General features: G+C 43.5%; 101 protein-coding genes, 1 tRNA gene and 2 pseudogenes (1 of these 104 running past the window's edge). 50 read left to right on the plus strand and 54 right to left on the minus strand.

All coding sequences use genetic code 11. The annotated features are described in order from the left end of the window. Positions 1-348 precede the first annotated feature (348 nt). A complete protein-coding gene (locus tag IOD06_RS10675; RefSeq protein WP_194620993.1) occupies positions 349-1,014 on the minus strand; it encodes a DNA glycosylase in 666 nt (221 codons plus the stop codon). A gap of 304 nt (positions 1,015-1,318) precedes the next feature. Between IOD06_RS10675 and upp the strand changes: the two genes are divergently transcribed. Next, positions 1,319-1,978, plus strand: coding sequence for a uracil phosphoribosyltransferase (gene upp, locus IOD06_RS10680; RefSeq protein ID WP_189586156.1), 660 nt, complete (start codon positions 1,319-1,321; stop codon positions 1,976-1,978). 131 nt (positions 1,979-2,109) lie between these two features. Further along, positions 2,110-2,862 (plus strand): SDR family NAD(P)-dependent oxidoreductase, encoded by a 753-nt coding sequence (locus IOD06_RS10685; RefSeq protein WP_194620880.1) that lies wholly within the window; start codon positions 2,110-2,112, stop codon positions 2,860-2,862. Positions 2,863-2,886: 24 nt separating this feature from the next. On the opposite strand, the gene IOD06_RS10690 is transcribed toward IOD06_RS10685, so the two are convergent. After that, a complete protein-coding gene (locus IOD06_RS10690) occupies positions 2,887-3,555 on the minus strand; it encodes a hypothetical protein (RefSeq protein WP_194620881.1) in 669 nt (222 codons plus the stop codon). A gap of 236 nt (positions 3,556-3,791) precedes the next feature. On the opposite strand from IOD06_RS10690, the gene IOD06_RS10695 reads away from it, so the two are divergent. Together IOD06_RS10695 and IOD06_RS10700 are read left to right on the plus strand one after the other, a co-directional pair. Then, positions 3,792-4,799: an alpha/beta fold hydrolase gene (locus IOD06_RS10695; protein WP_194620882.1), complete on the plus strand. Its 1,008-nt coding sequence runs from the start codon at positions 3,792-3,794 to the stop codon at positions 4,797-4,799. A gap of 177 nt (positions 4,800-4,976) precedes the next feature. Further along, a complete protein-coding gene (locus IOD06_RS10700; RefSeq protein WP_194620883.1) occupies positions 4,977-5,813 on the plus strand; it encodes an alpha/beta fold hydrolase in 837 nt (278 codons plus the stop codon). A gap of 81 nt (positions 5,814-5,894) precedes the next feature. Here IOD06_RS10700 and IOD06_RS10705 read toward each other — a convergent pair whose 3' ends face one another. The 3 genes from IOD06_RS10705 to tyrS all read right to left on the minus strand — a co-directional run bounded on the left by IOD06_RS10705 (position 5,895) and on the right by tyrS (position 8,027). Continuing rightward, positions 5,895-6,134, minus strand: coding sequence for a DUF1653 domain-containing protein (locus IOD06_RS10705; RefSeq protein WP_189586142.1), 240 nt, complete (start codon positions 6,132-6,134; stop codon positions 5,895-5,897). Positions 6,135-6,165: 31 nt separating this feature from the next. Beyond that, a complete protein-coding gene (locus IOD06_RS10710; protein ID WP_194620884.1) occupies positions 6,166-6,744 on the minus strand; it encodes a GNAT family N-acetyltransferase in 579 nt (192 codons plus the stop codon). A gap of 71 nt (positions 6,745-6,815) precedes the next feature. Further along, positions 6,816-8,027 carry a tyrosine--tRNA ligase gene (gene tyrS / locus IOD06_RS10715; protein WP_194620885.1) on the minus strand — a complete coding sequence of 404 codons (1,212 nt, stop codon included), beginning with the start codon at positions 8,025-8,027 and terminating at the stop codon, positions 6,816-6,818. 117 nt (positions 8,028-8,144) lie between these two features. Here tyrS and IOD06_RS10720 point away from each other — a divergent pair, with 117 nt between their 5' ends. The 3 genes from IOD06_RS10720 to IOD06_RS10730 all read left to right on the plus strand — a co-directional run bounded on the left by IOD06_RS10720 (position 8,145) and on the right by IOD06_RS10730 (position 11,969). Then, entirely contained in the window at positions 8,145-9,521 is a 1,377-nt protein-coding gene (locus IOD06_RS10720) for an anhydro-N-acetylmuramic acid kinase (RefSeq protein WP_194620886.1), read from the plus strand. 199 nt (positions 9,522-9,720) lie between these two features. Next, positions 9,721-10,992 carry a beta-ketoacyl-ACP synthase II gene (gene fabF / locus IOD06_RS10725; RefSeq protein WP_194620994.1) on the plus strand — a complete coding sequence of 424 codons (1,272 nt, stop codon included), beginning with the start codon at positions 9,721-9,723 and terminating at the stop codon, positions 10,990-10,992. Positions 10,993-11,108: 116 nt separating this feature from the next. Continuing rightward, on the plus strand, positions 11,109-11,969 hold the full coding sequence (locus IOD06_RS10730; protein WP_194620887.1) for a hypothetical protein: 861 nt from the start codon (positions 11,109-11,111) through the stop codon (positions 11,967-11,969). An 88-nt stretch (positions 11,970-12,057) separates the two neighbouring features. Here the strand turns inward: IOD06_RS10730 and IOD06_RS10735 are convergent, their stop codons facing one another. From IOD06_RS10735 to IOD06_RS10755, 5 genes are all read right to left on the minus strand, one after another. Then, on the minus strand, positions 12,058-13,875 hold the full coding sequence (locus tag IOD06_RS10735; RefSeq protein ID WP_194620888.1) for an aminopeptidase P family protein: 1,818 nt from the start codon (positions 13,873-13,875) through the stop codon (positions 12,058-12,060). 243 nt (positions 13,876-14,118) lie between these two features. Further along, positions 14,119-15,687, minus strand: coding sequence for a peptide MFS transporter (locus IOD06_RS10740; RefSeq protein WP_194620889.1), 1,569 nt, complete (start codon positions 15,685-15,687; stop codon positions 14,119-14,121). 296 nt (positions 15,688-15,983) lie between these two features. After that, positions 15,984-16,415 (minus strand): hypothetical protein, encoded by a 432-nt coding sequence (locus IOD06_RS10745; protein WP_194620890.1) that lies wholly within the window; start codon positions 16,413-16,415, stop codon positions 15,984-15,986. A 138-nt stretch (positions 16,416-16,553) separates the two neighbouring features. After that, entirely contained in the window at positions 16,554-18,128 is a 1,575-nt protein-coding gene (gene lnt, locus IOD06_RS10750) for an apolipoprotein N-acyltransferase (RefSeq protein ID WP_194620891.1), read from the minus strand. Positions 18,129-18,629: 501 nt separating this feature from the next. Then, the gene (locus tag IOD06_RS10755; protein WP_194620893.1) at positions 18,630-19,529 is read right to left on the minus strand and encodes a CBS domain-containing protein; all 900 of its coding nucleotides are present in this window, start codon (positions 19,527-19,529) and stop codon (positions 18,630-18,632) included. 254 nt (positions 19,530-19,783) lie between these two features. On the opposite strand from IOD06_RS10755, the gene IOD06_RS10760 reads away from it, so the two are divergent. Next, positions 19,784-21,118: a DUF4105 domain-containing protein gene (locus tag IOD06_RS10760; protein ID WP_194620894.1), complete on the plus strand. Its 1,335-nt coding sequence runs from the start codon at positions 19,784-19,786 to the stop codon at positions 21,116-21,118. Positions 21,119-21,151: 33 nt separating this feature from the next. Here the strand turns inward: IOD06_RS10760 and IOD06_RS10765 are convergent, their stop codons facing one another. Together IOD06_RS10765 and IOD06_RS10770 are read right to left on the minus strand one after the other, a co-directional pair. After that, entirely contained in the window at positions 21,152-21,949 is a 798-nt protein-coding gene (locus tag IOD06_RS10765) for a hypothetical protein (RefSeq protein WP_194620896.1), read from the minus strand. Between the two features lie 45 nt (positions 21,950-21,994). After that, entirely contained in the window at positions 21,995-22,591 is a 597-nt protein-coding gene (locus IOD06_RS10770) for a YcgN family cysteine cluster protein (protein WP_194620898.1), read from the minus strand. Positions 22,592-22,752: 161 nt separating this feature from the next. Here IOD06_RS10770 and IOD06_RS10775 point away from each other — a divergent pair, with 161 nt between their 5' ends. From IOD06_RS10775 to mutY, 5 genes are all read left to right on the plus strand, one after another. Beyond that, entirely contained in the window at positions 22,753-23,490 is a 738-nt protein-coding gene (locus tag IOD06_RS10775; RefSeq protein ID WP_194620900.1) for a dienelactone hydrolase family protein, read from the plus strand. A 172-nt stretch (positions 23,491-23,662) separates the two neighbouring features. Continuing rightward, positions 23,663-26,800, plus strand: coding sequence for a DUF2339 domain-containing protein (locus IOD06_RS10780; RefSeq protein ID WP_194620901.1), 3,138 nt, complete (start codon positions 23,663-23,665; stop codon positions 26,798-26,800). Between the two features lie 131 nt (positions 26,801-26,931). Continuing rightward, a complete protein-coding gene (ylqF, locus tag IOD06_RS10785) occupies positions 26,932-27,888 on the plus strand; it encodes a ribosome biogenesis GTPase YlqF (RefSeq protein WP_010197827.1) in 957 nt (318 codons plus the stop codon). Positions 27,889-28,017: 129 nt separating this feature from the next. Continuing rightward, positions 28,018-29,415 (plus strand): P-loop NTPase fold protein, encoded by a 1,398-nt coding sequence (locus IOD06_RS10790; RefSeq protein ID WP_194620902.1) that lies wholly within the window; start codon positions 28,018-28,020, stop codon positions 29,413-29,415. A gap of 105 nt (positions 29,416-29,520) precedes the next feature. Further along, positions 29,521-30,783, plus strand: a complete 1,263-nt coding sequence (gene mutY / locus IOD06_RS10795) for an A/G-specific adenine glycosylase (protein ID WP_194620904.1) — start codon at positions 29,521-29,523, stop codon at positions 30,781-30,783. A 134-nt stretch (positions 30,784-30,917) separates the two neighbouring features. On the opposite strand, the gene IOD06_RS10800 is transcribed toward mutY, so the two are convergent. Together IOD06_RS10800 and rapA are read right to left on the minus strand one after the other, a co-directional pair. Continuing rightward, complete coding sequence (locus IOD06_RS10800; protein ID WP_010197837.1) at positions 30,918-31,820, minus strand: acyl-CoA thioesterase II; 903 nt, start codon at positions 31,818-31,820, stop codon at positions 30,918-30,920. Positions 31,821-32,486: 666 nt separating this feature from the next. Next, entirely contained in the window at positions 32,487-35,375 is a 2,889-nt protein-coding gene (rapA, locus tag IOD06_RS10805; RefSeq protein WP_194620905.1) for an RNA polymerase-associated protein RapA, read from the minus strand. A 659-nt stretch (positions 35,376-36,034) separates the two neighbouring features. Here rapA and IOD06_RS10810 point away from each other — a divergent pair. The 3 genes from IOD06_RS10810 to IOD06_RS10820 all read left to right on the plus strand — a co-directional run bounded on the left by IOD06_RS10810 (position 36,035) and on the right by IOD06_RS10820 (position 40,512). Beyond that, positions 36,035-38,347, plus strand: coding sequence for a sensor histidine kinase (locus IOD06_RS10810; RefSeq protein ID WP_194620907.1), 2,313 nt, complete (start codon positions 36,035-36,037; stop codon positions 38,345-38,347). Between the two features lie 79 nt (positions 38,348-38,426). Further along, positions 38,427-39,383 carry a response regulator gene (locus tag IOD06_RS10815; protein ID WP_194620908.1) on the plus strand — a complete coding sequence of 319 codons (957 nt, stop codon included), beginning with the start codon at positions 38,427-38,429 and terminating at the stop codon, positions 39,381-39,383. A 172-nt stretch (positions 39,384-39,555) separates the two neighbouring features. Beyond that, positions 39,556-40,512 (plus strand): D-2-hydroxyacid dehydrogenase, encoded by a 957-nt coding sequence (locus IOD06_RS10820; protein WP_194620909.1) that lies wholly within the window; start codon positions 39,556-39,558, stop codon positions 40,510-40,512. Here the strand turns inward: IOD06_RS10820 and IOD06_RS10825 are convergent. Together IOD06_RS10825 and IOD06_RS10830 are read right to left on the minus strand one after the other, a co-directional pair. Then, complete coding sequence (locus IOD06_RS10825; protein ID WP_194620910.1) at positions 40,502-42,085, minus strand: NAD(P)/FAD-dependent oxidoreductase; 1,584 nt, start codon at positions 42,083-42,085, stop codon at positions 40,502-40,504. The two genes, IOD06_RS10820 and IOD06_RS10825, sit on opposite strands and share 11 nt — an antisense overlap. A gap of 93 nt (positions 42,086-42,178) precedes the next feature. After that, positions 42,179-42,892 carry an RluA family pseudouridine synthase gene (locus IOD06_RS10830; RefSeq protein ID WP_194620911.1) on the minus strand — a complete coding sequence of 238 codons (714 nt, stop codon included), beginning with the start codon at positions 42,890-42,892 and terminating at the stop codon, positions 42,179-42,181. 409 nt (positions 42,893-43,301) lie between these two features. Between IOD06_RS10830 and trxA the strand changes: the two genes are divergently transcribed. From trxA to IOD06_RS10845, 3 genes are all read left to right on the plus strand, one after another. Continuing rightward, positions 43,302-43,628 (plus strand): thioredoxin, encoded by a 327-nt coding sequence (trxA, locus tag IOD06_RS10835; RefSeq protein ID WP_010197853.1) that lies wholly within the window; start codon positions 43,302-43,304, stop codon positions 43,626-43,628. A gap of 535 nt (positions 43,629-44,163) precedes the next feature. Further along, positions 44,164-45,432: a transcription termination factor Rho gene (gene rho / locus IOD06_RS10840; protein WP_010197854.1), complete on the plus strand. Its 1,269-nt coding sequence runs from the start codon at positions 44,164-44,166 to the stop codon at positions 45,430-45,432. A 294-nt stretch (positions 45,433-45,726) separates the two neighbouring features. Next, positions 45,727-45,960: a hypothetical protein gene (locus tag IOD06_RS10845; protein ID WP_194620912.1), complete on the plus strand. Its 234-nt coding sequence runs from the start codon at positions 45,727-45,729 to the stop codon at positions 45,958-45,960. A 136-nt stretch (positions 45,961-46,096) separates the two neighbouring features. Here the strand turns inward: IOD06_RS10845 and IOD06_RS10850 are convergent, their stop codons facing one another. After that, positions 46,097-46,984, minus strand: coding sequence for a neutral zinc metallopeptidase (locus tag IOD06_RS10850; protein ID WP_194620913.1), 888 nt, complete (start codon positions 46,982-46,984; stop codon positions 46,097-46,099). A gap of 511 nt (positions 46,985-47,495) precedes the next feature. Here IOD06_RS10850 and IOD06_RS10855 point away from each other — a divergent pair. Beyond that, positions 47,496-47,852 (plus strand): hypothetical protein, encoded by a 357-nt coding sequence (locus IOD06_RS10855; RefSeq protein ID WP_194620914.1) that lies wholly within the window; start codon positions 47,496-47,498, stop codon positions 47,850-47,852. 223 nt (positions 47,853-48,075) lie between these two features. On the opposite strand, the gene IOD06_RS10860 is transcribed toward IOD06_RS10855, so the two are convergent. The 5 genes from IOD06_RS10860 to rpmI all read right to left on the minus strand — a co-directional run bounded on the left by IOD06_RS10860 (position 48,076) and on the right by rpmI (position 53,337). Beyond that, the gene (locus IOD06_RS10860) at positions 48,076-48,375 is read right to left on the minus strand and encodes an integration host factor subunit alpha (RefSeq protein ID WP_010197859.1); all 300 of its coding nucleotides are present in this window, start codon (positions 48,373-48,375) and stop codon (positions 48,076-48,078) included. 245 nt (positions 48,376-48,620) lie between these two features. After that, positions 48,621-51,047, minus strand: a complete 2,427-nt coding sequence (pheT, locus tag IOD06_RS10865) for a phenylalanine--tRNA ligase subunit beta (protein WP_194620915.1) — start codon at positions 51,045-51,047, stop codon at positions 48,621-48,623. Between the two features lie 82 nt (positions 51,048-51,129). Continuing rightward, the gene (gene pheS, locus IOD06_RS10870; RefSeq protein ID WP_194620916.1) at positions 51,130-52,185 is read right to left on the minus strand and encodes a phenylalanine--tRNA ligase subunit alpha; all 1,056 of its coding nucleotides are present in this window, start codon (positions 52,183-52,185) and stop codon (positions 51,130-51,132) included. 447 nt (positions 52,186-52,632) lie between these two features. After that, positions 52,633-52,989 (minus strand): 50S ribosomal protein L20, encoded by a 357-nt coding sequence (gene rplT / locus IOD06_RS10875; protein ID WP_010197865.1) that lies wholly within the window; start codon positions 52,987-52,989, stop codon positions 52,633-52,635. Between the two features lie 150 nt (positions 52,990-53,139). Continuing rightward, complete coding sequence (gene rpmI / locus IOD06_RS10880; protein ID WP_010197866.1) at positions 53,140-53,337, minus strand: 50S ribosomal protein L35; 198 nt, start codon at positions 53,335-53,337, stop codon at positions 53,140-53,142. A 668-nt stretch (positions 53,338-54,005) separates the two neighbouring features. Between rpmI and IOD06_RS10885 the strand changes: the two genes are divergently transcribed. The 7 genes from IOD06_RS10885 to IOD06_RS10915 all read left to right on the plus strand — a co-directional run bounded on the left by IOD06_RS10885 (position 54,006) and on the right by IOD06_RS10915 (position 60,295). Then, the gene (locus IOD06_RS10885; protein WP_194620917.1) at positions 54,006-54,449 is read left to right on the plus strand and encodes a thioesterase family protein; all 444 of its coding nucleotides are present in this window, start codon (positions 54,006-54,008) and stop codon (positions 54,447-54,449) included. Positions 54,450-54,501: 52 nt separating this feature from the next. Beyond that, on the plus strand, positions 54,502-55,365 hold the full coding sequence (hisI, locus tag IOD06_RS10890; RefSeq protein WP_189586061.1) for a phosphoribosyl-AMP cyclohydrolase: 864 nt from the start codon (positions 54,502-54,504) through the stop codon (positions 55,363-55,365). Between the two features lie 230 nt (positions 55,366-55,595). Then, positions 55,596-55,865, plus strand: a complete 270-nt coding sequence (gene tatA / locus IOD06_RS10895) for a Sec-independent protein translocase subunit TatA (protein ID WP_189586058.1) — start codon at positions 55,596-55,598, stop codon at positions 55,863-55,865. 62 nt (positions 55,866-55,927) lie between these two features. Then, positions 55,928-56,626, plus strand: coding sequence for a Sec-independent protein translocase protein TatB (gene tatB, locus IOD06_RS10900; protein ID WP_194620918.1), 699 nt, complete (start codon positions 55,928-55,930; stop codon positions 56,624-56,626). Further along, positions 56,626-57,483: a twin-arginine translocase subunit TatC gene (gene tatC / locus IOD06_RS10905; RefSeq protein ID WP_194620919.1), complete on the plus strand. Its 858-nt coding sequence runs from the start codon at positions 56,626-56,628 to the stop codon at positions 57,481-57,483. Before tatB ends, tatC begins: the two co-directional genes overlap by 1 nt. A 216-nt stretch (positions 57,484-57,699) precedes the next feature. Then, positions 57,700-59,199: a UvrD-helicase domain-containing protein gene (locus tag IOD06_RS10910; protein WP_194620920.1), complete on the plus strand. Its 1,500-nt coding sequence runs from the start codon at positions 57,700-57,702 to the stop codon at positions 59,197-59,199. A gap of 76 nt (positions 59,200-59,275) precedes the next feature. Beyond that, the gene (locus tag IOD06_RS10915) at positions 59,276-60,295 is read left to right on the plus strand and encodes a tRNA-dihydrouridine synthase (RefSeq protein ID WP_194620921.1); all 1,020 of its coding nucleotides are present in this window, start codon (positions 59,276-59,278) and stop codon (positions 60,293-60,295) included. A 48-nt stretch (positions 60,296-60,343) separates the two neighbouring features. Here IOD06_RS10915 and IOD06_RS10920 read toward each other — a convergent pair whose 3' ends face one another. Together IOD06_RS10920 and IOD06_RS10925 are read right to left on the minus strand one after the other, a co-directional pair. After that, a complete protein-coding gene (locus IOD06_RS10920; protein WP_010197893.1) occupies positions 60,344-60,769 on the minus strand; it encodes an MAPEG family protein in 426 nt (141 codons plus the stop codon). Positions 60,770-60,783: 14 nt separating this feature from the next. Next, on the minus strand, positions 60,784-61,197 hold the full coding sequence (locus IOD06_RS10925; protein ID WP_010197896.1) for an OsmC family protein: 414 nt from the start codon (positions 61,195-61,197) through the stop codon (positions 60,784-60,786). Between the two features lie 540 nt (positions 61,198-61,737). Here IOD06_RS10925 and IOD06_RS10930 point away from each other — a divergent pair. After that, entirely contained in the window at positions 61,738-62,259 is a 522-nt protein-coding gene (locus IOD06_RS10930) for an RNA pyrophosphohydrolase (protein ID WP_194620922.1), read from the plus strand. A gap of 70 nt (positions 62,260-62,329) precedes the next feature. Here the strand turns inward: IOD06_RS10930 and IOD06_RS10935 are convergent, their stop codons facing one another. Continuing rightward, entirely contained in the window at positions 62,330-63,148 is an 819-nt protein-coding gene (locus IOD06_RS10935) for an NRDE family protein (protein WP_194620923.1), read from the minus strand. Between the two features lie 309 nt (positions 63,149-63,457). On the opposite strand from IOD06_RS10935, the gene lgt reads away from it, so the two are divergent. The 3 genes from lgt to IOD06_RS10950 all read left to right on the plus strand — a co-directional run bounded on the left by lgt (position 63,458) and on the right by IOD06_RS10950 (position 65,903). Further along, positions 63,458-64,342 (plus strand): prolipoprotein diacylglyceryl transferase, encoded by an 885-nt coding sequence (lgt, locus tag IOD06_RS10940; RefSeq protein ID WP_194620924.1) that lies wholly within the window; start codon positions 63,458-63,460, stop codon positions 64,340-64,342. Between the two features lie 63 nt (positions 64,343-64,405). Further along, a complete protein-coding gene (locus tag IOD06_RS10945) occupies positions 64,406-65,266 on the plus strand; it encodes a thymidylate synthase (RefSeq protein WP_194620926.1) in 861 nt (286 codons plus the stop codon). A gap of 64 nt (positions 65,267-65,330) precedes the next feature. Further along, the gene (locus IOD06_RS10950) at positions 65,331-65,903 is read left to right on the plus strand and encodes a dihydrofolate reductase (protein WP_194620928.1); all 573 of its coding nucleotides are present in this window, start codon (positions 65,331-65,333) and stop codon (positions 65,901-65,903) included. 81 nt (positions 65,904-65,984) lie between these two features. On the opposite strand, the gene uvrC is transcribed toward IOD06_RS10950, so the two are convergent. Continuing rightward, positions 65,985-67,829, minus strand: coding sequence for an excinuclease ABC subunit UvrC (uvrC, locus tag IOD06_RS10955; protein ID WP_194620995.1), 1,845 nt, complete (start codon positions 67,827-67,829; stop codon positions 65,985-65,987). A gap of 153 nt (positions 67,830-67,982) precedes the next feature. After that, complete coding sequence (locus IOD06_RS10960; protein WP_010197923.1) at positions 67,983-69,509, minus strand: DUF3360 family protein; 1,527 nt, start codon at positions 69,507-69,509, stop codon at positions 67,983-67,985. Positions 69,510-70,027: 518 nt separating this feature from the next. On the opposite strand from IOD06_RS10960, the gene IOD06_RS10965 reads away from it, so the two are divergent. After that, entirely contained in the window at positions 70,028-70,591 is a 564-nt protein-coding gene (locus IOD06_RS10965) for a DUF4442 domain-containing protein (RefSeq protein ID WP_194620929.1), read from the plus strand. Between the two features lie 209 nt (positions 70,592-70,800). Here IOD06_RS10965 and rplS read toward each other — a convergent pair whose 3' ends face one another. From rplS to rpsP, 4 genes are all read right to left on the minus strand, one after another. Further along, complete coding sequence (gene rplS / locus IOD06_RS10970) at positions 70,801-71,223, minus strand: 50S ribosomal protein L19 (protein ID WP_010197927.1); 423 nt, start codon at positions 71,221-71,223, stop codon at positions 70,801-70,803. Positions 71,224-71,423: 200 nt separating this feature from the next. Then, the gene (gene trmD / locus IOD06_RS10975; RefSeq protein ID WP_194620930.1) at positions 71,424-72,188 is read right to left on the minus strand and encodes a tRNA (guanosine(37)-N1)-methyltransferase TrmD; all 765 of its coding nucleotides are present in this window, start codon (positions 72,186-72,188) and stop codon (positions 71,424-71,426) included. Between the two features lie 77 nt (positions 72,189-72,265). Further along, complete coding sequence (gene rimM / locus IOD06_RS10980; RefSeq protein WP_010197930.1) at positions 72,266-72,799, minus strand: ribosome maturation factor RimM; 534 nt, start codon at positions 72,797-72,799, stop codon at positions 72,266-72,268. A 165-nt stretch (positions 72,800-72,964) separates the two neighbouring features. Further along, entirely contained in the window at positions 72,965-73,234 is a 270-nt protein-coding gene (gene rpsP / locus IOD06_RS10985; RefSeq protein ID WP_010197931.1) for a 30S ribosomal protein S16, read from the minus strand. Positions 73,235-73,726: 492 nt separating this feature from the next. On the opposite strand from rpsP, the gene IOD06_RS10990 reads away from it, so the two are divergent. Continuing rightward, positions 73,727-75,202: an ATP-binding protein gene (locus tag IOD06_RS10990; protein ID WP_194620931.1), complete on the plus strand. Its 1,476-nt coding sequence runs from the start codon at positions 73,727-73,729 to the stop codon at positions 75,200-75,202. A gap of 361 nt (positions 75,203-75,563) precedes the next feature. On the opposite strand, the gene IOD06_RS10995 is transcribed toward IOD06_RS10990, so the two are convergent. The 3 genes from IOD06_RS10995 to IOD06_RS13820 form a co-directional block, all read right to left on the minus strand. After that, positions 75,564-75,743 carry a hypothetical protein gene (locus tag IOD06_RS10995; protein WP_026037138.1) on the minus strand — a complete coding sequence of 60 codons (180 nt, stop codon included), beginning with the start codon at positions 75,741-75,743 and terminating at the stop codon, positions 75,564-75,566. A gap of 154 nt (positions 75,744-75,897) precedes the next feature. Next, complete coding sequence (locus IOD06_RS11000; protein ID WP_194620932.1) at positions 75,898-77,586, minus strand: ATP-binding protein; 1,689 nt, start codon at positions 77,584-77,586, stop codon at positions 75,898-75,900. A 331-nt stretch (positions 77,587-77,917) separates the two neighbouring features. Further along, the gene (locus IOD06_RS13820; protein ID WP_369075565.1) at positions 77,918-78,232 is read right to left on the minus strand and encodes a winged helix-turn-helix domain-containing protein; all 315 of its coding nucleotides are present in this window, start codon (positions 78,230-78,232) and stop codon (positions 77,918-77,920) included. A gap of 8 nt (positions 78,233-78,240) precedes the next feature. Between IOD06_RS13820 and IOD06_RS13825 the strand changes: the two are divergent. After that, a pseudogene (locus tag IOD06_RS13825) lies at positions 78,241-78,321 on the plus strand (hypothetical protein); the annotation flags it as partial. Here the strand turns inward: IOD06_RS13825 and IOD06_RS13830 are convergent. The 11 genes and pseudogenes from IOD06_RS13830 to IOD06_RS11055 form a co-directional block, all read right to left on the minus strand. Beyond that, positions 78,284-78,634 (minus strand): annotated as a pseudogene (locus IOD06_RS13830) (response regulator); the annotation flags it as partial. The pseudogenes IOD06_RS13825 and IOD06_RS13830 overlap by 38 nt on opposite strands. A gap of 638 nt (positions 78,635-79,272) precedes the next feature. Next, a complete protein-coding gene (locus tag IOD06_RS11010) occupies positions 79,273-79,689 on the minus strand; it encodes a F0F1 ATP synthase subunit epsilon (protein WP_010197949.1) in 417 nt (138 codons plus the stop codon). A 115-nt stretch (positions 79,690-79,804) separates the two neighbouring features. After that, a complete protein-coding gene (gene atpD, locus IOD06_RS11015; RefSeq protein ID WP_010197951.1) occupies positions 79,805-81,238 on the minus strand; it encodes a F0F1 ATP synthase subunit beta in 1,434 nt (477 codons plus the stop codon). 38 nt (positions 81,239-81,276) lie between these two features. Continuing rightward, positions 81,277-82,158, minus strand: a complete 882-nt coding sequence (atpG, locus tag IOD06_RS11020; RefSeq protein WP_194620933.1) for a F0F1 ATP synthase subunit gamma — start codon at positions 82,156-82,158, stop codon at positions 81,277-81,279. A gap of 228 nt (positions 82,159-82,386) precedes the next feature. Continuing rightward, entirely contained in the window at positions 82,387-83,931 is a 1,545-nt protein-coding gene (atpA, locus tag IOD06_RS11025; RefSeq protein ID WP_010197953.1) for a F0F1 ATP synthase subunit alpha, read from the minus strand. Between the two features lie 93 nt (positions 83,932-84,024). Further along, the gene (locus IOD06_RS11030) at positions 84,025-84,648 is read right to left on the minus strand and encodes a F0F1 ATP synthase subunit delta (protein ID WP_189586005.1); all 624 of its coding nucleotides are present in this window, start codon (positions 84,646-84,648) and stop codon (positions 84,025-84,027) included. 13 nt (positions 84,649-84,661) lie between these two features. Further along, entirely contained in the window at positions 84,662-85,132 is a 471-nt protein-coding gene (locus IOD06_RS11035) for a F0F1 ATP synthase subunit B (RefSeq protein ID WP_010197957.1), read from the minus strand. Positions 85,133-85,249: 117 nt separating this feature from the next. Beyond that, on the minus strand, positions 85,250-85,498 hold the full coding sequence (gene atpE / locus IOD06_RS11040; RefSeq protein WP_010197960.1) for a F0F1 ATP synthase subunit C: 249 nt from the start codon (positions 85,496-85,498) through the stop codon (positions 85,250-85,252). A gap of 33 nt (positions 85,499-85,531) precedes the next feature. Further along, a complete protein-coding gene (gene atpB / locus IOD06_RS11045; RefSeq protein WP_010197962.1) occupies positions 85,532-86,401 on the minus strand; it encodes a F0F1 ATP synthase subunit A in 870 nt (289 codons plus the stop codon). Positions 86,402-87,088: 687 nt separating this feature from the next. Beyond that, positions 87,089-87,487 (minus strand): ATP synthase subunit I, encoded by a 399-nt coding sequence (locus tag IOD06_RS11050; RefSeq protein ID WP_194620934.1) that lies wholly within the window; start codon positions 87,485-87,487, stop codon positions 87,089-87,091. A 346-nt stretch (positions 87,488-87,833) separates the two neighbouring features. Next, entirely contained in the window at positions 87,834-88,718 is an 885-nt protein-coding gene (locus tag IOD06_RS11055; RefSeq protein ID WP_194620935.1) for a metal ABC transporter solute-binding protein, Zn/Mn family, read from the minus strand. A gap of 118 nt (positions 88,719-88,836) precedes the next feature. On the opposite strand from IOD06_RS11055, the gene IOD06_RS11060 reads away from it, so the two are divergent. The 6 genes from IOD06_RS11060 (at position 88,837) to gluQRS (ending at position 94,786) form a co-directional block, all read left to right on the plus strand. Continuing rightward, positions 88,837-89,376: a transcriptional repressor gene (locus IOD06_RS11060; protein WP_194620936.1), complete on the plus strand. Its 540-nt coding sequence runs from the start codon at positions 88,837-88,839 to the stop codon at positions 89,374-89,376. Between the two features lie 110 nt (positions 89,377-89,486). Beyond that, complete coding sequence (locus tag IOD06_RS11065) at positions 89,487-90,284, plus strand: metal ABC transporter ATP-binding protein (protein ID WP_227670021.1); 798 nt, start codon at positions 89,487-89,489, stop codon at positions 90,282-90,284. A 76-nt stretch (positions 90,285-90,360) separates the two neighbouring features. Beyond that, positions 90,361-91,179, plus strand: a complete 819-nt coding sequence (locus IOD06_RS11070) for a metal ABC transporter permease (protein WP_194620937.1) — start codon at positions 90,361-90,363, stop codon at positions 91,177-91,179. Between the two features lie 315 nt (positions 91,180-91,494). Further along, complete coding sequence (locus IOD06_RS11075) at positions 91,495-92,343, plus strand: metallophosphoesterase (RefSeq protein WP_194620938.1); 849 nt, start codon at positions 91,495-91,497, stop codon at positions 92,341-92,343. 466 nt (positions 92,344-92,809) lie between these two features. Next, on the plus strand, positions 92,810-93,250 hold the full coding sequence (gene dksA, locus IOD06_RS11080) for an RNA polymerase-binding protein DksA (protein ID WP_010197974.1): 441 nt from the start codon (positions 92,810-92,812) through the stop codon (positions 93,248-93,250). Between the two features lie 531 nt (positions 93,251-93,781). After that, complete coding sequence (gene gluQRS / locus IOD06_RS11085; protein ID WP_189586165.1) at positions 93,782-94,786, plus strand: tRNA glutamyl-Q(34) synthetase GluQRS; 1,005 nt, start codon at positions 93,782-93,784, stop codon at positions 94,784-94,786. Between the two features lie 50 nt (positions 94,787-94,836). Here the strand turns inward: gluQRS and ftsW are convergent, their stop codons facing one another. Both ftsW and murD read right to left on the minus strand, forming a co-directional pair. Next, a complete protein-coding gene (gene ftsW / locus IOD06_RS11090) occupies positions 94,837-95,961 on the minus strand; it encodes a putative lipid II flippase FtsW (protein ID WP_010197976.1) in 1,125 nt (374 codons plus the stop codon). Positions 95,962-96,349: 388 nt separating this feature from the next. Further along, positions 96,350-97,765: a UDP-N-acetylmuramoyl-L-alanine--D-glutamate ligase gene (gene murD / locus IOD06_RS11095; protein WP_194620939.1), complete on the minus strand. Its 1,416-nt coding sequence runs from the start codon at positions 97,763-97,765 to the stop codon at positions 96,350-96,352. 656 nt (positions 97,766-98,421) lie between these two features. Here murD and IOD06_RS11100 point away from each other — a divergent pair. The 4 genes from IOD06_RS11100 to IOD06_RS11115 all read left to right on the plus strand — a co-directional run bounded on the left by IOD06_RS11100 (position 98,422) and on the right by IOD06_RS11115 (position 103,015). After that, positions 98,422-99,921: a SulP family inorganic anion transporter gene (locus IOD06_RS11100; RefSeq protein ID WP_189585982.1), complete on the plus strand. Its 1,500-nt coding sequence runs from the start codon at positions 98,422-98,424 to the stop codon at positions 99,919-99,921. Positions 99,922-100,082: 161 nt separating this feature from the next. Next, positions 100,083-100,937: a universal stress protein gene (locus IOD06_RS11105; RefSeq protein ID WP_010197979.1), complete on the plus strand. Its 855-nt coding sequence runs from the start codon at positions 100,083-100,085 to the stop codon at positions 100,935-100,937. A gap of 399 nt (positions 100,938-101,336) precedes the next feature. After that, a complete protein-coding gene (locus IOD06_RS11110; protein ID WP_010197981.1) occupies positions 101,337-101,675 on the plus strand; it encodes a P-II family nitrogen regulator in 339 nt (112 codons plus the stop codon). A gap of 77 nt (positions 101,676-101,752) precedes the next feature. Further along, the gene (locus tag IOD06_RS11115; RefSeq protein WP_010197982.1) at positions 101,753-103,015 is read left to right on the plus strand and encodes an ammonium transporter; all 1,263 of its coding nucleotides are present in this window, start codon (positions 101,753-101,755) and stop codon (positions 103,013-103,015) included. A 131-nt stretch (positions 103,016-103,146) separates the two neighbouring features. Here IOD06_RS11115 and IOD06_RS11120 read toward each other — a convergent pair whose 3' ends face one another. The 3 genes from IOD06_RS11120 to IOD06_RS11130 all read right to left on the minus strand — a co-directional run bounded on the left by IOD06_RS11120 (position 103,147) and on the right by IOD06_RS11130 (position 105,005). Further along, positions 103,147-103,530, minus strand: a complete 384-nt coding sequence (locus IOD06_RS11120; RefSeq protein WP_189585975.1) for a DUF2147 domain-containing protein — start codon at positions 103,528-103,530, stop codon at positions 103,147-103,149. A 259-nt stretch (positions 103,531-103,789) separates the two neighbouring features. Further along, positions 103,790-104,053, minus strand: a complete 264-nt coding sequence (locus tag IOD06_RS11125) for a hypothetical protein (protein ID WP_194620940.1) — start codon at positions 104,051-104,053, stop codon at positions 103,790-103,792. A gap of 121 nt (positions 104,054-104,174) precedes the next feature. Then, positions 104,175-105,005, minus strand: a complete 831-nt coding sequence (locus tag IOD06_RS11130; RefSeq protein WP_227670023.1) for a DNA/RNA non-specific endonuclease — start codon at positions 105,003-105,005, stop codon at positions 104,175-104,177. Between the two features lie 247 nt (positions 105,006-105,252). On the opposite strand from IOD06_RS11130, the gene IOD06_RS11135 reads away from it, so the two are divergent. The 5 genes from IOD06_RS11135 (at position 105,253) to IOD06_RS11155 (ending at position 109,810) form a co-directional block, all read left to right on the plus strand. Further along, positions 105,253-105,343 (plus strand) — tRNA-Ser (locus IOD06_RS11135). A 550-nt stretch (positions 105,344-105,893) separates the two neighbouring features. Continuing rightward, on the plus strand, positions 105,894-107,057 hold the full coding sequence (locus IOD06_RS11140; protein WP_194620942.1) for an iron-containing alcohol dehydrogenase: 1,164 nt from the start codon (positions 105,894-105,896) through the stop codon (positions 107,055-107,057). A 71-nt stretch (positions 107,058-107,128) separates the two neighbouring features. Continuing rightward, positions 107,129-108,028: an SMP-30/gluconolactonase/LRE family protein gene (locus IOD06_RS11145; RefSeq protein WP_194620943.1), complete on the plus strand. Its 900-nt coding sequence runs from the start codon at positions 107,129-107,131 to the stop codon at positions 108,026-108,028. A gap of 311 nt (positions 108,029-108,339) precedes the next feature. Continuing rightward, positions 108,340-109,053 (plus strand): hypothetical protein, encoded by a 714-nt coding sequence (locus tag IOD06_RS11150; RefSeq protein WP_194620944.1) that lies wholly within the window; start codon positions 108,340-108,342, stop codon positions 109,051-109,053. Between the two features lie 73 nt (positions 109,054-109,126). Next, on the plus strand, positions 109,127-109,810 hold the full coding sequence (locus tag IOD06_RS11155; protein WP_194620945.1) for a cupin domain-containing protein: 684 nt from the start codon (positions 109,127-109,129) through the stop codon (positions 109,808-109,810). Positions 109,811-109,865: 55 nt separating this feature from the next. Here IOD06_RS11155 and IOD06_RS11160 read toward each other — a convergent pair whose 3' ends face one another. From IOD06_RS11160 to IOD06_RS11170, 3 genes are all read right to left on the minus strand, one after another. Further along, positions 109,866-110,408, minus strand: coding sequence for a DUF3124 domain-containing protein (locus IOD06_RS11160; protein WP_194620946.1), 543 nt, complete (start codon positions 110,406-110,408; stop codon positions 109,866-109,868). Between the two features lie 97 nt (positions 110,409-110,505). After that, positions 110,506-111,207, minus strand: a complete 702-nt coding sequence (locus tag IOD06_RS11165) for a TrkA family potassium uptake protein (RefSeq protein ID WP_010197995.1) — start codon at positions 111,205-111,207, stop codon at positions 110,506-110,508. A gap of 96 nt (positions 111,208-111,303) precedes the next feature. Next, complete coding sequence (locus IOD06_RS11170) at positions 111,304-113,064, minus strand: TrkH family potassium uptake protein (RefSeq protein WP_194620947.1); 1,761 nt, start codon at positions 113,062-113,064, stop codon at positions 111,304-111,306. A 310-nt stretch (positions 113,065-113,374) separates the two neighbouring features. Between IOD06_RS11170 and cls the strand changes: the two genes are divergently transcribed. After that, a complete protein-coding gene (gene cls, locus IOD06_RS11175; protein WP_194620948.1) occupies positions 113,375-114,826 on the plus strand; it encodes a cardiolipin synthase in 1,452 nt (483 codons plus the stop codon). Positions 114,827-114,856: 30 nt separating this feature from the next. Here cls and IOD06_RS11180 read toward each other — a convergent pair whose 3' ends face one another. Then, positions 114,857-115,343: the 3' portion of a putative RNA methyltransferase gene (locus tag IOD06_RS11180; RefSeq protein ID WP_194620949.1), read on the minus strand. It continues 476 nt past the right edge of the window; 487 of the gene's 963 nt are visible here — the last part of the coding sequence; its start codon lies off the right edge, out of view — the gene reads right to left on this strand; it ends in the stop codon at positions 114,857-114,859.

Raw genomic sequence — 115,343 nt, forward strand, 5'->3', positions numbered from 1 at the left:
GGGTTATTAATGTGTAATCTACACACTAGTTACTTCCAGCTCGTCTTGATGAGGGCGTATTATAGACGCTTTAAATCTCGTGTCAAGAGGTAATTTCTATTTAGTTTGAAGTAAATGTCTCATCACTCATTCTAAACGCCTTCCCTTTCAACTAGGCCGCATTATACGGGGTTTTAAGACTGGGTCAAGGGGTTTGTCTGCTATTTTGAGGACTATCTAATTTTATAATTAATACCATCTATTTATCAGTTGGTTAGCACTAAAAACAACTTTTCCTTTACCAAGAATAACTTTTTTCCTTAAATTTAGTCGGAGCATCATATATAGATCTCTTCTATATAGAAGCTTTTATAGCTTACCTACCTTTTTAAAGAAGTCTTTATAGGCCGCGACTTTTTTATCTAAGGCTAAAGGATAGGCACGTGAGGTTGAAGGCAACCTATATAAGGTAAGATTATTTACATCCGCTTTTTGATTGTTATCGTTTTGCCATTGATAGGGATAATCCATATTTTGATTGGTCTTAGGATATTTGGACTTAGCTGGTGGTTCGGCCAATAAGTTGAGCAATACCTCAGTCGCCTTACCGCCTGTGGTAAATAACGTATGAACCTTTGGCACTTGCGGCAAGATATTATCTAGGTCGACAGTGGTGACAACCGTTAAGTTTTTATCTGAGGCATTACCGGTTTCACGAATCGCTTGTTTTACTGTGGGGCAAGAAGCTATGCCACGCTCAAACATAAAGTCGCGGATACGCTCAGGATCAAAGCGCTTCTCATCCCCTACTCTAAAATAATCAATATCGTCAAAAAATACGCTGCCATAGATACGCCACATATCATTATAAAAGTTCGGATAGTGAAAACTCATTGCCCATTTATCGGCAGTCGGAGGAAAGGTGCCCATCATCATCACGGTGGCATCTGGCGGTAACACAGGAGCGAACGGATGGGTTTCTATTTCTACAGCCTTCGTTTTGGATAAGGTGCTAGCACTATTGGCATTATTCATTACATCTTCAGTGTTCACTGGTTGATTGTTCATAAGATTCTTCATCAGAAAAGCAGTTTTTTTGGTATCATAGCAGGCCTAAACACTACTTCGTATTTAACCATGGCATATAGTCGGCTTAGATAGGCAAATGATAAGTTAATTGGCTTAAACCATCTTTGCTTTGATTGTGGTTATGGAAACGCTAAGCTTATGATTACTGTGTTACCTATAGGGTTGAAGTGTAGTAAGTGTTTGTATCTTTTATACTAATAGCAAACGCAGTGACTGCGCAAGCATCAGACCAAAAACCAAGAGAGTATTTATGAGCGACTTAAATAGCGGTTTAGAAATTACGGTAATCGATCATCCACTAGTCCGTCATAAACTCAGTTTAATGCGCGAAAAAGACTGTAGTACTTATAAGTTTCGTACATTGACCAAAGAGCTTGCACGCTTGATGGCGTATGAAGCAAGCCGCGATTTTGAAATTGAAACGTTCCCAATGGAAGGCTGGTGTGGTGAAATCACTGGTGAGCAAATCATCGGTAAAACGGCAACGATTGTACCAATTTTACGTGCAGGTATTGGCATGTTGGACGGTGTGCTCGATTTGATTCCTACTGCTAAGATTTCTGTCGTAGGCTTGCAACGTGATGAAGAAACCTTACAGCCAGTGCCGTTCTTTGAAAAATTCGTCAGCCACATGGACAAACGCCCTGCCCTGATCATTGATCCAATGCTAGCCACTGGTGGCTCAATGGTTGCGACCATCGAGATGCTAAAGAAAAATGGCTGCACCAATATCAAAGCGTTGGTATTGGTTGCCGCACCCGAAGGCGTGCGTGTGGTCAATGAAGCACATCCTGACGTAACTATTTATACCGCTGCATTAGACAGTCATTTGGATGAGCACGGTTATATTATTCCAGGTCTTGGCGATGCGGGTGATAAGATATTTGGTAAACAGTTAGCTAATAAGTAACTGCCTAAATAGTAAGTAACCGTAGTTGCGACAATTGTGATTAATGTAAGAAAATCAAAGCATATACGCTAAGACAAACAGTCGTCTTAAAAATCAGGATACAAACACAGCATCAACGATAAGGATAGATAATGAACGTATTGATTACAGGAGCAAGCGCCGGTTTTGGTAAAGCACTGGCAGAGCGTCTGATCGCTAATGGTCATCGTGTGATTGGTTGTGCTAGACGCCTTGATAAGCTGAACGCTCTAGCAGAGACATTGGGCGAATCATTCTTACCTGTGGTGATGGATGTGAGCGATACGGCTTCTATTCCACAAATCATTGCTGACTTGCCGGATGGTTTTAAGCAAATCGATGTTTTGGTGAATAATGCGGGATTGGCACTCGGTACTGAACCTGCACAAAGTAGCAGTCTTGATGACTGGATGCGTATGACTGATACCAATATAAAAGGTCTCATGGCGCTGACTCACGCGGTCTTGCCAGCGATGGTCGCGCGCGATAGCGGTTATATTATCAATGTTGGCTCGATTGCTGGCAGTTGGCCGTACTTTGGTGGGAACGTCTATGGCGCGACCAAAGCATTCGTCAAGCAATTCAGTCTAAATCTGCGCGCGGATTTAATCGGTACCCAAGTGCGCGTGACCAATCTCGAACCGGGTAATGTCGCAGGCACTGAGTTTTCAAACGTCCGCTATCATGGCGATGATGATAAAGCCGCCAAGGTTTATGATGGCTTTAAAACAATGACTGGCGATGATATTGGCGATATTTTATTATGGTTGATTGAATCACCGGCTCATATTAATGTCAATCGCTTGGAAGTGATGCCAGTTGCGCAAACTTATAACGGGTTGACGATTGCTAAGAAAGATTCTTAAAAGTTTAGCCGACCGTTCGGCTCATTAACGTAATTCGTAATATCGAAGCAACATAGTCTCATCTATGTTGCTTCTTTTTTTGCTGATGACATTCTCTTCATTGACCAAGCGCAACTCCTGAAAATCTAAAACCAATACTTCATTGCGCGTGCGCTCACTAGTACGCCTATTATGACGTATGGGAAATCCCATCACCTGCCTACCGACGACGGTTATCTGATTAATAACTGCTACTGAACGATTCATAGTAGATTTTTTATGGGCTTGCTGTGCGTTAAAGACCGCCGTGGCAGGATTCACAGTCGTGGTTAATAGCTTATCGAAACGAGCGATTTTGGGCATATCTCCTACCAAAAACAACGTTTGCGCAAGCGGTAAATACTGAGCATGACGTATGAGCTCTCGGCGAAACAACGCTGGCATATCTGTATTAAAGCTGTCTTCTGTCTGCCGATAAAAAGCCATAAATTGACGCTGCAAATAACCGCCAAATACCGTAAAGTTAATCCACTGTTGATAAGTATCATTGGCCAGTAATTGCCTAGTGAAAGCATCGGAAAAAGCCTTGGCATCTGTCTTAATCTTGCCCATTAACATCGCTATCAATAAGCTGTGCGCATCGGTAAATGTCTGCTGCTCCCAAACTTGTGGATAGAGGCTGCAATCCAGTGACGCTAGTGTCGGTGTGCTCATAAGCATCGCCCCTTTATTCTTTTATTTCAAGTTTAGGATAATGGCTGTTAATCACAAGCGTCACTTACTGTCTATACATTTTATGCTATGGTCAGCTTAGCTGTGTTTGATTAATACAAGTTTTATTAGCACAGATTTTACTATAACAAGCTCTCATCGATAAGATAAAAATATTTTATGATGAATGTTCAACATGCCCTAATTAATTACAATATCTATCACGGAAATACGACGCTATGATGACCAATTTAATGACGTTGCCCAGTCGCTACCAGTCGCGTTATCAGTTGCAAACGCTGACGGTTACTGCTGCTGACGGTACGTCGCTGCCAGTTTCAGTCATTGGTCAAGGTCCGCCAGTGCTAATGCTGCATGCCTATGGGATGGATGCACGCGAGTTCTTGCCTTTTATTTTGGCATTGACGGGCAAATATACATTTTATTTGCCGCATCTGCGTGGTTTTGGCGCCGCAAAAGCTCTCACGATGGAACAGTTTGATTTTGTCCGTCAATATGCGGATGATGCCAACACTCTGATTGAGAAAATTTGTGAATGGCGTCAAATAGAGGCTTTGCCAGTGGCGGCTATTTCGATGGGCGCGCAAGTCATGTGGTCTTATTTTGAGCGTTTTGGCGCCTCAAGGGTCAGTCGCTATCTTAATATTGATCAAAATCCAGCGATTCATAATCAAGGCGACTGGCAAGGGGGGCTATTTGGCACGCGGCAGCAAGAAGTGTTCGATATATTTCAAGAAGTAATCGATCTGACCTTACCTTATGCGAATGCTAATGCGAATGCTAATGCTAATGCTAATGCTAATGCTAATAGCTTTGCCCATCTGCCCTTTGCGCTCAAGCGCCGTGCAACCGATGTCGAAAGGCTGTTTTCTTTGCTATCCGTCAATCGCACGCGTTCAAAAGCTTTTATACAAGCGATGACTCATAAAAACGACCACACACTCGCGCTTTACGACCACAGCATTTGGCATCAAAAAATGCGCTGCTTGCAAGCCTATTTGGTCTTACCTTACGATTTTCGGGGTGCCATAGATAAAGTGACTATTCCTGTGGTTAATCTTATCGGTGGTCGCTCTAAACTTTATGACGCCAAATGGCAGCAGAAAGTGACCCAAATGCTGCCTAACGCCACTGAAGTTATTTTGCCACGTGCAGGTCATGCCATTCCTTTGGATGAGCCGATTGGATTTTATAGAGTATTAAAAGAGTTTTTGCAGAATCGCTAGCTCAGTGCAACTTACTGTGATGTCACAGAACCACTCTATAATCGACACTGTTACTGTACAACCCGTCATAGTAATCGTTCTATCCACCTTTTATACTAAAAACCTGACGTTAGCTGCGTAAGCGCATTAACGTTAAAATAAAATACTTTTTAATAATAATTCTAAAAGGAAAAACTTATGCCTTACGTTAACGTTGCACAGCAAGATGAACAATCTGTCGACCTATATTACGAAGTCCAAGGTACTGGCAAGCCTGTGGTATTAATCCATGGCTGGCCGCTGAGTGGACGCGCTTGGGAGGCACAACTTCCTGCACTGGTCGAAGCCGGCTATCAAGTGATTACCTATGATAGACGTGGCTTTGGTCAATCTGCTAAACCATGGAATGGCTATGATTACGATACTTTGGCACAAGATCTAAAAGCCTTGATGGATGAGCTGGATTTAACAGATGCTACTATCGTTGGCTTCTCTATGGGTGGCGGCGAAGTCGCTCGCTATCTGGGCAAATTTGGTTCAGAGCGCATTAGCAAAGCAGTACTTGCCTCTGCCGTTCCGCCTTATCTGTTTAAAGCTGATGACAATCCTGATGGGGCCTTAGCAGAAGCAGATATCCAAGAATTCTTAGACGGCGTAAGCGGAGATCGTATCGCCTTCTTGAACGACTTTACCAAGAATTTCTTTACGCCAGCAGATGGCAAGCTGTTGGTCAGCAAACCAATGCGTTTATACAATCGCGATATCGCCTCGTTTGCTTCAGCGAAAGCGACTTATGATTGTGTCAAATCCTTTAGCTACACCGATTTCCGTGATGACCTAAAAAAATTCGACGTACCAACCTTAGTCATTCATGGTGATGCCGATCAGATCGTCCCATTCGAGGCTAGCGGTCAACGTTCGCACGATATGATTGCCGACAGTCAGTTACATATTGTCGAAGGTGGTCCACACGGTATCAATGTGACCCATGCGAAAGAATTTAATGACACATTGATTGCGTTTTTGAATAGCTAATGATTATTTAACAGACATAAAAAAGGCGACCTTAACGGGTCGCCTTTTATTTGGGCAATGGATTTTAACGAAATTGATTCATTAATCCGCTAATGATTTAATAAGCTCAAAGCGTAGTATTACTTTGCCATCGACTTCAACGGTCTCTGTAAACATTGCTAAAGGTCTTACCCATACGCCATATTCACCGTATAAACAGCGATAAACGACTAACGATTCTTCGGTTTCTGAATGTTGTGCAGTGTGCAAAACTTGGTAAAGGCTACCTTTATAATGGCGGTAGATACCTTGGGTGACAATGGATTGATTTTGTTGAGACATAAACAGCTCATTCATATTAATAATTAAAAGATTAACAAACGCTTTGTGATTTTTCTACTAGCTTGGGCTTTATCTGTGGCCATTCAGAACTGACAACGCTATACATGACTGTATCTGAAATAATGCCATCACGGCGTATACGATTGCCTCGAATCACGCCATCTTTTTTAGCACCCAAGCGCTCAATGGCTTGTTGTGAGCGATGATTGTCAATATCTGTACGCCAGCCTACGGTTTGATATTTTAATGTTTCAAATATATAGCTTAGCAGCATGAGCTTACAAGTCGTATTAACATGCGTTCGCCAATATGATTTAGCATACCAAGTATAGCCAATCTCTAAGCGTTTGCTGGTTGGTAAAATATCATGAAAACTCGTTGTGCCAATCGCTTTACCATTTGACTCATCAATAACGACAAATGCTTGTCTGTTAGGCATTGAATCTGCGGTATTGATATAGTCGATGACCTTGTCTGGCTCAGGTACCGACGTCTCGTTTATGTTCCATAGCTCACCATCTTGGCAAGCCTCCATTAAGTCAGTTACATGACTGAGCATCAGTGGCTTAAGGGTAATACCATTACTGGATAACGTCGGTAAATCTAGCATTTCTTTTTCCTTAAGCCACTATGAGTTTAGGCAGTAGTCACTTAAGCAATGGTCATTTAAGCAACAGCTACTTATTCTACCGTCACTTTCGCATAAGCCTTTTTGCCTGCTTGGATAACGACTGTCTGACCTGAGATTAAGCTGAAACCCGCATCGACGACTTCGCCATCTACTTTTACCACACCACGTTTTACCATATCTTTAGCAGATGAGCTATTTTTCGCAAGCCCAGATTGGTTGAGTACTTGAGTAATAAACAGTGCATCCTGACCTTCTAGATCTAGCGTTACTTCAGGCAAATCGATTGGCAATTCGCCATCAGCTAAGACATTGCCCGCTGATTTGTGCGCATTGGCAGCGGCATCAGCATCATGGAAACGCTCGATTAACTCTTCGGCTAAAATACGTTTAATTTCTTGTGGATTGCGACCGTTTTCCATTTCTGCCAATAAACTTTCGACTTCATCCATTGGTTTAAAGCTTAAAAATTCAAAATAGCGGCGAATTAGCGTATCTGGCATAGATAAGATTTTTTGGTACATTGTGCCCGGCGCATCATAAATGGCCACGTAGTTACTTAAAGACTTAGACATTTTATTAACGCCATCTAACCCTTCTAAAATTGGTACGGTGATACATACTTGCTGCTCTTGACCATAGCGACCTTGCAACGTGCGACCCATTAATAGATTAAAAGTTTGATCGGTACCGCCAAGCTCAACATCAGCTTTCAGCGCGATAGAATCATAGCCTTGCACGAGCGGATACAAAAACTCATGGATAGAGATTGGGGTCTGTGAGGCATAGCGCTTAGAGAAATCATCACGCTCAAGCATACGCGAAACGGTTTGCTGACTGGCAAGCTGAATCATATCAGCGGCGCTCATGTCATTAAACCACTCAGAGTTAAAAACCACGCGAGTCTTTTCTTTGTCCAAAATTTTAAATACTTGCTCAGCATAGGTCGTGGCATTGGCTTTGATTTGCTCATCAGTCAATGGCGGACGCGTGCTGTTTTTGCCAGAAGGATCACCAATCTTGGCGGTATAATCACCGATTAAGAAATAAATCTCATGACCCAAATCTTGAAAATGCTTGAGCTTATTGATTAGCACGGTATGACCTAAATGCAGGTCAGGTGCGGTGGGATCAAAGCCCGCCTTGATACGCAATGGACGGTTTAGCTTAAGCTTCGCCACTAAATCCTCTTCAGATAGGATTTCTTGCGTACCGCGTTGGATAAGTGCAAGTTGTTCTTCTAGGGTGTAAGTTTGCGTGGTCATGATGATCTCTTTATTGTCTTTATTAAGGGTTAAACGTTTGAGCGATTTAGAATCTCGTCGCTGTCAAAAGATGTTAGAATTTGACGGATATACTAGCGTTTTTTAAGGTAAATTGCCATGACCAACCCCGCATCGATTGCTGATACTCGTCCAGATCTAGAGATGGACAGTGATTTGGATAATAGCTTGGAAAATATTGACGATTTAAATTATGCCACACTTACTGAGGCACTTGAGCAAACAGTGTTTGAAAACTTCGATGATGGCTTATATATCGGCATGATGTCGGGTACCAGTTTGGACGGTATGGATGCCGTTCTTTGTCAATTCGGTACAGATACTGGCAATGGAGATGAGGCTCAGCAGCCCATGCGCTTGTTAGCTTCTTATAGCCAAGACTTCCCACCGCGACTGCGTGAAGTATTATTGGCATTATGTCAGCCCAATGGTGTTCAGACATTAACACCCACAGCTGACGAACCAAATAGCGAACTGGACTGGTTCGGCTGGGCGAGCCGCGAGTATGGTGAGTTTGCGAGTGAGGTAGTCAATACTTTATTAAAACAAGCCGATACCGATGTAGAGTTGGTGCTGGCCACTGGCTGTCATGGACAGACGGTGCGCCATCGTCCGCAGATGGGGTTTAGCTTGCAGTTGCTGGATGCCAATATCATCGCTGAGCGTACAGGCATCAGCGTGGTTAGCGATTTCCGACGCCGTGATATGGCAGTCGGTGGTCAAGGTGCACCATTGGTGCCAGCCTTTCATCAAGCGTTGTTTGCCACACCTGATAGTACTCGCGTGTTATTAAACTTGGGCGGTATTGCCAATATTACTGTCTTGTCAGCGGCTTCTAATAACTCATCAAATCAACCAGACAATATCATAGGTAATGTTGTAGATAATGGCGTTGTGGGTTACGACACTGGCCCTGCCAATTTACTATTGGATGCATGGACAGCGTTGCATACGGATAAAGATTATGATGCTGGTGGTGCGTGGGCGCAGTCTGGTCAAGTCATTGAGCCGCTGCTCAACCAACTGTTGGAACATCCGTTTTTTGCAAAATCTTATCCCAAAAGCACTGGCCGTGAAGATTTTAACTTAGCATGGCTGCAAGACGAGCTACAAAAATTCGAGCAGGCATCTGCGGTTATTCGTTATTCGTCAGCAGATGTACAGGCCACACTTACTGAGCTGACGGCCATCAGTGCGAGTGCGCAAATTAATAAATTTATCGACGCTAACGGAAACACTTCAGTGTACGTCTGCGGTGGTGGTGCTTTAAATGACTACTTGATGACGCGTTTGCAGGCATATCTCCCTCATTGCACGGTAGAAACCACTGCGAGCTTAGGATTAGATCCAACATGGGTAGAAGCCGTTGCTTTTGCATGGCTAGCGAGACAGACATTGATGGGTGAAACAGGTAACTTACCAGCAGTGACAGGTGCAAGTAAAAACGTGGTGCTGGGTCAAGTGTGCTTTGCCTAGTCCATTAATTTTAGTTTACATACGTGCACCTATGTGTTTTATAATGACTTCCGAAATAACATCCTCTTAGGACCGTAAGTACAGGATATATCGCATGAGCCAACACAGCAATTCAACCACCTCACAAGCCGATCAGGTTAGCGCAACCTCGGCGCACAAACCGCGCCATAAACCACCTCACTACGAGCGCTCTGATGATATGCGCGTGGTGATCACTGGCATGGGTGCCATTACACCACTGGGTCTAGACGTTGATAGCTCGTGGAAGAAACTGCTCAATGGCGAGAGTGGTATCGCACCGATTACCCATTTTGATGCTGCCGAATATCGTGCGAAAATCGCGGGTGTGGTCAAAGACTTCGACGCCAAACAATATATGAATGCCAAAGACGCACGTCGCTATGATGAATTTATTCATTATGGTATCGCTGCCTCTAGCATGGCACTACAGAACGCGGGCTTTATCGACCAAATAAGCGCGGCTGATGCGCCTGTACAAGGTGTTGACCAAGAGCGTTTTGGTATTATTTTAGGCTCAGGGATTGGTGGTATTCAAACCATTGAAAACAGCCGCGATACCTTGCGTGAAAAAGGCGCACTGAAAGTCTCACCGTTTATTATTCCAGGTTCTATTATAAATATGGCGGCTGGATTGGTGGCGATTAAGCACACCTTAAAAGGCCCCAACCTCGCAACATCGACTGCCTGTACAACAGCCACTCACGCGATCGGACTTGCAGCACGCCTGATTGCTTATGGTGATGCCGATGTGATGCTGGCCGGTGGTAGTGAAAAAGGCTCAAGCCCACTGGGTATATCAGGGTTTGGTGCTATGCATGCACTCTCGACTCGCAATGATGAACCAACCAAAGCCTCGCGTCCATTTGATAAAGCCCGCGATGGTTTTGTACTCGGTGATGGCTCTGGTATGGTCGTGCTCGAAAGCTTGGCTCATGCCAAAGCACGCGGCGCGACCATACTGGCTGAATTGGTCGGTTTCGGTATGAGTGATGATGCAGGTCACATTACTGCGCCACCAGAAGATGGCAATGGTGCTGCACGCGCAATGAGAAATGCATTGCACGATGCTGGTATTGAGCCATCGAGTGTTGGTTATGTCAATGCTCATGGTACCAGCACGCCTGCTGGTGATGTCGCTGAATCAATCGCCATTGAAACCGTATTTGCTCCAGTGAAAGACAGTATTTTGGTCAGCTCGACCAAGTCAATGACTGGTCACTTGCTAGGTGCCGCGGGCGGGGTTGAAGCCATATTTACAGTGCTTTCCCTACAGCATCAACATGTACCACCAACCATCAATTTGGATAATGTGGAAGACAACTGTAACCTCGACTATGTCGCCAATCAATCACGTAAAGTCGAAAATCTACAGTACGCTGTCTCGAATAGCTTTGGCTTTGGTGGCACCAATGGCTCGTTAGTCTTTGCACGTTGGCATAGCAATGACTAGAGCATAAAAGCATACAACACGCGTTGTTGTAACCTTGGTGTCAGATTTGCTACGTTTGTCCACTTGCAGCCCCTTATCGTACTTGCGTATGATAAGGGGTAATTTTTGGAACATTTATGGAAGATACCATGTCAAGCTACTCATTTTCCCATCAGTTTTATCAGCGCTGGACGTGTGCGCCTGAGCCTATACGCGCAGCAATCACCCAAGAACTAAAAGATATCACCACGCTACTGCAAAGCGATACACCCTTTGAGAGCTTTGAATTTCAAACCCATGATTTAGACGCTCATATTGATGAGCTCTATGAAAACCACGAAGCCGAGCAAGCGATTGCCAAAGCGATCACGGAAAAACAAGAACAAGCACGCGCCACTGCTGAAAAAGAACGTCTCGAAGAAGAACAAAAAATAAAAGCAGCAGCGGAGGCCAAGCTCCAAGAAGAAGCTAAATTAAAAGAAGAGGCCAAACTGCGCGAAGAAGCAGAAGCCGCGCAAAAAGAACAAGAAAAGAATGCAATACTAGCTGCTGATAAGCACAATGATGACAAGTCAGTAACAGCGATCGAGACAAATATTGCGGACAAAGCAAACGTTAATAGTAGTGCCACTGATAACTCTGAAAAAAATAATACCCAAAGTGTGGCTACTGAAAACCCTACGGCGAACCATAAAACCATCAACGAACATGCGAACGCTGTTGAAGATAATACGGTCAATAATAATAGCAGTGTTAAAAACGATAACGCTATTAAAGCCATTAATGATACAGCCAGTACTGCCATCAAGTTGGCATTAAAAGATGCAAAATTGAGCGCGACACATCAAGAGTTAATCCGCGAGTTGGAAATGCAGATTGATGACTACCTAAGCGATCAGATGATGCTCATGTCTGAAAACCTAAAATCTTGGTTACGTGCAGAGGTCACTCAGCATTTAAGTGAGCAGGATAAATTAGAGATTAGTAAAAAGTCATAAGAAAACTAAATGCTGCTGTTTAGAAAAAAATCCCCGTAAAATTTACGGGGATTTTTTTATTTTAAATGCGCAGATATAGGCTTTTACTTTAAATAGCCTGAGTACGCTCAGTTAGCCACTCAAGTGCTGCGCCATCGACACGGTCTTTTAGCTCTGCATAAACTTGGCTGTGATAGTCATTAAGCCAATCAATCTCTACTTGATTCAATAATGAAGACTCAATCAAACGGGTATCAATCGGGCAGTAAGTAATAGTCTCAAAGTTTAAGAACTTACCAAACTCTGTCTCGGTAGGGCTTGCCACTGGTGTATTAACCATTAGGTTTTCTATGCGAATGCCCCATTTCCCTTCACGGTATAAACCTGGCTCATTACTTGAGATCATACCTTCTTTCATCGCACGCTCTTTTGGCGTACTGGCACTATAAGCAATGACTTGCGGGCCTTCATGGACGTTTAAGAAGTAACCAACGCCATGACCAGTACCATGACCATAATCCATCTGTGCTTGCCATAATGGCGCACGGCATATGGCATCAATTAATGGTGAGGCGATACCATCAGGGAAATGCGCTTTTGCCAATGCAATATGGGCTCTAAGCACGGTGGTAAAGTCACTTTTATGCTCAGAGCTTACTTGTCCGATACCGACCACACGAGTGATATCAGTCGTGCCATTTTGATATTGCGCGCCTGAATCAATCAGTAATAATCCGCCCTCGCCCTCGGCCACATCAAGGTAGCTGAACTTCTCAGGAGTTGCACGGTAATGTGGCAACGCACCGTTTTCATTAAAACCTGCAATCGTTGGAAAGCTTGGTGATACATAGTGGGGCTGCTGACTACGTACGTCGATTAGCATGCTATCCACGTCTAGCTCACTTAAACGCTCACCGTTTGCTAAACGCTGCTCAAATGTCGCAAAAAACTCAGCTAAGGCAGCACCATCTTGACGCATGGCCTCACGCACATGATCGATATCAGCATCAGCTTTAACAGATTTGAGTAACGTACTTGGCGCCATTTGCTCAATAAAGCCAACATCGTCTGCCATCTTCGATAGCGTACCGACTGCAACTTTACTTGGATCTAATAACAATAAATCTTCTGGCGTAAGCGTACTCAATGCCTCTTGTATCGCATCATAATCAGCAATCGTAATGCCGCTTTCTTTTAGGGCGGTTGCGATATCAGCGCTGACTTTATTGTTATCGACAAACAATGTCGCGTCGTTTTCACTGATGAGCATGTGTGACAAAAACACAGGGTTGTAGTCAACGTCCGCACCACGTAAGTTGGTCAACCATGCGATGTCATCTAAACTTGAGAGTAAATGATGCGTCGCTCCTGCCTCTGTCATACCTGCACGCACGGCAGCAAGTTTTGAGGTGGCAGACTGAGCAAGAAACTGTTCATCGTGAGCATATAACTTGGCAGCGGGTAGCGCCGGACGATCTGACCAGATTTCTGTCAACACGTCATGCTCAGTGATCAAAGTAATGTCATTGACATCAAAAGCATTTAGCAGTCGATCTTGCTCCGCGATAGACAGCACATTGCCATCGACGGCGACACTATCACCTTCTTGTAAATGATCTGCTAGCCAATCGATATGATTTGGCTGACCTGGAGCAAGCTTCTCTAAAGTAATACCCGTGCCTTCCAACTGATCGGCAGCGTGTACCCAATAGCGACTATCCGTCCATAATCCAGCAAAATCAGCAGTCACAACGAGCGTACCGACTGAACCGGTAAATCCTGATAGCCATAAACGTGATTGCCAATATTCAGGCAAGTACTCAGATAAATGCGGGTCAGCAGAGGGTACAATAATCGCAGTGAGATCCTGCGTCGCTAGGCTTTTACGTAAGCTGTCAATACGGTCATGAATGATTTGTTTATTCATTGGATGTGTCCTTATTAGAGGTAGAGCAATTGATTTTGGAGAAATTAGAGTTAAAAAAAACACTACTGTGAGGCGACTATGGATAGCCGTCTTATTTGGGTGATTAGAATGGTTTCATGTGTCAGTTAAATATAGAAAACAACTGGTTTAATAGAATAATAAAAACGTGCTACCGATAATGGTAACACGTCTTGTCATACGTCACTTGTGCTGTTGTTATTCACAAATGTACATCAGCTTATTTTATGATTTGGCCAGTTGTTTTTCACGCTCGCTATCTTTAAGCATTTTATTGATAGGTTTTGCTAATACCAATAATAATACAGCGGTAGCCACCAAAAAGATGGTCATGGTGGTAAACAAACCCGGTAACCCTTCAATTTTGTCAGCAGATACATGACCACCAAAGAAAGCGGCAACCAAGTTACCCATGGCAATAGAGGCAAAGAAAAGTCCCATCATTTGGCCTTGCATGCCCTCTGGCGCTAATTTAGTCATGGCAGACAAACCAACTGGGCTAAGTGCTAATTCACCCAATGTTAATAGTAATAAACTACCAACCAACCATAGTGGCGACGCTAAGCCAGCACCAGGCGCTAAAATGCTCTTAGAGGCAAAAATCATCAATGAAAAACCTGCTGCCGCAAGTAACATACCAAGTGCAAACTTAGCCATACTGCTCGGTTCAAGACCTCGGTTAGCCATCTTGACCCAGATAATACTGACGATTGGCGCTAAGATAAGAATAAATAAAGGGTTCAATGACTGAAACCAAATACTTGGTACTTCAAACCCTAAGACATTAAGGTCAGTATAGCGATCAGCAAATAAGTTAAAAGACGTTGGCTGCTGCTCAAAACTTGACCAAAATAACGTTGAACCAATAATTAAGATAAAGCAGATCAATAGACGTAACTTATCCGTCTTATCTAAACGCGGTGAGATAAACATAATAGCAAAGTACAGTATCACCACGGCTGCAATGATATAAGTCATGTACTGCGCGACCATCTCAGGATTGAACGGCATAATACCCGTAGACACCAAAACAATAACCGCAACCAACAATGCTAAAAACCCTGCAACCCAGCGACCGATATTTTTATAACGACCGTTGGCATTTTCCCATTCAGCACTGATGCCTTTGGCCTTTGCATAGCGTGTTAGGTTTTTTTGCGCCGCAAAGCGGTAGATAAGTAACGACACCAGCATCCCAAGACCACCGACACCAAAGCCGACATGCCACATGCCTTTTTCTTTAAAGATTCCGACAATCAGCGCCGCTAGTAGCGCACCAATATTGATGCCCATATAGAACAAGGTAAAGCCACCATCACGGCGTACATCACCCTTGGTATATAGAGCGCCAACCATCACTGAAATACAGGTCTTAAATAACCCTGAACCCAAAACAATGCACATCAGACCGACAAAAAACAGCGTCATGCCAAATAACGCAGAGAGCGCAATGCATAAATGACCAAGCGCAATAATAATACTGCCCCACCAAAGAGCACGCTCTTGCCCTAACCAGTTATCTGCTAGCCAACCGCCCGGCACTGCCGCTAAATACAATGAACCAGCAAAAATACCATAGATAGCAGATGCAGTGACCTCATCAAAACCAAAGCCACCACTGCCTACCGTTGCTACCATAAACAGGACTAATAAAGGACGGATACTATAATAAGAAAAACGTTCCCACATTTCCGTAAAAAATAGCGAGCGTAATGGCTTGGGATGCCCCATAAAGCCGTTGTCTAGCGCTTCCAATTCAGCCGCGCTAGCCCCTGATTGTGTTTCTATGCCCATAACTTTATTCCTTTAAAGATCATATTAGTAATGACCAAACCCCCAATTATTTGGATGAACGGTCATTATAGGCGGAATATTGTTTCACTTGGTTATGACCAAGTAAAGAAAAAGTTGGCTATAAATTACACAAATACCCATAAAAAAACTCGTTCTCATCAGATGAGAACGAGTTTTTATTTTTAGTCTAAACAGCAGTACTATCCTATTGATATCACTACCGATAAAGACGCCATAATGTCACTCATTTTAGCGTAGAGTGTCACTATTTAACGGTTTAAAAACTAGGTTACAGACTACTGTGCTGCCGTATCATCAGCGGCATTGCCCGCATCTAGATCACCATCTGCTTGTTCAGCTATCAAATCAGCATCAGCAACTGCCGCTTGACTTACTGTGCCAGAGGCGGTCGCTGTACCTGCTTCCGCAGTAACGACCGCACTATCCGCATCTGTCGCTGGTGTTACGGTTGCATCTGCTGCAGGTGCGGTCGCTTCTTCTGCGATTGCGGCGTCTGCCTCAGCTGGAGCCGCATCTTCAGCAGCCACTGCTTCTGCTTCATCAGCAGCGGCTGAGCTTTCTGTCGTGTCAGCCGTAATATGCTCTCCTGCTGGACGCAAGAATGCTGAGACACCAATGAGTAATACAATCGCTAAAAATAAGCCAACGCCGCCTAAAGCATACAACAGCTCTTTTTTTGGATTGTTGTTGACGATATCTTCTGACATACCTTATCCACCTTGCACAGAATATTTGAAATATTTGGCTATTATATCGCAATTTATGCCCATTTGTTAAAACCCTTAACTATTTAAAGGGTTTATTATCGAAAAATTGCGAAACTTAGCATGTATCATTCTAATTAATTAGCTCATCGAACGGCCTCGAGGAGTCTCGCGCTTGCCAAGATAGCTCAATAATAACAAGAGCGCAATAATGAGCAAAATCGGATAATTACCAAAGCGCATAAAGGGTGTGTTACCTACCCGTGCCTGAACATCACCGCGTAATACGGTGCGTTCAAACTGCGGTGCACGCTCGACGATACGCCCTTTATGATCGATAATAGCCGTCACGCCAGTGTTGGTCGCCCGCATAAACCAGCGACCGTTCTCAAGCGCGCGCATTTGTACCATTTGTAGATGTTGCAGTGGACCTGCCGATGTGCCAAACCATGCATCGTTTGAGATAGTCAACAAAAAGTCAGTCCCAATCGCGTTTTTACGGGTGGTATCAGGATAAGCAACTTCATAGCAGATAGCTGCACCCAAATTATGCCCGCGTACACGTAATGGTGACTGCTGATCACTACCACGGCTATAGCTCATGATGTCTTGGCTACCAGCTAAGTTAGGCAGGATATCGAGCAGGCCTTCAAATGGAATATATTCACCGAATGGCACGAGGCGTTGCTTCTTATACAATCCTTCTGCCTGTGCACCCAATGCAACCACGCTATTATAAAATGGTGGATATTTATCTGTACTAGCATCAAATGCCGCTTCATCCTTATAAGGGATGCCTGTGACCCATGTGGTATCAGTCTCTTTGGCCATTTTGACCATTTCGTTTATAAAGCCAACGGCTTCGGTCTGAAACATTGGAATCGAGGATTCAGGCCATAAAACAATGTCACGCCCCCACTCGGTACGTGTCAAGGTTGCATAGATTTTTAAGGTTTCTACTTGATATTCGGTCAGCCATTTTAGGTCTTGTGGGATATTGCCTTGGATCAGCGATACCGATAAATCAGGCGTGCCCTTTGGTTTTGTCCATTGCGGATTAATCAGCCACAATGAAACACTCACCACAAGTAATGCGGCAGTCACAACCATATAACCACGACGACGACGCAAGAGCTCAACGGTACTTGCAGCCAGTAATATGGCCACGAAAGAAACCGCAAAAACGCCAGCAACAGGTGCTAATGACGACAGCCAATACTGCTCGGTAAAGGCATAGCCGACGAACAGCCATGGAAAACCGGTAAACAGCCAAGTCTTCATCCACTCTTGCAACACCCAAAGTGCCGCAAAAGCCAAGGGCTGCTTGCCAACTAATCGATTAAAAATTAACGCCAAAAAGCCATGAAACAAGCCCATGCCCAGACCCATCAACGCAATCATAATCAGCGCCAGCCATGCGGGCGTCGCACCATAGACATGGATAGAGGTATACAGCCAAAACGCACCCACACACCACAATCCCGTACCGTACGCTTGACCAATGATAAAGGCACGGCGACCTGTCATCTCAGGCATCAATAGCGCGTATAAAATCGCTGGCGATACCAGTGCTACTGGCCAAATACCATAAGGCGCGAGCGCAAAAATAAATATTGCCCCTGCCAACCAAGCAATCAATATGGCCAGCCCCATAGGCAAACCCTTCGGTTTTTCGGGGTTCAGACGTTTTTGCAAATCAACAGTAGACAGACGCATAGCAGTTATCCAAAACCATATTATCTAAAATGTTACATGTTTAGTATTCAGTCGATATTTAACCTAAAGCTGGCTCAATGGTTATAAACGCCCTATCTTTTCAATACCATCTTCTTATAAATACCATCGTCTTATAAATATAGTCAAGATACCCCAAAAACGCGACGATACTGCTGATATCAATTTTTTGTAGCTTCTATCTGCACAGGCACAGCAAGCAAGAAAAACTGATACCAGCAGTGCGTGATGTATCGACATTACTTTTCACTGACTATATAAGATTGGTATAAATACAGCGTCTAAAAATCAAACCCGCCCATGATACCAGTCTGCGTCAATCAATGGGTAAATTTGCGTAGTAAAAAAAGTGACTGCTAAAAGTGGCTATTGAAAGTGAATGACAGACAGCAAAAAACACGACCGCAATCGTGTTTTTATAAAAATTATCAGTGCGTTATAAAACTTATGAATGGCATGTATGACAATAACGTCCAAAATACATTAATGACTGCCTATCAATAGGTGCTGCTCAGGATTCGTTTTGGTCAGTTCTAGGTTTTGGATAAAACGTCCTTCGACATCAGTAATGGTGATTTTCCAGTCATCTATTATGACGCTCTCACCTTCCAGATCACCCACGAAGCCAAGTGCTTGCATGACCAGACCGCCCATCGTATCGACATCGGTATCATCAAAACGACTGCCAAGCTCATCATTACAGTCTTCAATGACCGTCGACGCTTGCACACGCCAAGTATTTGGTTTGTCGGGATCAGCGATGATATTATTAATATCACTGTCTTCATCGAAGTCATCATGCTCATCGACGATATCACCAACGATTTCCTCGAGTAAATCTTCCATGGTGACCACTCCGCCAAAGTTACCGAACTCATCGACAACAATCGCCATATGCACTTGGGTACGCTGTAGTGAGCGCAGTAAGGTATCAGAACGCGCAGTCTCACTAATATAAAGCGGCTGACGTACCAAATCTTTTAGACGTCTGCTGTCGATTTTATCTTCTTGGTCACGCACCATATGGACGAGAATAGGAATCAAATCCTTGGCCAATAAGATACCAATGACCGCATCATCATCTTGACTGTCAAAGACGGGATAGCGCGAATGAGTGGTTTCAAGGATGATATCCATCACTTCAGCAAGGCTGGTGCTTTCGTGGATACCAATCACTTGCGGGCGCGGCGTCATGATCTCGCGCACTTGTGTCGCAGGCAGATCGAGCACGCCCTCTAGCATGTCCACAGTATCAGGCTCTAAGAACTGGCGCGAATCCTGTACCAAACGAATCAGTTCATCACGGGTTTCGGGGGCGGTCGATAGCCAGCGTTTTAAGCCGCGCATCGACCAACTACTCGGGCTGGGAGTGTCGTCAGACATGGTGGTGTGATTTAACCTCTTTAGTTAATGGTAATTAATATCGTAAAAACATTAATATCGTAAAAATGTAGATGGGGATTAAAGTACTAAATAAAACCAGTCGTTTATGATAAATAAATACATAGACCAGTTTAAATTAGCTTCACTTTATCGCAAGGCTCAAAGACATTCAACGACAAATTCACTCAAATTGTACTGTCAGTGTGTTATAAACTTTGCTATGGTCAAAGCCTTTACTCATCAAAAAAAATCCTATGTCGCTACGTTCCCTTTTTTCTCGCTTACTCTCGATTGGTTCGCACAGCTCTGCGGCAAACAGTCGTCTTACAAATCATGACTTAGAGAATGCATCATCAGACAGTAAGCCGCCAAAACATAAGTGGCGACATCGTCTTGTGCGGTTTTTTATCGCCGTCACACTATTGCTATCAGCAGTCTGGTTACTACTGGCGATTTGGTATCAGTTTGGTGCGCGCTCAGCTATAACGTGGCTGGCAACTATCGTCATTATTGGCGTGCTTAGCGCTTTGTTTTTTATGCGTTATTGGACAATTGATGCTAAGCAAGCATCTCAGAATATAACGGCGGACAGACAAGCTAGCGGCAAAAAAACCACGACTCAGCAAACAAAGGTCAAATGGCTAATCGGACTATACGCGGCGATTTGGTGCTTAGGTGCTGGCTGGTTTATGTCTATCGAACCCCAGCAACAACGCGACTGGATGCCAGAAGTCAGCCAAAAAATCACTTATGAGCGTGATCCAAACAATTCAGATTTAATTACGCTCACTAATGTCCGCAACTTTGATTGGCATACCGAAGACGACGCGACGGCACGCTGGGAGACGCGGACGATTGATATGTCAAAATTGTCTGGCATCGATGTGGCGAACTCTTATTGGATGGGGCCACTAATTGCCCATACTTTGGTGAGCTTTCGTTTTGAAGATGATAGACCGCTCGCTTTCTCGTTTGAGATTCGCAAAGAACAAGGCGAGTCTTTTTCGGCGCTCGCAGGATTTTTTAGACGTTATGAGCTGAGCCTGATTGCGGCCGAAGAGCGCGATATTATCTATACGCGGACGAATAAACGCGGTGAGCAAGTTTATCTATTGCCGGTTAGCCATTTGCAGCAACGCGAGGTCAAGTCATTATTTGAGTCTTATCTAACCGCTGCCGATGAGCTAAATGCACAACCTGCGTGGTATAACACCTTGACCAGTAACTGTACCAATATTATCTTTTATATGGCGCGGCTGGTCAGCGGCGACCGTCTGCCGTGGGATTACCGAATTTGGGTCTCTGGCTGGCTACCAAACTATCTCTATGACGTCGGTATGCTCGATACCAATTCCCAATTAAATGCAGAACAGCAAGGCGAGCAAAACTGGTCGATGGACACTTGGTACGAGCGCACCCATATCAATCCAAAAGTTCGCGGATTTGACAATCAATCTAATCTAGAATCAGGTATTAACAGTCGCGAATTTTCTACGCAAATTCGCCAAGGCATTCCTATTCCGCCCTTGGCTGATTCGCAAGCAAGCGCTGAGGCACAAGCCCAATCTGCGGCTCAAGCGTCTCAGTAATAGTATTGATCATATATTAAATAGTACTCATCATTAAAGCGTAGTTATCCGATGTTGTGTAAATTCAACCATCACCAAATAATCGAGAATATCATTCAACTCAGCCTCTATACGTTGGCGCTCGGTTTCATTGGGTGTTGGGCGGTAAATCGTAACATTAATAGTATTGGTCATTGGGCTAAAGCCAATACTTTGAGCGTCAGGATAACGCTTTAATACCTCAGGCCACGCTTTTTCTTGTATTGCAACAATCAGCTGACGCATTTTATCACTAATGGCTTGGATATAAATAGGAAAGGAATAATTTTCAAATTCCTTTTGCTTAAAGTGATACACATATTTTGGCGGGACGGCTTTAACTTTGGTTAGTGTCGTCATTCTAATAGAAAACTCATCAGGGTCATTGTTATCATAATAAAATTCCGCAATATTCGCGCCTAATTGCTCTGAAATTGCTTCATTTAATGGCAAGCTAATCCTTTGCAATAATAATCGACGCTGCGCCTCTTCAATAGAAACATTAAAATCTTGTGCATAAAACCAAGGAGCACCATTCCTTTCTTCCTCGGATAAAATATTCAGATAATAATCAGCCAATGGCTCGTCTTCATATTTTTTATCTGCGGCTGCCTCTATCTTTTGCCAGTTGACAATAACCATTGCAGCTGATTTAGGAGCAGTCACTGGTGCTGACATACCCTTTACAGGTATAGCTTGAACCGTTTGAGGAGTAGGAAAATTAGTCTCAGACAAGTGAGATATATTTGAGCAGCCGATTGACAAAAAAGCAGCACTGAATATCAAACTTGTTGTAAGGCAAATTTTATGCATATTCCAACCCTTAAATCATAACCCTTTATATCAGCAAATAATTAACTACGGCTTAACCCACGTTACCACCCGCGTTTCCATCTCTTCATCAGACATACCAATTTCAGAGACGCAGCGACCTGCCACGCCCACATTGACAGCGCGCATTTTCTGCTGAGTCTCTACCGCATTTTGGGTCAGTAACAGATGCCAACTCGGCAGGTTTTGTCCTTTATATAAGCGCTTGTAAGCACAGTGCGATGGTAGCCACATCATTTGCGGCAAATTTTCCATGGTCAGCTGAATACAATCGGGAACATGTTCTTGGCGCGTGTCATAGTGCTGACAATAGCCCGTCGCACAGTCCATCAGCTGGCAGGTGACATCGGTGTATTCGACCAACTCCTCGTCCACATCGCCATTCTCATCTTCATCGATATACTTAATCAAACAGCAACTGCCGCAGCCATCGCACAACGCCTCCCATTCGCTATGGTTTAACTCTGCCAGCGTAAAGCGTTCCCAAAATTGTGGGCGTAATGTCTCAGACGTTTCATTTGATTCGCTGTCAGGAAACAAGCTCACGATTGGGTCTGATTTCAACGGCTGAACAGCATCAGCGTTTAAATTGGCAGCAGATTGATTTAACAAGTTAATAGTCATAGCATTGTAGTCGATTTTTTATAAAGAGACATTTTGATAAAGAGCGTTACACTATTATAGCTGTTTTTGCTGATTATGGGCGTTAAGGTAGTACAAGTTAGAAAAACGAACTATTACAATGACAAATAAATAAAACTCACAACATAAAAAAGGACAATAATATGTCAATTAAGACTTTCGAATTAATCAGCACTACCGAAAATGGCATCGAACTTATTAGCTATGTGGCGCTACCAGAAAATGCATCAGACGATACGGCAGTGCCAGGCATTTTAGTGGCTCCAGAATGGTGGGGCGTGGTCGAACATCCAAAATCAGTGGTCGAACGCTTGGCAGCAGCAGGTTATGCAGCAGTCGCTATGGATGTCTATGGCGAAGGCAAACTAACCACAGATGCAGCCCAAGCAAATATGTGGATGGAACAAGTATTAGAAGATCAAGATATGCTAATGGCGCGCTGCCGCTTGATCCTCAATGATTTCAGTGATCAGTTGGCAGTCGATGGCGATAAGTTAGCGGCAATCGGTTACTGCTTCGGTGGTAAAGTCGTCCTCGATATGGCGCGTGATGGTATGCCACTAAAAGCGGTGGCAACTTTCCATGGCAACCCATCAGCGAAACAGCCAGCAGACAAGAACTTCAAAGCCAAAGTATTAGTCGCTCATGGTCGTGATGACTCGATGGTATCAATGGAGGCAATCGAAGGTCTAAAATCAGAGCTAGATGCAGCAGACGTTGACTACACTATCGACGTTTATGACAATGCTAAGCACGGATTTACCAACCCACATGCCGATGAGCGCGCTGCTAAAAATGAAGTAGATCTTGGCTATAACGAAGCCGCTGCTAAGCAAAGCTGGGAAAACATGCTTGAGTTTATGAAAGCCAATTTAGCATAAAGAATATTTTGGTATAAAGATCATCAAAAAGGGCAGCTTAACTATTAAGCTGCCCTTTTATTTTGAGTCTCGTTTTCTCCACTGTCTCTTAGATGAGTAATCAGACCAGTCTTGTACTTCTGAGCAAATCAGGTCATTATCACTTTACTATAAGCTGGATTGAGTGACGAGGATGTTATATCTATTAGTGACCCAATTGGGGTGGCTGGCTTTTACAGTTTTATTGATTGTGATTGTCGCGTTATATACTAGAATAACTCGAAAAATCGAGCATTTGCGCCGTGATGTGATAAAGCTGCAAGCGGAGCTTGAGCAGCAAAAAGACCATAGTATGGCATCTTCACTGACTCGTTCGGCTGATGAAAGCGTTTATGCGCACGAGACTTCTCATGAAGACAGCACATCTAAAGAGACAAGTTTTGCTTCACAAAATTTGTCTACCGATAGTACGTCACCTCCATCGCCGCCCCCACTTCCCATGGTTACTGCAAGTCTCATCACACAGGCAACCCCAAACGTCTCTGATAATAAACCTATAAATAATCACGCCTCAATAACCACAAAAAACAACACACTGGTAGCGAAACCAAGCGCACCGATAGAGCCTGATGAACGCTCACTGCCTATCGTTACTTCATTGATTCATTCAATTAAAAACTGGTTCTTCGGTGGTAATTTGGTCGTGCGTGTTGGCGTCTTGGTATTGCTAGTAGGTGTGGTGCTACTGCTACGCTTGCTGAGCGAGTATATAGAGATTTCGATTACTGCAAAGCTCATGACTATCGGCATCGCAGGACTTGGATTGGCAGGACTGGGGTTAAAACTAACGGCAAAACGTTTCTCGTATGGGATTACTTTACAAGGTGCAGGTTTAGCCATTGCTTATTTGAGCACCTTTTTTGCTTATAGCGTCTATCAAATTATCCCAAGTTTACCGAGCTTTATTGGACTCGGATTGTTATCCGCCATTACCATTGCCCTCGCCGTACGTCAAAACGCTTTTCCTCTGGCTTTGTTGGCGTTATCGGGTGGCTTCTTTGCGCCTATCTTGACTGGTAACGATACCGGCAGCTTAGTGACATTGTTCAGCTATTATTTACTTTTGAACGTGACGATTGCGATTATCGCGCATTACCGCCCTTGGAAGATACTCAACCTATTCGGTGTGGTCGTGACATTTGGACTGGCTTACTATTGGGGCATGAGTGATGATTTGAGCGCTGTCATTGAAACGCAGCGTTGGTCATTGGTGATATTGGTTACCTTACATTTACTGCTTTATCTGTTTGTCGTCATTCGCTACGCACAGCAAATCATCACCTATAACATTCTCAATGAAAAAAACTCCTCTCATATAGATAATGCAAACAACAAAGATAACGCGGGCAAAATCCATTCAGAAAATAACGGCTATGTATTTCCCATTGATACGGGCTTACTGTTTTCAGTACCGATATTGGCATTTGGCTTATTTGCTGCCTTATTAGATGACATTCCTAACTCTTTAACCATTACTAGCGCAGTTTTAGCAGTCATTTATTTGGGACTTGGCTGGGTGTTTGTCCAGCGCAGTCAGCGTTATGCTTTAATTACCGAGGGCATGTTGGCATTAGGCTTTGGCTTTTTGGCATTGGTCATTCCGCTGGCATTCGATGCTGAATGGATTGCTTTTGGCTGGTCGGTACAAGGATTGGCACTGGTGTGGTTCGGACGGCGCTCGCTACGCGCTTGGTCAGTGTTATTTGGTTTACTATTGCAGCTAATCAGTATAGGCATGTTGATGATAAAGGTGGTCTTTGCCGTTCAAGACTATCAAACATTGGCCTTAACCATTTCGGCTATTACTTATCTAACCACTGTGTTTATTTTACGCGCTAGCAACTCGCCGGCTATCCTAAATAATAGTTTGAACGACGACTTAAACGGTGGCTTAGATAATCCCTCAACACATTCTCAAGAGCAAACCACCACGTCAGATTCGATATTAACCTACGCCAATGCACTGGGTATCAGCACCCAAGCCGCCCAGCAATGGCTAACCTCAATCAATAGCCAAAGCAAAGTCTTTAACATTGTTTGGCGCAGTCCTCTATTAATACGATTTTTAACTTTTACTGCTATGGCTTGGCTACTACAAGTATTGCTGCTTGATTTTAATCAATGGTTTACCAGTTGGCAGTTAGCAACGACGACTTTGATTGCAATCGCAGCACTCATCAGCTTGGGTACTTACTGGGTCATCAATCGTTATCGCTCGTGGGCAGAGACCAGACAGTTTAGTCACGGCTTATTAGTGGTGTTTTGTCTAATGCTTGTTCTACAGCTACCGCAAAAATTCGAATTCCATTTAGCATGGCAGACAGCAGATTGGTTGTTATTTACTGGCCTAATCATTGGTGGGTTGGTCATCGGACAGTTGTGGTTAAAGACATGGTACGAGCATTCAGAATTGTCACGCTACGATGGCGCGAGCTGGTTGGGCGCTGGAATTTTAGTCATCGCTGCCGCAGCTCATTATGGACTCGCAGATTCAGCTGGGGTGATAGCTATCTTGATTCCAGCCGTTTTGATATTAGCAGGATTATGGTTCAGCTATCGTGATTCCGGTTATCGTCAGCAAAACACGCAAACACATGAAGTGTTAAATCAAGGTTTTCTGTACTGGTTTGATTGGCAACAAGCGCTATTAAGCTGCGCGGCTATCTTCGCATCTATCGCCTTATTTTGGGTCGTCATTACCAACTGGTCTTATGATGGCGTGATCTGGGGACTGCCCTACTTCCCACTGCTAAATTTATACGACATTACCTCATGGCTCGTGCTATTCGTTGGTTGTAGTCTATATTACATGAGCCAACATCGCCGCAATGAGGGGCACATTGCATCAAATACCGACGTCAAATCCAAGCGTATATTCACCACTAATACTTTACTAATTGTATTGGGGCTTATCAGTTTTTGGTTGATATCTAGCATGTTGGTCAGGACGCTACACGCCTTTATCGCTACACCGCTATGGACTACAGACGCATGGAGTAGCGAGCAAGTACAGACGGGGCTAACCATTTTATGGACGCTATTGGCATTAGTCGCCACCATCATCGCCAGTCGCTACTGGCAGCGCGCGCTTTGGTTTATGGGCATCGGGCTGTTGGGTATCGTTGTGCTCAAATTGGTGTTGGTCGATTTGTCACAGACTGAGGCGATTTGGCGAGTGATATCCTTCCTTGGTGCAGGTAGCTTGATACTGTTAATTGGTTATCTTGCCCCATTACCACCCGCGCACGAGGAAATAGCAAACCAAAATTAGGTGTAATGACAAATCTGGTTAAGTGAAATTGTGGCGTGAGCAATGTGGTTCTGTAGTAAACTGGACACCATTAGAAAGTAAACGTAAATAGTTTTACTTTTAGCATTTTTTATAAAAGGTTATGAAAGCAGATGGATAAGAGAGTAAGTATTCAGTGGTTCCCTGGGCATATGAACAAAGCCCGTAACGAAATCAAAGAAATCATGCCGCAGATGGATTTGGTCATCGAGGTCATCGATGCGCGCATCCCTTATAGTAGTGAAAACCCAATGGTTGCGGCATTGCGCGGCGAAAAACCTGTCATCAAAATCCTGAACAAAGCCGACCTTGCTGATCCAGAATTGACCCAAGCGTGGATGGAATATCTTGAGCAGCAAAGCGGTGTCAAAGCCATTGCTTGCGATACCGAGAAAGCCAACGATGTGAAACGTATCATCGCCATCTGTAAACAACTGGTGCCCAATAAAGTCGGCACGGGTCGTCAGATTAAAGCCATGATTATGGGCATTCCAAACGTTGGTAAATCCACCTTGATTAATACCTTAGCGGGACGCGCTGTGGCAAAGACAGGTGACGAGCCAGCCGTGACCAAGTCACAGCAGCTGATTAAGCTTGACGATGACATCATGCTCTATGACACGCCAGGTATGCTATGGCCAAAAGTCGAAAACGAACACTCTGGCTATCGCTTGGCAGCGACTGGTGGTATTCGTGATACCGCTTTCGACTTCGCTGATGTGGCCAGTTACACCGCTGAGTACTTGATGCATGCCTATCCTGAGCTGCTAAAAACTCGCTATAAAATTGAAGAATTACCTAAGACAGATTGGGAGTTTTTTGAAGTGGCGGGACGTAATCGCGGCTGTGTACGTTCGGGTAATAAAGTCGATACGTACCGCATGTCTGAGATTCTCGTGAATGAATTACGTAGCGCTAAAATTGGGCGCATTACGTTAGAAACGCCAGAAATGACCGAGGCTGAAGAACTCGTGGTCGCTGAACAAAGACTCGCTACAGAAGAAAAAAGAATTGCTAAAGAAGAAGAGAAGCGTTTGCGTCGTTTGAAAACTCGAAAGAATCGGAAGTAGGTTTGGTTCAAGGCTCATTACTCAAAAAACTATTGCCTATATAAAAGCCCTTATGGGCTTTTTTTATGTCTGTATTATCTGTATAACATAAGTATCGTATATCAGAATTATAAATATAGAGAGTGCTTAATGACAGATTACAGCGTAATGAAAGAGTTAACTTTTTCCAGCAGAGATGAATTCACACGTAAGCCTATCGCTGAAAAAATCATTAAGCTATTAGATTCTGCAATTGATGTTTCCCCAATGATTATTGATGGTAAATGGGGTACAGGCAAAACCGAGTTTTGCTTCAAACTTAAAAATCTCATTGAAGCAGATAACACCAACAATTATAAAGTTGGTTACGTTAATGCTTTTCAAGCTGATCATGCCAATGAACCGCTTTTAACCCTTATAGCTGAGGTGGCTAGTTTCTACGATGAAAAAGACGAAAAGCGCAAGAATTTTATAAAAAATGCAGTTCCTTACTTAAGGCTTATTTCTGGTATAGGTCTCAAAGCAGGATTAGGATTTGCATTCGGTAGATATGCGGCAGATATTCCTGACGCACTAGCAGATGGAATGGAAGAAATAAAGGATGGGTCAAAATCTCTTATCGACCAATCACTTGAGTCTATGATTAAAGACCAAGTAGAAGCGGAAAAGAATTTATCGACATTGCGTGACGCTCTATCTGATATTGCTTCCACAAACCCTATCATTTTACTTATTGATGAGCTCGATCGTTGTCGTCCAGACTTTGCAGTAATGATGTTAGAAACCATCAAGCATGTGTTCGATGTAGATAATGTGCAAATTATATTAATTACCAATGCGGAACAGCTAAAAGCCACTATTAAACACAGTTATGGCAATGAAACCAACTCACACGACTACCTTTATAAATTCTTTAAATATCAAGTTAACCTGCCAACGACCATCAAAGATGTTGAAGGCAGATCAATTGAGAATAACGTCACTTATTTTAAAGCGACAGTTCAAGCTAGCAGGGTAATTCCTCAAGACTTTAAAGACAACGAATTTATCTATGAGATTCCAACCTTTCTTGATGTTGGTACGCTGTCTCTACGAAATATTGAGCAAATCGTCCGCTGTATAGAGACTCTAGTAGTATTTGAAAATATTGAGCGGAGTAAATCATTGACTATTGAACAGATTTTAGTGGTCTTTCTATCATTTGTTTATATGATGGATAAAGATTTACTAAATCAAATCGTAACAAGACATATAAATCCGACTAAATTTTCAAATTTTATCAGAGGCACTAGGTTAGATATGAGGCAACCGTATTCTAGGTCTGACATCCTTAATGATTTGTCCGTCAAAAATCTTTTCTCGATTGCATTTGACAAGTATTTTGTAAATTCTTTTCTAGACCTACCAAGTAGTACTATTGAACGACAAGAAGTGCAAAGGCATATTAAGATTAGTTTAGGCAAATATGATTATATCAGCGATATACATAATGATGAATATATTAAGCAGGTAATCAATAACCTCCTGCTATTCGATATCGTTAAGTAGTTATTTTTATTATATTATTTAATGGCATGGCGCCAAAGTTGGGTCGTAGCAAATACGTATATCAGGTATAATTGTTTACCTTCAAAAAACCAAATATAAGAGCCTATGACCCAGCTAACTGCCAACTCTATACCTTCTGAAACCAACTTTAATCACTCTACAACATCTCTAAACTCCTTTGCCCCGCGCCTACTCGATTGGTTTGCCGAAAATGGTCGCCATGACTTACCTTGGCAACAACACCAGACTGACACGCCCAACCCTTATATTGTTTGGCTATCTGAAGTCATGCTCCAGCAGACGCAAGTGACTACCGTACTGCCCTACTTTGCGCGCTTTATGGCATCGTTTCCGACTGTGCAAGATTTAGCCGCAGCAGAATGGAATACCGTAGCAGAGCATTGGGCAGGACTTGGCTACTATGCACGCGCGCGTAATTTGCATAAAGGTGCCAAGCAGTTAGTCGAAGTAATCGATGAAACGGGCGAGTTTCCACAGACACTCGCAGGATGGGAAGCAATCTCTGGAGTTGGCCCATCGACTGCTGGCGCGATTATGGCAATGGGATTACATCATTATGGCGTCATCTGCGATGGCAACGTTAAACGAGTAATCACACGTTGGGCAGCGATTGACGGCGATATTACCAAGTCAGCCACGACCAAAGATCTATGGGCATTGGCGGAGCGTTTAACGCCTGTCGATGACTCAGGATTATTTGCGCAAGCGATAATGGATATGGGCGCAACGTTGTGTACTCGTAGCAAACCTGCTTGTCTTTTGTGTCCATTAGAGGAAGACTGCCTAGCCCATGCGCAAGGTCGCGAGACGGATTATCCAGTCAAAGCAAAAAAGCAACCAAAGCCCAGCAAGTTTAGCAATGCACTGTTAATTAAAAATTCTGATGAAGATATTTTATGGCTACAGCGCCCTGATAACGGTATTTGGGGCGGACTGTGGAGTTTGCCTTTGCAGTTTGTTGAAAAAATTGACGGTAAAGTAAATGGCAAAACAACTGCTAAAAAATCAGAAGTCAGCGATGATAAACCATTAAAAGTTACTAGCAATGAAAAAATTTATGAAGCAGAATTTACCACTGCTGAGCAGATCATCAATGAGTGGCTGATAAAGAATAAATTAGTAGCAGCGCCTATCAGCAAGACCTTGCTTGATGATGCGCCAATCAAACATTCACTGACCCACTTCCATTGGTATTTGACGCCGCAGTCCCTGACTTTAAATGCTACGCAAACTGCCGAAATGACCGAAGCCTTACAGGCAGCAGAGATTAATATTCATTGGTTAAATGCTAATGATGCTCAGGCAACGCTTGGATTGCCACGCGCGATGGTTAAGATTTTAGAATAATCATATAATCCATGCCTCCACACCAATTATGCTCAAACCAACTGATTAAACAACCATCTCGTATGCCATAAAAAAAGCGACTCATCATAAATAGTAAGTCGCTTTTTATTTAATGCTCATAAATACAGAATAAGCTAAGACTTTGGCACTCGCAAGCGCATCAATCCTTCCTGCTGCACAGTGGCCACCAGCTTACCATCTTGCCAGAACTGCCCATGGTTTAAGCCCTTAGCATTAGACGTGGTATCACTCCACATGTCGTACAATAGCCAATTATTTAAATCAAAATTGCGATGAAAATGCATCGAATGATCGATACTGGCCGCTTGTAAGCCGCTGGTCATAAAGCTGACACCATGCGACATCAGGCCGGTTCCCACCAGATAAAAATCAGAAGAGAATGCCAATAGTGCTTGCTGAATAGCAATGGGCTGCTTACCAAGCTCACGAATGCGCAACCAGTTCGCCTGTTTAGGTTTCATTGGCTCTGGATGAATCGGATCGCGCGGTTTGACTGGCTTAATCTCAACATGACGACGGCGCATAAAACGGGCTTTGAGCGCGTCTGGCACTTTACCGACATACTCTTCTTTTAAATCCTGCTCGGCGAGCAAATCTTCAGGCGGCGGATAGACTGGCATATCTTCTTGATACTCCAAGCCCTCTTCCATCGGTGAAAATGAAGCAATCATTGAAAATATTACTTGCTCAACTGGTGGCTTGCCACGCACTTCTTTATATTGAATTGCGGTCACTTCACGCGCAGACAGACTACGACCGTCACGTAGGCGGCGCACTTGATAAATGACGGGCTGAGTGATGTCCCCACCGCGCAAAAAATACCCATGTAGTGAGTGACAGGGTTTGTCTTTATCTAGTGTATGCGCCGCTGCCATGATGGCTTGGGCCAGGACTTGTCCACCAAAAATACGACTGCCAACATAATCATGGCTTTTACCCTCAAAGACATCAGGGGTGACCTCGATAAGCGCCACCGTAGTCAGCAGCTCATCAATCAGTTGCGAATAATCGGACATGACGATATGTTTCCTTATTTTTATCAAAAACGCTACGCATCTAAAAATGAGCATCTAAAAACATGCACCCAACGATATCAATATGATATCGCGCAAGATCCTTTGCGGTTGAATGTAAAATAATATGAAATCACTTGCTGAAAATACACAAGAGAGATTTTAGAACAAAAAATACCGATGAAGTATCGCGATGATTAAACATTCATTATTCGGCAAGAAGGTCAACATCTTACCCAAAATTGCGAGCTTTGACTAGATAATGGCGATGTATCCACCAGTATCCTTCTAACGCACTAACTTAGCGAATAAAGCACATAGGGTCTGTTGAACATTCAAATGTGGTACTGGCAGTGGCTATTTTTTAGACAATACGCAGTGAAATTTTTGACGCCTAGTCGTTCTAGGGTAGACAATTTCGCCATGTATTGGCAAAAAATAGCCCTGCCCTGAAAGGCTGATGCTAAAATCACCCCAAACGTTGTTGTAAACCTAGCTAAGGTCTCGACATTATCGTCGGTTTACGCCTGATTTGATAAAACGTTTGATGCGATTTTAGCGATCAGCAGTCCTAATATTTGAATGTTCAACAGACCCTAATATCAATTATGATAAATGAACAAAAAAACGAGACGATTAGACAACTCGTTTTTATATCAGACTTTTAACTTATGGTTTTACTGCCACTAGCACGCGGATAGAATCTGGCACTAGCGATAAATTACTCAAGGCTTGCTCGCCTTGGGCTTTTAGTTGCTCAAGACGCTCAATCTCTGCAGGACGGACGTTAGGATTGATGGTTTGTAGGTGCTTTAAGCGTTTGATTTCACGTGACCACTGTTGGCTAAAGCGGGCGCTCGCCTGCTCACCAATCTCAGCAAGCTGCTGACGGGCAATGTCTTCGGCTTCATAATAACGCTGCTCAATCACATCACCGCGTACTTTAATCACTTGGCGGGCACGGTTTTTATCCAGACGCTCAATATGCGGCATGATCATATCGGCACTGATACGGGCGGATAAATCACTGCCTTGCTCACTGATAAACACACGGATATTTTGTGTCGTCAACGTCGCTGGCAAATTGAGCAATCTTGGCGCAATCGCTTCAACGCGGAAATTCACTTCGAGCAGTACCATACCTTGTGGCACAGCAGAACTTTTTAGCATCGCAACCGTGGTATTACCAAAGGTGCTGGTACTCGCCAGCTCATAGATAGCGCGCATCAATGGATGCTCATGAGTGATGAATTCGATATCTTCGCGCTGGAGTGCTTGCTCACGCTCAAAGGTCAAGGTCATACCGTCTTCATCACCAAGTGGCAGGCCATCGATATAATCACTAATCTCGGTGCTATCAATCGGAGCAATCACCCACGAACCATCGCGCTGGATATTGTGATCAATATTGGCTGAGGCAAAAAAGCGCTCGATAAACTGCGGCAATAGATTATGACCATCAAAATCACGCATGGCGTCCGCGATACGACCAGCGACACGGGGACGGCACGAGTTATATTCTAATAGGCGATCACGACCCGCTTGTAGCTGCGCCTCTAGCCCCAATCGCGTCTGTTGTGCTTCTTCGATAATACTTTGCAGAATCGTACGATTAGCGTCAGTATCCGCCCCTTCAAGCATCGGCTTAAGCTCTTGGATATACTGTTCTTGTACGCTCTGCGCGGTCGGTGAAATCTGATTAAACATATTCAGCGCATCATGATACCAGTGATACAATCGCTCTTGCGCTGTGCCCTGTACATAAGGCACGTGCAGCATAATTTGTTGTGTTTGTCCGATACGATCTAAGCGACCGATACGCTGCTCCAAGGTATCTGGATTGGCAGGTAAATCCCATAGTATCAACTGGCTGGCAAACTGGAAATTACGACCTTCTGAGCCAATCTCCGAGCACAATAATATCTGTGCGCCTTCACTGTCGGCAAAGAATGCCGCTGCTTGGTCACGCTCAAGCAATGTCATCTGCTCAGTAAAGATAGCTGTCTTAATGCCTGCATGCAGACGTAATACCGCCTCCAAACTCTCAACGGTCGCGCCACTACGGGCAATCAATAGCACTTTTTTGTGCTTAAGCTCACCGCGCAAAATTTCAATCAACCATGGCACACGTGGATCGTCTTCTAGCCAGCCACCATCAGGTTGATTTTCTTCGCCCCATAGCTGCTCGCGCAATTTACCATTGGTTTGATAGCTGTCTATCCATGCAGCAGGTAATGCCAGTGGATACGGCTGGCTGCTACGACCATAAAACCCTTTGACACTCTCACGAGTATTACGGAATAAAATACGGCCTGTACCATGACGATCTAGTAGCTCATTGAGCGCATGTGTACGCAATTTTTCATCATCATTAATCGTTGCCAACTCATCCATGCTGATGTCTAGCAAACTGCTTAGGGCGGCAATTTGACTGTCACTCAAAGGCTTATCTTCAATTAACACACCAGCGACAGCAGCCGTTTCAGCAAAGGCTTCTTGGCCATCGATAAATTCATCCAAATCATCAAAGCGATCTGGATCGAGCAAACGCAAACGAGCAAAGTGACTTTGTGCCCCAAGCTGTTCAGGCGTCGCTGTCAGTAGCATAACCCCTGGCGTCTCTTCGGCAAAGTCAGCAATCAAGTCATATTTATCGTTGCCGCCTTGCGCCTCGTCCCAATGCAGATGATGCGCCTCATCGACGACCAATAAATCAAACCCTGCATCCATCGCTTGATCATACAAGTCAGGATGGTCGAGCAATAGATCCATACCAGCAATGATACATTGCTCAGTCGCAAAGACATTTTGTTCAGGATCGTGTTCTTTAATGGCTGCCGCACGTACCAAATCAAACAGCGCAAAATTTAAGTTAAAGCGACGACGCAGCTCAATCATCCACTGATATTGTAGACTGTCTGGCACTAGGATAAGCACACGCTCAGCTTTGCCCGTTAACAACTGCTGATGAATAATCAAACCCGCTTCGATGGTTTTACCCAGACCCACTTCGTCAGCGAGCAACACACGCGGTGCAATACGTTTGCCAACTTCATGGGCGATATAGAGCTGATGCTCAATGATATCGACACGTGCGCCCATCATGCCTTTGAGTGGATGACCAGCAAGCGCCGATTGCATACGCAAGATATCTTGACGCAGCTCGTACCAATCACCGCGCTCAATACGACCAGCTAGCAGACGCTCAAGCGGCTTAGCCAAGGTGATATTGGCAGCGAGACGGGTTTCCATAATGCCGCGCTCGTGTTCATCGACACCGTATTTAAGCACGCCCATCACTTCATCAACCGCATTGACTAGATAGCACTTGCCGTCTTGGTCATAAATGCTATCGCCAACTTTGAACACCACGCGTGATAATGGCGCGGAGTTTTTCGCATAGACGCGCGTCTCTTCACTTTGCGGAAATAAAATATGTACACATCGGTCGTCTACATCGATGACCACACCTAAGCCCAACTCGGACTCCGTATCAGATAAATAACGTTGACCAACGGCGAATTCGGTGCTGTGCAATGAAGCGATAGAGATAGTCATAAGGCGATGTCTTTTTGTACTCAGATGATAAGAAAATAGGTAGATAGCAATGGTGGCTAGTAATGCTGGCAAAGGTTACTTACTCACGCCGCTACCCGTCAAAAAACGTCAGTGCAAAGCAGCCACATAAATCAAGCCAACGTTTTGGCCGAACCATTATATAACGTTAGCGGCTAGATGAGTGCGTTAAGTTGACTTTTCAAGAGCAGATTCATGCAAGATTACTTCAATGCCAAGCATAAATTGGTCATATAAAATAATAAGATAACGACTCGTAAGTAAAGAAAAAATATTGTCATTATAAAATTGCTTCTGTATTGTTAACAAATGCAATAGAACATCTCCCTTTTCTTACCTGAACGACCTAAATTGTCCAAACGCTCACTTAAACATACCAATTAACTGGCCAATATCTGTGATTGATTATCTTTCATGATTTGTAGGCACAGTATGGCTGTCTATAAATTTTTAAGTGATGAGCACACAGACAATTCAGTCGGTTAAGTTATATCGCCATAACTTTTATACTTCTAGGTGTTTTGCCGTTATATACAAATCATATTGATCAAAATTACATATAACCACACGACTGATTGCAATCATTAAATTGTATTGGCAGTCTTTTTTGTGGTCACTATCACCCAAGGACCATCACCATCATGAGTGCCTCCAAAAAAGTTGGCTTTTTTAATCAAGTTAGTACCCAAGTGACTACTATTTTATTTATTGCTTTTGCAATCGTACTCGCAGTTGTCGTCTATGTTGTTGATAAAGAAGGCTACGAAAAAATCCGTCTTGAATCAGCAAAGCTGGTGGCGGAACGTGGTAATACGGCAGTCAATAGCATCTCTGCTGATATCAATCGAGTAATGCGTAGTGCGTTACTGCTACAACAGAGCGCGCAAACGTTGCCGCCAGAAGAAGCGATTTTACAAGCCAGTACTGCCAATGCCTTTGATAAGCGTGATTATAGCCTGTTGGGTAGTGGTGGTATTTGGCCTGATAATGGGGCACTTGGGGCAAACACCGCCACCCATCCTTTCTTGATGGTACGTCAAAATGGTGACTATCAAGCGGTGTTGAGCGACCCAAATCCAGCTAACCCTTATTATCAAGAAGATTGGTTTAGTGTCTTGAAGCTGCTCAAACCTGAGAGCTGTATCTGGAACCATGTCCGCGCCAGCCAAACCAAAGGCGAGCTTGCGATGAGCTGCGGCGTCGCTATTGAGCGTGACAATCAGTTTTGGGGTGCCAGTACCGTCAACTTCACCCTTAACCAGCTACAAGAAAACATCGTGAAGTTAAGCGAAAGCTCGGGCTCAGGCTACATTTTATTATTGGATAATAGTGATAAAGTTATCGCGTCCTCTAACCCTGAACGCTTAAGCTATATTGACGAAGAAACCGGTACGCCGCTTGATATCAAACAAGTCATTAACTCAGACCCTGCTTGGCAACCGGTGCTTGATTTCTTAGATGTCCAACGTAATGAGACCATCGAGCAAGTTGCTGCTAACGTCTCACCGCAAATCCAACAAGTATTGACCACGCTTGATAAAGCAGAAACCGGTACGGCAAAGGGTTATTATCTCGTCAACTACGCCGCTTATCTAAATAACGGTGAGAACAAGCAGAACGCCATGGACAGTCGCTTGTTACAGAGCTTTGCGCTGGCGAAAGACAGCTACTACAACGGTAGTCAAGCGTACGTTTTTGAGATTCCTGAAACCTACTGGAAGCTTATCGTTGTCCAGCCTGATGCTGAAATTAACGCCATCGCCGATAATCTTAGTGAAAACTTGATTAACTGGATTGCATTGGCGCTACTCATCACAGCAGGCGTGATTTATTTTATGTTGACTTTCTTAGCCTTCAAACCGCTAAAAGAAACCACTGATAAAATCTCACAAGCGGAAAATCTGATTAACGATAAGCAATACAATAAGCTGAGCGAAGTTAAATTTTCTGAAGGTCGAAACGAGATTGGACTGGTAAACGGCTCTATTAATGATCTATTAGATCGAATCCAATCTAACGAAGGTAAGCTTGCCAATATCAACCAACAGTTAGAGATTAAAGTTGAAGAACGTACTGCTGAGCTACAAGACACGCTAAAAGAGCTGAAAAACTCCCAGCTGCAATTGATTCGGTCAGAAAAAATGGCCACTCTAGGTCAAATGGTGGCAGGCGTCGCCCATGAAGTGAATACACCCTTGTCTTATGTGCAAAACAATTTAGAAATTATCGGTCAGTTGACGGAGCAATACGAAGAGCTGATTGAACTGGTACAAGGATTAAAAGGCGTTAAGTCTGAGGCAGCATCTGATGGCAAAATTGAAAAGTTACTAGCAGATATTGTCCGTGCGTCTGATGAAATCCAAGACGACGACCTATCATCTGAGCTAAAAGAGCTGATTAAAGATTCACTCTTTGGCGTTGAGCAAATCACGGAAATGGTGTTAAACCTACGTAACTTTGCCCGTCTTGATGAATCAAAAGTAAAAACCATCGATGTGCGCGAATGTATTGAAGCCTCGCTCAAAATCGCTGGTAACTCTATCAGACATCAAGAGATTGTCACTGATTTTGCGCCCACGCCTGAAGTAAAATGCTCACCGTCGCAGATTAACCAAGTATTGGTGAACTTGCTCAATAATGCCGCGCAAGCCATGGGAGAAAAACCGGATGGCAAAATCGAGGTGCGGACGCACGCCGATAATAGCAATGTTTATATCGATGTGAGCGATAACGGTAAAGGCATGAGCCCAGAAGTTCTCAATCAAATATTCGAGCCGTTTTTTACGACCAAAGGCGCAGGCGAAGGTACAGGACTTGGTATGGCTATCAGTCAGCAGATTATGGAGCAGCATAATGGCGATATCAAAGTCGTATCGACCGAAGGCGTTGGTACCACATTTACGTTAATACTGCCGATTAATAATGACTTAACAGAGCAAAATCTAATCGCGTAATCGCTGGGTCAGCTGCCCTGTTACGTAGAACATATTTAGATATTTAACGACAATTATTATTCATCATAAGGATATCATCATGAATGAATCTGAAGATACGCCCAATGCCGTTGAGCTAGGGTCTGAATCAAAGCCAAAATTGGCCTTTATTGACGACGAACAACGCATTTTACGGTCTATGAAACTGCTGTTTCGTAAGACCCATGACGTCTTTATCACCACCGACCCTACTGAATATATCGACTATATTAAAAACAATCATGTACACGTCGCGGTCAGTGACCAACGTATGCCTGAGCGAGTCGGTGTGGATCTCCTACGCGAAGTGAAAGACATCTCTCCGTCTACCATGCGCATTTTATTGACAGGTTATGCCGATTTAAATGCCATTATTGGCTCTATTAACGATGGTGAGATTTATCGTTATTTAACCAAGCCGTGCAAATCTGAAGAGCTACTCGCCGTCATTGGCCGCGCCACCGAAATCGCCTTGACCTATAATCCAGACGAAGATGCCGACCAATTTGATAGCTCAGGTAATAAGCAAACACTGTTGGTGATTGATGAGACCAACGAGCTGATTGAGCAGATACGCAAGCAGTTCTCTAACAGCTATAAAGTACTGCACGCTGAGGGCTTAGAAGAGGCTTATGATTATCTGGCGAACGAAGATATCGGTGTTTGTATCACCGATATTAATGTCAGCGGCGAAAATATCGCGCCCATTATTTTTACCTTAAAGCAAGATGCGCCGCACTTGGTGGTATTGGTACAGACTGAATTCCAAGATGCAGGCTTGCTGATTGATTTGATTAATAAAGGTCAAGTCTATCGCTGCTTACCGAAGCCAATGCGCGCTAGCCTACTTGAGATTAGTGTCAATCGTGCATTCCAACACCATACAAAACTGAAAGCCAGTCCTGAATTGGTGAAGCGTTATGAAGTCGAACATGACCCTGAAAACGATGTGCGCATTGATTTAAGCAGTCGCGTACGTAGCCTAATTGGCAAATTGCGCAAACGTTTCTCTTTATAAGCGTAACAATGACATGAGCACAAAAACTCCTGTCGCAAAAATTAAAACCTCTATTTCAATATTGAAGTAGAGGTTTTTTACTTTGCGGTTTTTGACTAAAATCACCAACGTGCTACATTAAGTCGATAATCATGCAAACCCATTTAAAATAACAATGAGATAAGGAATAGCCATGCAAGCGGTTTTTTTAGATAAAGGTACGTTTTCTGATGGCGTCGACTTGCCAGCACCGACAGGCATCAGTGATTATGTGACTTATGATGACACGCCAAAAGACAATGAGGTCATTTTGGCGCGCTGTAAAGACGCTGATATTATCATCACTAATAAAGTCCAAATTGACGCTGACGTAATAAGCAAACTTCCCAACCTGAAGCTTATCCAATTGACCGCCACGGGGATGAATAACGTCGACCAAGAGGCTTGTATTGAGCATAATGTCGCGCTATATAACGTCGCAGGTTACGCGGTCAAAAGCGTGCCTGAGCATACCTTTATGCTCATGCTGACGGCTATGCGTGCCGGTATTTATTATCATCAAAAAGTCGCAGACGGCACATGGCAGGCAAACGGTAATTTTTGCCTGCTGGATATTCCGCTGATAGATTTGGAGGATAAAACGCTAGGGATTATTGGGGTCGGCACTATCGGCAAACGCGTCACCGAGATTGCTCGCGCTTTTGGCATGACGGTATTGTGGGCGGAACATCAAGGACGGGCACCACGTAATGACGACTATACCGCGTTTGATGAGGTGCTTGCCCGCGCTGATGTGTTGAGCTTGCATTGCCCATTAAACGCGCAAACCCAACATCTTATTAATAAAGACACCTTGGCAAAAATGACCAAGCAACCACTTATCGTCAATGTGGCTCGCGGCGGCGTTGTCGATAGCCAAGCACTGACCGACGCCATCAATAATGAGCAAATCATCGGCTATGCCAGCGACGTGTTTGAACAAGAGCCGATTGTCAAAGACGACCCTTTATTGACCCTTGCTAATCATCCACGCGTCATATTTAGTCCGCACAATGCGTGGGGCAGCAAGAGTGCGCAACAAACCCTATGGCAAATGCTCAGCAACCAAGTCGCTGACTTTATTGATAGCCACCAAAATTCTAACGGCTAAAACGTAACCAATCGTCTTTTATTTTACGGTGTTTGAGCATAATGCGGTCGCTGACATAATTATTCGTCACATGCCAAGGGTAGCGATCGCCTTGCTTGGGTAACTCGTCCTGAGCTCGCTTAATATAACCCGCCGATAGCGCACCCATCACCGTATCTGACTGAACTTGTACTTTTTCACGCTTGGTCTCAGCTTGTGGCACAGCGACCTGATAACGATGGGTCTGCATATAATCAAGTAGCCGTACGATATACTGAGAGGCTAAGTCTACCTTTAAAGTCCACGAAGCATTGATATAACCAAACATCACGGCCATATTGGGCACATCCTCAACTAGGACTGCTTTGTAGGTCATACGTGCACCCACTTTGACTGGCTGACCATCAATATACAATGATGCGCCGCCGAGCATTTGCAGCTTTAATCCCGTTGCGGTGACAATAATATCAGCATCGAGATGTTTACCCGATTCAAGCATGATGCCCGTTTTAGTAAAGTGGCTGATTTGGTCAGTGACCACCCCTGCTCTTTTGCTGTGCAAGGTATTGAATAAGTCACCATCTGGCACCGCACAGAGTCGCTCATCCCATGGATTGTAAGCAGGAACAAAATGATCAACAGCGACACCACTACCTTTTAACTCTCTTTTCACGCCATAGGTTAATAGCGCTTTTAACACTTTCGGTGCGTGGGCAGCAAACTGATAAACGCCTTGCTGTCTTAAGACGTTACGCGCCCGCAATAGCGTATAAGCTTGCTGTTTTGATAAAGGCGAAAATTTAGCAGATAGCCACTCAAGCGCATAATCATCACCAGGTACGCTTGCCACATAAGTCGGCGAACGTTGCAGCATCGTGACGTGCTGCACACATTGACCATCGTCTTCATTGACCATCGCAGGCAACAACGTCATCGCTGTGGCACCGCTACCAATAATGACCACTTTTTTATCATGATAATCAACGTTGTTCCAATGCTGCGGATGGACGATTTGACCTTGGAAATCTTCTTCCTTTTCAAAATGTGGTTGATAACCCTGCTCATAGTCATAATAGCCGGTTGCCCCGACGACGAAGTTTGCGGTCAACGTAGACACCTCACCGCTCACATGATTTTTGATCGTGGCTGACCACTGTTGATCATGGCTTGACCATGACAGCTGCTGCACCTCATGCTGATAGCGAATATGTTCAGTAATGCCAAATTCACGCGCCGTATCAGCGATATAACTCTTAATGTCCTCACCTGCTGCCAGCATTCGATGATCCAACCATGGTCTAAAACTATAGCCAAAGGTTAAGGCATCAGAGTCAGAGCGAATACCAGGATACGTAAATAAATCCCAAGTACCACCTAGATCTGAGCGCTTTTCTAATACGATAAATGGTGGCGTTTTTGCCTGCTTATTCACTTTCTTTTTTGACTTGCGTTGTTGTAATTGACAGGCCATCCCGATACCGGCAAGCCCTGCACCGACGATAAGCACATCACAATCTACTGGCGGCGCTGTTGGTGATTTTTTGCTTTTAAAGCGCTTCTTGATGGCTTGTCTGGTCGCAGTGATATTAAGCATAATTTTATCCCTATAGTTAGCTTACTTATTTTTTATCCCATAACACAATATTGGTAATAATGTTTAAACAACCTATAACGCAAAGCAGACACCTTAAAAAGGGCTGTGACTCTCCCAGTCCATCCATGCGCCTAGTACCGGATGCTTAAGACGCAGTTGCTGGGCATGCAGATTGAGCCGTGGCGCAATTGTCAACGCATTCCCTTCAGCATAAATGGGATCGCCTATCATGACGTGACCGACGTGCACCATATGGACGCGCAACTGATGACTGCGCCCAGTGACTGGTTTTAACATCACTCGCGTGACCGTTTGACCGTTGCAGTCTTCATGCGCAAGCACTTCATACAAGGTTAGCGCGTGCTTTGACCAGTCGTGGTCAACGATGTGGCGCGGTTTGGTGCTTGGCTCATAGCGTACTGGCACTGAGATTTTGCCTTTTACACCCACGCTCTCCCATGCGCCAAAAACCCGTGCTTGATACTTTTTTTGCGGCAGACGTTCAATAAACTGCTTACTGATATTGGTTTGCGCAGCGGCATTTTTTGCAAAAATCAATAAACCAGAGGTGTCCATATCCAGTCGGTGAATCAACTTAACCGCAGGATTGGCACGCTCTAGTCGCGCCAGCAAACTCACCTTTAGCGTTTTGCCATCGACACTCAGCAGTCCTGCTGGCTTATCGACCACCCAGATATCTTCATCCTCGTAAACGGTAACGTCTTTCGCGAACGCTTTGAAGAACTCAAGCGGATAGGCACTTTCTTGGGCGTTAAGGGTTAGGATTTTTTCATCAGTAAAAGGCATAAAAGAAGCTACTTATATTGTTGAGCTTGAGAATAAATACTGTCGTGCATTAAAAATGCTAAGCCGAAGATTGCATCTAAACTGACCTATCGACATAAGGTTTTTGGCTAAAAGTTGAGACTGAACCAAACCATGAGAACCATGTTCGAGCACAGAGCTAAAACGACAATAGATGGCAAAGGTGACAGGTAAAACAGTACTTGTGTCGTTATGTGTTGATTTATTGTGCTAATCGTAATTGTTGAGCAATTTAACCGGCCTGTATCTGTCAAATCTGGGCAAACATGTTAATATAATGGCACATTTTCACCACTTCTTAACGCTTCTTTAGCTACTGACCAATCTATTATTAAACCAATATGCATGTAGATGAGTAGCGATAGAAATAATAAAACAAGAGAGAAAAACTATGTCAGACCTTATTGTTAACACCACCGATGCAAATTTTGACCAAGACGTCCTACAATCAGATGTACCAGTATTGGTAGATTTTTGGGCAACATGGTGTGGTCCTTGTAAAGCAATTGCCCCTATTCTAGAAGACCTAGCATCTGAGTATCAAGGCAAAATCAAAATCGTCAAAGTTGATGTGGACAACAACCCACAAGCAGCCAGCCGTTTTGGTATTCGTAACATCCCAACGCTATTTGTTTTTAAAGATGGCGAAAAAGTCGACTCAGTAATGGGTTTACAACCAAAAGCTGAATTGGCTAAAGTAATAGATAAACATCTATAAGTGATACTGCTGGTTTTAACTCACTTAAATACTTGCAAATGCACAGAAAGCCAGATTAATCGAAAAAGCCATTATCTTGTATAGGTAATGGCTTTTTTGCTTGTTTTTTATGCAAAAACCGCAATTATATGACTTTTTTAGCAAAAATTATTGACAATGCCATTATGAAAACCGTATAGTCTGCTGACAAGAGAAAACTAACGGTTTTCCTAAGTATCTTGTCGCTATTCTCCTCGTGTTTATCAACAAAAACACAATCGTCATTATAAACACCATTACTGAACGAAATGACTAAACACAATTACTGATACTGAGTTTTTGACGCAGACTCTTATGTGGCCTTCTTTATCTTCATTTCTTATGACCTTGCAGCAAAACCCGCAACGCGTACGTAAGCTGACACATAAAATTTTTACTACATAAATCCAGCTCTGTGCCCACACCCTCTATCGCCCTACAATCGTTGTTTTAATCAATATCGTGATTCGTGCTGCTAATGGCATCTCTCATCTGACCAATTGCTAATGACCTATCTATGAATCTAACTGAATTAAAGAAAAACTCAATCGCCGAGCTATTGGCCATCGCCAAAGAAATGGGTCTTGATAATATGGCGCGTAGCCGTAAACAAGACATCATCTTTGCTATCCTAAAAACCCATGCTCGTAACGGTGAAGCCATCTACGGTGATGGTGTACTTGAGGTTCTCCCTGATGGTTTTGGTTTTTTACGCTCCTCAGAAGGCTCTTATTTAGCAGGCCCTGATGATATCTATGTCAGCCCCAGCCAAATTCGTCGCTTTAGCCTAAAGACTGGCGATAGTATCGCTGGCACCATTCGCCCGCCAAAAGATTCTGAGCGTTATTTTGCGCTATTGAAAGTTGGTGAAATCAACTTTGATACCCCAGATCGCTCACGTCATAAGCTTATCTTCGAGAACTTGACTCCCCTATTCCCAACTGAGCAACTAAAGCTCGAGCTAGGTAATGGTACTACTGAGGATTTGACTGGTCGTATCATCGACCTAATTGCTCCAATTGGTAAAGGTCAGCGCTCTATTATCGTCGCACCGCCAAAAGCCGGTAAAACGATGTTGCTACAGACCATTGCCCAATCCATCACTCGTAACAATCCTGAGTGCTATCTAATCGTACTACTAATCGATGAACGTCCAGAAGAAGTCACCGAGATGGTACGTACGGTACGCGGTGAAGTGGTTGCTTCGACCTTTGATGAGCCACCTCAGCGCCATGTACAGGTTGCCGAAATGGTCATCGAAAAAGCCAAGCGTCTGGTGGAGCACAAGCAAGACGTTGTCATCTTACTTGATTCTATTACTCGTCTGGCACGTGCTTATAACACTGTCATTCCTTCATCGGGTAAAGTACTGACCGGTGGTCTAGATGCCAATGCGCTGGAACGTCCAAAACGTTTCTTCGGTGCCGCACGTAATGTTGAAGAAGGTGGTAGCTTGACGATTATTGCCAGTGCCCTTATCGATACTGGTAGTAAGATGGATAGTGTTATCTTTGAAGAATTTAAAGGTACCGGTAACCAAGAGATTACGCTTGAGCGTGATTTGGCTGAAAAACGCGTCTTCCCTGCGATTAATATCAAAAAATCTGGCACTCGTCGCGAAGAGCGCCTGCTTGATGAAGATAAATTGCGCAAAGTTTGGATTTTACGCAAATTGCTACAACCGATGGATGGCGTACAAGCCACTGAGTTCTTATTGGATCGCTTAAAAGAAGCGAAGACCAATGATGAATTCTTTGAGCAAATGAAACGTAAATCGCAAAACTAATCGTCTTATCACTGCTATTATAAAAAAGATCGCTTCTAAGCGGTCTTTTTTTATAACTAAAGAAACTAGGGCACACGAAAACAGTTAGCGTATTATTGAATTAAATACAATAATCCTAAGCAAAGGCGCTACCATCGATACAGTGAGGCAACATACTTTACAGTACATTTGCAAAGATTAGCGTTTTTACCACGACTAGAAAGGTACTAAACGATTACTATAGGAAATAGTAGAACGTCTTCGAAAATATCATGTATATTGTATTTTAAATTTAACGACTCAACAGGTGACATTATGAAATTTGCTAAAACTCTTGCAATGACTGCACTTACTAGCTCGGCTCTTATTATGGGTGGCTGTAACGGATACAACAGTGGTTTGAGCAACACGACTAAAGGTGCTGCTGCTGGCGCTGCTGCTGGTGCACTTATCAAAAGTGGCGGCGATAGCAAAGACATCGCTCGTGGCGCACTTGGTGGTGCTGCAATAGGCGGTGCTGGTGCTTATATTTTAAATAACAGCAGATAATCTCTAATTAGGTTAACTGCTTTTATTCTGTATACGCATAACTCTGCCTAGAATGTTTTAAGACAAAAAAAGCCTGCAATCAATTGCAGGCTTTTTTGTGTTTAGCATTTGGTTTATTGGTCAAAAGCCAGTCCGTCTATAACGCCCCACTAAAGGTATCACAGGTCTGCACATTGCCGCTCTCCAAACCACGAGTGAACCATTGAACACGCTGTTGACTGGTACCATGGGTAAAGTTATCAGGGACTACCGCGCCTCCACTCGCACGCGCCAAACGATCGTCACCAATTTGGCTGGCTGCATTGATGGCTTCATCTATATCGCCCGCTTCTAAGAACTGGACACGTTCTTGATTACGCTGCGCCCATACACCCGCGAAGCAATCAGCTTGTAGCTCTTGCAACACGGAGAGCTTATTGGCTTCTGCACGCGTGACTTGCTGACGAGCTTCATTAACCTGTTGGCTAATACCCAATAGCGTCTGCACATGATGACCAACTTCATGCGAGATCACATAAGCTTGCGCAAAATCTCCCGCTTTTCCTTGGTTTTCGCTATTACCTGATCCTTGTTGATCACCTGTAATACCAAGGTTTTGCCTCATTTCCACAAAGAAAGAAGTATCTAGATAGACCGTCTGGTCTCCTGGACAATAGAATGGACCCGTTGCAGAGCTGGCACTACCGCAAGCCGAGCTGACTTGTCCATTAAACAGTATCAATGACGGCTCTTGATAAGTACTACCGCCTTCATTAAATATTTGATGCCACACTTCTTCTGTGTCGGCTAGCACTACTTTTACAAACTGCGTATCACGATCGTCACTGGTCGCCGGCTCGGTTGAAGTATTGCTACCGCCACCTGCTACTACTTGGCCCGTCTGTAAAGCGGTCATTGGGTTAACCCCAAATACTAACCACAAAATACCCGCGATAATAATACCGCCGATACCACCGCCAATCATTTTGCCACCACCGCTACTCGTGCGTACGTTAGAGCTACCTCGTCTGCCTTGCCATTTCATATTCTTACTCCCGAAACATACGATACACCCTGCCATGCGCATGGGTAGTTATTTATATTGTTTAGTTGTTAACTCGATTTGCTATTAATCATGCTTAATAGATGCCTCACCTACCCGCTGTTTTTCTAGTCTTTGATTATCCTTCCATTCTAATAAGCAATTAACCTGTTACCTGCTTTATTTAGTAAAACTTGTTTAATAGAATCTAGTTAAGTGGAAACGCCACACCATCATGTTCGCCAATTGATTACGAAAATGGCTCGATTTGCATTAATTATACGTCGATTAATTGAGGTTGTTGTATTAAAAATTATATTAGATAAGCTATGTAAAATACTTTTTACAATTTTATTGTTACTCAATTGTACAGGGTCTTTTCATTTGAAAAGAAAACATATAGAATGCGTGGAAGCTGAGTAGCTGTGACTAAGACTAGTTGAATTCTGAGACATCTCGGACATTCAACCTTTGCTGCTGCTACTGCTCATTTCATTTTCCCGGAGAAAACCTTATGAAACTTAAATTACTTGCTCTAGCTGGTATCATGACTGCAACTATGGGCCTAACTGCCTGTGACAGCAACAAAGAAAACGCTGCTGAAGATTTATCTGACGCGCAAGAAGAAGTGCAAGACGCTTCAGAAGAGCTAAACGAAGCTGCTGCTGAAGGCGAAATGACTGCTGATGCTGACGCTGCTGTTGCCGGCGCTGAAGCTGATATCGCTGATGCACAAGCTGCAACTGCTACTGACGAAATGGACGCTGAAGTTCCTGTAGACGGTACTACTACTAGCGTAGACGTAGCTAGCGAAACTGATACTGCTGTTGCAGCATCTGACGAAGTTGTTGTTGAAGAACCAGCTCAGTAATTTTATCGTATCCAACGATAGACATACTGTAGTAAAAAAAAGAGAGCCTATGCTCTCTTTTTTTATGCCTATTATTTAATATATTTGATAACGGGCTAGAAGATTTAATGTTTGTTGTCACACTTTGCATTGACAGCTATAGACAACGCACACTGATTTAGAAAAATCATCGCGACACTATAAGATCTTTCACTGATCAGAATTTTATAGAAATGAGTGACAGCTATTCATCGAATAGACGCTCATCAACCTGTTGACGAAATTTTTGCCCCGTTTTAAAGGTGACCACACGGCGTGCTGATACAGCCACGGGCTCTCCTGTCTTAGGGTTGCGTCCTGGACGGCTACTTTTATCTTTAAGCTCGAAGTTGCCAAAGCCTGAAAGCTTGACCTCGTTGCCATCAATCAAACTCTCTGACAACTCATCAAAAAAATTCTCTACCAAACAGCGGCCTTCTTGGCGTGTCAGGTTAAGATGACTCATCAAATGCTCAATCATGTCAGATTTGGTTAAGGTGCTCACAGTACGACTCCTATGCTATGTCGTGATGTCGAATATCATGGTTTAGCGGTATGAGGGTTAAGCTTAGTTAGTATAAAGGTTTTTTGTTATTCTTTTAATAAAGTCTGAATTAAAATCCTTTGTTAATAACCACTTAACTTTTTTTATAAAATTTTATCTAAGATAACAATCTTTATAAATAGCAATGCTCTATAGCCTCATAACAAGAAAGGCTACAGAGCATAGGCTATTATGAATGTTGTGTGTTAGCTGTCACGCAGTTTTGCAGCATGTTGCTCAGTTAGTGCTTGTACCACCTTGTCAGTCGCTGTTTTCACAGCTTCATCAGACAAGGTCTGCGATCTATCCTGCCATATCAACGCAAATGCCAATGAGCGCTGACCTGCTGGTACTTTATCACCTTGGTAAACATCGAATAACCATAGATCAGTCAATAGCTCACCTGCGGCAGCACGAATCGTCGATTCTAATGCCTGTAAACTGATTTCGCTATCTATTAAAATGGCAATATCGCGGCGTACTTGTGGGAATTTACTTGGCGTGGTAATCGCCTGCTGTTCACGAGCCAGCGTTAGCAAAGGTGCAAGTGATAATTGGGCAACCCAAGTAGCCGGTAAGTCTAGCTGTTTGGCCGTATTAGGATGCAATTGACCAAGCCAACCGACATACGCATCATCGATATATAGTTTGGCGCTTTGACCCGGATGTAGGAAGGCAAGCTCACTACGCTCGTAGCGGATACGCATGCTATCGATTTGCGCTGGTAGCAGTTGCTCGATATCGTGCTTAAGGTCATAAAAGTCTAGCGCACGGTTTTGATAAGCCTGCTCATCCCAAATATCACCGACTGCGACCAATGCAATACTTGGCGTCTGTACCAAATCACTAATACTTTGACCAACAAAGCTCAGACCTGTTTCAAAGAAACGTACGCGTGGCTGCTGACGATTGAGATTGTATTGTACACAAGGCAATAAACTTGATAGCAAAGTACGACGCATCACTGCTAAATCACTAGAGATAGGATTGGCTAATGCCAATACTTCTCCTAATGCCTCATCATCAAGTAACGCTTCTATTTTTGCATCACTAAAGCTAAAGCTGATCGCTTCCATATAGCCATTATCGACCAGTGCTAGCTTCATCTCGTGCGTCAAGTCTGCCGTATCATCATAATCCATGCTTACCTGCAAGTGCGGCAGGACGCTTGGAATATTGTCATAACCATAGATACGAGCGATTTCTTCGATGAGATCTTCTTTAATACTCATATCAAAACGATAAGAAGGCGGCTTGCAAATAAGGCTATCCGCTTGCTGCTCTACCTCAAACCCTAATTGGGTTAAGATACGCACCATAACCGCTGGGTCAATCTCAATACCGATAACATCACGGACTTTAGCGATTGGCAAAGTGATTGGTGCACGGGCTGGCAAGTGCTCAGTATTTTCTGCTTTTACTATAAAACCCGCCTGACCGCCAGTAACGCTAGTAATCAAATCAACAGCGCGTGCTAGTGCCAGCTCAGGTAACTCAAAGTCTACCCCACGCTCAAAGCGTTGTGAGGCATCAGTATGCAAACCAAAACGGCGTGCACGTGCAGCAATAGCAAGCTGACCAAAGAAAGCGCTTTCTACAATAATATTAGTCGTGCTATCAGTCACACTGCTACGCTGACCGCCCATGATGCCGGCAAGCGCAAGAGCGCCTTTATCATCAGCTATCACCAACTCATCGCCCGTTAAGGTAATGGTTTGCTCATTCAGCAAGGTAATGGTCTCAGCAGGCTGTGCCAAACGCACAACTATATCGCCCTCGATAGTATCGGCATCAAAAACATGTAGTGGCTGACCCAATTCCATCAATACGTAGTTGGTCACATCAACCAAAAAGTTGTGTGAACGTAGTCCTGACTGAACCAGCGCATCTTGCATCCATTTTGGGGTATCAATGCTACGATCAATATTGCTGATTGATTGTAGTAAATAGCGTGGACACGCCTCAACTGCATTGACCGTTACCGCTGGCGTAGCAGTATCAGTATCAGTATCAGCACCATTATCAGCAACCGCTACATTGTCAGAAATTTCTGGCATCTGTACAGGCAAGTCGTTAATGACTGATATTTCACGCGCAATACCACGGACACTAAAACAATCACCACGGTTTGGTGTGATAGAGATATCCAGTATTTGGTTATCTAGACCCAGATATTCACGGATATCTGTACCAATCGGCGCATCAGCTGGTAGCTCAAGAAGACCATCAATGCTATCGGTTAAATCAATTTCAGAAGCACCGCAGAGCATACCGTTAGAGTCGACACCACGTAGGTTGCCATTTTTAATTTTAAAGCCTTTCTTGTCATCGCTTGGGAGCACTGCACCAACGGTCGCAACAGGTGCTTTCATACCGACGTAGACATTAGGCGCACCGCATACGATTTGTAGCAGCTCAGCTTCACCGATATTTACCTGCGTAACTCGCAGTTTATCAGCGTCTGGATGTTGCTCGACGCTGACGACTTCACCGACGACCACACCACTAAAGGCACGGGCGACCGCATAGCGATCATCAATCTCTAGCCCTGCCATGGTGAGTTGTTCGGCCAACTGCTCACTGGTATTGTTGGGGTTTACCCATTGACGTAGCCACTGCTCACTAATTTTCATAAATATCTCGGATCAGAATTTTATAATAAAGACTTTAGAATAAAGGATGACGTATTAACCTGTTATATCAACGAGGGAAACGTTAGCCAAACTGTTTTAAGAAGCGTACGTCGTTTTGGAAAAACAGGCGCAAATCATCAATACCATAATAGAGCATCGCAAAGCGCTCAATACCCATACCAAAGGCAAAGCCCGTATATTTTTCGGCATCAATACCGCAGTTGGTCAGCACTTGTGGATGCACCATACCGCAGCCCATGACCTCAAGCCATTTGCCATTGTCATCTAAGATATCTACTTCTGCAGAAGGCTCAGTAAATGGGAAAAATGACGGACGGAAACGAACGGTTAATTCTTTGGCAAAGAAAGCTTCTAAAAACTCACTAATCAAGCCTTTTAGCTCAGCAAAGGTACTCGACTCAGTAACCATAAGCCCTTCTAACTGATGGAACATCGGCGAATGGGTTTGGTCCGAGTCATTACGATAGACGCGACCGGGACAAATAATACGAATCGGTGGTTCATTCTTTTCCATGGTGCGAATTTGCACTGGACTGGTGTGCGTACGCAATAAATAATGCGCATCAAAGTAGAATGTATCGTGCATCGCGCGTGCAGGATGGTGCGATGGGATATTTAGTGCTTCAAAGTTATAGTAATCGCTCTCAACTTCAGGGCCGGTGGCGACGTTAAAACCTGCTTGTATAAAATACTGCTGCATACGCTGGGTAATCATGGTCACTGGATGCAAATGGCCTTTTTGACCACCGCGAGCAGGCAATGTAATATCAATGCTCTCGCTTGCAAGCTTGGCATTTAATGCCGCGACTTCCAGCTGCTGCTGCTGATTGGTCAACGATTCTTGAATACGGCTCCGCACTTGATGTAACCAGCCGCCGTAAGTTTTTTTATCGTCAGCACTGAGCTTACCCATCTGCTTTGACCAGCCGGTTAATGGGCTCTTTTTGCCAGTCAATTGCACACGCAACTCTTGCAGCACACGCGCATCAGTTACTTGTAAGATTAAAGATTCAGCAGCACTGGCAAATTCAATTAGCTGAGCTTCATTAAGCTCATTGAGCTCTGAAGACAAGGTCGGTAGCGCCGACAAATCGTTGGTGGCAACAGGGGTAGTCATAAGACGCATCATTCCTGATTTAAACAGACTATTAATTGTAGGGATTTGACCAAATATTGCAAACCATTTACCCAGTTACTTTTAATTAGTTATTCGTATTTAGTTATTCGTATTTAGCTACTTTCAATTAGTTGCTCGTAATTAGTGATTTTTAATTAACTACTTGTGTTTCGCTAATTGTACCTAACTACTTTCGAATAACAAAAAATAAATACCAGTTATGTGAATGGCTTGAATATTTAGACGATTAAATGTGCAATATCACGAAAAGCACAAGAAGCTTAAGCATTAATAAAATTAGTCGTAAAATAATTTAATATAAAAAAAGCCACCGACCAGCGGTAGCTTTTATTAATATCGACCTATTAATCAATATTAGTCCTATTCGTTTAGATGCTTAATCAGATAAGCGTTATATCTATTTAATATCTAAAGGATAGTTAATATTTATGCTAGTTCCGCTTTTGCTTTTTCAACCAATGCTGTGAAAGTCGCTGCATCATGCATAGCGATGTCAGCAAGTACGCGACGATCGATTGAGATGTTGGCTTTTTTCATACCATTGATAAAGCGGCTATAGCTTAAGCCGTTTAAGCGTGCACCAGCATTGATACGTGCAATCCAAAGACGACGGAAGGTACGTTTTTTGTTGCGACGGTCACGATAAGCATATTGACCAGCTTTGGTCACTGCTTGTACCGCTACGCGGTAAACACGTGAACGGGCACCGTAGTAGCCTTTTGCGCGTTTTAAGATTTTTTTGTGACGACGATTCGCCTGTACACCACGTTTTACACGGGCCATAAATTACTCCAAGATATTGTTAATCATTATTAAACGAATCACGATGTCATCAAATAGTAGACATCGTTATCAAATTGCAAGGTCAAATATTTTTAACTAAGTAGCTATGAATTAAACAGCGCTTGATTAAATACATATGACGATAGGCTATTAGATGTATGGGCACATACGACGAACTGCTGCTTCGTCAGACTTGTCCACCATCTTAAGACCGCGCAACTGGCGAATACGCTTAGCTGATTTCTTGGTCAAGATATGGCTTTTGTTTGCTTGCTTACGCTTGAAGCCGTTTGCTGTTTTTTTGAAGCGTTTAGCTGCACCGCTTCTGGTTTTCATCTTAACTTTCATGATGATTTGCCTCTTTGTCTTTAATAGAACCTGGTCGTCAAATAGTTAGAATGAATAGTGGCTTTAAAAACAACCACTAGACCTCTATTTGCCTCGAGGTGGGAGGCGCTATTTTAGCAGATAGTGTGCTATTTTGCCAAGTAAAGTTTCAGCCCTCTTCTAATAGACAATTCATGCTTGTCATTCGTCTTAACAAAAGTACATGTCCTAGCCGTTTTAAGCGTCATAAAAACCTTTCTTTTTTAGCTACCATTAATTTATAAGATATGAATAAGATAAAATAGCGCTAATAACCATGCAGCCACGATCAATTATTTACCATAAACCAGACACAAGGCTTCAGCGCTCTTTGCCTCATTTCATGTTTGTTGCTGGATAAAAACTCATGTCAGGTACTATTGAATAGTGTTCGATAGCACCATACATTATTGAAATCTCTATAAAGCTTCATAAACCACGAATTTTTTTGTAAATAGATTGAATCTCGGTTTAAGCTGTGCTTAAGTAGAGACTGAGCGTCGCAACATTTTAAGTGCCAATAAACAACGCCAATTACTGCATCTACTGACCGTAGATCATACGATGCATGTTTATTTTTAACTATTCAGCTAGCTTGCCAATTGCTCAACAGAACAAATGATTATGGACAATCACTCTAGGAGACGACGTTGTCAAACCAAGAACTAAACTTTGATGACGGAATATTTGTGTTTGAAACGGTGATGCGGGTGCGCAATACCGAAATTGATATGGGTCAACATTTAGCACTGCAATCATTGACTGCCCTACTGACTGAAGCAATGCAGCGCTTTTTATACTCTAAAGGGATTAAAGAGATCAATGCCGATCATCAAGGCTTGATTATTAATAAGCTACAGCTGAGCATTTTTAGCTGTGTACGGGCGCGTGAAGAGCTTTTGTTTGAGGTCGGCGTTGAGCCATTATGTGATAATGGTGGCAATATTGTGTTCAAAGCCATGCGTATGCACAATGGCGAAATAGTAGCAAAGGCAAGGCAGCATTTTGTCAATTATGATTTTCGCCTAAATAAAATAACCACGCTGGATAACACGATTAAGAAAGCCTTATATCCGCATTTATTCGAGCTTTAACTTTTCTTACTGACTAATGACCACTTCCTAATTATAAGACGATAGACAGATTATGACTTTACCTGCTTGGCTAACTGCCATAAAGTTTAACGCTGATGGTTTGATTCCTGCGATTGCTCAAGATCACGAGTCAGGGCGCATTTTGATGATGGCTTGGATGAATGCTGAAGCACTTCAATTAACAGCACAAACAAAAACTGCCGTGTATTTTTCACGTTCACGTGCCAAGCTGTGGCATAAGGGCGAATCATCAGGGCATACTCAGACTGTCCATGATATTCGCTTAGATTGTGATGCTGATGTGATTGTGTTGAGTGTGACTCAGGCTGGTGGTATCGCCTGTCATACTGGTCGCGAGTCTTGCTTTTATCAGCGTTTGGATTTGTCTGGGCAGACCCCTGAATGGCAAACCGTCGATAAAGTATTAAAAGACCCAGCAGATATTTATCAATCTTCTGAAGCGTCTGGCGCTACTTCTCACAGCCATAATACTGATACAAATGATGCTATGAATGCGGATAGTACGAATAACGCAGTTGAAGATCATAATACCGCAACAGGTAACACCTCCATTTTACAGCAGCTTGATAACGTATTGGCAGAGCGCAAACAAGCGGATGCCGACAGCTCTTATGTGGCAAGCTTATATGCAAAAGGGTTGAATAAAATCCTAGAAAAAGTGGGCGAAGAAAGCACAGAAAGCATTATCGCTGCCAAAGACTTTGCCAATTGCGATGAGAAAACTAACAAAGCACAATATGACGAGGCTCGTCATGAGCTCATTTATGAGGTTGCCGATGTCTGGTTTCATACGTTGGTGGGGCTAGCGTGGTTCGATATAGAGTCGGATGCTGTGTTAAACGAGCTGGGTCGTCGCTTTGGGCTATCAGGCATCGACGAAAAGGCCTCGCGATAAATTGTGACACGGTAAAGTTAATCCAGTAAAGATAACGGGCGAAGTCGTAAAACAAATCTCTACTTGTTTTGATTATGATTGCTTTCACCTTTTTGTCACAATGGCAGGTTATAATATAACTCTTTTAGCTTCGCATCTTTTATCTATATTTTTTGTTTAACAGATCAATATTCTATAACATAAAAGCATTCATATATAGATATTACAATCAAGACATTAAGGATATCATTATGGGCAGTTTTTCCATTACACATTGGCTGATATTATTGGTGGTAGTGGTGGTCGTATTTGGCACCTCAAAACTTAGAAATGCGGGCAAGGATTTGGGCGGTGCCGTCAAAGGCTTTAAAGAAGCGGTCAAAGATGAGAATACAGAGCATGCCAAAAAGCATGCAGTTCTCGACCATGATGGCAATGCACACCCAACAGATCACGCGGCAACCAGTAAGGTGCAGGATAGCGATATCAATACTGCACCTGTTGACGATAAGCACCATTGATAATACCAAGTATAGTGCTGGGTATGATACTGCTGGCATCTAGATAGTGATAATCAACCATTATGTTTGATATTGGGTTTTCTGAATTACTCCTCTTTGGCGTCATTGCCTTAATTGTCTTGGGCCCAGAAAAACTGCCACAAGCAGCACGTACTGCTGGGCAGTGGTATGCCAAAATTCGCCGTACAGTCTCTACCCTACAGTCTGAAATAGAGGCTGAGCTAGACCTAGCTGAAACACGGCAACAAATGCAAAAAGAGCTGGCTAAAATCCGTGAAACTGAGGCAGAAATGCGGCGTGAGATGGCAGAAATGCGTGGCAGTATGCAGGAATTTGAGTCTTCACAAAACCAGACTCTGAAAGCCACGCATGACCTAGACTCTGACGATCGCAATAATAAAACAAGCAATAATCAGCAAGATGCTAGCGATCAAAAAAACACGCCACCTGTCACGCCAAAGGCGTTTGACTACGCCTACGGGCAAGACGAAAAATTAGCAGATTCTGAGCAATTATTGAAACATGGTACTGACGACGAAACCTCAAAAACTGCCTCTAGTGATAATATTCAACCAATTACTCAAATCATCACCACCAAACCGTGGGAAAATATGTGGTTCCGTTTGGGCGCTTATGATAAAGCGCGTCGTTTGCCACAGCCGCCCTATTTACCAAACTATAAAGCCGATGTCTTATTAAACAGCTATTTAGATCTTTCTTTAAAAACACAGGCTTCTGTCAATAAGCAGGAGACTGATTGATGAATTTATTTAAGCGCAAAAAAAGTCGTCAAGAAAAAATTGCCGATGCAGATTTAGAAAAAACAACTGAGACAGCCAGTAACGAGAAATCTGGTGATATATTAAGTTCATTGGCTGATATGCCCATCACTGAGCACCTGATTGAGCTACGCTCGCATCTGATCAAAATATGCGTGGCAGTGTTAGTGATATTCTTAGCCTTGGCTGGATTCTCACGCGAGCTCTATAATTTCTTATCCGATCCATTAGTCGCGCAGCTACCCGCCAATTCGACGATGATTGCCACGGATATTACCTCTAACTTTATGGCACCAATACGCCTGACTGTCTTTGTCGCCGCCTTCTTTGCTATGCCTTATATTTTGTACCAAATTTGGTCTTTTGTCGCACCTGGGTTATATAAAAAAGAGAAAAAAATCGCTATCCCTGTGCTGATGTCGTCTATCTTTTTATTTTATGCGGGCGTGGCTTTTTCTTACTTTATCGTGCTGAAAGGCGTCTTAAAATTCTTTATCATGTTTGCCCCGCAGAACGTCTTGCCAATGACGGATATCGATAGCTATTTAAGCTTTGCGCTTAAACTATTTATGGTGTTTGGCCTGACTTTTGAGATTCCCGTTGTCACCTTACTATTGATATTGGTGGGGATTGTCTCCATTCAGACTCTAGAAGATAAACGTCGTTATATTATCGTTGGTTGTTTTGCCGTGGCTGCAGTCGTCACACCACCCGATGGCGTGTCGATGTTATTACTCGCCATCCCTATGTGGCTATTGTTTGAGCTGGGCCTGTTATTAGCAAAAATCTTAATCAAAGAAAAGTCTAGTCCTACTCTCGTATCGACAGACAAAGAGTAAAACACTTATCAGTCTAATCCAGACTAAAATAAAGTTATTGATTACATATAGCTATGCGTTAAACTACCATTACACCGTTTTATTCTTGCCTCATTAGTCAGCTGATTGCTTACTATCACGTTTTAGCATCACCATCATCTATAAGCCATTGTTTACCCAGTGGCTTTTTTTGCCCCTTTTGTTTTTAATCAATTTTTGTATTTAGGTAGCTTTATTATGTCCGCATCTATGCCAGCTTATATGAGCGATCCCACTGATGAGCAGCTGAGCGCGCTTAATATGGCGATGGATCACAAATCATTTAAAGTGGTCGCTTATGCGGGTGCCGGTAAAACCACGACGCTAAAACTAATCGGTGAGCGCCTACGTGGACGCGGCTTATATTTAGCCTTTAACAAAACAATTGCCAATGATGCTCGTTCAAAGTTTCCATCCCATGTGGAATGTCGCACCTTTCATTCGCTTGCTTATCGGCATGTCGCCCGTGATATTACTGCCAAGCTGTCTTTACCGCGCTTTTCACCCAAGCGTCTTGGTGATGACTTGGGCCTGCAACCGGTACAAGTACGCCGGCAAATGGATGGCATTAATAAATACATTACGCTCACGCCTGCGAGATTAGCTCGATTCGTTAGTGATGCAGTCAGCAACTTTTGTAGTACGCATGCCAGCTATCCGGCACCAAGGCATATATTGTTTCCGAGTTGGCTCGATGATTCTGATGCAGAGCAATTACGTGAGATGCTCTACCCTGCCGTAGAGCAACGTTGGTTACAGTCGATTGATGCACGTCACCCTGCTGGCATCGGGCATGATATTTATCTCAAACTTTGGGCGCTATCTAAGCCAAGCATTCCAGCAGATTTTATCTTGTTTGATGAAGCGCAAGATGCTGACCCATTGATGATGGGAATTTTGACGCAGCAACCACGGCAAGTCATTTATGTCGGCGATGCGCACCAGCAGATTTACGAGTGGCGCGGCGCAGTTAATGCGATGAAAAAACTGCCATTGCCGCAAACATTATTGACGCAGTCGTTTCGTTTCGGTGAGCCGATTGCTGAGGTTGCCAACACTTTACTCAAAGCATTGCAAGAAGAGGTACCATTAAAAGGCAATCCTAACAAGCAGTCTTCTACTGAAAAAGGTATGGTTCATAGTAAAAAAGATGCCATTCTATGCCGCACCAATGCCGCTGCGATGTCGCAACTATTGACCGGACTTAAGCTAGGACACCGCGTGGCATTGCAAGCCGATACCGAGCGTATGCTGAAATTCTGTCAGGCCGCCGAAAACTTAAAAAATGGCAAATCGGCGTATGGTGTGCCAGAGCTGGCATATTTCTATAACTGGTCTGATGTACAAGAATATGCTGAAACCAACGAAGGCAGCGATCTCAAAACTCTAGTCAAGTTGGTCGATGATCATGGCACCAATGTATTAAGCCAAGCAGTTAATAGTTTGACTAGCATCGAAAATGCCGACTACGTTATCTCAACGGCTCACAAGGCCAAAGGGCTTGAATGGGGAAAGGTACAGTTAGACGATGATTTTTATTATGATGTCACCACCAATGCCGTCAAGATAAGCCCAGAAGAATTGCGTTTGCTCTACGTTGCTTGTACACGTGCGCAGAGTAATTTGGACATCCATAATATCAAAGACTTGATATCAGGCTTACAGACAGGCAAAAAAGTGATTTTTGGCAATACTTAATCCCTCTTCGTAGTTGTCAATTTGAATTCTTAGTCTACCTTTCTTTATAACGACCTTTTAGCAGTGAATAACAAGCATGAATAATAGTCAGCAACTTCAAGCACGTCAAAATACCATCCGTCAGTTATTTGCCAATCCTGTCCGCTTACTTGCGCCAATGGAAGGGCTAACCGATCCATTAATGCGACAAATCCTAACGCAGATTGCGGCAGATTTAGATCGTCCCTATGATTGGTCAGTGAGCGAGTTTATCCGTGTGACTCAGCATGTCTTGCCCGCGCATGTATTTTATAAATACGTTCCAGAGTTGCGTCATGATGCCAAGACTGCCTGCGGCACACCGATTCATATCCAGTTACTTGGTAGTGAAGCGCAACTCATGGCAGACAATGCGGCATATGCCTGTGCGCTTGGTGCACCTGCCATTGATATCAATTTTGGTTGCCCTGCTAAAACGGTAAACAGCCATCGTGGTGGTTCAGTATTACTGGATGAACCCGAAACCATGTATCAAATTATCAGTGCGGTGCGTCAAGCGGTACCTGCCGACATTCCAGTCTCGGCTAAGATACGTTTAGGCTATACCGATACCAGTCGCATGGATGATATTCGCGGCGCGATTAACGACAGTGGTGCTGATTGGCTGACCATTCATGCACGAACCAAAACCCAAGGATATAAGCCGCCAGCCTATTGGGACAAGATTCAAAGCTTTAATGCGCTTGATATTCCCGTCATTGCCAACGGCGAAATATGGAATGCAGAGCATGCACAGAACTGTATGACGCAAGCAGGTACAGAGCATTTGATGTTAGGTCGCGGTGCAGTTACCCGTCCCGACTTAATTGCACAGGTTGATGCCAATATCGATGATGCAGAAACGTTGACTGTTTTAGCATGGGAAGATTTAATTGCACATCAGATAAAATTTTTGGAAGGTCAGGCTAAAACTGAAGTGATATTGGTTGGTCGTTACAAGCAGTGGCTCGCGATGCTCACCAAAGGTTATAGCGAGGCAAAAATATTATGGGACAGTATCAAACGAGAAAAAAATAAAGCAGTTATCATTAGTGCACTACGAATGAGTGTACGATAATCATAACTGCCTCTCTCTCAAACTGGCACCTTAACGAAACAAATAACGCTAAACACTCACCCGAATAGCTAGATAGAATAGCATCAAAGAACAAGCCATCGATAACGCCCAAAGGATAGAACGAAACATCGCCAAATTAGTAATATAAGCCACGCAAAAACCGATACGAATCAACACATATAGCCAAGCCAATACATTGATAATCGATTGAGGTACAAAAAATAGCATCGCTGTTATTACTGCGGCCAAAAATATAGGCAAAGTCTCATAGCTGTTTTGCTGTGCAGCATTAGCTCGTGCTGCAACCCCTGTCGCATGCTGAAAAAAATCACGTGGATGCGCATTATTTCTGAACTTAAAGCCGCCAGATGCTTTTGCAACTATTGATACCGCCCATGGCAATAAGCTTGCTACCACCATCGCCCAGATCGCTGACGCTGCTGTATCAGGGATTAACCCAAAAAATACATTCATTGTTCTATTTGCCCCTACCCTGCAATCACTTCAAAATCGTGGGTAATATTCACCCCACCTTGTACCAACATTCTACTGGCGGAGCAGTATTTTTCTGCTGATAAATGAATGGCCTTCTCAACCTGCTTGTCTTTGATATCTTGCCCTGTCACAACAAAGTGCATATGGATATCGGTATATACTGCTGGTACAGTTTCGGCACGCTGCGCGGTCAGTTCACAACGCACGTCTGTCACCTCTTGGCGTGACTTTTGTAAAATCGCTACCACATCGTAGCTTGCACAGCCACCCAGCCCTAGTAAGATCAGCTCCATCGGGCTTGAACCTTTTTCTTTATCAGCATCTATTTGTACATTATGTCCTGATGGTGACACGCCCATAAAGGCTTTGTTCTCTTGCCATGTGACGCTTGCTTTTGACTCTGACATTGTAGATGTTCCTTATTTTAATTGACGTATTGCCTATTTTTTATTGTTTGAAAGATATGCCGCTTGGCTAGTGTAGCATAAGCCAAAGCGAGATTTTATACAGCCATTGTCTTAGGATACGCCCTTCATTCGATCGATAATGATCTAAATGAATTCAAAGCGAGAACACGCCCTAGATTATTCGTGTGAGATTATCGCCATGAGCACTCGGTGAGTCTGTTTTCGAGGGTGCACTTTCGCTAGCCAGACTTTCAGACTTATACTGAACACAGTTTTTTTACTGTGACCTAAGTTTGTCTTCATAATGCCTAAAATCGGCTTACAAAAATCCATTTCTAACTAACTGATTTTAAAGGATTAAACTCATGAAACATTTTATAGCAAAATACTGTTACACATTTTGCTTGTTTCTTGGTTTAATAACGGTAATGAATCTTATTTTTGCCTGATATCGATAACAGTCACCCTATAATAATTATGATTGCTGTCACGGTGTTATGTGGGAATAAGCTATTTTTAGACATATTAAAAGGTTTAGTCATGATAGATGCAGACGGCTTTCGCGCCAATGTCGGTATCATCTTGGCAAATACACAAGGGCAAGTTCTGTGGGCAAAACGCATTGGTCACAACGCTTGGCAATTTCCGCAGGGCGGCATCGACCGTGGAGAGACGCCGATGGATGCAATGTATCGCGAACTCTGGGAAGAGGTCGGTTTACATCCGCGTCATGTGGACTTATTGGCAGTCACGCAAGATTGGTTGCGCTATCGCCTGCCAAAACGCTATGTCCGTCATGGACAGCACCCTTTATGTATTGGGCAAAAACAAAAGTGGTTTTTGCTGCGCTTAGATGAGCCAAATACTCAACACATCCGCTTTGATGAGGGAAAACCGGAATTTGACCATTGGCAATGGGTCAGCTACTGGTATCCACTCGGACAAGTGATTCACTTTAAACGCGGAGTATATCGTCGCGCCTTGCAAGAACTGGCACGCGAACTACCACTTAGACAAGAGCTTATTATTCCTGAGCAAGACAATCACTTGTTAATGGAGTAAATAGATAGTTTAATACAAAACACATGCTCACATTGATATCTAAAAAACGTAGATATTAATGTGGGCATTTTTATTTGGGATTTGCAGGATGATTGTATTTATGGCTGATAAGTTCAGCAGTAGTTTGTTTGTCTGATGCCCTATTTTGGCGTAAGGTTAAAATACTTTGAGTCCGTGTTCCGTAAGTGGGTTTGCTGGTTTCAGCATTGCCAAAAGCAACAGGCTCGATATAAACGGAAGACAAGGTCTCAATCTCAATGCTCATACCCGTCTCTGGTAGTTGGTCCACTGGTGCTTTCGTATTATCTGACAATACAGTAAAAGCAGCCTCTTGCCAGTACTTAGGCGAGCTGTCCTCAGCAATCAAGGGTAGCACTTCTTGCCGCAGCCTGCCACGTAGACGCTCTGTTTTAAACCAACTTTCCTCCGGCTGACCATTAGAGATGACATGAAGTCCTGCATGTAATGGTGTGGGTGCATGACCGCGATTATTAACGATGACGGCTTGTGCCGTATCACCAATAATAAGATTGAACCCAGCATAATCTTGCAGATTAATACTTCGGGCAAAATCCATCGGGCTTAAATCTCCTGTTAAAAACTCTGTCACGAGCGCACCACGTGAGCGCTCATCACTGCTTGCCTGCACACCATCACGAAAGTTCAATACCGCAGCCCAACGTCCATTCTGCTCATGATATTCTGTCTTTTTTTCTTGATGAATACCTAGCCATGTACCACCGCTTTGCTTATCACGGCCAGCATAAATAGGCTGATCAGACCATTGATGTAGCGGCTCAGTTGGACGCTGCAAAAACTCATCACGATTAGACAATAATACCAATGGCAACTCATCAAATAACTGCCAAGCAATGGCGACAATACACATAGCATTCCTTTTATAATAATTTTCTGTTGTACAAGTACTTGTTAGCAAAGGTAAAAGATGTCGTTTAAGGTTTTATTTGCTAATCAGATCTCATCAGCCGTTATTTCTGATTTTTGTCACTCAAAAGCGGTGGCGTTGATAAATGTAGATGCATGATGATTCCTCAGAAATTAATGCGATTTTTTCATCTTATCGGTTTTTTTATCGCTTTGCTATTCATTCAATCATCCATTTACTCATCATAGTATTCGCAAGGGACGAATTTTGCTATTATAGTCAGCACTTTATTATCAATATTATGATGCCCTTATGATGATTCATCCTCAGTACGATCCTGTAGCATTAGCAATTGGACCCGTCGAAGTCCATTGGTATGGGCTGATGTATTTACTGGCATTTGCCACCGCTTTCGGTCTGGCATGGTATCGCAGCAGCAAACGCGATAATTGGACCACTGATATGGTCTCTGACTTAGTATTTTTTGGTGCACTCGGCGTCATTTTGGGCGGCCGTGTCGGCTATGTCTTGTTCTATCAGTTTGGTGAATTGCTACAAAACCCTGCCTATCTCTTCAAAGTCTGGGAAGGCGGTATGTCATTCCATGGCGGCTTGATCGGCGTCATGCTTGGTATGCTATATTTTGCTCGTAAGTATAAAAAGACACCATTCCAAGTACTGGATTTTGTCGTGCCGTGCGTACCGACGGGTTTATTGTTTGGGCGCATTGGCAACTATATCAATGGTGAGCTGTGGGGCCGTGTCTCTGACGGCGGCTATAATTGGTTGACGTACTTCCCGCAAGCCGCGTCTTTCGATATGCAGCAGTTACAGACCAATCCTGAGCTGCAAGAGCTAATGACCGAAGTCAATGGTCAGTATCTGTTACCTCGTCATCCTTCACAGCTATATGAAGCGCTTGCTGAAGGTCTATTGCTATTCTTATTCTTATGGTGGTATTCATCGAAACCACGCCCTCGTATGGCAGCGACAGGTATTTTCATGTTGGGTTATGGCTTTAGCCGTTTCATTATTGAATTCTTTCGTCAGCCAGACATCGACCAAGGATTCATTTTGTTAGGCTGGATGACCAAAGGGCAAATACTAAGCGCACCGATGATAATCATTGGCTTTGTCTTGTTAATTTATGCCTACAAACGCGGCATCTATGACTGGGGTAAGCAAGCTGCTTATTAAGCAGTATTTTTAGTCGAGTATCGGTTTTGACAATGCATTTTAATAATGCAAAAGAGTATTTTTATGATCAATAACAATAATGAGCAGGGCTATTTAGACTTGCTCAAACACGTTTTGACCACAGGCACTGAAAAAGGTGATCGTACTGGCACTGGTACGCTCAGCCACTTTGGTGCGCAGCTACGCTTTGACTTAGCGTCAGGGTTTCCGCTATTGACCACCAAAAAAGTCCATTTTAAATCCATCACCTATGAGCTATTTTGGTTTTTAAGTGGTAGTACTCACGTTGACTATTTACAAGCCAATGGCGTACGCATTTGGAATGAATGGGCTACTGCAGAGCAGACGGCTCGCTTTAATCGTCCTGCTGGTGATTTAGGGCCTGTCTATGGTCATCAATGGCGCAATTATGGCGCAACCAAAGATGAAGACGGCAATTACCATGCGGATGGTGTCGATCAAATCACCCAAGTTATCGAACAAATAAAAACCAACCCTAATTCACGCCGTTTGATTGTGTCTGGTTGGAACCCTGGCGAAGCAGATCAAGTTGCCTTACCGCCTTGTCATACCATGTTTCAATTCTTTGTCGCGGACAATAAACTGTCGTGCCAGCTCTATCAGCGCTCAGCAGATTTATTTCTAGGTGTGCCATTTAATATTGCCAGCTATGCCTTGCTCACCCATATGGTCGCGCAAATATGTGGTCTAGAAGTAGGCCAATTCATCTGGACAGGTGGTGATTGCCATATCTATCAAAACCATCGTGAGCAGGTTGAGTTACAGTTGACGCGTTCGCTATATACACTGCCAACGTTGACGCTTAACCCTGAGGTCAATGACATTTTTGCCTTCAATTATGACGATATTAGCGTTGAAGGTTATGAATCCCATCCCGCTATCAAAGCAAAAGTTGCGGTATAGCATCTGTCTGATTGACTGATTCAAATAAGATTAGCATTGTAAAAGATAATAAAAAGGATACGTTATGAGTTATGCCCACACCGAAGTCGCCCAAATCGCTGCTATCAGTAGTAATCGCTGTATCGGTAAAGACAATGCGCTGCCGTGGCACATCTCAGCGGACTTGCAGCATTTCAAAAAGATGACGACCAAAGATAGTGATGGTGCTATTAAAGGTATCGTCATTATGGGCCGTAAGACCTTTGAATCGATGGGCAGTAAACCGTTGCCAAATCGAGTCAGCTTTATCATCAGCACTCAGATGGATTATGCTGAACAAAAAGGCCTTGTCGGTAAGACCAATGCTTATGTTACGCATAACCTAGATGATGCTCTCACCCAAGCAGCCAGTCTGGCGCATGGCGCACATTTGGATACGATTTGGGTGATTGGCGGTGAACGCGTGTTTAAAGAGGCGATGATGTATACCGATCGTATTGAGCTGACCCATGTAGATACCGAAATTGCTGATGGTGAGGCTTTTTATCCTGAATTGCCAAGTGAATTTGAAGCAGCAGAAGAGTCTGAGCAGATGCACGATGACAAGAGTACGTTGGACTTTAAATTTGTGACTTATAAAGTAAAAGCTGCTGAATAACTGTCACCTGCTCATTAAAAATGATTGAAAAAAGGGCTGTCTTAGATATTTCTAGGACGCCCTTTTTTACAATCAATAAAACTACTCATGCAACACTTTATAAACGGTTTTTGCTAATACCGGACCAATACCTTGCACTCCAGACAGCTCTTGTTGGGAGGCGCCAAGCAATTGCTGCATACCGCCAAAGTGATTGAGCAAGTCACGGCGGCGCTTTTCACCCAGCCCCGGTATGACTTCTAACACCGACGATGAACGACGTTTATCGCGTTTTTTACGGTGCGCAGTGATCGCAAAACGATGTGCCTCATCGCGGATATGCATTAATAAATGCAGCGCTTTACTATCCATTGGTAAATCAAGTGGCTCATGGTCAATAAAGTGCAATACTTCAAGCCCAGCCTTGCGCCCTTCCCCTTTTGCCACACTAATGAGCAAAGTATCACCAAGAATACCCAACTCAGTTAATACTTCTTTAGCAATACCAAGCTGACCTTTACCACCATCAATAAGCAACAAGTCAGGCAACGGCTGCTTCTTATAACGCCGTGTCAGCACTTGTTTCATCGCTGCATAGTCATCACCGCCTACGATGTCATGGATAGCATACTGACGATAATCACGGCGACGCGAGCCACCTTGGTCAAATACCACACAGCTACCAATGGTCGCTTCACCCATCGTATGCGAGATATCAAAACACTCAATCCGATCAATGGTTCGATCGGTGACATCTGCCAATACATCTTTTAATGCACCAAAGCGCGCATGCAATTCTAAATAATCGCCCAGCTTGGTTTTTAGCGCGTTATTAGTGTTCAGTTTTGCCAAATCCAGCCACTCTGCACGATGTTCACGTACATTAGTTTTGATGATAACTTTACTACCAAAATGCGTCGCCAAGGCTTCACTCACTGCCACTTGATCCGGTAACTCATGAGTTAGCATGATTTCTGCGGGCAAGTCATCGGTTACTTGAAAATAGAAAGAAGTAATAAAAGCAGATAAATTATCTGCGAGCGATTCACTGCTGTCGACATCAGGGAAGTAATTTTTACCACCCAGTACGCGCCCGCCACGTACGGTCAGTACGTTGACACACGTCATGCCTGCCTGACTGGCAATCGCAATCACATCGGCCTCGCCTTGTACGGTATAGACAGCTTGCTTGGCCTGCACTTCACGCAGCATAGAGAGCTGATCGCGATAAAAGACCGCTTTCTCAAAGTCTAACTCTTCAGCTGACGCTTCCATTTTTTCAATTAGAGTCGTATGAATATCGCTAGAGTCACCCTTTAAAAATCGAATCGTATTGTTGACATCTTCTGCATACTCTTCTGCTGATACCAAGCCGACACAGGGCGCACGGCAGCGTTTAATTTGATACTCAAGACAAGGACGTTTACGCTGCTTAAAAAAGGTATTGGTACATTGACGCATTTGAAACATTTTTTGCATCAGCACCAGTGTCTCTTTTGCTGCATGAGCAGATGGAAAAGGCCCAAAGAATCGACCTTTTTGATGATTGCCTTTGCCGCGACCATACGCCAATCTTGGATAAGGCTTGTCGGCTGAGATAAACACATAGAGGTAAGATTTATCATCCCGTAGCAACACATTATAAGGAGGACGATATTCTTTAATCAGGTTTTGCTCGAGCAATAGTGCTTCTGTCTCACTGCGTGTGATGATGGTCTCAATATTATGAATTCGCGCCACTAATGCTCGTGTCTTTGGATGATCGATCGTCTTTGCAAAGTAGCTGTTTACGCGGCTTTTCAGTGATTTAGCCTTGCCAACGTATAAAATATCACCGTTTTTCCCCAGCATTTTATACACGCCTGGCAAATTTGGTAGGCGCTGAATTAAATGCTTAAGACGGGCTTTTTTATCATCGATAGGGCTCGATTCTGAGACATTAACCATAGAATTCATTGCTCTTAAAAGTCTTATAATACTGCTAGTTATGGGGCGGGAGTCATTGTTTTACAAGCTAATTATTATCATAGGATCACCCAAAAAAAAGCCAGCTTTCGCTGACTTAGTTTGTTCTATTATCGTTTATTCAGCAACATACTACTAATGACGGAAGTTAGCCATTAAAGCTGGGATGCCTGGCAACATACCAACGATAGCCATCACGCCAGTCAATACCACAAACATAATACCCGGTATGATCCAGCGGCTCATTTTAGTCAAATTGGCACTACGTTCTTTAGAGCCAATCAAGCCCAAGTTATCGAGCAACAATGTGAGTGACCAACCAAAAGCAGGATTTACCAGTGCGGAAGCAAACACCACAATCGCAGCAGACTGGGTCGTTTTTCCTTCGCGAGTCATCTCCATGCCAGCTTCAAGCAGTGGGATAAATACCCCAACGATCAATGCCACACACATCACTGGCTGCCAGATGGCCAAATCCATTGGATAGCCCCAAACCCCTGCGATAATACAGAACAATGCCGTCAATAAGGCACCGGCAGGTATCGGACGTTTGGCAATCGCTGCTGGGACAATATAGGTGCCCCACGATGACGCAAAGTTAGCACCGCCCAATACAGAGCCGACGACCTGACGAAATGAGGCACTGGTCATTGTGTCATCGATATCCATGAGTACCTTTTCAGTACGTTTAGGATAGCTGATTTTTTGAAAGACCTGATGGCCTAAAAAATCTGGTGACCACATAGCAACTGCCAAAATAGCAAATGGCAGTACAATAATAAAGCTCTCAACTGTCGGTAATCCTAGCATCCAACCAGTATTTTCACCCCACCAATACATCGGGTTCATATTCGGCAGACCTGGTGCGGTTTTAAATTCAAAGGGCGCGCCCAATGCAAAGGCAAGACCACCACCTAAGACACAGCTTAGCGGTACAGCGAGCCAGCGTTTTTGCCAGTGCTCAAGTAATGCATATAACAGGATAGTAGCCAGAATAATAAAAAAGGCAATATGCGACATGCCGATACTCTCTGACCATGCAAACAAGTTTTTAACCTGTGAGGTCGTTCCGATAAACCCTAAGTAAATCAAGAGGCCACCGCACACACCTTTACTGGTTAAATTGGCCAGCAAGCTTCCCCCTTTGCTAATAGCAAGCAGTAAGCCGAAAGCACCGATGAGCAGACCAAACGCCATTGGGTGGCCACCAGCAGCTACAACAATAGGAATAAGGGGAATAAGGGGGCCGTGAGTACCTGCGAGGTTGGCTGTCGGGAGCAGAAAGCCTGAAAATAAGATAATAAAAAATGAAACAATTAATAGCTCATAACGAACGTTTTCTAAAACAAACGCATCGCCCAAACCAAGTGGACCTGCAAATGTTGCAGCAATCGCACCTACCATAACCACTTTGCCAATCGTTGCGGCCATTGCAGGAATAGTGTCTTCGTATTCAAAGCGATAATCACGAAACGGTAAATTGGGACGCCAGCGTTTGGGCTGCATGATTTGCAATTCATGATTCAGATAATCATCACGACTATCAAAGCTTGAACTTGGCTTGTGCAAATCGACATAGCTACCTGATGACTCTGTGTCGTAATCTGACGGGTTTGACGGCTGTTGATTAGACCCTGGAGAAGGGATCTGAGTGTTACTCATCACATTTCCTTGTGTCGACTGAGGCTTTGGTTAACTGATAATTTAATAGTGAAACTTTATGTGACTAAAGCGTTCATTAAAAATTGCAGGCTATTGTATGACATGAGAACTTGAAATGCGAACTTAGAACCATTTAAAGATACTGTATATCTCATTATAATATATAAATTAAAGTTTCTATTTAGCACGACATTGAACTTAATAGGAAACCATGAGGAAAAAACACATCTAATATAGGCTTTAAATTAAAATAAATGATCTTTTTCTTAACAATCATCTATATCTGGACATTTTTTATCACATAACTAAATACTAAAGATAATTATACTAAATAGGTTATGGTAACTTTAAAGTAACCATAGAAAATCCATGTCAGTTACGCTTTAAGGCTAGCGGTCTTGGTGTTTTTTACTTATGATAAATACCCCCTAATGATTATGCTCAATACAAATATCTTTTAAATAATCAGCTGTATTAAAGCAAATAGAAAAACTTAGAAGCAATAACAGGATAAGTTCATGCGTTTACTACCATCCAATTTTGAGACATTAAAACGTCGGGCTAAACAAAGCATCATGCCATTACTGACACCACATTTACTTAAGCTACGCATCAATACCTATGCGCCTTATGTCGGTGCAGGTATCAAAATCGATCATATCAATCTGGATCAAGGTCTGTGCGTTGTCAGTATGGGACTTAATGCTTTGAACAAAAATATCGTCGGCACTCAGTTTGGTGGTAGTTTATATTCGATGGTTGATCCATTTTATATGATTATGCTCATGCACCAGTTAGGTAGCAGCTATGTTGTATGGGACAAAAGCTCACATATCGACTTTGTCGCGCCGGGTAACAGTAAAGTGATCACTCGGATGAAAATCCCCAGTGCTGAAATCATCACTATTCAAGAACTGGCCAAAGATGGTGATGCGGTCTTTCGTGAATATCAGGCCGATATCTTCGATGATCAGCAAAAACTGATCGCCACTGTCACCAAAACTATCTACATCCGACTGCGTAAGTACAGCAAATCTAAAGACCAAAGTAGTCGTATAGATAATTTTGATGATGAAGGTTAAAGCGTACTGAACATGTCATTTTCAATTAAAATTTAAGACCACACATACAAAAACCCCAACCTAGCTTTCGCATAGATTGGGGTTCCGTCTTTTTTGGTATGGCCCGCTTATTTATAAATAAACCTATGAATAAGGGCTTGTATCTACTCTCGCCTTACCTATCATTAACCGTATAATCATACGGCTAAATAGGCATGGCAAACTTGTGCTTAAATACCAGGTGCAGTATCAACTGCATCAGGTACGCCAGCGCTAGTTTTTTTCTTAGCAACTGGACGAGCACCAAGTTTTTCGCGGATACGGGCTGATTTACCAGAGCGTTCACGTAAGTAGTATAGTTTCGCACGACGAACCGCACCACGGCGTTTCACTTCAATGCTTTCAATGATTGGTGAATGCAGCTGGAATGCACGCTCAACACCGATACCGCTTGAGATTTTACGAACGGTAAATGCTGAGTTTAGACCGCGGTTACGCTTAGCAATTACAACGCCTTCAAAAGCCTGTAAACGCTCACGCTCACCTTCACGTACTTTTACTTGAACCACAACGGTATCGCCGGGTGCAAAGTTTGGGCGCTCAAGCAATTGAGCGTTTTCGATGACCTGAACCAATGGATGCTTGTTGCTCATGAGAGTTATCTCCTCACATTAGATAATAGAGGCTTAACGCATATCACCTGTTTGTAATAATTAATCGCATCTCTTTATAGTGAGACACAACGTAAATGGGTTATAACCAACGGCCACTATGCGATGACTCGTTTTATTAGTGCTCAAAATTTTATTTCTTAACCGTTTATCAAATGTGAAAAAAACCAGATTTCAACAATCTATTTTTTATCTGCTTTTGCCAATGCTTTTAACCACTTCGCTTGCGCTACCGTTGGTGTGAACGCTTGCCATAAGTCTGGACGACGCGCTTGCGTGCGACTGACTTGCTGGCTAAAGCGCCACTTAGCGATGTTGGCATGGTGACCTGATAGTAATACTTCAGGAACCGCCATACCCGCAAAATCATGCGGTTTAGTATAATGTGGACAATCAAGCAAGCCATCGACGAACGAGTCTTGCTCAGCTGACTTGTCGTCACCCATGATATCTGGCAAACGACGTATCACACTATCCATCATCACCATTGCTGGCAGCTCGCCACCAGTCAACACATAATCACCCAGCGATACTTCCATATCGACGTATTGCGCCAGTAAGCGCTCATCAATACCTTCGTAACGACCACATAATATAATCATGCCATCGTACTCAGTCATATTGACCACACTACTTTCGCTGAGCGTTTGTCCTTGTGGCGACATATAAATCACCGGACAATGCTCACTGTCGACACGGCAGCCATGTTGACTCGCTCGCAGGCGCGCATCCTCGATAGCTTTTGATAATGGCTCAGCCATCATCACCATCCCAGGACCGCCACCATAAGGGCGCTCATCAATACGGCGATAGTTATCAGTGGTATAATCACGTGGATTAATGCATTCAATCGTCACTTGCTCTTGAGTGACTGCTCGTCCCGTGATACCAAACTCACGAATCGTCGCAAACATCTCAGGAAAAATACTAATGACGGCAAAATACATCTGATGTCTACTTGCATTGTGGCTAAAACAATCGGTATGACTACCAATAACACTTGGCTAAAAAGCCAGATATTATATTAGTAATCACTTTGCCATGTAACCAGCACTGTTTTTTCGGCTATATTGACCTCTACAACAGTTTGCTTGTGCCATGGAATCAGGCGTTCTTCCTTATCTAAACTGTCTGAATTTGCCGTTACACGCATGATAGCGTGGGCGCCAGTTTCAAACATTTCAGTGATATTGCCTAAATATTCACCCTGCTCGTTCATCACGCGCAGACTGACCAAATCCGACCAATAATATTCGTCTTCAGCTGTTTCAGGCAGAATGTTTTGCTCGACCCAAACGGTAACACCGTTCATGGTCTCAGCAACATTACGATCAGGAACCTGCTCAAACTGAGCCACAATTCCTGTTCCTTGCTCACGCCATGCCTTTACAGTCAAAGGTTTCATGCCAGTGGCAGTTTTCATCCACCACGGCTTCATATCGAATATCGCTGTGCGATCATCCGTCTCACTGAATACCCAAAGCCAACCTTTGATGCCGTAAGGCTTTTTGAGCTGACCAATTTTCATAAGGGCACTAGCGTTTGGAACAGATGACATAGCAGCTAACCTAACAATGATTAAAACAGCAATTGCAAAAACAATTGTGTCAAAAGCGATAAACAGTTAATGGCGCACCCTGGTGAGACCAGTTACGCTATGTATTCTAAAGTCTACTGAGTGAGATCATAGTCAGACTATAAACGTCTCAGTAATAACCTAAACTTAAGCAGTTGCTTCAGTTTGAGCTACAGACTTGTTGTAAGCTTTTGCTAATGAAGCAACGCGATCTGAAGGTTGTGCACCTTTAGCGATCCACGCATTGTACGCTTCCATGTTCAAACGTACTGCTTCTTCAGACTCTTTAGCGAGTGGGTTAAAAAAGCCGATGTTTTCAATATAGCGACCGTCACGCGCGCGGCGTTGATCAGCAACAACTACTTGATAAAATGGGCGTTTCTTGGCACCGCCCCGTGCTAAACGAATAACAACCATGTGAATTCTCTCTTTCGCAGGTATACCAAAAAGGGCATAATTATAGCACAGTCTTTATTTGTTGAAAACATAAACTGTGCTTATTTAATTATTTATTAACAATAGCTTAAATGCACCTATATGTAAATTAAAATTATGAATCGTCAACGATTATGCAGCCGCGTTCTTGTGCGCTTAATTCTATTACATCGCTAAAACACTGTTAGGTGGCTTTTCTATATTCTATTTAGGGTATGTCATCAATTAGCACCTTGATACATTTGGCAGTCTTAAAATGGCTAAATATAATTATGCAAATTTGAGCCATCAGCGTAGTTACTTGATTGTGCTACCCTACCGCTCTCTATAATGGTCTAATAAAAACAGTCTACAATAGACCTTAATACCCAATGTCGGCAACGTGCTTGATTGATTAACGATAAAAAAATATTGAAGTTTGTTAAACACGATTTTATTTTATCACCCTATTATTTATCTACGCCTTGGACTCATATGATCATCCCAAACCCCAAACCACCTCGCAAAGGTTGGCTGCCACGCTCCTATTCGAACAGTTGGTTGACCACTTTGATGGTGGCCTTTATTGTCCTTATCAGTGTCGGCTTATCAATTGTATTTTTTTGGCGCAGTCTGTATTTGCCAGAGCTTAAAAATCATGCGCGTTATCTGACCAGCGAGCTACGTTTGATGAATAGCGTCAATAGAGACTGGCAGGATAATCCTAAAGTACGGCAGTGGATATATCAACATTCGCACGTGGTGGTGGTCGACAATCCTAGTGACTTCCCACAAGTAGCAGATAAAGCGTTTGTGGGAGTTTTTACCGATGTATTGCAGTACGAAATCGGGGCACAGTTGGGTCGACCGGTTGAGGTATATTTTAAATTCAAACCAACGCCGCAGCTTTGGGTACAAGACAGCCGTGACACCAGTTTTTGGATTCGTGAACCCGTGGTTTATTATTCGCAATACAGTCCAGGATTGTTAGTACTATTCCTCATTGGACTGCCTATATTATCGCTGCTGACCATTATTTTATTAGCCCGGCAATTGAATCGTCCACTGCGTTATTTACAGCGTGCGGCGACCAATTATATTCGCCTTGGTCACGCTACTACCTTGCCGACACGCAACGGCCCTACTGAAATTCGCCAAGTAAATATGGCATTTAACCGACTGTTTACAACATTAAATCAAGCACAAAAAGAGCGCACAATTATGCTTGCGGGTATCTCGCACGATTTGCGCACGCCTTTGACTCGTATGCGCTTGACCGCAGAGATGCTACCGGACGATTTTTTTCGCGAGGGTTTGATTTATGATATTGAGGATATGGATGCGATTTTAGAACAGTTCATCTCATTTATGAAAGATGGCTCGGATGAACCAGTGCGCCTGACCAATTTAGACACCATATTTAATGAAATCATGGTGCAATTTGCGCCAATGAAATTTATTTATCAATCGGAATGTGACAAAGTAGTACCAGTGCGACCTCTCTCTATTAAGCGCTTGGTCATTAATCTGGTCAACAATGCCAATCGGTATGGCAAGCCGCCTATTTATCTTTCAGCGACTGTCGTACCAACGTTCATAGAAACAACTGAAGTAGAAGACAGCGACGTGGTTTCTGAAAATGAAGTCAATAAAGAAGCTCAAGAGCAGCTGATGATATGTGTAAGGGACTGTGGTGATGGCGTAGCAGAAGATCAATTAGAGCGCATCATGCAGCCTTTCGAACGCGGTGAGACAGCACGTACCACGCAAGGTAGTGGACTGGGTCTGGCGATTGTTGACCGTATTGCACGGTTACATCATGGTACGGTTGAGGCAATCAATCATCCTGAAGGCGGACTACAAGTGTGTGTGCGTATCCCTTTACTGTCCAAGGTAGCAGGAGAACAAACATTACCGGCTAATACAGATAAAACGTCGAGGGCAGATACTACCTTTAATAAAGACCTATAAAAAATTGACAAAAGACGATTTCATAATCGTCTTTAAAAGTTGGTGCGATAACTTAGGGCGTGTTGAACATTCGACCATGGCACTGACAGATACTATTTTTTAGACAGTTCGACGTTAAAAATAGTAAGTTTAGTCATTCTAAGCGTCTGTTTTTAACAATGAAGTGGCAAAAAACAGTCCTGTCTCCCTTTGTTGGTATTAGAGCTGATGTTAAAACTGCTCCATACTGCGTTGTAAACCTAGTTAAGGCTCTAGCATTACCGTCGTTTTACGCCTTGTCTGGAGCAGTTTTAGCGATCAGCAGTGCCTATTTTTCAATGTTCAACACGCCCTAACTGTTTCAATATTTAGGCAACAAAAATTATTCTCGTACGCCGATAATCGGTGGAATATACTCAGCACTATTAGTAAACGCTAGGGGCTGAGTAATTTCATCCTGCGCGGCTTTGAGCGTTTGAGTCGTGGTTGGCTGCTGTAGAAATAAATAATAACCCAGCGTCAACGCATTCAGTAGCACCAAACCACCAAATAAATACGGCATCCTCTGCCCTCCTCTATTTTACAACTTATAAAACCTGTTATTACAGGTTTGCTACCAAAGCATCTCAGCTTAGTTCACCATATATTGAGTGCTTAGTCTATTTTTTGCTGGTCAAAATACTTATAATTTTACAGATATAAAGTAGCTGCTTGCATTATTTAATCTCAAAATCACGGTCGCTTTTTTCTTGGGTTAATTGATCAGCAGCCAGCACTTGCGTCAAAGGTTTGATAGGCCATGTCATCACAAATCTAGCACCGCCAAGATCACGGCTTTCGTCTACCTTCATACTGCCATTAAACCAAAAGGCAATACGCGACACAATAGACAGTCCTAGACCATAGCCACCAGAGGCTCGTGTACGGCTGTCATCTAAGCGTGAAAATGGAATAAATACTTTTTCGCGATCAGCCTCTGCAATACCTTGACCATCGTCCTCCACGCTGACAAAAGCATTGCCCTTTTTGACACCCGCACTAATAATAATGGTCGTTTCTGCATAGCGTAACGCATTACCCGCAAGGTTTTGAATAACACGGTGTAAATATCGTCTATCTGCTACTGCTGTTACTTTGGCATTTGGCAGATTGGCGACGATTTTTATAGGTTTGCCTAAGGCATTGGTTTCGCGCTCAATCTGTTCGAGCAACTCTTTAAGATTCACCGGCTCTAGGTCGAGTTTTGGCGAGCCTTCTTCAAGCTTAGCATAGGTCAAAATCTCATCAATGAGGCCATTGAGCGACTCAATATCTTCGTCAATATAATCACGCTGCATAAAACGTGAGTCTTCGTCATCGGTATCTGCTAGCATATCGACAGCAAAGCGAATACGAGCCACCGGTGTACGCAACTCGTGCGATACCGCGCGCGTCAGCTCTCGCTGCGACTCAATCAAACGCTTAATATGGGCGGTCATGGCATTAAACGTCGCTGACAGACGTGCAATTTCGTCTTGCCCAATGACCTGTACTTGGATATCAAGGTTGCCTTGACTCACCTCATTAACACCGACTTGGATCAATTGTAATTTACGCTCGAGCGGAAAAATAAGGGCATAGACACCCAGACTGATCAAAAACATACTAATTAGAATCATACTGATAATCAGATTAAGCGGGAACCAGTTGAACAAAGGAACCGGCCCAATTAGAATCGCCATATCGTTGATTTCAGATGGTACAATGATTTTGATAGATGAGTTACTTTTACTGCTATTGGTGTCTTGCAATAAAATGACCACCTCATCGCGGCGCAGACGCGCCATCTGATCTGTGTCCAACTCAAGCGTATTTACGGCTTTAAATGCCAGAGGAAAAGAGAACTTTTCTTCCAATTCAGCCAAGCGAGCACGCTTATCCGACAGCGTTATGTGATAGGACAAATCATCCAGTAGGAACACGGCAATGGCGCGTACTTGCTGCTCAGTGACTTGCGTAACTCTAGCGGTCAAAACGTTTTTACTATCTGGTAGACGATAATAAACGTCTGCGTAGACAGGCTGACTCACATAACGCACAACGGTATTACCGTTCTCAAAACGTCGCAATTCGCTGGCATTAAAATCAACTTTTTCAATCGGCACAACACTAAAAGTCGCGCCAAACAAACTACTGGCATCAGACAGCCAGTACTCACGCTGCATCTCATTGTCTTGGTGTGCAATTCCTTCGCTGACCAGATGAAAAGCACCTGTTGCCATGCTTTCACGGTAGGATTGCACACGCTCTTTATTGATGGTATCCATCAATAATTGAGCAAATAATGCCACACACAAACAGACGATGAGTAGTCCAGCATAAATACGGACAAAAATACTATGTTTTAAAGAAGAGACTAATGACATACGTGCCGTGACCAACTTAGTAAATAATAACGACTGATAACATTTAGTATATAAATGACGCAATATGAATGATATCGAACATCGTTGAATAGAGATAAACCCTGACCGCTATGTTTTGATTTTATGTGCCAGTAATCTGATTACCTATGCGCATCACATCTATTTAGTCAGTATCTATAATAATGGCTTAATTAAACCACATAACACCACATTTAAGTTCAAAAATTAAGATTTCGCCACAAAAAAACCAGCATCATTGCTGGTTTTTTTATCTAACTTACACTAACAATCAATCTTTGCATAAGCAAAACTGGCTAATTCAGTTAATGAATTAGTTGCCTTCTTTGACAAATAAATAACCTTTACTACGTACGGTTTTGATACGTTTTGGATTTTCTGGATCATCACCGATTTTTGGACGAATACGCGAGATACGTACGTCAATCGAACGATCTTGACCATCATACTCAATACCACGTAGACGCTCAAAAATATCTTCACGAGAGAGAATACGACCAGCATTAGAAGCCAGCAACCATAGCAAGTCATATTCAGCACTGGTGAAATCGACCAGTTCATCACCCAAATTCACTGAACGACCACCATTATCGATGACCAATTCGCCAAATTCTAAGCGTTGTGGCACATCTTCTGATGGTGCATTTTCCGAGCGACGCAATAAAGCACGAATACGGGCAAGCAGTACACGCGGCTGAGCAGGTTTGGCGACATAATCATCGGCACCCATCTCAAGACCCAATACCTGATCCATATCTTCAGTACGTGCAGTCAACATCAAGATAGGGTTCTGATAGTGCGGACGTACTTCACGGCAGACTGTAAGCCCATCGCTACCAGGAAGCATGACATCAAGCACGACCAAATCTGGTTGTTCGTTGACAATGCGGCGAATGGCACGATTGCCATCAGTCTCAATTGCCACTTCTAAACCGTTTTTCACCAAGTAATCTTGGGTCAACATGGCCAGACGCTCATCATCCTCAACAATCAAAATTCGGGGGGTGTTGTCTTCTTCAGTTGTTGTCATTGTTATATCCTCTAATACATCTAATTTAAAAGCAGTAAAAGTAAGAGCGGTAAATTAATAGCGCCACCGAGTGGCACAATTGATGTTCGTATAGCTGTTACAAACTTGGTAGGACAGTATACTATTAAACATACAGCTTCCTATACTATAGCTTATAGTCGTTAACAAAACCTATAAACTACGACTATTAAAACTTTAGTTTGCGTCCAAGATTATATGATTTGTACTGCCAAAAAACCTAACACACTCTCTATCAAGCAGTTAAGAGGCCAATAGGTATGAACCATCAAACCCTTAGATAAAATAGCTCTAGTACGTTTTTGATATTCTTGGTAATTGTTGCCCAACAGCTAATATAGCGAGATATATGGATTGCCGCTAGTGACTTTTGCATAAAATTATTAATATTGGCTATCTATTAATTAAAAGGGCGAACTATATCGTGTATTTATTCAAACCTAACACAGAAACCCCGCATTACACCGAATAGTTTAATATTTCATAGCGAATAGCTTGATACATCGTACCACGACCTAAATTCATACCAAATAATGAGCAAAAAAAACAGCCCATGATGGACTGTTTTTTGAGATATAAGATTGGATTAAACGTAAAGTTTAACACGGCAAATAATAAGACTAAGCACGGTTTTTGTACTTACGGATAGCTTGTAGCTGTCCTACGGACTCTGCCAATGATGCCAAGGCGGCGTTGGTTTGTACCGTATCTGATTGATTGACCAGCATTTGCTCTGCTTTTTTACGTGCTTCAACAATTTTGCTTTCGTCAAGATTATGGGCGCGCATCGCTGTATCAGCCAATACCGTGACCATTTTTGGTTGTACTTCTAGTACACCACCTGATACGTAAATCACTTCTTCTTCACCGTTTGGTGTTTGCACTCGCATCGCACCCGGTTTTAACAAAGTAATAAGCGGTGTGTGACCTGGCAATACACCAATCTCGCCTTCGGTACCAGTCGCTATTAACATGCTAATTTCGCCTGAATACAACTCTTCACGGGCACTTACGACGCGACATTGTAACGTTGCCATACTTAACTCCTTACTATCAAAACGCGATCAAAAAACAGTAAAAACTGTAATGCGTTACTGATGAGTAGATAAACGTATTATAGCCTATCTACTCGTTAGCCAATGCTTGAGCAACTTACGCTGCAGAAGATTTCATTTTTTCTGCTTTGGCAACAACTTCATCGATGCCACCAGCCATATAGAAGGCCTGTTCTGGTAAGTCATCGTATTCACCAGCGATGATTGCTTTAAAGCTAGCAATGGTATCGCGTAGTGGTACATATTTACCAGGTGCACCAGTAAAGATTTCAGCAACGTGGAATGGCTGTGACAAGAAGCGCTGAATCTTACGAGCGCGATAAACGACTAGTTTATCTTCTTCTGACAACTCATCCATACCCAAAATTGCGATGATATCTTTAAGCTCTTTATAGCGCTGTAGAATTTCTTGAACACCGCGAGCAACGTTGTAATGTTCTTCACCGATCACTTGTGGATCTAGCTGACGTGAGGTTGAATCCAATGGATCAACCGCAGGATAGATACCTTGTGATGCGATATCACGGCTTAGTACAACCGTTGCATCCAAGTGAGCAAACGTCGTAGCAGGTGATGGATCCGTCAAATCATCCGCAGGGACATATACGGCCTGAACTGACGTGATTGAACCTGACTGAGTTGATGTAATACGCTCTTGTAGCATACCCATCTCTTCAGCTAGTGTTGGCTGATAACCAACCGCTGATGGCATACGGCCAAGCAGTGCTGATACTTCAGTACCGGCTAGTGTATAACGATAGATATTATCAACGAACAGCAATACGTCACGACCTTTACCAGTAGCAGGATCTTTCGTATCACGGAAGTACTCAGCCATAGTCAAACCAGACAGCGCAACACGTAAACGGTTACCCGGTGGCTCATTCATCTGACCATATACCATGGCTACTTTAGATTTACTAAAGTCTTCAGTATTTACAACGCCAGCTTCTTGCATTTCGTGATAGAAATCATTACCTTCACGAGTACGTTCGCCGACACCAGCAAATACTGACAAGCCTTCATGCTTAAGCGCGATGTTGTTGATCAATTCCATCATGTTGACTGTTTTACCAACACCAGCACCACCAAATAGACCAACTTTACCACCTTTAGCGAACGGGCAAAGTAGATCGATAACTTTGATGCCTGTTTCTAACAATTCAGTACTGTTTGACTGATCCGCATAGCTTGGCGCTTCACGGTGGATAGACCATTTTTCGTCAGCTTCTACAGGACCTTCTTCATCGATAGGACGACCAAGAACATCCATGATGCGACCTAGGGTACCAATACCGACAGGCACAGAAATAGGTGCACCAGTATTAGTAACAGGTAGGTTACGCTTTAGGCCTTCAGTTGAACCCATGGCAATAGTACGTACGATGCCATCACCTAATTGTTGCTGTACTTCTAGGGTGGTTTCAGTACCATCTACTTGCAAAGCATCATAAATCTGAGGAACTTCACTACGGTTGAACTCAACGTCAAGAACCGCGCCAATAATCTGTACAATACGACCGCTACTCATTGCGTTCTCCTTGAACTTCTATATATAGGTGTAGTCAATTATGAAACAGCAGCAGCACCGCCAACGATTTCCGAGATTTCTCGGGTAATCGCCGCTTGACGCAGCTTGTTATAAACCAACTGTAAATCGTTAATTAGGTCACCAGCATTATCTGTTGCCGCTTTCATCGCAACCATACGTGACGACTGCTCAGAGGCAATGTTTTCCATTACCGCTTGATAAACAATCGACTCAATATAACGGCCAAGCAATTCATCAATCAACGTCTTGATGTCAGGCTCGTAGATATAATCCCAGCTAAGTTCTGTCTGTATACCGCTCTCTTCGTCACCAAATGAGCCCTCTGGTAGAGGTACTAATTGATTGACGGTTGGCTTTTGAGTCATGGCATTAACGAATTTGTTATATACCACATAGATACGGTCTATATTACCGTTACTATAATCCTCAAGCATGGCCTGAACGGGTGCATTTAATTGCTCAAACGTTGGTTTGTCGCCATAGTCGGTCACGGCTGAGGTGACTTTTCCGCCGAAATTTTTGAAGAAACTGACGCCTTTGGCACCGATGACTGCAAACTCAGCTTGAACAGACTGATCTTGATACTCGTGAATGCTTTTGGTGAGCGCTTTGAATAGGTTAATATTCAAACCACCTGCGAGACCACGATCAGAGGTAACGACAATATAGCCGACCTTGTTGACTGGACGCGATACCATATAAGGATGTTTGTAGTCTGATGAGGCATGCACCAAATGTGAAATAACCCGGCGCATACTATCAGCATACGGGCGACCCACTTCCATGCGCTCTTGGGCACGGCGCATCTTACTTGCTGCTACCATTTGCATAGCGCGAGTAATTTTTTGGGTGCTTTTAATACTGGTGACTTTGGCACGTATCTCTTTTAAGCTTGCCATAATGATTCCAATATAAGAGGGTTAAAAAGCATTGGCGCCTGCAACAATTTTTTAATATAAAACATTGAACTGATCAAATAATATTTCAAATCTTGTGGCAACACGCGATCTAATACCGATGATGGTTAAAGCAGTGACGCGCCTGTCTCAGCAAAAAGCTTATCAGACAACGCGTCACCTTATAGGCTGTCAGCGACAGCCATAACCAGTTCGGCTTAACCCGTTAAATTAATAACTGTGATTTTGTTTAAAGGTCTCTAAAGCTGACTTTAAACGACCTGCGATATCATCATTATAGTTCGCAGTATCATCAATCTCACGCATCAATTCACTTTGCTCATCATGCATGTAACGTAAGTAAGATTCTTCGAAAGCACCAATTTTTTCAACTGGAACGTCTGATAAGAAACCTTCGTTCGACGCATAGATAACCGCTGCTTGCTCAGAGATAGACATTGGCTGATACTGTTTCTGCTTCATCAGTTCAGTCACACGCTCACCATGATCAAGCTGTTCACGAGTCGCGTCATCAAGATCTGAGGCAAACTGGGCAAATGCTGCTAGTTCACGATACTGGGCTAGTGCGGTACGGATACCACCAGACAGCTTCTTAATAATCTTAGTCTGAGCAGCACCACCAACACGAGATACCGAGATACCAGCGTTGACTGCCGGACGGATACCTGAGTTGAATAGGCTAGACTCTAAGAAGATCTGACCATCAGTGATTGAAATCACGTTAGTCGGTACGAATGCAGATACGTCACCAGCTTGGGTTTCAATAATAGGCAATGCGGTTAAAGAACCTGTCTTACCCACTACTTCACCATTAGTGAACTTTTCTACGTACGCAGCGTTTACGCGTGATGCACGCTCAAGTAAACGTGAATGTAAATAGAATACATCACCAGGATACGCTTCACGACCTGGCGGACGACGTAGCAATAGTGAAATCTGACGATAAGCGACGGCTTGTTTTGATAAGTCATCAAAAACAATCAGAGCATCTTCGCCGCGGTCACGGAAGTATTCGCCCATCGTACAACCTGAATACGGTGCGATATACTGTAGTGCTGCTGGCTCTGATGCTGAAGCAACTACTACTGTAGTGTATTCAAGTGCACCAGTTTGCTCAAGCTTACGTACGACGTTTGCAATGGTCGAACGTTTCTGACCGATTGCCACGTATACACACTTGATACCAGATGATTTTTGCGCAATGATCGCATCGATAGCCATCGCGGTTTTACCCGTCTGACGGTCACCAATGATAAGCTCACGCTGACCACGACCGATTGGAATCATGGTATCAACGGCTTTATAACCAGTCATTACTGGTTGATCTACTGACTGACGGTCGATCACGCCTGGGGCGATTTTTTCGACTTTGTCAGTCATTTTGGCATCGATAGGACCTTTGCCATCAATAGGATTACCCAAAGCATCAACAACACGGCCTAGCAGCTCAGGACCTACGGGTACTTCAAGAATGCGACCAGTACAATAGGCTTTTTGGCCTTCTTGTAGTTTTAGGAAGTCGCCCAGTACTACCGCACCAACAGAATCACGCTCTAAGTTAAGCGCCATCCCATAGATTTCACCTTCAAACTCAATCATTTCGCCGTACATGGCATCTTCAAGACCATGAATCTGCACGATACCGTCAGATACTTTGACAATCGTGCCTTCATTCTTTGCAGTTGCACCCGCATCAAGGTCTTGAATACGCTGCTTAATCAGGTTACTGATTTCCGCTGGATTCAATTGTTGCATTGCCTTGTTTCCTTTAATTTATGATAACCCGCCCACTGACTTAAATGCTCTTACTATCACGCAGTTTTTATATATCTACGTTGATGAATGGCATTAGGCAGTTAGCTGTGTTTTTAACTGTTGTAACTTGCCGCGCATCGAATCATCAATGATTTTGTCACCGACTTTGATCGTAGCGCCAGCCAAAAGACTAGGATCAACCGACTCATGAATCACCACACTAGCATTTAGCGAAGCAGCAAGACGTGTTTGGAGCATGTCACGCTGTGCATCGGTCAATGGATAGGCGGAGGTCACGTAGGCATCAAGCTGCTTTAAGCTGGTTGCCTTATGACGGCGATAATGCGCATAAACTTCAGGAAGCAGCGCCAGACGCTCTTGTTCTGATAACTGATTAACGAAGTTACTAAGTGCCACTGATACTTTTGGATAGCTGGCGTTGTTGTCTGGGCGAGCCCCTTGGGCCTCACCTAATAACTGCTTAAAAGCAGAATCATCAGCGCTAGCTACTTGTGTATCATAAAGATCGATCAAAGCAGCTGACTTATGCTCAGCAGAAACAGCTGGATTGTCTAGCCAAGTACTGAACGACTTGTCATTGACAATGTTACTGGCAATAAATAAGAAGTTTTCCCACTCATTTACTACCCCGTTTTCATTGGCATAGTCAAACGCGGCTTTAGCGTACGGTCGTGCTAAGGTTGATAAGTCAGCCATTATATCCTCACAATTACAGCTTCGCCGCCAGTTGGTCTAACATACTGGCATGTTTTTGCACATCGACTTTGTCTTGCAAAATCTTTTCTGCACCAAGCACAGCCAGTTCAGCAACTTGGGCACGCAATGATTCACGCGCTTGATTGATTTCTTGGTCGATAGATGCTTGCGCTTGTTGACGAATGCGCTCGCCTTCCGCTTGGGCTTGCGTTTTGGCATCTTCGACAAGCTGGTTGGCGCTCTTGTTTGCTTGCTCGATTAGAGCAGCAGCTTTAGTCTTTGCAAGATTAAGCTCCTGCTGGACATCTTGCTCCGCGGTCGCCAGATCTGCTTTTGCTTTTTCTGCGGCATTCAAGCCTTCAGCAATTTTACGCTGACGCTCATTGATGGCACCGATAAGTGGTGGCCACACGAATTTCATGCAGAACATCACAAAGATTGCAAAAGCAATGGCTTGACCGATGAGGGTAGAATTGATATTCACGTGATCACCTCTTTGTTAATGAAAAATCAGTTTCATTGATCATATTTGATAGCCAAACTTTGGCTATGGTTAAGATACAAACTTTGACTACCAAACATTTACAACTGAGCTTTCTGATTAACCTGCTAGAGGGTTAGCGAATAACAATAGCATAGCAATACCAACACCGATCATCGGAATAGCATCAAGAAGACCTGCTACGATGAACATACGAGTTTGCAATTGTGAGCCAAGTTCTGGCTGACGCGCAACACCTTCTAAGAATTTGCCGCCTAGAATAGCAAAACCAATACCTGTGCCAAGTGCGCCAAGACCGATAAGTAGCGCTACTGCTATAACTGTGTAACCACCTAATACTGGATCCATTGATGTATCCTCATTTACCTATTGAATGTCTAATTAATGTTCAGTTGATGATGCAAGCGACATGTAAACTATCGTTAGCATCATAAATACGAACGCTTGAAGTGTAATAATTAAGATGTGGAAGATCGCCCACGGTACTGATAACGCCCATTGAATCCAAAACGGCATCAGGGCAATCAGTATGAAAATCAATTCCCCAGCATACATGTTACCGAATAGACGCAAGCCAAGTGATACAGGCTTTGCAATCAAGGTAACTGCTTCTAGAATAAAGTTAATGGGAATCAAAATGGCTTGCATGATTGGGTTTTTGGCACTAAACGGATGGAGTGTTAACTCACCGACAAAACCACCCAACCCTTTTTCTTTAATGCTATAAAAGATAATCAGCGCAAAGACAGAAAATGACATGCCAAGCGTGATGTTAGGATCAGTCGTTGGCACAATCTTGAAGAATACGTGATGTGGATCATGACCCATCATGGCGCCAACTTGCCCCGCAAGACTTGGAATAAAGTCGATAGGCAATAAATCCATCAAGTTCATCAAGAAGATCCACACAAAAATAGTCAACGCCAATGGCGCAATCAGTTTTGAGGTACCACTATACGAATCACGAACGTTGTTATCAACAAACTCAACGATCAACTCAACTGCTGCCTGAGTTTTGCTTGGTACGCCTGAAGTGACTTTTTTGGCAACCATCCAAAAGATGGTGCAAAACAAGATACCCAGGCCAACTGACCAAAGCATAGAATCAAGATGGATAGCTTTAAAGCCCATAAGCCCTGCTTCTTCAGCAGTATAGGCAACTTTCCAGCCTTCGCCCGGCAAATAGCCGTACGTCCAATTCGTTAAGTGGTGAGAGATATATTCTGATGATGTTTGTTGCTCGGATGCCATAATGTAAGCTTCTTATTAATCAACGATTTAATCAACTACCAAAAATACGGTTGTCATCTGATGAGGCGATTGGTGGGTCTTTTTCCCACGTGTCTCACGTAAGGAGATAAAACCAACCAAGGCGCTCATGTAACCAACAACATCCAACCCATAGTTCTATTTACTAGTGCTATATACCTAGCTTAGTATAAATTTTAGCTATCAAAAAAGGGCTTATGATTATTCATTAATAGCCCTTTAATGTTTATATCGAATAGGTGTCTGCTCATACCTGCCTTTTTAGGCAAACGCTTAATATAGCGTCCAAAAACAAAGCAGTTAGCTGCCTATATTAATGCAGCGTTGTATTCGTGTAAAGTCTATTATGACTTTTTTATCCGCTGTATGAACAAGTTAGCGGCTATTGACCTTTAGTGGCATGGGTTTGCATCATTCGTGAAATTGTAAAAATAAAATTATAAGTGATAGCAATTAACCAAACTATCTCTTATCTATAAGACTATTTTTACTTTTTACGCTAATTTCAACGACTTATAGCAGTAACTTATAAGTCCACACCTTAACGTCAAATCAGTTATTTGTCATTCTTTTGGCTTTGTGAAGCTAGCCATAGAGAAGTTGGACGGCAGGATGACTTATCTAACGCTAATAGATACTTACTCACTTCAATACTGATCGTAAAGAGTGCTAGCGTATGTGCCACAACATCCAACTGTGACTAATTTGCATTACCATAAAACCGATGAACAACGCAGGCGCTGATAGGGGTTGTACGGTAATAAAAATTAGTGCGAAACCAAACACTGTCAGTAGCCATTTGACCATCTGACCTCGATATAGCTGGCTGACAATGTGTCGGCGCGCGCGATATCCAGTATGCCAAAAGATAAAATTTGCAAAGACGGCTTGTGTGGCGAAACTAAGTAGCGCACCGATCGCGGTACTTTTTGCTACTATCAGCCCACTGTCTAGCCAAGTCACATCTACTACCCAGCCAATAATAATCAGGATAAATAAAATCCATGCTTGGCGTTTCAGGTAGATGCCAATCTCATCTTTTTGCGTGCGTTTGGCAGGCTTGGTCATCAGCAGCTATCCTATAGTATTGGGATAATGTCGCATATTTGCCACGATTTTATCCATGAAAAGTCACTATATAGACATTGCCTTTTAACCAAAATAAAACGCAACTTATTATAGGGAGCGCGCGCGCGATTAGCAAGTAAAATATGCGTCTTATCAAGCATTTGATTGTTTAGCGCTAACGCTCCCTCTAAAAACTTAGTAAAGCATAGCTAATATTCTATAAAATAAAGGTCTTGGCGCTCGACAATTTGATAATGCTATCGAGCGCTAAGACCTTTTTAAATAACGTTTTATGCTAGGGCGTGCCTTTAACGTCAACAAAAGCGAGTAAATGGGCTAAAAATGGCTATGCGATACATTGGCGGATTTGCTGCGCCATACTCTGCCAGCCACTAACGAAGTCTTTACTGGTGCTCATGTCTTCAGCTTGCACGGTACTCTTTACAGGTTGTAGCTTAGCGAGCAACCCTTTAGCTGGCGCACTTGGACTAACCAAACACATTTGCTTGGCAGGACGCTTCTCATTTAGCCAGCGTAACTGACTGGCTTTTGGTGCTAAATGGTGATCGGTGCTTAGACTGCCAACGAGCTGTAGCTTTAAGCTGTCCTCCATATACTGATAGGCATCATGATACGCCCAATAAGGCAATGCCTTTGTCGCTGTACTCTGCTTTATAGCCAGCACTCCTTTATCCAGTCGCTTGGCAAATTTTTGTGCATTGGCTTGATAGAGAGCTTTATATTGTGGATTTGCATGGCTATGAATCACGGCAAGCGCACGGGTGATAGCTTTGGCATTTTCAGGATCGAGCCAAATATGCGGATCTAGCGTGCCAGTGATAGCTTCGCCTTTGACATCGCGCAGTGGATGACGGTTAAAGGCGTCAAACTTGAATAAGGCAATGGCATTGGGCGCGCTATTGAGACTGGCGGCCAAATTATTTTCTAATGGCTCGCCAAACCATACCACAAACTTGCTGTCTTGAATGGCTTTTATATCGCCTGGACTAATACTACCGTGATGCCCCACTTCACCTGCTTGCAATAATTGCTTGGCAGGCGGCGCACCTTCCGTCACGGCTTGACTCAACAAGAACAATGGATAATTACTCACGCTAACGGTAGCGGCTTGGGCGCTCAACGTCAGACAGCTTAACGCGACTATCCCAGTAATGAGCAGTCGCTGTAGTACAATGATCGAGCGTAAAGAATGGCTGAAAAATGAATTCATAATAGGCTCTTTAATATTAAGTTGAGGCAGCATACCTGTTTTTCATTTCATTATGTTATACTATAACAATAAAAAACGCCATCATAAAAAGGCGTCATATTTTTTAGGAGTTTGTCCTATGTCCACTACTTCATCGACATGCGAACATTTGCACGATGTGCAACATTTTACCGCGCATGATGTAACCGAGCGCTTGACGGCGGCAAAAGAACAATGCCGCATAAGTGGTGTACGCTTCACGCCATTGCGGCAGCAGATATATCAGTTAGTACTGGCCGCTAATAAGCCTGTTGGTGCCTACGACTTGATCACACAATTGCAGCAAATGCGCTTATCAGAACCGGATGCACAAAATTCTGCGCCGACCAATCAGCAGACGCCAAAGAATGTCGCGCCGCCAACGGTTTATCGCAGTTTGGAGTTTTTATTGGGTGAAGGCTTGATACATCAATTAACCTCTATCAATGCTTATGTGCCCTGCTGTCACCCACGCGCCCAGCATACCGCCGCATTTTTAATTTGCGATCAATGCCAGCGGGTGCAAGAATGTAGCAGCTTACCGGTACAAGAAATGATGAGCTTTGCGGAGCAAGATGTTGGCTTTATTGTGGCTCGTAGTGTCATTGAGCTCAGTGGTCGTTGCCAAGCGTGCCAATAAAGCTTGCTGTATTTTTTCTTTATTAAGTACTGATCTAGGTACTTATTATTCAGTATTTAGCATTAAGTACTCAGCCATTTATCATTTACCAATATATTAGTCACTAGCCTATGAGCCTGCCCATTTCACCATCAGAGCAATCGTCTGCGTCTATCAGTCTGGATAATAAGACCAACCAAGCTAGCCAGCTGCTGAGCTTAAGCGATATCAGCTATGACATTGGTTCGCAACGCTTGTTATCACATATTAATATAGATATTGCCGTTAACGAGACAGTCAGTCTTATTGGGCCAAATGGCGCTGGTAAATCGACGTTGGTTAAGCTTATTTTAGGGTTGATTGAACCAACTAAAGGGCAAATGACGCCCCATCATACGTTACAGCTTGGCTATGTGCCGCAACGCTTTGCGGTACCGCCAATATTGCCATTACGAGTCTGCGACTTATTGGCGCAAGCAGATAAGAAACGCTTAACGGCTGAGCAACGCCAGTTTATCTTTGATAATTTATCGTTGACGCACCTGCTATCACGACAGATGCTGCACCTATCAGGTGGTGAGACGCAGCGAGTTTTATTGGCTCGTGCCTTGCTAGATAAGCCCAATTTATTGATTCTAGATGAGCCGATGCAAGGACTTGATCCTGATACCGAGGTTTGGCTCTATCAGTTTATTGATGAACTACCAGACTTCTTACGCTGTGCCATGCTGGTAGTGTCACACGATTTGCATTGGGTGATGAAAGGCAGCCGACGGGTCATTTGTTTGAATAAGCATATTTGCTGCGAAGGACAACCAAGTGAGCTTGCCATTAGTAGTGAGTTTCAAAAGCTGTTTGGTCATCACTATGAGCAGCCTTATGTCCATCAGCCGCATGCCTGTGAACATCACGCGCCAAGCGAGTTGTAATCATCATAACCAAACGACTAAAGCGAAAAAATGCTTTACGACCTTTATTTTATAAACCGTTTATTGGATACATGATATGAGTGCTTGGTTAGCCATTATTGCGCCTGCTTGGATTGCTGGCAGTATTTTAGCATTGCTATCAGCGCCCCTAGGGTGTTTGGTATTGTGGCGACGCATGGCATTTTTTGCCGATGCATTGGCGCATGGCACCTTGCTAGGCGTTGCCTTGGCTGTGTGGTGGCAATTACCGATGGGAATTGGCATTGCATTGGTTAGCGTGATAGTGGTACTAGGACTCGTGATGATAGATGATGAGCGTTTGCCCGTCGATTCCGTACTGGCGGTGGTTGCAGTGTCGCTGCTATGTTTGGGGCTGTTAGCGCTGACCCAGCTGACCGATCAGCAAGCCAACGTATTGGGGTTTTTGTTTGGTAATTTGCTCGAGCTTGATTGGGCAGATTTGCCATTAATAGGCGGTAGTGTGCTGGTAGGACTGGTATTGCTCACGTATATTTGGCCCGCACAAATTAAGCTTGCCACTCACGAAGCGTTAGCACGGATTCAGGGCGTCAACCCAACACGGCAACGGCTGTTTTTTATGGGATTATTGGCAGGGTTTTGTGCCATTGCTCTACAAGCAGTGGGTAGCTTATTAATCAGTGGCTTGCTGGTGCTACCGGCTTTAACAGCACGTCTATGGTCAGCCTCGCCAAAACAAATGGTGATTATTGCGCTGCTTATCGCTCAGCTTGGGGTCACCTTAGGTGTTTGGGGCAGTATTTGGCTGGATATTCAGACTGGACTATCTATCGTACTAGTATTGGCTATTTTATTTTTTGCAGCGCTGATTTTATCAAAGGTGCTAACGGCAAAGTTTTGGACGATGCGCCGTTAGTTATGCCATCTTTATTGTTACGTAGAGACTTTTTATATGCCTTAGCTGATCATTAGGCTTTTATCCAACTTTATTTCATCAATATTGCTAGAGCTTTCATTCACTTTATGATATAAACTTTCCCTAATGCTATCAATGTAATAGTTAGTAGAATGCTGCATATCGCTCGTTTTGTGAGTATAGGGCTATAAGCGGCAACCGCTTCCATCAAGGATGGGAGAAGTGTGCCACAAGACCCTGTAACTGAAAGTGACCGATTTATCCATACTCGTTTTAATAGCAATACTTGTTTTGATTCGATAAGGGACTGACCCAATGCTAAGCTATCCTGCCAATAACATCAGCACGCCAGATGAACAACTAAATGTGTTGCAGATCACTGATTTGCACTTATCAACGCCCACCTCTGCCCTAGCTAATGACGACAGTGACAATAATTCCGATATATCTGTCTGTCAGCATAGCTTTGAAAAAGTCATCGAACAAGCATTGAGTGAAGACATCCGCTGTGACCTGATCGTGGTGACGGGCGACTTGGTGAATAAAGTAAAGCCAGCTATCTACGACCATATTTTTGAGGTATTACAAGCGACTGACATTCCTTTTGCCTGTATTGCTGGCAATCATGATGTCACTGATGAGATTGGTAGCGATTTACCTTTTTTTGAGCGGGAGCTCGTCGCCCAGCCGATGGATACGCGTTTACTAAGTCGACACGTTATTGAGACGGAATACTGGCAGCTGCTATTACTGGATTCCTCTATTTCTGGGCAGGTGGCAGGAGAAGTGACAACAACCGATATTGACTGGTTATGTGTGCAGTTGCAAGAATGCAGTAAGCCTGCGCTCATTGCCTTGCATCACCACGTTATACCGATAGAGTCTGACTGGATCGATACTCATATGGCAAAGAATACCGAGTCTTTCTGGCAGCATATGGCACCGTTTGAGCAATTAAAAGTAATCATTAGCGGTCATACCCATCAAGCACAAGTGCGCCACCGTCAAGGGGTCAGCGTTTATAGCACGCCCTCGACTTGCTATCAATTTAAGCCTTATAGAGATGACTTTGCTTACGATGAAAACGCGCGCCCCGGTTATCGCTGGTTGCAATTAGCCAACAATGGAGAGGTTGCAAGCTGGGTGAAAAGGTTGGATACTTGATGCCCAGTTTTATCGGCGTCAATAACACTGTGATTGTCTTTGTCCATATGTTTGATTTAATACAAAAAATTTCGTCCATATGGTTGGCAAAATCAAACTTTGCTTTATGATAAGTGAATAACGATACTGATAAAACCAAATCGCGTTAGGATGGTAACGCGTCTAATCGCAAGCAAAATTATAATAGCTAGGATGGCTACATTGACCACAAGCTAAGTTTTCACAGTCAGTCATTTGTCGCATTATTTAGGCCCAGCCATTTAAATAAAAATATGCATAACAATATACCTGACCATTGATATAAACATATCAATATAACCGTACGATGAGTTCAGCTGTGTTACTTGTGTTACCAAGTGGTAAAACGTTTTATAAAGGGACAACTTATCGCGTTTGTTAAACTTATAACGTCTTGTCTTTTGATATGTCGTTTTATTGAATTAATTTGAAAAAGTAGGATACCCATATGAGCACCGTGACCACGAATCCGAGTGATGTTAAGTTTACTCCTTATGTGCCTGCCAAAGACGAAGAGTATATGTCTGATGCGCAGTTAGAGCATTTTAAGGCTATTTTGTTGGATTGGAAGCAGCAACTGATTGGCGAAGCAGATCGCACCAAGACTTATATCCAAGATGAGTCTAGCGCCATGCCGGATATTAATGACCGCGCCACTCAAGAAGAAGAGTTTGCCTTGACGTTGCGTACGCGTGACCGTGAGCGTAAGCTCATTCGCAAAATCGATAAATCTATGGCAGAAATTGACAATGATGATTATGGATTTTGTGAAACTTGCGGGGTAGAGATTGGCTTGCGTCGTCTTGAAGCACGTCCAACAGCCACTCAATGTATCGACTGCAAGACGTTATCTGAGATCAAAGAGCGTCAAAACCAAGGTCATACCTAGACGCTCTCTTATGCTAGCGCATTTAAATGAGTACTGAGTGTCTTATAATAACGAGCGACCATTTATTGGTCGCTCGTTGCGTTTTATAGATCTTGTACTATAGTCAGTTCAATATAAAAAAGAGACAGCGTGACTGATATAAATTTTTTGTAGCCTCTGTCTACGTAGACACAGCAAGCAAGAAAAATTTGTACCAGTCACGCATTTTATAATGTCGTGTATCTATTTTATTTAATATCGACTATATGGATAGCTTTTACTAATTGACTAGGGCGTGTCTTCAATCCACTCGATAGCCATCTAAATGGGCAAAATCTTTCCAAATATCGTCAAATAACTGGTTAATGTCCCGATATTATCTGCGCTATTTTTCTTGTTTGACGGCAATTTATCTCATTTTTATCACCATTTTTAAAATGAAGACACGCCCTAACAAAACAAGCGTATTTAATAAATATCTTTTTGCTCCGTTCTTCTTTATTCTAGCTATATCCTCCTACATTGATAGTCATTACTTTGATAACCCCTATTTTGCAAACTGCCCATACTCCTATTCTCCATCAGCAGCCATCATCACCTCCTATCGGTCGCTTTGCGCCTTCACCCACAGGTGAGCTGCATCTTGGCTCCTTGACCACTGCGCTTGCCAGCTTTTGCCATATCAAGTCGCTCGGTGGCAAATGGCTGCTGCGTATCGAAGATACCGACACGGAACGCTGTGACAGACAATTCACTGAGCAGATTCTTATAGATTTAGAAGTGCTCGGGCTACAGTGGGACGGCGATGTCATTTATCAGTCTGAGCGTATTGATATCTACAACGACTACTTGTCATCAGACTTGCTGGCGCTGACTTATGGCTGTCAGTGCTCACGTAAGGACTTAGAGCGCTATTGGTCTCAGCAAGCACAAGCATCCTCGACGACTCAAGATTTAGAGCCTCTACCAGCAGGTTTGAATGCTACAGATATTAAGCAACTGCTGCCCAATAGACAACGCTACCCGCGCTGCTGCCTCAATGCCAATCTCAATCGTCAGCAACACAAGCTGCGCATACAACTGCCAGACCATAAAATCGGGTTTAGCGATGGTATTCAAGGGTTGCAGTGGGATAATCCACAACAAACCTTAGGGGATATGGTGGTTCGACGCCAAGACGGCATGATCAATTATATCTTAGCCGCCAGCCTCGATGATGGGCTACAACAAGTCACTCATATTATGCGTGGCTTGGACATTTTACCCATGACCACTGCTCAGATTAGTATCATGCAGGCGGCTAACTTACCGGCTATCGATCACTGGTATCATCTGCCCTTGATATGCAATCCTGACGGGCAAAAGCTCTCCAAGCAGAACCTTGCGCAACCGATTGATACTCGCGATCCAAGTAAGCTTATCGCCGACGCTTTGCAGCTATTACAGCAACCAGCGGTCGATAGAGATACGCCAACCCGAATGTTAGCGCAAGCAATTGCACAATGGGATAACACTCCGCTACAAGGCAAAAGCGCACTAAATCTGCCCAATTATTAAAAAACAAAAAGCGCCGCTGCTGGCGACGCTTTTCTACAAATTAACACCTGCTAATAATAACGGCACTGGCTTTTTTCAATCTCAGGGCTTTCTTTATAAATCTTTAGCAGCAAGGCAACCATCACTAAGCTGATGAGCATCGATGAGCCACCGTAACTAAAGAATGGCATGGTCAAACCTTTGGTCGGAATGGCACCCATATTCATCGCCGCATTGATAATCGTTTGCGCGATAAAGACCACACCGATACCAAAAGCGGTATAGCTCATACGCATCTGGCGACGCTTGAGGGCGTTATAACTGATACGCATGGCACTGCCAATGATGAGCGCCTCGAGCAGCAATACCACTGCGACCCCCACAAAACCCAGCTCTTCACCCGTAATGGCTAATAAAAAATCCGTATGCGCTTCAGGTAAATGTGACAGTTTTTGTACGCTTTCACCATAACCGACGCCGGTGAACTGACCACGACCAAAGGCAATCAAACTGCGTGCCAGCTGATAATCGGTGTCTTGCACATCGTCAAAAGGATCCAAAAACGACATCACACGTACCAAGCGATACTGTACCAAGGTCACTGCCAGTACTGCCAATCCAGCCACCAAGCCGCCCAATGCCAAGAACTGCTTGTAAGGTGCGCCAGCGATATAAAATATCGCAAAAACGGTGCCAACAATGACCACCAAAGAGCCAAAATCTGGCTGTAATAACAATAACAGCGTGATCATACCGACCACTAAAAATATCCGTAAAAAGCCATCCCAGCCATTACGAACCTCAAAAGATCGACGCACGACAAAATCAGACACGAATACAATCATGACCAGTTTGGCCAATTCTGCAACCTGAAAGTTCAAAAACCCTAGATTTAACCAGCGCTTAGAGCCATTAATCGGCGTGCCAAATAGAGTTAAAACCAGCAAGCCCCCCGTAATGGCTAACAGGAGAAACTGAGTCTCTGTCTTATATAAGGTTCGTAAGGATACTAAGTAATAAGGAAAAGCGGCAGCGATTAGTCCAATTCCCATATAGAGTAGCTGATTTCTAAAAAAATATAGCTCCGTCATGCCGCGACTGAGCGCGAAGGGAATAGAAGCAGAAGCGACCATCAGTAGACTGAGCACCAGCATACAGCCGACACTCGCTAATAAAATTGCGCGCGCTGACGGCATAGAGAGAATGCCATCTGAGCCAGAGGCTTGCTGCGATTGGGGAGACGAACGAAAAAGAGAAGAGAGCGCCATAATTTTATATACACTAACAAACGAAAAAACACGGCGTTTATGCAACGCCACCGTATAAAAAATATAAAGTAGATCGTACCACACGGACCATAACAGCCCGTCAATACTAGAAGAATAACGCCTGATTTGGTAGCTATCCTAGGATTATTGTATCCATTATCACTGTTCTAATAATAAAGTCAGCAAACTGCCTGATTGATTATTGACAGTAGCAGTAATCTATAAGCAAAACAATCATTTATCAACAAAATGCGATTGGCTACACACTGCTGTGTTTGTATTGCTGTGCAGTTGCCCAATATTTAGCTAATGCTATTTAAATATCTGTCGCAAGCTGACTGACCAGCTGGCTAAAATGCTCACCACGAGCCGCATAACCACTAAATTGATCAAAGCTGGCACAGGCTGGCGATAATAACACGGCTTGCACTTGTGACAAGCTACTTGTGGTGACTTGTTGAATGGTGGCAAATGCACTTTCTAACGTTTGGCATTGATGCAGCGCCACTTCATCACTTAATTTCGTTGCACGTAGATGCTGTTCAATCTGCTTAGCATCCTCACCAATAAACAGTACTTGGCTGACGTATTTATTGATAAAAGGCGTCAATTCACCGAATTGTTGACCTTTACCCTGTCCGCCTAAGATTAACAACAGCTTACCGTCTTTTGGCGCATAGACCGCGCCTAATCCTTCGATAGCCGCCATGGTCGAGCCAATATTGGTGCCTTTTGAATCATTAAAATAATCAAGGCCTGCCGCAGTGGCGACATACTGGCAGCGATGCTCGAGACCTGTGAATTGCTGCAAGGTATTTAGCATGCTATCTAGTGGTAAGCCAGCAAGCTCACCTAGTGCCAAAGCCGCTTGCGCATTGAGCAAATTGTGACGCCCTTTAATCTGTAGTTTGTCCGCTGATAGTAACCGCTCGGTCCCGCGCGCAAGATAGATCTGTCCTTCTGGATCAGTGATGAGACCATAGTGACCTTTATCAGGAGCATGGATACCTGTGCTCAGCCGTGGCAAATTATCCGCCACCAATGGTCGAGTCAGCGCATCTTCACGATTGATCACCACCGATTTGGCACCTTGAAAGATACGGTGCTTGGCTTGATGATAGCCCAGCATATCACCATGGCGATCTAAATGATCGGGTGACATATTAAGGACAGTTGCTACTTGCGCACCTAAATTGGTCACGGTCTCTAACTGGAAGCTTGATAGCTCAAGTACGGCCAATTGCATATCAGGATTGGCAAGTAGATTAAGGGCTGGCACGCCAATATTACCACCGACGCCCACATTGATACCGGCATCCGCCGCCATCTGTCCAACCAAAGTCGTCACCGTGCTTTTGGCATTGGAGCCAGTAATAGCAACGATCGGTACGGTGCAGGCTTCGCAGAACAGCTGAATATCACTGACCACAGGAATGTTGGCGCGACGGGCGGCGGCAACCGCGTCGGTATCTAGAGAAATACCTGGGCTGATAATGATCCGTGCCGCTTGTTGCAATAATTCTGCATCTATCGCTCCAAATTGGCGAATATCAACGGCTGCTGGTAGTTGATCTGCTAAGGCAGGCGTCGGCTGACTGTCAGTGACAGCCACATGGTAGCCTTGCTTGGTAAGATAGTTCGCTACTGAAAGCCCTGACTGTCCCAAACCGACCACGACTTGTAGACCACTGCCCTTATGAAGTAAGGTTTCTGTTGCGGTGAGGGTGGTCATATCTCTTCCTTCTATTGGACGAACAAAATGGCATCAAGCATATACGTGGTTTAGACCGTCTGAATGATATTGTTAAGATGAAGAGCATGATAACGGTATCGTTCAGATTTCGGTACTGGTTTTTTATGACTTTGTGCTATTATGCGGCTGTTTTTATATTGAGTAGCTAATGCTATAATATCGGCCTAAACAGATATTTGGGCTAGATATTTCACCTAAGTATTTTAGTTTAGCATGTTGTCACATTTACCGCGCTATTGTCACGCTGCTTCCGCAACGATTCCTATTGAGGTAATGAGATGGCAGACACTGGCTTCGATCTACTTATGCGCTTTTGTCTGATAGATTATTTATCTCCTTCTACCGCGGTACGTCATGGCGGTTCTTATACTTTATTTTAGACACTGTATTTTAAACACTATATTTTAGGCCTTATATTTTAGGCACTGTCATCATATTGACTATTGGTGAGCGTATTAGCGATACCAGTCAATAAATTGATGGGCGTGCTGCTAGCTAATTATCGATTGGTAATGAAGCAACAGTATAATAAAAGTACGTTTAGTAGCACTGATTATAACGACCTGTAATAACGCGATCATTTTAACACTGAGTAATGATTACTTTTTTTGCCTTTAACTCTATGCAGTTTACTTATGACATCTTTTTTTGATAGCTTACGTGACGACTGGTTTTCCAATGTTCGCGGTGACGTTTTATCAGGGGTGGTGGTTGCACTGGCCTTGATTCCAGAAGCCATTGCTTTTTCTATTATCGCGGGCGTCGATCCAAAAGTTGGTTTGTATGCATCATTCTGCATCGCCGTTGTGATTAGTTTCGTCGGTGGTCGGCCGGGTATGATTTCGGCAGCGACAGGAGCGATGGCGCTAGTGATGGTAGACTTGGTGGCTGATCATGGCTTGCAGTACTTGCTGGCTGCTACCTTACTGTGCGGGGCGATTCAGGTCGTCATGGGTATTCTTAAGCTTGGCAATCTGATGCGTTTTGTCTCGCGCTCGGTGGTCATTGGCTTTGTCAATGCGCTAGCGATTTTAATATTTATGGCTCAATTACCTGAGCTTAACCCTATGACTGAGAAGGTCGGGATGACCGTTTATATCATGACTGCGGCGGGCTTGGCGATTATTTATCTGTTTCCGCTTATTCCTAAAATTGGTCGGGTGATTCCTTCACCGCTGATTTGTATCGTTGGCTTGACCGCGGTAGCGATGTATATGAATCTCGATATTCGTAACGTCGGTAGCATGGGTGATTTACCTGATTCTCTACCCGTATTTTTGCTACCAGATATTCCATTAAATTTAACGACGCTCTTAATTATTGCGCCTTATTCTATCGCGCTGGCCATCGTTGGTTTATTAGAATCCATGATGACAGCGACGATTGTGGATGAATTAACTGATACGCCGAGCGATAAAAACCGCGAGTGTCGTGGTCAAGGTATTGCCAACGTGGTATCAGGATTCTTTGGTGGTATGGCAGGTTGTGCGATGATTGGTCAGTCAATGATCAACGTTAAATCAGGCGGACGTACGCGTCTGTCTACCTTGATGGCAGGTGTGGTACTGCTCATTATGGTAGTGTTTTTGAGTGAATGGGTCAGTCTAATACCAATGGCAGCACTAGTGGCTGTGATGATTATGGTCTCTATTGGTACTTTTAATTGGCAATCTATTCGCGAGTTCAAGACCCATCCGATGTCATTTAACATTGTCATGCTAGCGACCGTTTTGACCACTATCTTTACGCATAATCTAGCATATGGCGTAGGTGTTGGTGTGCTGCTGTCTGCGCTAGCGTTTGCTAATAAAATCGGGCAATTCTTAACGATATTTAGCGAGTATGACGACAGTAGTAACACGCGCTACTACTACGTCCAAGGCCAAGTGTTCTTTGCCTCAACGACGCAGTTCTTGCATAGTTTTGATACCAAAGAAGCCTTGGATAGCATTCATATCGATGTCAGCCAAGCGCATTTTTGGGACGTCAGTGCCGTAGATACCTTGGACAAGCTGGTCATGCGCTTGCAACGTGAAGGGATTGATGTCAAAGTGGTAGGACTCAACAGTGCAAGCCGTACGTTGATTGACCGTTTCTCTATCCATGATCGCCGAGACATTGGCTTGTTGGATTAAATGGTTAGATAACCAAGCACTATGCCTGCGTTATCGAACGGACGTTAATTCATGGTTTGTAGACAAACCATTATATTGGTATACCAGTTCAAGCTTTAGGGTCATCGCAGATGAGTTGACCCGCTTGACGGTATTTAACTATTAGATGATGTGGTGGCCTTATGAGTAATTTAAAGCCAGATAGCGTAATTGCCTGCTTAGACTGCCCTGATCACGTACAAGCCGTGCTAGAGGCGAGCATGTGGGCAGCACCTCGTTTACAAGCCCCTATCGGTCTGTTGCATTCAGTACCAAGCTTGCAACAAAAAGCAGCGGTCAATTATTCTGGTTGCCTCAATATCGATGACGAAAGTGCTTTGTTAGATCAATTTACTACCAAAGAACATTTGAGTAATTGTGAACTAAAAGCGCAAGGCAAACTGTTACTTCATCAAGCCACAACTTATTGCGAGCAGCAGCGCCAAAAATTAAAGACTTATACGCTGCATCGTCATGAACATCTCAATCAAAGTATCGATTATGTCGACAATAAGGCGCAATTGATTGTTATTGGTCATCATGTGACCTGCAAAGCAACGTTGAGTCAGCTTATTCGTTTAAGCCACTGCCCCATTTTGGTGACTCATGCACCATTTTTGACCCCTACGACTGCTTTATTTGCTTTTGACAACTGTGCAACTTCTCATAAACTGCTTAATTGGCTATGCAAAACGCCGCTTGTTCGCGCCCTAACCATTCATATTGTTATGGTCGGTAAAGACAACTCGGAAAACTGCGACGCACTACGTGAAGCTTATGCCCGTCTCAAGCAAGCTGGCATAAAATCCAAAAAGGCATTGCTAGACTGCCGCGATGTGACAGCAGCCTTAACCTACTATCAAAATGAGCACAATATTGGTCTGCTGATAACAGGCGCTTTTGGTCAGTCTCGTTTGCATGAATTGCTCAAAGGCAGCGACACCAAAAAGCTACTAGGCAGTACCAAAACCCCATACCTACTCTTCCCTAAAGTATAACGCCAACGTTTAATTTGCGGGCAGAGTATTGTGCTCTGCCCCTCCTGTCTACTTTTACTCAGTACTCATTTGCTATACACTTTTATCAAATCATCACATGAAATAAAGTGATAGCCTCCCCAAGCACTTTAAAAGTTGGTTATAATAAAGTTTTCGATACTCCAACGTTAAAGGTTGATCTACTCTGCTTGTATGGACAACAATGACGATTATCGTGCCCCTATAAGCCGTATTTTTTGTCAATACCATAAGCATTTTTGAACCAATTGGCTCAATCCTAGCTACCCCCTTGATTAGGTTTGGCACAGTTCTTGAATGACTTACGTTAAGAATGGCAGTCATACGATGAAGCACAATGTCTATATCAACCTGCGACATCACACATATAAGGAATTTTTTATGAAGCTAATCACTGCGATCTTAAAACCGTTTAAGCTCGATGATGTGCGTGAAGCGCTTTCTGACATCGGTGTCAAAGGTGTTACCGTCACTGAAGTCAAAGGTTTCGGTCGCCAAAAAGGTCACACGGAGCTCTATCGCGGCGCAGAATACGTGGTGGACTTTTTACCTAAAGTAAAAGTTGAAGTGGCCGTTATCGATGAGATGGTTGAACCTGCTATCGAAGCCATCACTCGCATCGCTAGCACTGGAAAAATCGGTGACGGTAAAATATTTGTGACGGCTCTTGAGCAAGTCATTCGTATTCGTACGGGCGAGACAGGTCCTGACGCTATCTAACGCGTAGACTTACCTATAAACACAGATTTATAGGACATACCGATATCTATATTGCATATATTCAAGGGGGAATTAACATGCAAAATCAAATCTTTGAGCTCCAGTACGCACTTGATACGTTTTACTTTTTAATGTGTGGGGCGCTGGTCATGTGGATGGCAGCGGGCTTTACCATGTTAGAAGCAGGACTGGTACGCTCAAAAAACACCGTCGAAATCCTAACAAAAAATATCGCACTATTTGCCACTGCTTGTACCATGTACATGATCTGCGGCTATGCCATTATGTATGATGGCAATCTATTCTTAAGCGGTATTGCAGGCGGTGAGGCTTTGGTAGCAGATGCTCTAGCAGCCTCAGCTGAAAATGGCTTTGGTGGTGATTCTGTTTATTCTGCAGCTTCTGACTTTTTCTTCCAAGTGGTATTCGTCGCAACCTGTATGTCAATCGTCTCAGGCGCTGTCGCTGAGCGTATGAAGCTGTGGGCTTTTCTCCTCTTCGCGGTAGTCATGACTGGTGTTATCTATCCTGTTGAAGGCAGCTGGACTTGGGGTGGCAAAGACGTCTTTGGCTTATTTAACTTAGGTGACTTAGGCTTTTCTGATTTTGCTGGTTCCGGTATCGTCCATATGGCAGGTGCTGCTGCTGCATTAGCAGGGGTATTATTGTTAGGTGCTCGTAAAGGTAAATATGGTCCTAATGGTGAAATACGTGCCATTCCTGGTGCCAATCTGCCATTAGCAGCACTTGGTACTCTCATATTGTGGATGGGTTGGTTCGGCTTTAACGGTGGTTCTGTCCTCAAGCTCGGTGATATCGCTAGTGCCAACTCTGTCGCGATGGTATTTTTGAATACCAATGCCGCAGCAGCAGGCGGTGCTATTGGTGCATTGTTAGTAGCGCGTCTTATCTTTGGTAAGGCTGATTTAACCATGCTCCTAAATGGTGCGCTAGCAGGTTTGGTTGCGATTACCGCAGAACCTTCTACTCCTTCTGCACTGCAGGCCACACTGTTTGGTCTGATAGCAGGTGTTATCGTTGTTTTATCCATTCTCGCTTTAGATAAAATAAAAATCGATGACCCAGTAGGTGCTATCTCGGTACATGGTGTAATTGGTCTCTTCGGTTTACTGATTGTTCCTATTACCAATCCAGCAGCATCGTTCGTAGGTCAAATTGCAGGCGCAGCGACCATCTTTATATGGGTATTTGTTGCCAGTCTAATCGTTTGGTCAATCATTAAAGTGGTGATGGGTCTACGTATCTCTGAAGAAGATGAATATGAAGGTGGTGATATCGCCGAATGCGGTATGGAAGCTTACCCAGAATTCGTAAGATAATCGGTTAGCATTTAGAGAAATATTACAGTACAAAGAAATCCCGCACTACCTTTCGGTAATGCGGGATTTCTTTGTACTGTACAAATTGCTTTCTATAAACTATCTAATGATCTAGTTTCTTTAAAATTAGATTATTTCTTTTTCCACTCTTGACTGCGTGAGAATGGACCGATATAACCTTTTAGCTTCAATGTACTACCACTTAGTTGTGCAGTCATACGATAATCTTTACCTTTCTCAGGATCAGTAATCGTACCACCACTATATTTACCACTACCATCAGCTTTAAGACCTTTGATGATAGTCGTGCCAACGTGTTTCTTACCTTTGGCTGAATTAGTAGAAATCAGCGTACCTGTCAAAACACCATTTGATTCAGTGATTTTTACCGTACCTTTTGGCTTACCTTCATCATAAGTCTGCCAAGTGGTATTGGCTAAAGGATCAGCGGCAAATGCCATGCTTGCTAAACTGATACCTGCAACTGCTAAAGTGGTTTTTGTAAATAATTTCATAGACTGACTCCCTTCATACAATGATTATTCGAAACGTTATGTTTCTACTCTCCTAGGCTTATCCTTCGCTAAAACTTCATTCCCAGCTGTGCGATTTCCTACTAGTTAGTAGTGGGTTAACGCAACAATAAATAAGCTGTTCATTAAAATTCTAAACGACATAAGCGATGTCTTGACCCATTATAAGCAATTTTAAGCTTTTGCCTAGTAATTTTTTTATAGTTTATTATTTCTATAAAATCAGAACTATATCAAACAGTTACAAGAAGGGATTGTCGATATTTTTATCCAGCTGGTCATCTTTTTCTTTTGACTTGTCATCATTATTATTGTATTTACTGTTGTTTTCAAAAGCTTGTAAAATTTTACTTGTTAAATCATGTAACTGTTGTGCTTGCTGATGCCCAGTGGCATCAAAGGTCAAATCAATGTCGCCATATATAATAATTTTATCTTGCTGGTTTTCGATCACGAGCTCACCAATTTGCATACTTTGATGATTATTGGCAAATGGGTCAATCATTTGAGTCTCCTTTCTATTAACAGCATCTTACGTGATTTTTCAATAGTTCGTACTTTCTGTCACATACAGAGTGTGCCCTCAATCTGAATAAAAGCGACTAAATAGGCTAATAGTAGAAGCATTATGCCTGCAATTGGGTGATTAGCCAGTCAAGAATCGCCCAGACAAAAAGCATCCAAGTAGGTTCTTCAACAGTCGCCTCAGGCAAATCTGAACTCTCGCCAGCCTTTAATGGTAGCTCGAACGCTTGCGCTTTAGTCTTGGCATCCAGTACGGGTAATACATCGATGCCAATTTCGGTCGCCAATTCATCGACACTGATAATTTCTATACGCTCTGATTCATCATTTGGTGTGTAATAGACCCCTGCTTGATTAATCGCAGGAATATAAACTGCTTTAAAGAAATGACTGGGAACAAGCACTCGGTCAGCCAGTTGCTTGGTTTTTTTGCCGGTAAATGCGACCCCTGTAATGGTATAAACCTCTCCATATTGCTGGGTTAAGTAACGAGTGGCTGACTCGATGTTACGCCAAATATAGCGATTATTACGTGGCGATTGCGGAGCAATATTAGCCAAGCTAAAACTATCATACTGTTGACTGCGATTCGCCATATCAGCATTGGGCGCTAAGTGCCCGCGATCATAGCCTGAGCCTGAATAGTCAGACAATGAGGCACGTGCGGATGTGGGTAGTCGGCTTTCTTCATGAAAACTGTCTTCACGATCAATCTCTTTGGCTTGCTGTAAACGCTTGCGATCTAAATACTCTGCCGACCACAGCGGCGTACGTGATACTCCCGAATACATCACGGCAAAACCATCCATACATAGCGCTTGTGTCTTGTTACTGAGCTTAGGATTGGTAAATTCAGGATAGATACTGCCATAAAAGGACTGACTACACTGGGTAAAGTCATCAGCATGCGCCGAGGTTATGCTTACTACCATCATCACAGTCATTATGATGCTGTTTTTGACACTGTATTTAATCCTGCCGACACTTATCATTCAACTTTCAACCATCTATGCTTATCATTACGTATACGCTATCGTAGCAGGCGTCTGTGAATAAAGAAAGATAAGGCGTAAGCCGTGACATTTTAAATGCTATCCGCTATACTAAGCGGTCTCAAATATACGGACAGCTGATTATTTTTAATCATAATCAATCAAAACTGTCTGCTATATCAAAAACGGTGAAGTGGGTGAGTGGCTGAAACCGCACGCCTGGAAAGTGTGTATGCGTTAATAGCGTATCGAGGGTTCGAATCCCTCCTTCACCGCCAATCTTATCAATTTTAAGAAAGCCCCCCTAGTTTTCCTATCTTGTCTTACCCTATCCCAAATACTAATCAAACCCTTTATAAACAACGCTTCTAGCGTTTTTTTTATGTCTGCTGTTTTCCCAAGCTATCCGAACATAACCCACTTATCCCTTGGCTTGTGCTGGTCTATTCGTTGGTCAACCTATGCTATTAATCCTGTAAATATTAACTTGAGAGATTTTAGTTGCGCAGCCTGACGATAATGATCAAGCCCAATACGTCCTGATATTTTTTGAATTATATATACTATTTATCGCTAAGTAGATAGTTAGTTTCTATACCTCTATCATTAAAATAGTCTGTTCTATAAATTCATAATCTCACAAATGCTAATCATTGCAAATGTATGACAAAAGCCTGATGAATCAGTTATGCAAGCACGATAAACTCTTGATATGCACGCATACTAGACAGCCTATAACTAAGGAAGTTGCGTATACTGAATTACGTAAGCTATCTTACAATTAGTGCTGATTCATATCTAGATGTATCTCTACACAAGGAAGAAAAAATGACAGGGATTGAGTTTTATAGCAATGGTCATATCATCAGCGAAGCTGACAGTATGCGCAAAAAGCTAGGCGCGTTAGCTCAACAATACCGTGCGACGTCGGCTATTATTGTTACCGATGCTGGAATCACTCAGCTGGGCTATGTCGATATCGCACAGCAATCATTACAAGAAGCTGGCATTCAAGTGGTGGTCTTCGATGCTGTCATCGCTGACCCACCCGTTGACGTCGTCAATGACGCTATGACAATTGCCAGAGACCATAACTGTGATCTGGTTATTGGTCTAGGCGGTGGCAGCTCTATTGATACTGCAAAAATCGTCGCCTTGCTTCCAAATAACTTTGAGTCAGTAAATGACATTTTAGACAAAGATGTCAGTGGCTTTAATAAGCTGCCTTTATTTGCGATACCAACGACTGCTGGCACGGGTGCAGAGTCTACCTTTGTCTCTGTCATCACGGCAAAAGATGGCAGCAAAAAAGCCATTTATACGCCTAAAATCCTACCTGATGTCGCCATTTTAGATGCCACCCTCACACTGAAGCTACCTCGTCACATCACGGCTGCAACCGCCTTGGATGCCATGGTTCACTGTGTTGAAGCGTATACGAGCCGTACCAAGAAAAATCCTATTTCAGATGCTTTGGCTGTTAAAGGATTACAGATGCTCTGGAATAACTTTGAGAAAGTATTGGCTCAAGGCAATGATATCGACGCTCGTGCCGAAATGTTATTGGGCTCTACTTTGGCTGGTATTGCCTTTGTTAACTCATCAGTAGCAGCAGTACATGGACTCTCGTATCCGCTGAGTATCAATTTTCATATTCCTCATGGACATGCCAATGCACTCGTTATGTGTGGTGTTTTCACATTTAATTTATCAGAAGCCGCCCCGCTTTATGCTGAGCTGGCTCATGCTGTCATGCCTACTCAGGCATCTAGCATGGCAGATTTAGACGCAGCGACTTTATTTATTAATCAACTAAAGATGTTTTTAGAAAATAGTGGTCTCAAGTATCGCTTAAGCGAATTGGATATAACAGATCAAGACATCCCCGCATTGGCAGACATAGTAATAAATACCTATGCCCGACTGATTGCAACCAACCCCAAAGACATGACTTTAGATGAGGTGACAACGATATATAAGGAGATACTCTAAAACAGAAACCATTGCTATTCAAAACAGTTTTATTTATCAAGGAAGATAACCACTATTTAAGGGAAACAATTATGTCAGAATATAAATTAGACGTTGTCGTTGATGGCTTTCATTACTTAGAAGGCCCTCGCTGGTATAACGATGCTCTATGGTTTGTTGATTTTTATACTCAAAGCATTTATCGTGTCAACGATGAGGGAGTGGCAGAAGAAATTGCTAATGTTGAGCAGCAACCCTCTGGTTTAGGGTGGCTGCCTGATGGACGTATGCTGGTTGTATCGATGAAAGACCGCAAATTATTACGACTAGAAAATGACGGTAACTTGGTCGTTCATGCCGATATTTGGGAGCATTGCGGTGGTCATGCCAATGACATGGTGGTTTCAGCCAATGGTAATGCTTACATCGGTAACTTTGGCTTTGACTTGATGGGTGGTGCTGACCATGAAAATACGGGGCTTGTTTTGGTTAAGCCTGATGGAAGCTCACAGATTGTCGCTGAAGGATTGGCATTTCCAAATGGTATGGTTATCTCTGCAGATCAAAAGACCTTGATCGTTAACGAGCTGTTTGGCAATAAAATTACGCAGTTTGATATCAACGAAGATGGTAGCCTCGGTGAAAAGCGCGACTTTGCTAATTTTGGAGAGTTGGGTAATGAACCAAACCTTGGTTTGCGTATAGAAAATGCCAGTATATTACCTGATGGTCTCGCGCTAGATGCCGAAGGTGCGGTTTGGATTGCGGATACGTTGAATCAGCGTGCCGTCCGTATAGCAGAAGGTGGTGAGATTTTAGAAACTATCGATACGGCACCTGATGGTATCTTTGCGGTTGCCCTCGGCGGACAAGATGGTAAAACACTATTTATGTGTGCGGCACCTGATTGGGATGAAGCATCACGTAAAGCTGAAACCAAAGGTCGTATGCTGTCCACACAAGTCAAAGTAGGTCATGCAGGTACACCTTAGTTCAAGTTTTTTAGAAATAAACCCAAAATAATCTGCATTATTCCACAGTATGGAATAATGCCAATTCAACGATTAGACAGCTTACAACCGTTTAATCGTCGCTTCATGCCTGTAAGCTATTTTATTCTTGACCCCTATCCTGCTTCTTATTCTTTTTAGCCTCTTTATCTAGGGCATGTCCTCAATTCAATTGATCATATCTAAACGGGCTAAAAATAGCTATTAACGAATGTCAGACGCGAGTGGCGTAAAATTCGATTATAGTAGGTATTAGCAACTCAGAAAATTAAAATAATGGGAAGGATGGCCTTATGAAAAATTTAGCGGTGGTAGTAGTAGCAGGACTCAGCTTAAGCGCTTGTGTGACGATCAATGCACCGATGGGCAGCACTGATAATGGTAGCAGTAATGGAAATACCATCACTCAATACCCTGTTGAGACCGCCCTACTCAATGTCTATACCAAAGAGCGCAGCGAACAACTACATGCCGTAGTGGACAAGCGAAACATCGTCGCCGATATTAAGGTGACACCCAAAGGTACAGTTGCTTTCAACAATAAATCAGTTAAAGCTGCTGAGATAACTACCATCAATAAACGCTACGATCAAATCACCAATCAATCTATCGCAACCAACTATTTTACGACCAATCCCTTGATGTTCCATGGCTTCACGGATAATAGCGGTAGATACTCGCTATCGAACCAAACGACCGTCATCCCCAAGATGGCTTCAGTTGGCGATTCCAGTGCCTTGATCACCGAAAACGTCTACAGCGACAGCAGTATGCGCAAACAAACTGGTACTTATAAACAAAGCTGGTCGCTAACGAGGGAGAGCAATAACCGCGCTTGGCTATGTATAGAAACCTCAGAGAACCTACTCCTCAATTTTGATCCTAATGGCACTTCATCAGAATGTTATAAAATCAATGCTCAAGGCGATATTTTGGCGAGCAAAATCACTATCAGTCAGCCTAGTAAAAACGGTAGTACTGAGGCTGTAACGTTTATCAGTCAATAGTTATGTGAATTTTAAAACCTTTAATAGTAAGACTTTCAGTCTATACTTTTAGTACGTTCTTTGGAGTACCTTTATGCTTATCAATGCAGATTTTTCACGTCGTGCCGCGCTGACTCCTGAAGACCATCAATGGGTAAAATCGCCACAAAATGGTGTGGAGCGTGTGATGCTTGACCGCGTAGGAGAAGAGAAGGCACGCGCGACCAGTTTGGTTCGTTATGCACCGAGCTCTTACTTCCCGCATCACTTGCATCCGGGTGGCGAAGAGATTTTGGTATTGTCAGGGACGTTTTCTGCTGATGACACACACTATCCGGTAGGCTGGTACTTGCGCAATCCACCGGCTTCAGGTCATAGACCTTATAGTGAGGAAGGTGCGGTTATTTTTGTTAAACTACGTCAAATGTCATCTGATGAGTCCAATCCTGTGGCGATTGATACTCAAGATAGTGCCAATTGGCAGCGCCAAGACAACCGTGACGTTTGTCCTCTGTTTTTAGATAGTAACGAGCAAGTGAGCTTGCAGCGTATAAATGCAGACGAGTTGCTGTTTGATACTCCAATAGATGGTGGTGCAGAGCTACTGGTGGTGGCAGGTGAGCTGATAGATGATGACCAAGTCTATCAACGAGGTGGGTGGATACGCTTCCCTATAGGTGAACAGCCGCAAGCTAAAGCAGGGCCAGAGGGTGCTACGGTGTATCTGAAAACTGGACATCTTATTCGCGTCATTGGTTTAGAAATGAATGAAACTTAAAATATAGCTATCAACATGCCGACTACAGGTAGTTGTAATAAACACTCACCATTTATTAATGTATCACTGGCGTACCTTGCGTCGTAAAAGCAAAGGCTTTATTGCTAAAGTTGCCTATCATCACCGCCTCAATAACTGGGGTGACGGTATCGTCAATGCCTTCGACCTCAATGATGAAGTTAGCGCCAGAGCCACCTTTGTCCTCTTCTTTTTCGACAATATAATTGAGCGTGCCCATGGCCGGTAGCTCAATAGGTTTATGCAGATACGATTTTAAAAAAGTCCCATGCGTATCGTAGTAATCGATTTTATTGATATACAATGATTTCTTTAGGGTGGTATTACGAACGCTCAAAGTCGCGGACAGTAAGACTTTACGATTGTCTCTATCGGTATAAATGTCAGAGTAAATCGGCACATAAAAGGTTTGCTGATAGCCAAATTTGCTACGATCAATTTTTGAGGTGATTTCAAGCTGTTTGATGGGGTCTTTCTGCCCTTCTGACAGCATGACGTTCGGGTCTTGAGACGATTGATCACAGCCTGACAGCAGTGCCGTCATGGCAATCAGTAGGACGGATATGTGATACTTATTCATAACTTTCCCTTTTATAATGTCATAGCGCAACTATTTAAATAATAGGTATGTCGTCGTTGATGTTCAGACAATGTATCCTTTATTTAGATTTAACCCGCTACTGTATTTTTACCCCAACGCTACGTAAAAACTGATTAATATGCTTGTTCGCGCCATAGATTATCAGGACATCTTTGTCCTGTAGCACTTGCTCAGGCTCGGCTAAACCTTCGATACTCGGCTTACGTTGCGTCCGTCCAAAGCTGTCTTCATAATACTCATAGCGCATGGTACTAAGCAATCGAATATTAAATTTTTGCTTGAGCTGTAAGTCGTCAACGGTCTTTCCAATCAATGTATTTGGAATACTAAGCTCAACGATACTAAAATGATCGGTAAGCTCAAACGAATCTATAAAGTAGCGCAGTGACAGCCGTTTGGCCCAGCGGTCGGCGGCTTCTTTTTCAGGCAAAATAAGATCATCCACGCCGATGGCTTGCAGCACTTTTTGGTGCAATGGGTTGATACTGCGGCTAATCAAGCGCCGCGCTTTTAAGGTCTTAAATAGCGCCGTTGCCATGACGTTCGCGCCTTGATCTTCGCCGATTGCGACCACGACGATATCGGTATCGATAATAGGTAAACCAGTGACGGTATACTCATCGGTGGCATCCATACAGACGGTATGCGAGATGACCTCTTTATAGGCCTCAACTTTTTGCATATTGCTGTCAATAGCAATCACTTCATGACCTTGACTGGTCAGCGCCATACCCAGCGACGAGCCAAAGTTGCCTAACCCTACGATGATATATTTCATATTATCCTTTTGATGCCTTAATAATAGTGCCACGCCTGAGTTAACAGAAACTTAATTAGTAGAAATTTAATTAACAGGGACTTAATTAACAGAAACTTAGTTAATAGTAATCTCTTCCGTGGGATAGCGGTAGTTACGCTCGCGCATGTTTTTGAATAAAGCAATAAAGAGCGTCAGCATACCCACTCGACCAACGAACATAATCACCGAAATCACCATCTTGCTAAAATCGGACAGCTCGGTCGTCAAATTCAAACTCAAGCCCACAGTGCTATAAGCAGAAAAACACTCAAAAACCACTTTAATCAAGTCCAACTCGGGCTGATCGTAGCTGATAAGTGTCACGCCCATACCAATGACCAACAGCGACAGCCACATGATAGAGAACGCGCGACGAACCGATATCTCAGCGATTTCCCGTTTGAACACTTCCACTCTGGTCTGTCCACGCGCCAAACTCAAGGTATTTAATAGCGCGATGGCAAAGGTACTGGTTTTGATACCGCCGCCCGTCGAGTTCGGTGACGCCCCAATCCACATCAAAAAAATCGTCAACATAATCGTCGGAAATGCTAGGTCGCCCATATCAATACTATTAAACCCAGCCGTTCGCGGAGTGGCAGCAGTGAAGATTCCCGTCACTAATTTGCCATAAAAACTGCCGTGGTCAGCCAGTACACCATTATATTCAAACAGCATAACCCCAATAAGCCCCACTAGCAGCAAAGCACCCGTCGTAATAAGGGTAATACGGCTGTTAATATTGAGTAACCATGGTAGATATGCGTAGCGCTGATTACGACGATATATCAGGCGCTGGACACGGTAACGCAAATACCGCAGTACATTGACCACAATCACAAAGCCCATACCGCCAAAAATAAAGGTAATGCCAATAATCAGCTGTAAAGGATAATTAAAGCGCAGCGCGTCATCATATAAGCCTGCACTAAAGGTAGAAAATCCAGCATTACAAAAAGCCGAAATCGCATGGAATACAGAAAAAAACAAGCGCTCAGATAAATCCATACCAGGTAAATCATAAATACTGGCGTAAATGAATGCAGCCGCCAACGACTCAACGGCAAAGGTCACATATAAGATAGATTTGAGGGTCGCCACTACATCACCCGTCCCGCGCATATAGGACATCTCACTGATACTTAACTGAGTCTCATAGCTGACACCACCCTTGAAGAAATAGCTAAAATACGTCACAAAGGTCAAAATTCCGAGACCGCCGATTTGAATCAAGCCCATGATAATGACTTGACCAAAGGTTGTGTAATAGGTCGCGGTGTCCACCACAATAAGCCCAGTAACACACACCGCGCTGGTGGCAGTAAATAACGCATCGATAAAAGACAAAGGCTGGGTGGTCGCGTTGGGCATCATTAATAGCAAAGCGCCAACCAGCACCACCGACAAAAAGCTTAGAATAAAAAATTGGGCTGGGTTCAGAAAAGTACGATCGAGATTGAAATCGTGATCAGAGATTTCACGAATGAACGTGACCAGCACTGCAATCTTAATCGCCACAAAACCGTCAACGGAAACAGCTAAGCCTGAGCGTATTAAATCCGTGAAATGCGCCACAAGTAAGATGACAATAGCGATACTGGTCAATAAGTCAAAAACGGCCACTTTATTAATCGTTAGCGGTTTTTTGCTATAAATGTAGCGCCCTGTCGTAACGACAAACCCTAAGAAGATAATGACTAAATACAAAATATGAAAAACATGCTGTAGCCAATTCGGTAGCGTAAAACCACTATCGAGGAGAGCCACGGCTACTCCAATGATGCTAATAAAAACAGTAAAATTGTTAAGTAATCGATAGCGAATGGCAGCGTGCATAGCCTTAGTCCATGAAAGGAATAACCACGATACTTATACTCCTTTTTTTGACTATTCACTAAGACTGATTTTAAAAAATCTGTAACCAGTTATGAGTTGATTGTTCAAAGCTATGATGAACAAAGAACAGCGTTGTTTTTACACCAGACAGCTCCTTAACTCATCCCAATAAAGGCTGTTGTCATCAAGGCTATTAATGACAATCTGATGACAAGTTGGCTACGGTCTAAACGAGTTGCCATGGTAAAGTACGGAGTAATAAATAACGATTGCAGCACCCTGCATAAAGACAATGACTAAGGACGGCGCTATGGTACTGGATATTTTATTGACCATTCATTTCATATTACTCGTGCTGATATCCTTACGCATACTCTCTCGCCATGATTTGACCTCATCGGCTAGACTGGCATGGATGGTCGTCCTGTTTATCTTGCCTTATATCGGCGTCGTGGTTTACTGGATGTTTGGTGAGGTACATTTAGGCAGTGACTTCAGCCGCAAGCATGAGCAAATTATAGATAAGCTCCATACGCAGAACCCTGAAGTGCTCGGTAGCGACGAGGCTTTAACACATGCCATAAAAACCGAGTATCAAGCGGCGTTTGCTTACTCTGCGAACGTCACAGGCTTTCATACCACGGTGGGCAATCATGCGGAACTCATGGCCGATGCGGCTGAAACGCACAAACGAATGATTGCGGATTTTGATGCAGCAACCGATCATATTCATGTGCTGTATTATATTTGGCTGATTGATGGCACAGGTATCGATATTGCCCAAGCCTTGATGCGTGCAGCACGTCGCGGTGTCACTTGTCGAGCGATGGTGGATGGCATGGGCTCACGGAAGATGGTGAGCTCAAAGATATGGCAACAAATGAAAAATGCTGGCGTGCAAGTCAGCGTGGCACTACCGATTAACAATCTTATAAAGGTGATGTTATTTAGCCGTATTGATCTGCGTAATCACCGCAAGATTACCGTGATCGATGGCAGCATTGGTTACTCTGGTAGTCAAAACTGCGCGGACCCTGAGTTTCGCGTGAAGCCAAATTTTGCGCCGTGGGTCGATATTATGCTGCGCGTCGAAGGACCTGTCGTGGCACAGAACCAGATGCTCTTTGCCAATGATTGGCTGATAGAAAACCCTGACACAGCGATTGAAAGCTTTTATTACCCTACCGAGCGACTAGGCTCGCCAACTTCGACAGGCTTTGCCGCACAAGTCTTTGCTGATGGCCCCACCCAACGCTCAGGCGCAACACCGCAATTCTTAGGAGTGCTCATTAGCCAAGCACAGAAAACCCTGACCATCTCAACCCCTTACTTTGTCCCAGATTATTCCCTTATCAATGTGTTATGTGCCACCGCCTATCGCGGCGTAGAGGTCACGATGATCTTCCCCAAACACAACGACTCATTGGTGGTCGCCGCGACCAGCCGCAGTTATTATTGGCAATTGCTAGAAGCAGGGGTAAAAATCTATGAATACAAACCGGGATTGCTACATGCTAAGACCTTGACCGTTGACGGTCAGATCAGCTTAATTGGATCGACCAATTTAGATTTGCGTAGCTTTGATTTGAATTACGAAAACAATATCGTCTTTAGCGATACCGCATTAACCGCCGATATTATTGAACGCCAGTATCAGTATATCGCTGATTCAGAAGAAGTCAGCCGTCAACAAGTTGCAGACTGGTCATTGCCATACAGAATTTGGAACAATATTGTCGCGACGATGGGACCTATTTTATAAATAACAGCTGGGTGCTAGGGCGTGTCCTCATTATTGATCAACGCTTTTTTGCAAAACATACACCACAAATTTTGCTTCCGTGCTAAATGCTTGTTGTTCAACCGCTGCCAGTAGTGTCTGTCTTTTTTCGCTACGAGCGCGATATGCATACGGGGTCATGGTCAGCAAGTCGGCTAAGTCAGTCGCTGACAATGTCATCTCGGTACTGACACGATGCGTTTCTATCAACGTAAAGTATGGTGCCAACTCCTGCAAAAACTTATCAGAATCATGCTCGCGCACGCTATCAAATAGTGCATCACGCATCGTTGCTAAATGTCCGACATCAGGCTTGGCAATAATTAGGTAGCCCTCATCAACCAATACCTTGGCAAAAGCCTCAGGCAAAATAGGGCTAAAAATACTGCTAATACCCGTGACGCTATGAGCACGCAGAGGCAAATTTGCCGCACTGGTGACCAATGGGTAAATAACCGTCGTCTTTTCAGCCTTGTCTTTATGTTGTTGATACCACAGC

The sequence above is a fragment of the Psychrobacter sp. N25K4-3-2 genome (assembly GCF_015351755.1).
GTDB lineage: Bacteria > Pseudomonadota > Gammaproteobacteria > Pseudomonadales > Moraxellaceae > Psychrobacter > Psychrobacter glaciei.

Coding starts and splice junctions, on each gene's coding strand:
- rpmI (WP_010197866.1), bottom strand. CDS start 53,337: ATGAAAGTTAAGATGAAAACCAGAAGCGGTGCAGCTAAACGCTTCAAA.
- mutY (WP_194620904.1), top strand. CDS start 29,521: ATGACCCAGCTAACTGCCAACTCTATACCTTCTGAAACCAACTTTAAT.
- IOD06_RS11030 (WP_189586005.1), bottom strand. CDS start 84,648: ATGGCTGACTTATCAACCTTAGCACGACCGTACGCTAAAGCCGCGTTT.
- IOD06_RS10695 (WP_194620882.1), top strand. CDS start 3,792: ATGATGACCAATTTAATGACGTTGCCCAGTCGCTACCAGTCGCGTTAT.
- IOD06_RS10710 (WP_194620884.1), bottom strand. CDS start 6,744: ATGCTAGATTTACCGACGTTATCCAGTAATGGTATTACCCTTAAGCCA.
- atpE (WP_010197960.1), bottom strand. CDS start 85,498: ATGGATCCAGTATTAGGTGGTTACACAGTTATAGCAGTAGCGCTACTT.
- IOD06_RS11130 (WP_227670023.1), bottom strand. CDS start 105,005: ATGGTAGTAAGCATAACCTCGGCGCATGCTGATGACTTTACCCAGTGT.
- IOD06_RS11100 (WP_189585982.1), top strand. CDS start 98,422: ATGACATCTTTTTTTGATAGCTTACGTGACGACTGGTTTTCCAATGTT.
- IOD06_RS10770 (WP_194620898.1), bottom strand. CDS start 22,591: ATGACTATTAACTTGTTAAATCAATCTGCTGCCAATTTAAACGCTGAT.
- tyrS (WP_194620885.1), bottom strand. CDS start 8,027: ATGACCACGCAAACTTACACCCTAGAAGAACAACTTGCACTTATCCAA.
- tatC (WP_194620919.1), top strand. CDS start 56,626: ATGAATTTATTTAAGCGCAAAAAAAGTCGTCAAGAAAAAATTGCCGAT.
- IOD06_RS11125 (WP_194620940.1), bottom strand. CDS start 104,053: ATGATTGACCCATTTGCCAATAATCATCAAAGTATGCAAATTGGTGAG.
- IOD06_RS11105 (WP_010197979.1), top strand. CDS start 100,083: ATGAGTAATTTAAAGCCAGATAGCGTAATTGCCTGCTTAGACTGCCCT.
- IOD06_RS10675 (WP_194620993.1), bottom strand. CDS start 1,014: ATGAATAATGCCAATAGTGCTAGCACCTTATCCAAAACGAAGGCTGTA.
- IOD06_RS11075 (WP_194620938.1), top strand. CDS start 91,495: ATGCTAAGCTATCCTGCCAATAACATCAGCACGCCAGATGAACAACTA.
- lnt (WP_194620891.1), bottom strand. CDS start 18,128: ATGCGTCTGTCTACTGTTGATTTGCAAAAACGTCTGAACCCCGAAAAA.
- IOD06_RS10745 (WP_194620890.1), bottom strand. CDS start 16,415: ATGTCAGAAGATATCGTCAACAACAATCCAAAAAAAGAGCTGTTGTAT.
- IOD06_RS11050 (WP_194620934.1), bottom strand. CDS start 87,487: ATGACCAAGCCTGCCAAACGCACGCAAAAAGATGAGATTGGCATCTAC.
- IOD06_RS10810 (WP_194620907.1), top strand. CDS start 36,035: ATGAGTGCCTCCAAAAAAGTTGGCTTTTTTAATCAAGTTAGTACCCAA.
- IOD06_RS11155 (WP_194620945.1), top strand. CDS start 109,127: ATGCTTATCAATGCAGATTTTTCACGTCGTGCCGCGCTGACTCCTGAA.
- IOD06_RS10790 (WP_194620902.1), top strand. CDS start 28,018: ATGACAGATTACAGCGTAATGAAAGAGTTAACTTTTTCCAGCAGAGAT.
- rapA (WP_194620905.1), bottom strand. CDS start 35,375: ATGACTATCTCTATCGCTTCATTGCACAGCACCGAATTCGCCGTTGGT.
- pheS (WP_194620916.1), bottom strand. CDS start 52,185: ATGACTACCCCTGTTGCCACCAACGATTTGTCGGCGCTACCGACCTTG.
- IOD06_RS11065 (WP_227670021.1), top strand. CDS start 89,487: ATGAGCCTGCCCATTTCACCATCAGAGCAATCGTCTGCGTCTATCAGT.
- atpD (WP_010197951.1), bottom strand. CDS start 81,238: ATGAGTAGCGGTCGTATTGTACAGATTATTGGCGCGGTTCTTGACGTT.
- fabF (WP_194620994.1), top strand. CDS start 9,721: ATGCGCGTGGTGATCACTGGCATGGGTGCCATTACACCACTGGGTCTA.
- IOD06_RS10950 (WP_194620928.1), top strand. CDS start 65,331: ATGAGTTATGCCCACACCGAAGTCGCCCAAATCGCTGCTATCAGTAGT.
- IOD06_RS11110 (WP_010197981.1), top strand. CDS start 101,337: ATGAAGCTAATCACTGCGATCTTAAAACCGTTTAAGCTCGATGATGTG.
- IOD06_RS10830 (WP_194620911.1), bottom strand. CDS start 42,892: ATGCCTTTTACTGATGAAAAAATCCTAACCCTTAACGCCCAAGAAAGT.
- IOD06_RS11170 (WP_194620947.1), bottom strand. CDS start 113,064: ATGCACGCTGCCATTCGCTATCGATTACTTAACAATTTTACTGTTTTT.
- dksA (WP_010197974.1), top strand. CDS start 92,810: ATGAGCACCGTGACCACGAATCCGAGTGATGTTAAGTTTACTCCTTAT.
- IOD06_RS10845 (WP_194620912.1), top strand. CDS start 45,727: ATGAAATTTGCTAAAACTCTTGCAATGACTGCACTTACTAGCTCGGCT.
- rho (WP_010197854.1), top strand. CDS start 44,164: ATGAATCTAACTGAATTAAAGAAAAACTCAATCGCCGAGCTATTGGCC.
- IOD06_RS10700 (WP_194620883.1), top strand. CDS start 4,977: ATGCCTTACGTTAACGTTGCACAGCAAGATGAACAATCTGTCGACCTA.
- IOD06_RS11120 (WP_189585975.1), bottom strand. CDS start 103,530: ATGAAATTATTTACAAAAACCACTTTAGCAGTTGCAGGTATCAGTTTA.
- hisI (WP_189586061.1), top strand. CDS start 54,502: ATGACTTTACCTGCTTGGCTAACTGCCATAAAGTTTAACGCTGATGGT.
- IOD06_RS10960 (WP_010197923.1), bottom strand. CDS start 69,509: ATGAGTAACACTCAGATCCCTTCTCCAGGGTCTAATCAACAGCCGTCA.
- IOD06_RS11160 (WP_194620946.1), bottom strand. CDS start 110,408: ATGAATAAGTATCACATATCCGTCCTACTGATTGCCATGACGGCACTG.
- IOD06_RS10690 (WP_194620881.1), bottom strand. CDS start 3,555: ATGAGCACACCGACACTAGCGTCACTGGATTGCAGCCTCTATCCACAA.
- IOD06_RS10855 (WP_194620914.1), top strand. CDS start 47,496: ATGAAACTTAAATTACTTGCTCTAGCTGGTATCATGACTGCAACTATG.
- IOD06_RS10945 (WP_194620926.1), top strand. CDS start 64,406: ATGATCAATAACAATAATGAGCAGGGCTATTTAGACTTGCTCAAACAC.
- IOD06_RS11165 (WP_010197995.1), bottom strand. CDS start 111,207: ATGAAATATATCATCGTAGGGTTAGGCAACTTTGGCTCGTCGCTGGGT.
- IOD06_RS10920 (WP_010197893.1), bottom strand. CDS start 60,769: ATGAATGTATTTTTTGGGTTAATCCCTGATACAGCAGCGTCAGCGATC.
- uvrC (WP_194620995.1), bottom strand. CDS start 67,829: ATGGTTAATGTCTCAGAATCGAGCCCTATCGATGATAAAAAAGCCCGT.
- IOD06_RS10995 (WP_026037138.1), bottom strand. CDS start 75,743: ATGCCGTATTTATTTGGTGGTTTGGTGCTACTGAATGCGTTGACGCTG.
- IOD06_RS10815 (WP_194620908.1), top strand. CDS start 38,427: ATGAATGAATCTGAAGATACGCCCAATGCCGTTGAGCTAGGGTCTGAA.
- atpA (WP_010197953.1), bottom strand. CDS start 83,931: ATGCAACAATTGAATCCAGCGGAAATCAGTAACCTGATTAAGCAGCGT.
- IOD06_RS10760 (WP_194620894.1), top strand. CDS start 19,784: ATGTCGCTACGTTCCCTTTTTTCTCGCTTACTCTCGATTGGTTCGCAC.
- IOD06_RS10820 (WP_194620909.1), top strand. CDS start 39,556: ATGCAAGCGGTTTTTTTAGATAAAGGTACGTTTTCTGATGGCGTCGAC.
- ylqF (WP_010197827.1), top strand. CDS start 26,932: ATGGATAAGAGAGTAAGTATTCAGTGGTTCCCTGGGCATATGAACAAA.
- IOD06_RS10705 (WP_189586142.1), bottom strand. CDS start 6,134: ATGTCTCAACAAAATCAATCCATTGTCACCCAAGGTATCTACCGCCAT.
- trxA (WP_010197853.1), top strand. CDS start 43,302: ATGTCAGACCTTATTGTTAACACCACCGATGCAAATTTTGACCAAGAC.
- rpsP (WP_010197931.1), bottom strand. CDS start 73,234: ATGGTTGTTATTCGTTTAGCACGGGGCGGTGCCAAGAAACGCCCATTT.
- atpB (WP_010197962.1), bottom strand. CDS start 86,401: ATGGCATCCGAGCAACAAACATCATCAGAATATATCTCTCACCACTTA.
- upp (WP_189586156.1), top strand. CDS start 1,319: ATGAGCGACTTAAATAGCGGTTTAGAAATTACGGTAATCGATCATCCA.
- IOD06_RS10780 (WP_194620901.1), top strand. CDS start 23,663: ATGTTATATCTATTAGTGACCCAATTGGGGTGGCTGGCTTTTACAGTT.
- trmD (WP_194620930.1), bottom strand. CDS start 72,188: ATGTATTTTGCCGTCATTAGTATTTTTCCTGAGATGTTTGCGACGATT.
- rimM (WP_010197930.1), bottom strand. CDS start 72,799: ATGTCATCTGTTCCAAACGCTAGTGCCCTTATGAAAATTGGTCAGCTC.
- rplS (WP_010197927.1), bottom strand. CDS start 71,223: ATGAGCAACAAGCATCCATTGGTTCAGGTCATCGAAAACGCTCAATTG.
- IOD06_RS11000 (WP_194620932.1), bottom strand. CDS start 77,586: ATGTCATTAGTCTCTTCTTTAAAACATAGTATTTTTGTCCGTATTTAT.
- IOD06_RS10910 (WP_194620920.1), top strand. CDS start 57,700: ATGTCCGCATCTATGCCAGCTTATATGAGCGATCCCACTGATGAGCAG.
- IOD06_RS11140 (WP_194620942.1), top strand. CDS start 105,894: ATGACAGGGATTGAGTTTTATAGCAATGGTCATATCATCAGCGAAGCT.
- tatB (WP_194620918.1), top strand. CDS start 55,928: ATGTTTGATATTGGGTTTTCTGAATTACTCCTCTTTGGCGTCATTGCC.
- IOD06_RS11010 (WP_010197949.1), bottom strand. CDS start 79,689: ATGGCAACGTTACAATGTCGCGTCGTAAGTGCCCGTGAAGAGTTGTAT.
- IOD06_RS10685 (WP_194620880.1), top strand. CDS start 2,110: ATGAACGTATTGATTACAGGAGCAAGCGCCGGTTTTGGTAAAGCACTG.
- IOD06_RS11115 (WP_010197982.1), top strand. CDS start 101,753: ATGCAAAATCAAATCTTTGAGCTCCAGTACGCACTTGATACGTTTTAC.
- IOD06_RS10915 (WP_194620921.1), top strand. CDS start 59,276: ATGAATAATAGTCAGCAACTTCAAGCACGTCAAAATACCATCCGTCAG.
- murD (WP_194620939.1), bottom strand. CDS start 97,765: ATGACCACCCTCACCGCAACAGAAACCTTACTTCATAAGGGCAGTGGT.
- IOD06_RS10740 (WP_194620889.1), bottom strand. CDS start 15,687: ATGGGCATAGAAACACAATCAGGGGCTAGCGCGGCTGAATTGGAAGCG.
- IOD06_RS10850 (WP_194620913.1), bottom strand. CDS start 46,984: ATGAAATGGCAAGGCAGACGAGGTAGCTCTAACGTACGCACGAGTAGC.
- IOD06_RS10965 (WP_194620929.1), top strand. CDS start 70,028: ATGCGTTTACTACCATCCAATTTTGAGACATTAAAACGTCGGGCTAAA.
- IOD06_RS10925 (WP_010197896.1), bottom strand. CDS start 61,197: ATGTCAGAGTCAAAAGCAAGCGTCACATGGCAAGAGAACAAAGCCTTT.
- IOD06_RS10800 (WP_010197837.1), bottom strand. CDS start 31,820: ATGTCCGATTATTCGCAACTGATTGATGAGCTGCTGACTACGGTGGCG.
- IOD06_RS11150 (WP_194620944.1), top strand. CDS start 108,340: ATGAAAAATTTAGCGGTGGTAGTAGTAGCAGGACTCAGCTTAAGCGCT.
- IOD06_RS10730 (WP_194620887.1), top strand. CDS start 11,109: ATGGAAGATACCATGTCAAGCTACTCATTTTCCCATCAGTTTTATCAG.
- IOD06_RS10735 (WP_194620888.1), bottom strand. CDS start 13,875: ATGAATAAACAAATCATTCATGACCGTATTGACAGCTTACGTAAAAGC.
- tatA (WP_189586058.1), top strand. CDS start 55,596: ATGGGCAGTTTTTCCATTACACATTGGCTGATATTATTGGTGGTAGTG.
- IOD06_RS11145 (WP_194620943.1), top strand. CDS start 107,129: ATGTCAGAATATAAATTAGACGTTGTCGTTGATGGCTTTCATTACTTA.
- IOD06_RS10755 (WP_194620893.1), bottom strand. CDS start 19,529: ATGTCTGACGACACTCCCAGCCCGAGTAGTTGGTCGATGCGCGGCTTA.
- lgt (WP_194620924.1), top strand. CDS start 63,458: ATGATGATTCATCCTCAGTACGATCCTGTAGCATTAGCAATTGGACCC.
- IOD06_RS10825 (WP_194620910.1), bottom strand. CDS start 42,085: ATGCTTAATATCACTGCGACCAGACAAGCCATCAAGAAGCGCTTTAAA.
- ftsW (WP_010197976.1), bottom strand. CDS start 95,961: ATGCCGTCAGCGCGCGCAATTTTATTAGCGAGTGTCGGCTGTATGCTG.
- IOD06_RS11060 (WP_194620936.1), top strand. CDS start 88,837: ATGTCCACTACTTCATCGACATGCGAACATTTGCACGATGTGCAACAT.
- rplT (WP_010197865.1), bottom strand. CDS start 52,989: ATGGCCCGTGTAAAACGTGGTGTACAGGCGAATCGTCGTCACAAAAAA.
- IOD06_RS11070 (WP_194620937.1), top strand. CDS start 90,361: ATGAGTGCTTGGTTAGCCATTATTGCGCCTGCTTGGATTGCTGGCAGT.
- cls (WP_194620948.1), top strand. CDS start 113,375: ATGGTACTGGATATTTTATTGACCATTCATTTCATATTACTCGTGCTG.
- IOD06_RS10930 (WP_194620922.1), top strand. CDS start 61,738: ATGATAGATGCAGACGGCTTTCGCGCCAATGTCGGTATCATCTTGGCA.
- pheT (WP_194620915.1), bottom strand. CDS start 51,047: ATGAAAATTAGTGAGCAGTGGCTACGTCAATGGGTAAACCCCAACAAT.
- IOD06_RS11055 (WP_194620935.1), bottom strand. CDS start 88,718: ATGAATTCATTTTTCAGCCATTCTTTACGCTCGATCATTGTACTACAG.
- atpG (WP_194620933.1), bottom strand. CDS start 82,158: ATGGCAAGCTTAAAAGAGATACGTGCCAAAGTCACCAGTATTAAAAGC.
- IOD06_RS10765 (WP_194620896.1), bottom strand. CDS start 21,949: ATGCATAAAATTTGCCTTACAACAAGTTTGATATTCAGTGCTGCTTTT.
- IOD06_RS10935 (WP_194620923.1), bottom strand. CDS start 63,148: ATGTGTATTGTCGCCATTGCTTGGCAGTTATTTGATGAGTTGCCATTG.
- IOD06_RS10990 (WP_194620931.1), top strand. CDS start 73,727: ATGATCATCCCAAACCCCAAACCACCTCGCAAAGGTTGGCTGCCACGC.
- IOD06_RS10720 (WP_194620886.1), top strand. CDS start 8,145: ATGACCAACCCCGCATCGATTGCTGATACTCGTCCAGATCTAGAGATG.
- IOD06_RS10775 (WP_194620900.1), top strand. CDS start 22,753: ATGTCAATTAAGACTTTCGAATTAATCAGCACTACCGAAAATGGCATC.